108 protein-coding genes and 4 tRNA genes (2 of these 112 only partly in view) are annotated in these 113,828 nt (G+C 72.5%); 64 read left to right on the top strand and 48 right to left on the bottom strand.

Translation table 11 applies throughout. From position 1 onward, the window contains the following. Both HD593_RS17715 and HD593_RS17710 read left to right on the top strand, forming a co-directional pair. Nucleotides 1-406: the 3' portion of a hypothetical protein gene (locus tag HD593_RS17715; RefSeq protein ID WP_185103199.1), read on the top strand. It extends 14 nt beyond the left edge of the window; 406 of the gene's 420 nt are visible here — the last part of the coding sequence; its start codon lies off the left edge, out of view; the stop codon is at nt 404-406. A gap of 191 nt (nt 407-597) precedes the next feature. Next, complete coding sequence (locus HD593_RS17710; protein WP_185103198.1) at nt 598-1,839, top strand: hypothetical protein; 1,242 nt, start codon at nt 598-600, stop codon at nt 1,837-1,839. A 7-nt stretch (nt 1,840-1,846) separates the two neighbouring features. On the opposite strand, the gene HD593_RS17705 is transcribed toward HD593_RS17710, so the two are convergent. Beyond that, nucleotides 1,847-2,443, bottom strand: coding sequence for an RNA polymerase sigma factor (locus HD593_RS17705; protein ID WP_185103197.1), 597 nt, complete (start codon nt 2,441-2,443; stop codon nt 1,847-1,849). Nucleotides 2,444-2,622: 179 nt separating this feature from the next. Between HD593_RS17705 and HD593_RS17700 the strand changes: the two genes are divergently transcribed. The 5 genes from HD593_RS17700 (at nt 2,623) to HD593_RS17680 (ending at nt 10,767) form a co-directional block, all read left to right on the top strand. Continuing rightward, nucleotides 2,623-3,333 carry a Crp/Fnr family transcriptional regulator gene (locus HD593_RS17700; RefSeq protein WP_185103196.1) on the top strand — a complete coding sequence of 237 codons (711 nt, stop codon included), beginning with the start codon at nt 2,623-2,625 and terminating at the stop codon, nt 3,331-3,333. 23 nt (nt 3,334-3,356) lie between these two features. Then, the gene (locus HD593_RS17695; protein WP_185103195.1) at nt 3,357-4,640 is read left to right on the top strand and encodes an oxygenase MpaB family protein; all 1,284 of its coding nucleotides are present in this window, start codon (nt 3,357-3,359) and stop codon (nt 4,638-4,640) included. Beyond that, nucleotides 4,640-7,873, top strand: a complete 3,234-nt coding sequence (locus HD593_RS63430) for an ATP-binding protein (protein ID WP_185103194.1) — start codon at nt 4,640-4,642, stop codon at nt 7,871-7,873. The genes HD593_RS17695 and HD593_RS63430 overlap by 1 nt, the downstream gene beginning before the upstream one ends. A gap of 154 nt (nt 7,874-8,027) precedes the next feature. Next, nucleotides 8,028-9,857 carry a glycoside hydrolase family 15 protein gene (locus HD593_RS17685; protein WP_312903523.1) on the top strand — a complete coding sequence of 610 codons (1,830 nt, stop codon included), beginning with the start codon at nt 8,028-8,030 and terminating at the stop codon, nt 9,855-9,857. Nucleotides 9,858-9,954: 97 nt separating this feature from the next. After that, the gene (locus HD593_RS17680) at nt 9,955-10,767 is read left to right on the top strand and encodes a DUF4352 domain-containing protein (RefSeq protein ID WP_185103192.1); all 813 of its coding nucleotides are present in this window, start codon (nt 9,955-9,957) and stop codon (nt 10,765-10,767) included. Between the two features lie 60 nt (nt 10,768-10,827). On the opposite strand, the gene HD593_RS17675 is transcribed toward HD593_RS17680, so the two are convergent. Beyond that, nucleotides 10,828-11,697, bottom strand: coding sequence for a hypothetical protein (locus HD593_RS17675; RefSeq protein ID WP_185103191.1), 870 nt, complete (start codon nt 11,695-11,697; stop codon nt 10,828-10,830). A 93-nt stretch (nt 11,698-11,790) separates the two neighbouring features. Next, complete coding sequence (locus HD593_RS17670; RefSeq protein ID WP_185103190.1) at nt 11,791-12,537, bottom strand: SDR family NAD(P)-dependent oxidoreductase; 747 nt, start codon at nt 12,535-12,537, stop codon at nt 11,791-11,793. Between the two features lie 188 nt (nt 12,538-12,725). Between HD593_RS17670 and HD593_RS17665 the strand changes: the two genes are divergently transcribed. Next, nucleotides 12,726-13,811, top strand: coding sequence for a DUF4352 domain-containing protein (locus HD593_RS17665; RefSeq protein WP_185103189.1), 1,086 nt, complete (start codon nt 12,726-12,728; stop codon nt 13,809-13,811). A 3-nt stretch (nt 13,812-13,814) separates the two neighbouring features. Here HD593_RS17665 and HD593_RS17660 read toward each other — a convergent pair whose 3' ends face one another. Next, entirely contained in the window at nt 13,815-14,504 is a 690-nt protein-coding gene (locus tag HD593_RS17660) for a sulfotransferase family protein (RefSeq protein ID WP_185103188.1), read from the bottom strand. Between the two features lie 115 nt (nt 14,505-14,619). On the opposite strand from HD593_RS17660, the gene HD593_RS17655 reads away from it, so the two are divergent. From HD593_RS17655 to HD593_RS17625, 7 genes are all read left to right on the top strand, one after another. Then, complete coding sequence (locus HD593_RS17655) at nt 14,620-16,119, top strand: class I adenylate-forming enzyme family protein (RefSeq protein ID WP_185103187.1); 1,500 nt, start codon at nt 14,620-14,622, stop codon at nt 16,117-16,119. An 86-nt stretch (nt 16,120-16,205) separates the two neighbouring features. Next, complete coding sequence (locus tag HD593_RS17650; protein ID WP_185103186.1) at nt 16,206-17,768, top strand: NAD(P)-binding domain-containing protein; 1,563 nt, start codon at nt 16,206-16,208, stop codon at nt 17,766-17,768. 13 nt (nt 17,769-17,781) lie between these two features. After that, nucleotides 17,782-19,149 carry a cytochrome P450 gene (locus tag HD593_RS17645; RefSeq protein WP_185103185.1) on the top strand — a complete coding sequence of 456 codons (1,368 nt, stop codon included), beginning with the start codon at nt 17,782-17,784 and terminating at the stop codon, nt 19,147-19,149. Continuing rightward, entirely contained in the window at nt 19,106-20,446 is a 1,341-nt protein-coding gene (locus HD593_RS17640) for a cation:proton antiporter (protein WP_185103184.1), read from the top strand. The genes HD593_RS17645 and HD593_RS17640 overlap by 44 nt, the downstream gene beginning before the upstream one ends. 63 nt (nt 20,447-20,509) lie before the next feature. Then, nucleotides 20,510-21,199, top strand: coding sequence for a response regulator transcription factor (locus tag HD593_RS17635; protein WP_221524810.1), 690 nt, complete (start codon nt 20,510-20,512; stop codon nt 21,197-21,199). Then, a complete protein-coding gene (locus HD593_RS17630; protein WP_221524809.1) occupies nt 21,196-22,521 on the top strand; it encodes a sensor histidine kinase in 1,326 nt (441 codons plus the stop codon). The genes HD593_RS17635 and HD593_RS17630 overlap by 4 nt, the downstream gene beginning before the upstream one ends. Before the next feature lie 10 nt (nt 22,522-22,531). Continuing rightward, a complete protein-coding gene (locus tag HD593_RS17625; protein WP_185103183.1) occupies nt 22,532-24,088 on the top strand; it encodes a phospholipase D family protein in 1,557 nt (518 codons plus the stop codon). Nucleotides 24,089-24,098: 10 nt separating this feature from the next. Here the strand turns inward: HD593_RS17625 and HD593_RS17620 are convergent, their stop codons facing one another. The 3 genes from HD593_RS17620 to HD593_RS17610 all read right to left on the bottom strand — a co-directional run bounded on the left by HD593_RS17620 (nt 24,099) and on the right by HD593_RS17610 (nt 27,181). Next, nucleotides 24,099-25,130, bottom strand: a complete 1,032-nt coding sequence (locus HD593_RS17620; protein ID WP_185103182.1) for a trypsin-like serine peptidase — start codon at nt 25,128-25,130, stop codon at nt 24,099-24,101. A gap of 93 nt (nt 25,131-25,223) precedes the next feature. After that, entirely contained in the window at nt 25,224-25,727 is a 504-nt protein-coding gene (locus tag HD593_RS17615) for a hypothetical protein (protein WP_221524808.1), read from the bottom strand. A 26-nt stretch (nt 25,728-25,753) separates the two neighbouring features. Then, nucleotides 25,754-27,181, bottom strand: coding sequence for a glycoside hydrolase family 6 protein (locus HD593_RS17610; protein WP_312903522.1), 1,428 nt, complete (start codon nt 27,179-27,181; stop codon nt 25,754-25,756). Nucleotides 27,182-27,408: 227 nt separating this feature from the next. Here HD593_RS17610 and HD593_RS17605 point away from each other — a divergent pair, with 227 nt between their 5' ends. Then, complete coding sequence (locus HD593_RS17605) at nt 27,409-28,221, top strand: class I SAM-dependent methyltransferase (protein ID WP_185103180.1); 813 nt, start codon at nt 27,409-27,411, stop codon at nt 28,219-28,221. 34 nt (nt 28,222-28,255) lie between these two features. Here the strand turns inward: HD593_RS17605 and HD593_RS17600 are convergent, their stop codons facing one another. The 3 genes from HD593_RS17600 to HD593_RS17590 form a co-directional block, all read right to left on the bottom strand. Next, a complete protein-coding gene (locus HD593_RS17600) occupies nt 28,256-29,917 on the bottom strand; it encodes a TROVE domain-containing protein (RefSeq protein ID WP_185103179.1) in 1,662 nt (553 codons plus the stop codon). An 884-nt stretch (nt 29,918-30,801) separates the two neighbouring features. Next, a complete protein-coding gene (locus HD593_RS17595; RefSeq protein ID WP_185103178.1) occupies nt 30,802-31,242 on the bottom strand; it encodes a hypothetical protein in 441 nt (146 codons plus the stop codon). An 855-nt stretch (nt 31,243-32,097) separates the two neighbouring features. Further along, nucleotides 32,098-32,172 (bottom strand) — tRNA-Val (locus HD593_RS17590). A 471-nt stretch (nt 32,173-32,643) separates the two neighbouring features. On the opposite strand from HD593_RS17590, the gene HD593_RS17585 reads away from it, so the two are divergent. Continuing rightward, the gene (locus HD593_RS17585; RefSeq protein ID WP_020547189.1) at nt 32,644-33,060 is read left to right on the top strand and encodes an SsgA family sporulation/cell division regulator; all 417 of its coding nucleotides are present in this window, start codon (nt 32,644-32,646) and stop codon (nt 33,058-33,060) included. A 133-nt stretch (nt 33,061-33,193) separates the two neighbouring features. Here the strand turns inward: HD593_RS17585 and HD593_RS17580 are convergent, their stop codons facing one another. Next, nucleotides 33,194-33,727 carry a DUF305 domain-containing protein gene (locus HD593_RS17580; protein WP_312903521.1) on the bottom strand — a complete coding sequence of 178 codons (534 nt, stop codon included), beginning with the start codon at nt 33,725-33,727 and terminating at the stop codon, nt 33,194-33,196. Between the two features lie 206 nt (nt 33,728-33,933). Between HD593_RS17580 and HD593_RS17575 the strand changes: the two genes are divergently transcribed. Continuing rightward, complete coding sequence (locus tag HD593_RS17575) at nt 33,934-35,283, top strand: LVIVD repeat-containing protein (protein ID WP_312904440.1); 1,350 nt, start codon at nt 33,934-33,936, stop codon at nt 35,281-35,283. 248 nt (nt 35,284-35,531) lie between these two features. Here the strand turns inward: HD593_RS17575 and HD593_RS17570 are convergent, their stop codons facing one another. The 4 genes from HD593_RS17570 to HD593_RS17555 all read right to left on the bottom strand — a co-directional run bounded on the left by HD593_RS17570 (nt 35,532) and on the right by HD593_RS17555 (nt 39,129). Beyond that, on the bottom strand, nt 35,532-36,002 hold the full coding sequence (locus HD593_RS17570; RefSeq protein ID WP_185103175.1) for a hypothetical protein: 471 nt from the start codon (nt 36,000-36,002) through the stop codon (nt 35,532-35,534). A 296-nt stretch (nt 36,003-36,298) separates the two neighbouring features. Next, the gene (locus HD593_RS17565; protein WP_185103174.1) at nt 36,299-37,129 is read right to left on the bottom strand and encodes an aminotransferase class IV; all 831 of its coding nucleotides are present in this window, start codon (nt 37,127-37,129) and stop codon (nt 36,299-36,301) included. Then, the gene (locus HD593_RS17560) at nt 37,130-38,077 is read right to left on the bottom strand and encodes a chorismate-binding protein (RefSeq protein WP_312903520.1); all 948 of its coding nucleotides are present in this window, start codon (nt 38,075-38,077) and stop codon (nt 37,130-37,132) included. A gap of 29 nt (nt 38,078-38,106) precedes the next feature. Continuing rightward, entirely contained in the window at nt 38,107-39,129 is a 1,023-nt protein-coding gene (locus tag HD593_RS17555; RefSeq protein ID WP_312903519.1) for a LysR family transcriptional regulator, read from the bottom strand. Between the two features lie 58 nt (nt 39,130-39,187). On the opposite strand from HD593_RS17555, the gene HD593_RS17550 reads away from it, so the two are divergent. Further along, nucleotides 39,188-40,387: a Rid family hydrolase gene (locus tag HD593_RS17550; RefSeq protein WP_312903518.1), complete on the top strand. Its 1,200-nt coding sequence runs from the start codon at nt 39,188-39,190 to the stop codon at nt 40,385-40,387. A gap of 8 nt (nt 40,388-40,395) precedes the next feature. On the opposite strand, the gene hutH is transcribed toward HD593_RS17550, so the two are convergent. From hutH to HD593_RS17535, 3 genes are read right to left on the bottom strand one after another with little or no spacing between them, the layout of a single operon-like run. Beyond that, entirely contained in the window at nt 40,396-41,946 is a 1,551-nt protein-coding gene (gene hutH, locus HD593_RS17545) for a histidine ammonia-lyase (RefSeq protein WP_185103170.1), read from the bottom strand. 16 nt (nt 41,947-41,962) lie between these two features. Further along, nucleotides 41,963-42,670: an ArsR/SmtB family transcription factor gene (locus tag HD593_RS17540; protein WP_185103169.1), complete on the bottom strand. Its 708-nt coding sequence runs from the start codon at nt 42,668-42,670 to the stop codon at nt 41,963-41,965. 44 nt (nt 42,671-42,714) lie between these two features. Then, the gene (locus HD593_RS17535; RefSeq protein ID WP_312903517.1) at nt 42,715-43,266 is read right to left on the bottom strand and encodes a hemerythrin domain-containing protein; all 552 of its coding nucleotides are present in this window, start codon (nt 43,264-43,266) and stop codon (nt 42,715-42,717) included. A gap of 112 nt (nt 43,267-43,378) precedes the next feature. Here HD593_RS17535 and HD593_RS17530 point away from each other — a divergent pair, with 112 nt between their 5' ends. From HD593_RS17530 to rodA, 13 genes are all read left to right on the top strand, one after another. Continuing rightward, a complete protein-coding gene (locus HD593_RS17530) occupies nt 43,379-44,578 on the top strand; it encodes a ferritin-like domain-containing protein (protein WP_185103167.1) in 1,200 nt (399 codons plus the stop codon). 146 nt (nt 44,579-44,724) lie between these two features. After that, complete coding sequence (locus HD593_RS17525; protein ID WP_185103166.1) at nt 44,725-45,450, top strand: SDR family NAD(P)-dependent oxidoreductase; 726 nt, start codon at nt 44,725-44,727, stop codon at nt 45,448-45,450. An 87-nt stretch (nt 45,451-45,537) separates the two neighbouring features. Continuing rightward, nucleotides 45,538-45,609, top strand: a tRNA-Gly gene (locus HD593_RS17520). 15 nt (nt 45,610-45,624) lie between these two features. Then, nucleotides 45,625-45,695, top strand: a tRNA-Cys gene (locus tag HD593_RS17515). 5 nt (nt 45,696-45,700) lie between these two features. Next, nucleotides 45,701-45,775: transfer RNA gene (locus tag HD593_RS17510), tRNA-Val, on the top strand. Nucleotides 45,776-46,087: 312 nt separating this feature from the next. Next, a complete protein-coding gene (locus tag HD593_RS17505) occupies nt 46,088-48,784 on the top strand; it encodes a hypothetical protein (RefSeq protein ID WP_221524807.1) in 2,697 nt (898 codons plus the stop codon). 15 nt (nt 48,785-48,799) lie between these two features. Continuing rightward, nucleotides 48,800-49,231, top strand: coding sequence for a nuclear transport factor 2 family protein (locus HD593_RS17500; RefSeq protein WP_185103164.1), 432 nt, complete (start codon nt 48,800-48,802; stop codon nt 49,229-49,231). A gap of 193 nt (nt 49,232-49,424) precedes the next feature. Next, complete coding sequence (locus tag HD593_RS17495) at nt 49,425-51,365, top strand: hypothetical protein (RefSeq protein ID WP_185103163.1); 1,941 nt, start codon at nt 49,425-49,427, stop codon at nt 51,363-51,365. Between the two features lie 115 nt (nt 51,366-51,480). Beyond that, nucleotides 51,481-52,698: a rod shape-determining protein gene (mreB, locus tag HD593_RS17490; RefSeq protein ID WP_185103162.1), complete on the top strand. Its 1,218-nt coding sequence runs from the start codon at nt 51,481-51,483 to the stop codon at nt 52,696-52,698. Continuing rightward, nucleotides 52,695-53,432: a rod shape-determining protein MreC gene (gene mreC, locus HD593_RS17485; RefSeq protein WP_185103161.1), complete on the top strand. Its 738-nt coding sequence runs from the start codon at nt 52,695-52,697 to the stop codon at nt 53,430-53,432. The genes mreB and mreC overlap by 4 nt, the downstream gene beginning before the upstream one ends. Before the next feature lie 67 nt (nt 53,433-53,499). After that, complete coding sequence (locus HD593_RS17480; protein ID WP_185103160.1) at nt 53,500-54,048, top strand: rod shape-determining protein MreD; 549 nt, start codon at nt 53,500-53,502, stop codon at nt 54,046-54,048. Beyond that, nucleotides 54,041-55,894 carry a penicillin-binding protein 2 gene (mrdA, locus tag HD593_RS17475; protein ID WP_312903516.1) on the top strand — a complete coding sequence of 618 codons (1,854 nt, stop codon included), beginning with the start codon at nt 54,041-54,043 and terminating at the stop codon, nt 55,892-55,894. The genes HD593_RS17480 and mrdA overlap by 8 nt, the downstream gene beginning before the upstream one ends. Next, nucleotides 55,891-57,027, top strand: coding sequence for a rod shape-determining protein RodA (gene rodA, locus HD593_RS17470; protein WP_185103159.1), 1,137 nt, complete (start codon nt 55,891-55,893; stop codon nt 57,025-57,027). Before mrdA ends, rodA begins: the two co-directional genes overlap by 4 nt. On the opposite strand, the gene HD593_RS17465 is transcribed toward rodA, so the two are convergent. Beyond that, the gene (locus HD593_RS17465; RefSeq protein ID WP_185103158.1) at nt 56,989-57,972 is read right to left on the bottom strand and encodes an amidohydrolase family protein; all 984 of its coding nucleotides are present in this window, start codon (nt 57,970-57,972) and stop codon (nt 56,989-56,991) included. The two genes, rodA and HD593_RS17465, sit on opposite strands and share 39 nt — an antisense overlap. After that, entirely contained in the window at nt 57,969-58,334 is a 366-nt protein-coding gene (locus tag HD593_RS17460; RefSeq protein ID WP_185103157.1) for a metal-sulfur cluster assembly factor, read from the bottom strand. The genes HD593_RS17465 and HD593_RS17460 overlap by 4 nt, the downstream gene beginning before the upstream one ends. A gap of 71 nt (nt 58,335-58,405) precedes the next feature. Here HD593_RS17460 and HD593_RS17455 point away from each other — a divergent pair, with 71 nt between their 5' ends. From HD593_RS17455 to HD593_RS17445, 3 genes are read left to right on the top strand one after another with little or no spacing between them, the layout of a single operon-like run. Then, a complete protein-coding gene (locus tag HD593_RS17455; protein ID WP_185103156.1) occupies nt 58,406-59,137 on the top strand; it encodes an IclR family transcriptional regulator in 732 nt (243 codons plus the stop codon). Nucleotides 59,138-59,179: 42 nt separating this feature from the next. Continuing rightward, a complete protein-coding gene (locus tag HD593_RS17450) occupies nt 59,180-59,761 on the top strand; it encodes a DUF4291 domain-containing protein (RefSeq protein WP_185103155.1) in 582 nt (193 codons plus the stop codon). Beyond that, nucleotides 59,758-60,408, top strand: coding sequence for an NAD-dependent epimerase/dehydratase family protein (locus HD593_RS17445; protein WP_185103154.1), 651 nt, complete (start codon nt 59,758-59,760; stop codon nt 60,406-60,408). Before HD593_RS17450 ends, HD593_RS17445 begins: the two co-directional genes overlap by 4 nt. Before the next feature lie 70 nt (nt 60,409-60,478). On the opposite strand, the gene HD593_RS17440 is transcribed toward HD593_RS17445, so the two are convergent. After that, the gene (locus HD593_RS17440) at nt 60,479-61,744 is read right to left on the bottom strand and encodes an MFS transporter (protein WP_221524806.1); all 1,266 of its coding nucleotides are present in this window, start codon (nt 61,742-61,744) and stop codon (nt 60,479-60,481) included. Between the two features lie 245 nt (nt 61,745-61,989). On the opposite strand from HD593_RS17440, the gene HD593_RS17435 reads away from it, so the two are divergent. From HD593_RS17435 to HD593_RS17425, 3 genes are all read left to right on the top strand, one after another. Then, complete coding sequence (locus HD593_RS17435; RefSeq protein WP_185103152.1) at nt 61,990-62,526, top strand: CGNR zinc finger domain-containing protein; 537 nt, start codon at nt 61,990-61,992, stop codon at nt 62,524-62,526. Nucleotides 62,527-62,679: 153 nt separating this feature from the next. Further along, on the top strand, nt 62,680-63,819 hold the full coding sequence (locus tag HD593_RS17430; RefSeq protein WP_185103151.1) for an LLM class flavin-dependent oxidoreductase: 1,140 nt from the start codon (nt 62,680-62,682) through the stop codon (nt 63,817-63,819). A 29-nt stretch (nt 63,820-63,848) separates the two neighbouring features. Next, nucleotides 63,849-64,463 carry an FMN reductase gene (locus HD593_RS17425; protein ID WP_185103150.1) on the top strand — a complete coding sequence of 205 codons (615 nt, stop codon included), beginning with the start codon at nt 63,849-63,851 and terminating at the stop codon, nt 64,461-64,463. A gap of 40 nt (nt 64,464-64,503) precedes the next feature. On the opposite strand, the gene HD593_RS17420 is transcribed toward HD593_RS17425, so the two are convergent. Beyond that, nucleotides 64,504-65,415 (bottom strand): NHL repeat-containing protein, encoded by a 912-nt coding sequence (locus tag HD593_RS17420; RefSeq protein ID WP_185103149.1) that lies wholly within the window; start codon nt 65,413-65,415, stop codon nt 64,504-64,506. A 176-nt stretch (nt 65,416-65,591) separates the two neighbouring features. Here HD593_RS17420 and HD593_RS17415 point away from each other — a divergent pair, with 176 nt between their 5' ends. From HD593_RS17415 to HD593_RS17390, 6 genes are all read left to right on the top strand, one after another. After that, a complete protein-coding gene (locus HD593_RS17415; RefSeq protein ID WP_221524804.1) occupies nt 65,592-67,067 on the top strand; it encodes a M1 family metallopeptidase in 1,476 nt (491 codons plus the stop codon). A gap of 79 nt (nt 67,068-67,146) precedes the next feature. Further along, entirely contained in the window at nt 67,147-67,650 is a 504-nt protein-coding gene (locus tag HD593_RS17410; protein WP_185103147.1) for a hypothetical protein, read from the top strand. A 28-nt stretch (nt 67,651-67,678) separates the two neighbouring features. Beyond that, on the top strand, nt 67,679-68,281 hold the full coding sequence (locus tag HD593_RS17405) for a cyclodeaminase/cyclohydrolase family protein (protein WP_185103146.1): 603 nt from the start codon (nt 67,679-67,681) through the stop codon (nt 68,279-68,281). Then, on the top strand, nt 68,278-69,105 hold the full coding sequence (locus HD593_RS17400; protein WP_221524803.1) for a bifunctional 5,10-methylenetetrahydrofolate dehydrogenase/5,10-methenyltetrahydrofolate cyclohydrolase: 828 nt from the start codon (nt 68,278-68,280) through the stop codon (nt 69,103-69,105). Before HD593_RS17405 ends, HD593_RS17400 begins: the two co-directional genes overlap by 4 nt. Nucleotides 69,106-69,139: 34 nt before the next feature. Next, complete coding sequence (locus HD593_RS17395; protein ID WP_185103145.1) at nt 69,140-69,538, top strand: DUF5655 domain-containing protein; 399 nt, start codon at nt 69,140-69,142, stop codon at nt 69,536-69,538. Further along, complete coding sequence (locus HD593_RS17390; RefSeq protein ID WP_185103144.1) at nt 69,531-70,244, top strand: type 1 glutamine amidotransferase; 714 nt, start codon at nt 69,531-69,533, stop codon at nt 70,242-70,244. The genes HD593_RS17395 and HD593_RS17390 overlap by 8 nt, the downstream gene beginning before the upstream one ends. 73 nt (nt 70,245-70,317) lie before the next feature. Here HD593_RS17390 and HD593_RS17385 read toward each other — a convergent pair whose 3' ends face one another. From HD593_RS17385 to HD593_RS17375, 3 genes are read right to left on the bottom strand one after another with little or no spacing between them, the layout of a single operon-like run. Then, entirely contained in the window at nt 70,318-71,931 is a 1,614-nt protein-coding gene (locus HD593_RS17385; protein WP_185103143.1) for an AMP-binding protein, read from the bottom strand. 10 nt (nt 71,932-71,941) lie between these two features. Then, on the bottom strand, nt 71,942-73,330 hold the full coding sequence (locus HD593_RS17380) for an FAD-dependent oxidoreductase (RefSeq protein ID WP_246547960.1): 1,389 nt from the start codon (nt 73,328-73,330) through the stop codon (nt 71,942-71,944). Continuing rightward, nucleotides 73,288-74,697: an alpha/beta hydrolase family protein gene (locus HD593_RS17375; RefSeq protein WP_185103141.1), complete on the bottom strand. Its 1,410-nt coding sequence runs from the start codon at nt 74,695-74,697 to the stop codon at nt 73,288-73,290. Before HD593_RS17375 ends, HD593_RS17380 begins: the two co-directional genes overlap by 43 nt. An 18-nt stretch (nt 74,698-74,715) precedes the next feature. On the opposite strand from HD593_RS17375, the gene HD593_RS17370 reads away from it, so the two are divergent. Beyond that, nucleotides 74,716-75,375 carry an endonuclease V gene (locus HD593_RS17370; protein WP_185103140.1) on the top strand — a complete coding sequence of 220 codons (660 nt, stop codon included), beginning with the start codon at nt 74,716-74,718 and terminating at the stop codon, nt 75,373-75,375. A 157-nt stretch (nt 75,376-75,532) separates the two neighbouring features. Here the strand turns inward: HD593_RS17370 and HD593_RS17365 are convergent, their stop codons facing one another. Further along, nucleotides 75,533-76,180 carry an NADPH-dependent F420 reductase gene (locus HD593_RS17365; protein WP_185103139.1) on the bottom strand — a complete coding sequence of 216 codons (648 nt, stop codon included), beginning with the start codon at nt 76,178-76,180 and terminating at the stop codon, nt 75,533-75,535. A gap of 89 nt (nt 76,181-76,269) precedes the next feature. On the opposite strand from HD593_RS17365, the gene HD593_RS17360 reads away from it, so the two are divergent. The 5 genes from HD593_RS17360 (at nt 76,270) to HD593_RS17340 (ending at nt 78,119) form a co-directional block, all read left to right on the top strand. Continuing rightward, complete coding sequence (locus tag HD593_RS17360) at nt 76,270-76,614, top strand: winged helix-turn-helix transcriptional regulator (protein WP_246546583.1); 345 nt, start codon at nt 76,270-76,272, stop codon at nt 76,612-76,614. Between the two features lie 101 nt (nt 76,615-76,715). Further along, nucleotides 76,716-76,925, top strand: coding sequence for a hypothetical protein (locus tag HD593_RS17355; RefSeq protein WP_185112768.1), 210 nt, complete (start codon nt 76,716-76,718; stop codon nt 76,923-76,925). 120 nt (nt 76,926-77,045) lie between these two features. Further along, a complete protein-coding gene (locus HD593_RS17350) occupies nt 77,046-77,192 on the top strand; it encodes a hypothetical protein (protein ID WP_185103138.1) in 147 nt (48 codons plus the stop codon). Beyond that, nucleotides 77,192-77,812 carry a TIGR00645 family protein gene (locus tag HD593_RS17345; protein ID WP_312903515.1) on the top strand — a complete coding sequence of 207 codons (621 nt, stop codon included), beginning with the start codon at nt 77,192-77,194 and terminating at the stop codon, nt 77,810-77,812. Before HD593_RS17350 ends, HD593_RS17345 begins: the two co-directional genes overlap by 1 nt. Before the next feature lie 43 nt (nt 77,813-77,855). Further along, the gene (locus tag HD593_RS17340) at nt 77,856-78,119 is read left to right on the top strand and encodes a hypothetical protein (RefSeq protein ID WP_185103137.1); all 264 of its coding nucleotides are present in this window, start codon (nt 77,856-77,858) and stop codon (nt 78,117-78,119) included. Between the two features lie 153 nt (nt 78,120-78,272). Here the strand turns inward: HD593_RS17340 and HD593_RS17335 are convergent, their stop codons facing one another. Beyond that, nucleotides 78,273-79,082, bottom strand: a complete 810-nt coding sequence (locus tag HD593_RS17335; RefSeq protein WP_312903514.1) for an HAD family hydrolase — start codon at nt 79,080-79,082, stop codon at nt 78,273-78,275. 62 nt (nt 79,083-79,144) lie between these two features. Between HD593_RS17335 and HD593_RS17330 the strand changes: the two genes are divergently transcribed. Next, nucleotides 79,145-79,504: a hypothetical protein gene (locus HD593_RS17330; protein WP_185103136.1), complete on the top strand. Its 360-nt coding sequence runs from the start codon at nt 79,145-79,147 to the stop codon at nt 79,502-79,504. 73 nt (nt 79,505-79,577) lie between these two features. On the opposite strand, the gene HD593_RS17325 is transcribed toward HD593_RS17330, so the two are convergent. After that, entirely contained in the window at nt 79,578-80,063 is a 486-nt protein-coding gene (locus HD593_RS17325; RefSeq protein WP_185103135.1) for a DUF6968 family protein, read from the bottom strand. Between the two features lie 107 nt (nt 80,064-80,170). Here HD593_RS17325 and pyrF point away from each other — a divergent pair, with 107 nt between their 5' ends. After that, nucleotides 80,171-80,995 carry an orotidine-5'-phosphate decarboxylase gene (gene pyrF, locus HD593_RS17320; RefSeq protein ID WP_185103134.1) on the top strand — a complete coding sequence of 275 codons (825 nt, stop codon included), beginning with the start codon at nt 80,171-80,173 and terminating at the stop codon, nt 80,993-80,995. Here pyrF and HD593_RS17315 read toward each other — a convergent pair. Then, nucleotides 80,986-81,492, bottom strand: a complete 507-nt coding sequence (locus HD593_RS17315) for a nucleotidyltransferase domain-containing protein (protein ID WP_185103133.1) — start codon at nt 81,490-81,492, stop codon at nt 80,986-80,988. The genes pyrF and HD593_RS17315 overlap by 10 nt on opposite strands. 15 nt (nt 81,493-81,507) lie before the next feature. Next, a complete protein-coding gene (locus HD593_RS17310; protein WP_185111920.1) occupies nt 81,508-83,169 on the bottom strand; it encodes a 2-isopropylmalate synthase in 1,662 nt (553 codons plus the stop codon). Nucleotides 83,170-83,378: 209 nt separating this feature from the next. Between HD593_RS17310 and HD593_RS17305 the strand changes: the two genes are divergently transcribed. Continuing rightward, nucleotides 83,379-84,074 (top strand): FadR/GntR family transcriptional regulator, encoded by a 696-nt coding sequence (locus tag HD593_RS17305; RefSeq protein ID WP_185103132.1) that lies wholly within the window; start codon nt 83,379-83,381, stop codon nt 84,072-84,074. Nucleotides 84,075-84,141: 67 nt separating this feature from the next. Here the strand turns inward: HD593_RS17305 and HD593_RS17300 are convergent, their stop codons facing one another. Next, complete coding sequence (locus HD593_RS17300) at nt 84,142-84,351, bottom strand: hypothetical protein (protein ID WP_185103131.1); 210 nt, start codon at nt 84,349-84,351, stop codon at nt 84,142-84,144. Nucleotides 84,352-84,406: 55 nt separating this feature from the next. On the opposite strand from HD593_RS17300, the gene HD593_RS17295 reads away from it, so the two are divergent. Further along, complete coding sequence (locus HD593_RS17295; protein ID WP_185103130.1) at nt 84,407-84,910, top strand: NUDIX hydrolase; 504 nt, start codon at nt 84,407-84,409, stop codon at nt 84,908-84,910. Between the two features lie 8 nt (nt 84,911-84,918). On the opposite strand, the gene rbsK is transcribed toward HD593_RS17295, so the two are convergent. The 10 genes from rbsK to HD593_RS17245 form a co-directional block, all read right to left on the bottom strand. Continuing rightward, on the bottom strand, nt 84,919-85,803 hold the full coding sequence (rbsK, locus tag HD593_RS17290) for a ribokinase (protein ID WP_185103129.1): 885 nt from the start codon (nt 85,801-85,803) through the stop codon (nt 84,919-84,921). Continuing rightward, the gene (locus tag HD593_RS17285) at nt 85,800-87,185 is read right to left on the bottom strand and encodes an ADP-ribosylglycohydrolase family protein (protein WP_185103128.1); all 1,386 of its coding nucleotides are present in this window, start codon (nt 87,183-87,185) and stop codon (nt 85,800-85,802) included. Before HD593_RS17285 ends, rbsK begins: the two co-directional genes overlap by 4 nt. Continuing rightward, nucleotides 87,182-88,345: an ADP-ribosylglycohydrolase family protein gene (locus HD593_RS17280; protein WP_185103127.1), complete on the bottom strand. Its 1,164-nt coding sequence runs from the start codon at nt 88,343-88,345 to the stop codon at nt 87,182-87,184. The genes HD593_RS17285 and HD593_RS17280 overlap by 4 nt, the downstream gene beginning before the upstream one ends. After that, on the bottom strand, nt 88,342-89,394 hold the full coding sequence (locus HD593_RS17275) for an ADP-ribosylglycohydrolase family protein (RefSeq protein ID WP_221524802.1): 1,053 nt from the start codon (nt 89,392-89,394) through the stop codon (nt 88,342-88,344). Before HD593_RS17275 ends, HD593_RS17280 begins: the two co-directional genes overlap by 4 nt. A gap of 6 nt (nt 89,395-89,400) precedes the next feature. After that, nucleotides 89,401-90,546 (bottom strand): ADP-ribosylglycohydrolase family protein, encoded by a 1,146-nt coding sequence (locus HD593_RS17270; RefSeq protein WP_312903513.1) that lies wholly within the window; start codon nt 90,544-90,546, stop codon nt 89,401-89,403. A gap of 5 nt (nt 90,547-90,551) precedes the next feature. Further along, entirely contained in the window at nt 90,552-91,862 is a 1,311-nt protein-coding gene (locus HD593_RS17265; protein ID WP_185103126.1) for an ABC transporter substrate-binding protein, read from the bottom strand. Between the two features lie 9 nt (nt 91,863-91,871). Then, complete coding sequence (locus tag HD593_RS17260) at nt 91,872-92,690, bottom strand: carbohydrate ABC transporter permease (protein WP_185103125.1); 819 nt, start codon at nt 92,688-92,690, stop codon at nt 91,872-91,874. Then, complete coding sequence (locus HD593_RS17255) at nt 92,687-93,601, bottom strand: carbohydrate ABC transporter permease (protein WP_312903512.1); 915 nt, start codon at nt 93,599-93,601, stop codon at nt 92,687-92,689. Before HD593_RS17255 ends, HD593_RS17260 begins: the two co-directional genes overlap by 4 nt. Continuing rightward, nucleotides 93,598-94,650, bottom strand: coding sequence for a LacI family DNA-binding transcriptional regulator (locus HD593_RS17250; protein ID WP_185103124.1), 1,053 nt, complete (start codon nt 94,648-94,650; stop codon nt 93,598-93,600). The genes HD593_RS17255 and HD593_RS17250 overlap by 4 nt, the downstream gene beginning before the upstream one ends. Before the next feature lie 180 nt (nt 94,651-94,830). Continuing rightward, a complete protein-coding gene (locus tag HD593_RS17245) occupies nt 94,831-96,102 on the bottom strand; it encodes an MFS transporter (protein WP_312903511.1) in 1,272 nt (423 codons plus the stop codon). Between the two features lie 23 nt (nt 96,103-96,125). Between HD593_RS17245 and HD593_RS17240 the strand changes: the two genes are divergently transcribed. From HD593_RS17240 to mihF, 3 genes are all read left to right on the top strand, one after another. Continuing rightward, a complete protein-coding gene (locus HD593_RS17240) occupies nt 96,126-97,355 on the top strand; it encodes an ROK family protein (protein ID WP_185103122.1) in 1,230 nt (409 codons plus the stop codon). Nucleotides 97,356-97,413: 58 nt separating this feature from the next. After that, nucleotides 97,414-97,866 (top strand): GlcG/HbpS family heme-binding protein, encoded by a 453-nt coding sequence (locus tag HD593_RS17235; RefSeq protein WP_221524801.1) that lies wholly within the window; start codon nt 97,414-97,416, stop codon nt 97,864-97,866. A 101-nt stretch (nt 97,867-97,967) separates the two neighbouring features. After that, on the top strand, nt 97,968-98,273 hold the full coding sequence (gene mihF / locus HD593_RS17230) for an integration host factor, actinobacterial type (protein ID WP_043641121.1): 306 nt from the start codon (nt 97,968-97,970) through the stop codon (nt 98,271-98,273). 133 nt (nt 98,274-98,406) lie between these two features. On the opposite strand, the gene HD593_RS17225 is transcribed toward mihF, so the two are convergent. Beyond that, nucleotides 98,407-99,054: a response regulator transcription factor gene (locus HD593_RS17225; RefSeq protein ID WP_185103121.1), complete on the bottom strand. Its 648-nt coding sequence runs from the start codon at nt 99,052-99,054 to the stop codon at nt 98,407-98,409. Then, nucleotides 99,045-100,292 carry a sensor histidine kinase gene (locus tag HD593_RS17220; protein WP_185103120.1) on the bottom strand — a complete coding sequence of 416 codons (1,248 nt, stop codon included), beginning with the start codon at nt 100,290-100,292 and terminating at the stop codon, nt 99,045-99,047. The genes HD593_RS17225 and HD593_RS17220 overlap by 10 nt, the downstream gene beginning before the upstream one ends. 184 nt (nt 100,293-100,476) lie before the next feature. Here HD593_RS17220 and HD593_RS17215 point away from each other — a divergent pair, with 184 nt between their 5' ends. The 4 genes from HD593_RS17215 (at nt 100,477) to HD593_RS17200 (ending at nt 107,500) form a co-directional block, all read left to right on the top strand. Then, nucleotides 100,477-101,748 (top strand): acyltransferase family protein, encoded by a 1,272-nt coding sequence (locus tag HD593_RS17215; protein ID WP_185103119.1) that lies wholly within the window; start codon nt 100,477-100,479, stop codon nt 101,746-101,748. 132 nt (nt 101,749-101,880) lie between these two features. Next, nucleotides 101,881-104,355, top strand: coding sequence for a beta-L-arabinofuranosidase domain-containing protein (locus HD593_RS17210; protein WP_185103118.1), 2,475 nt, complete (start codon nt 101,881-101,883; stop codon nt 104,353-104,355). A 46-nt stretch (nt 104,356-104,401) separates the two neighbouring features. Beyond that, the gene (locus tag HD593_RS17205; protein WP_185103117.1) at nt 104,402-104,899 is read left to right on the top strand and encodes a GNAT family N-acetyltransferase; all 498 of its coding nucleotides are present in this window, start codon (nt 104,402-104,404) and stop codon (nt 104,897-104,899) included. A gap of 102 nt (nt 104,900-105,001) precedes the next feature. Next, complete coding sequence (locus HD593_RS17200; protein ID WP_185103116.1) at nt 105,002-107,500, top strand: DEAD/DEAH box helicase; 2,499 nt, start codon at nt 105,002-105,004, stop codon at nt 107,498-107,500. 130 nt (nt 107,501-107,630) lie between these two features. Here the strand turns inward: HD593_RS17200 and HD593_RS17195 are convergent, their stop codons facing one another. Further along, entirely contained in the window at nt 107,631-108,194 is a 564-nt protein-coding gene (locus HD593_RS17195; RefSeq protein ID WP_185103115.1) for a hypothetical protein, read from the bottom strand. A 17-nt stretch (nt 108,195-108,211) separates the two neighbouring features. On the opposite strand from HD593_RS17195, the gene HD593_RS17190 reads away from it, so the two are divergent. Next, nucleotides 108,212-108,706 (top strand): DUF2087 domain-containing protein, encoded by a 495-nt coding sequence (locus HD593_RS17190; protein ID WP_185103114.1) that lies wholly within the window; start codon nt 108,212-108,214, stop codon nt 108,704-108,706. 92 nt (nt 108,707-108,798) lie between these two features. Here the strand turns inward: HD593_RS17190 and HD593_RS17185 are convergent, their stop codons facing one another. From HD593_RS17185 to HD593_RS17175, 3 genes are all read right to left on the bottom strand, one after another. After that, nucleotides 108,799-110,271 carry an alkaline phosphatase D family protein gene (locus HD593_RS17185; RefSeq protein ID WP_185103113.1) on the bottom strand — a complete coding sequence of 491 codons (1,473 nt, stop codon included), beginning with the start codon at nt 110,269-110,271 and terminating at the stop codon, nt 108,799-108,801. Between the two features lie 79 nt (nt 110,272-110,350). Next, complete coding sequence (locus HD593_RS17180; protein WP_185103112.1) at nt 110,351-110,524, bottom strand: hypothetical protein; 174 nt, start codon at nt 110,522-110,524, stop codon at nt 110,351-110,353. Nucleotides 110,525-110,640: 116 nt separating this feature from the next. Further along, nucleotides 110,641-111,633 (bottom strand): helix-turn-helix domain-containing protein, encoded by a 993-nt coding sequence (locus HD593_RS17175; protein WP_221524799.1) that lies wholly within the window; start codon nt 111,631-111,633, stop codon nt 110,641-110,643. 41 nt (nt 111,634-111,674) lie between these two features. On the opposite strand from HD593_RS17175, the gene HD593_RS17170 reads away from it, so the two are divergent. Then, nucleotides 111,675-112,457: a phytanoyl-CoA dioxygenase family protein gene (locus HD593_RS17170; RefSeq protein WP_185103111.1), complete on the top strand. Its 783-nt coding sequence runs from the start codon at nt 111,675-111,677 to the stop codon at nt 112,455-112,457. Here the strand turns inward: HD593_RS17170 and dusB are convergent. Next, entirely contained in the window at nt 112,454-113,566 is a 1,113-nt protein-coding gene (gene dusB / locus HD593_RS17165) for a tRNA dihydrouridine synthase DusB (RefSeq protein WP_312903510.1), read from the bottom strand. The two genes, HD593_RS17170 and dusB, sit on opposite strands and share 4 nt — an antisense overlap. Nucleotides 113,567-113,650: 84 nt before the next feature. Here dusB and HD593_RS17160 point away from each other — a divergent pair, with 84 nt between their 5' ends. Beyond that, on the top strand, nt 113,651-113,828 hold the 5' portion of the coding sequence (locus HD593_RS17160; RefSeq protein WP_185103109.1) for an ACT domain-containing protein. It continues 488 nt past the right edge of the window; only the first 178 of its 666 coding nucleotides appear in the window; the start codon lies at nt 113,651-113,653; its stop codon lies beyond the right edge, outside the window.

The raw sequence follows: 113,828 nt of genomic DNA, 5'->3' as shown, positions 1-113,828 counted from the left end.
GTTCCAGGTGATGAAGGTGCCGGCCGAGCAACTGGCCGGTGTCCTTCACGGCCAGGTTGTCGATCCCGGTGCCCAGCCCACCCACGTGGTGCACCGGGACGAGGGTTGGACGGTGGACGTGAGCTGGGAGGTCACCGGCGAACTCGTCGACTGGCTGGCGGGGCGCTGGCAGTTGGAGATCATCGCCGACCTGACCGGCGGTGGCGAGACCAGGCATCCGTCACCACCGGTGGAGCTGACCTTCACCCCTGGCTCGGGCCGATATACCGCCTCGATCCCCATGCGCGGCCAGCTCGCCCCCGGAATCTATGACCTGGTGGTCAACCTCACCACGACGACGGCCGCGGGCACCGCGGGGGCGCTCGGCGGATTCGTGGTGATCAGCAGGCTGACGGTCAAGGAGTGAGGCCCCCTCCCCCGGCCCGCCGGGGGAGGCCGATGATCGTACTGCAAGCACCCCGCAAGCGGTGCCTCCTAAGCTCTGGCCCGCGGCCACTGGGGAGACACAGGCCGCCGGACTGTATCTGACGCCGACGGGGGCGCTCTAATCTCCGTGAGCCCTCCGCCAGGCGACGGGACCAGCAAACGGGAGACTCCATGTCCGACACTCCGATGACCGCGGATGACGTGCTGCGCATCGCGGCCTACAAGGACCGGAGCGCGGCACTCGAAGCCATGGTCATCGCCTACAGCTACCACCGCGTGGCCGGGGACCTCGCGGTGCGCCTGGGCCGGGAGGCCAACAACTGGTACTGCTACGCCACCTGGACCTCCAAGGCGGTCGGCGAGAGCCTCGACCTCGGCCCGAAGTCGCCGTTCATCGAGGACTTCGGCCGCCGCCTGCGCGTGCCGCAGCGCTTCAAACGGCTGTTCAGAGCCGCGCTGCTCACCCTGCTCGGGCCCAGCTACCAGCTCGGCCTCGCGCTGGCCAACCGCGCCATCTTCCTGGAGACGGCCAGCCTCGCGGTCAACCTGTGGAACGACGAGCCCGACCGCTTCCTGAAGGTCAGCCCCGAGTCGGACCTGACGCCGACACCGCCGGAGTTCCTGACGGACCTGCTGTCCCCGGCCGACCCGCGCTACCTCAAGGACGCCGCGCAGCTCATGGTGGAGGCGGCCAAGACCGAGGACAGGGCGGCGCGGGCGGAGCTGATGCTGGGCGCCAACATCGCGCTGTCGGCCTACGAGCAGGCCCGCGCGCAGGCGGCGCTGGAGCTGGTGCTCTACCGGCCGGTCCGCTGGCTGACCCGGGTGTCGTGGCGGTCGCTGCGCTCCCTGGTCACGCGCAAGCCGTTCGCCAGGTTCAAGCTGTACGCGGCGAGCCACGCCGACCAGCCCTGGCTGACCCGCAAGCTGGAGGACCTGTGGTCCTCGCTCTACACCCGCCACCTGTTCGCCGTCGCGACGCCGCTCAGCGACGTCAAGGTCGGCAAGCCGCTGACGGCTCCCGCGGGCGTGGACCTGGCCGAGGCGTGGGCGCCGATCCAGAACGAGAAGGTGCGCAAGCTCGCCGAGGAGTTCATCACCGAGGACCAGGAGGCGTCCACGGCCGGGGTGACCGACTGGGTGTCCTACCCCGACCGCATGCGCTTCATCGTCAGCTACTTCCGCGTCTACCAGCGCGTGGACGCGCTCTACCGGGTGCCGTTCGACCAGAGGATCGCCGACGGGCTGGCCGAGGAGATGGCGCGGGGGCTCGTCCCCGAGGCCGTCAGCGGCATGCCCGCGCTACGCGGCAGGAAGTTCTACGCCTTTCCGACGGAGACCGATCCGGACGCGTACGAGATGGCGCACTTCGACTTCGAGCCGTTCCTGGAGGCGATCCCGCTTGACCGTTGAGTAGCCCTCAGTCCAGGAAGTCGCGAGTGATCTCGCGGGCCTGAAGCAGCCCGCGGAGCCTCGCGAAGGTGCGGGCTCGGGTGGGCCCGATGCTCCCGACCGGCCTGCCCAGCCTGCGCGCGACGTCCACGTAGTGGGGCTCGGAGGTTTCCGTGAGCGCTCTGAACAGGACCCGCTGCGCTGCCGGCAGCTCCTCGACCAGCTCTTCGAGCGTGCCGGCCAGCCAGATCCTGGCCAGTTCCCTGTCCACGTCGTCCGTGCTGCCCAGCGAGTCGAGGTCGGGCGTGCAGATCTCCTTCGTGCGCTTGGTGAGCTTGAGGCACTCGCGGAAGGCGATCGTGGCCAGCCAGCCCGGCATGCGGTGGCCGTCCTCGACGCTGCCCAGGTTCTGCCAGGCGAGCATCCAGGTCGTCTGGAGCACGTCCTGGGCGTCCTCGTGGCTGAGCCTGAAGCGGCGGATGCGGGCCTTCAGCATCGGGCTGAACTCCTCGACGAGCTGCTCCCACGCCCAGGCGTCGCCCTCGCGGGCGGCGGACACCAGCTCGGCGGTGTCGGGACGGGTGTCGGGGCGGGTGCCGAGCCGTTCCATGGTCTGCGCTTGCATGTCGTTCTCCCCGCCGGTCCGGTTTCTCGGGGGGCCAATTCCGGCCGGCTACCTCACCGTGCGACGGATGATCCGAAATGACTGTTCCGAAGGGAACAGTCCGGGTGTGGCCCTCGTCACATTCGGGAGATCGCCCGCCGCCTGCTGTCCGCTCGCGGAAGTCGGCCTAGAGTTCTTGCATGAACGCGCGCAGCGGGCTCCCGTACGAGGTCGAGCCGGTCGCAGCCGTGCTGGCGGAGATCCCGTTGTTCCAGGTGCTCGGGGAGAGCGGCATCAGGAGCACGGCGCGCGCGGGGGTGGCGCGCCGCTACCGGTCGGGGCAGATCATCTTCCATCAGGGGGACCCGGGAGAGTCGCTGTACGTGCTGCTCGACGGGCTGGTGAAGGTGGTCTTCACCACCGAGCACGGCGACGAGATCGTGCTGAACATGCTGAGGAGGGGCGACACGTTCGGCGAGATGGCGCTGCTGGACGGCTCGCCGCGCTCCGCCTCCATCGTGACCGCGCGGCCGTCCTGGGTGTTCGCGCTGCCCAGGGCGCGGCTGCTGGAGCTGATGCGGGAGCACCCGGGGCTGGCCGACGAGTTCCTGCGCCTGCTCGGCCGCATGGTGCGCAGGCTCACCGGCCAGGCCGCCGACCTGGCCTTCCTCGATCTCGGGGGTCGCCTGGCCAAGCTGCTGCTGCAACTGGCCGACAAGCACGGCCGGTCCGACGACGTGGTGGACCTGCCCGGGCTGACCCAGTCCGACCTCGCCGCGCTGATCGGCGCGTCGCGGCCCGCGGTCAACCGGGCGTTGCAGTCGCTGGTGTCGAGGAACCTCATCTCCGTCCAAGGGCGGACGATCACGCTGCTGGATGTCGCCGCCCTGCGGAAACGGGGCGGCCTCTGAACGAACTGGAGAGTACGGGGTAGATGAACGTCCATGACGAGCGCTGGCCGGAGGAGAGGTTCCGGCAGCTCAGGCAGCAGGCCGATCCTGACGTCGACAAGGTGGTGGCCGAGTACCTCCAGGCGCAGCCCGCGGGGACGGGCGCGCTGGAGCTGGTCAAGGCCGTGGTCGCGGAGCTGGGGGCGGCCAAGCGGGAGGCCAGGGCCCCCTCGGGCGAGCCACCGGCCTCGGAGATCTTCGACGCCCTCGATTTCACCAGGGACCTGCCCGAGTGGGGGGACGACCGGGAGCTGCTGGCCCGGGGGCAGGCCGTGTTCGCCGACTACGGGCTGTACCAGTCCGCGGCGCTGTTCTTCGCGTGCCTGCCGATGGCGTACGTGGAGGTGTCCAGCGCCAAGGTGCTGGCCGGCGTCTCCAACCTGGCCACGCACAGCCTCACCCGCCGGGTGGCGGAGACCGGCCAGATGCTGGTGGACGTGATGGGCCTGAAGGCCACCGACAGCCTGCAGCCGGGCCGCCCCGGGCACACGACGGCGATCGGGCTGCGGATCCTGCACTCGTTCGTGCGGGCCCTGGTCGAGGAGAAGTACGCCGACCACTGGGACACCGAGCAGTACGGCCCGCCGGTCAACCAGGAGCTGCTGCTGGCCACGCTCTTCGACTTCTCCGTCGTCACGTGGGAGGCGATGGAGACCATGGGCGTGGTGCTCAGCGACGACGAGCGCGCCGCCAACCTCTACACCTGGAGCGTCTTCGGCCACCTCATGGGCATCGAGGTCTGCCGCGACGGCCCCCTCACGCTCGCCGACGTCCAGCCGGTCAGCGCGCGCCTGGGCCGCCTGCTGGAGCCCAGCGACGAGGGGCGCCGCCTGATGGCCATGCTGCTGACGGAGATGGAGACGTTCATGCCGCTGGGCTGGCGCAAGATGCCGCGCAGCCTGGTGCACTGGATCTTCCAGGACGCCGAGCACGGCGTCCACCGGGTGCCCGAGCTGCTCGGCGTGCCCGCCGCCGCCTGGTGGTGCACGGCGCTGTTCGCCGCGGCACGCTCCGCCCACCGGCAGAAATGGCTGGCAGGGCCCGCGGGCGGTGTGGTTCGCTGGCTGGTACGGAAGGCCGGGCGGCACATCGTGATCGCCCTGATCGACCGCCACTCCGACGGGCAGGCGGCGTTCAGGATCCCCGACGAGCTGGCCCGCGCCTGGCGGATCAAGCAGTCGGCCCCCGCGGTCCGCACGCGCGCGCTCCGCCGCACCGTCCGCACGACGCTACGAGCGCCCGCGCAGGGGCGGAAAGGCCCGCGCTAGTGACTGGTCCGTATGAGCCCAGACGTGAGCCGGGCACGCTCACCACGGCGACCATCCTGTTCACCGACGTGGTCAGCTCCACCGCGCTGCGGATCAGGCTCGGCGAGGAGCGGGCCAACGTGGTCTTCCGCCGCCTCTACGAGCTCCTCCGCTCGGTCGTGACGGCCAGCGGATCCACCTTCACCAAGAGCCTGGGCGACGGGCTGATGGCCGTGTTCGACTCCGCGACGGCCGGGCTCGACGCGATCATCGCGGTGCAGCAGGCGGTGGCCGACGAGAACGAGCGCGCCCTGGAGAAGATCTCCATCAGGGCCGCGCTCGCCGCCGGCGACGTGTGCTGGGGGCACGACGACGTGAGCGGGCTGCCCACGGTGGAGGCCGCCCGGCTGGTCGCGGTGGCCGAAGGCGGGCAGGTGCTCTGCACCGACCTGGTCAGGCGGCTGGCGCAGGGGCGCAGCAGGCACGAGTTCAAGGATCTCGGGCGGCTGCCGGGCAAGGGGCTGCGCGAGCCGCTGCACACCTACGAGCTGCACTGGCAGAGCGCCGACCACCACCTCGGCGGCGGGCTGGCGCCGTGGCTGGACGACGCGGGGACGCTGCCCTTCGTCGGCCGCGAGGAGGAGCTGCGGGTGCTGGACGGGGAGCTGGCGGCGGCCGAGTTCGGCAGCGGGCTGGTGATCCTGGAGGGCGACCCGGGGGTCGGCAAGACGCGGCTGGCCTCCGAGGTGGCCAGGCGGGCGCTCAAGCGGCAGTTCACGGTGCTGGCGGGGCGGTGCACGGATCCGGCGCGCAAGGCGTACGAGCCGATCGCCGGGGCCGTGGAGCGGCTGGCCCGCACCTCGCCCGCGCTGCTGCTGCGGGCCGGGGTGGACCAGCAGTGCGGGCAGCTCGTCCGGCTGGCGCCGTCGCTGGCCGCGCCGCCGCTGTCGCTGGAGGTGCCGCCCGCCACCGAGCCCGTGTCCGAGCGCTACCATCTGATGGCCGCCGCCCGCACGCTGATCGAGCGGCTGGCCACCGTACGGCCGGTGCTGCTGATCATCGACGACCTGCAGTGGGCCACGCTGGAGTCGCTGCAGATGCTCAGCGCCCTCATGTGGGACGCCGACGCGCTGCCGCTGCTCGTGCTCGCCATGTCGCGGCCCGTCCCGGTCGAGTCGGCGCCGCCGCAGACGCTGCCCGAGCTGCACAAGCTCACCGCGGGCGCCCGCGTCGTGCAGGTGCCGTCGTTCGGGCTCGACGAGGTCTCCACCGCGCTGACGCAGGCGCGGGCGAGCAGCGACCCCGAGCGGCTGCACCGGATCACGGGCGGCAACGCGTTCCTGGTCAGCGAGGTGATCAGGGAGCTGGGGGCGGGCAAGGACCTCGACGCGCTGGCCGTGCCCGACTCGGTCACCCGCATGGTGACGGCCCGCCTGTCGCAGCTCCACCCCGACGCCAGGGACCTGGTCAGCCTGCTGGCCGTCGGCGAGCGCATGACCTCGGCGGAGCTGCGCCGCGGGCTCGGGCTCGACGAGGCCAGGTTCGTGGCCGCGGTGGAGGAGGCCATGGGCACCGGCCTGGTGACCATGCTCGACAACGGGTCCTGCCAGTTCTCCCACGAGCTGACCAGGGACGCGCTCTACGCCACGCTCTCGCCGCCGCGGGCCGCGCTGCTGCACGGGCGGGTGGCCGACGCGTTGTGCGAGACGGACCCGGCCGCGATGCGGGCACGCCCGTACGTGGTGGCCGCCCACCTGGTGGCCGCCGCCCAGCAGGGCCGCGACCCGGCCCGGGTGAGCGCGGCGGCGGACGCGGCCGTCCAGGCCGCCCAGCACGCGCTGGCCGGGCTGGCGCACCGCGAGGCCGTCACCTGGTACCAGCGGGTGCTCGACCTGCTGCAGGACTTCCCCGGCACCACGCTGGAGCGGCGCGCCGAGCTGCTGGTCGAGTGCGCCAGGGCGATGTGGCTGGCCGGGCATCCCGAGGCCAGGCGCACCCTGCTGGACGCCGCCGACCTGGCCAGGGAGTGCGAGCGGCACGACCTGCTCGTCACCGCGGCGCTCGGCGGCGACCGGGGCTCGGCCATCTCGGCCGCGCCCGACCGGGAGCGCATCGCGCTGCTGACCGAGGCCCGCAAGGTGGTCGACTCCACCGACGTCAGCACCAGGGCGCTGCTGGCCGCCCAGCTCGCCTCCGAGCTCATCTGGGCGCCCGACGGCGAGCGCCGCTTCGCGCTCAGCGACGAGGCGGTGGCGCTGGCCCGCAAGTCCGGCGACCCGCGCACGCTGGCGAGCGTGCTCGGCATGCGCAGCCTGACCATCATCCCGGCCGACCCGCTGCACCAGCGGCACCGCGACGGTGACGAGATGCTGGAGGCGGCCCGCAGGACGGGTGACGACCTGGCGCTGTTCCACGCGTACATGCAGCGCACTCCCCCGGTGCTCGACGGCGGCGACACCACCAGGGTGGCCATGCTGCTCGGGCAGGCCGACGAGCTGGCACGCCGGCTCGGGCAGCCGCACCTCACCTGGCTGATCGGCTACTCCAAGGCCGGCCTGACGCTCATGCAGGGCGACCTGGTGCAGGCCGAGGCGGAGGCGGAGTCGGCGCTGCGGCTCGGCTCAGAGATCGGCCGCCGCCTGGAGGCCATGGCGATCTACTCCGAGCAGATCCGCGAGATCAGGCGGCTGCAGGGGCGGCTGTGGGAGCTGCGCGACCGGCTGCGCCGCGCCGCGCAGCGCCCGCGCGTGGACCCGGTGCACGCGGTGCTGCGCTACCTGTGCGAGCTCGGCGACGAGGAGGCGGCGCCGCTGCTCGACCGCATCCTGGAGTACGGCGGCGCCGCGCCGCCGCGCAACATGGCGCACCGGTCCGCGCTCGACAACCTGGCCGTGGCCGCCGCCCGGCTGGGGCGGGCCGAGCTGGCCGGGCGGCTGTACGACTCGCTGGCCTCCGGCGGGGAGACGTTCGGGCACGGCGCGGTGGCCCACCACTGCGGGCACCACTACCTGGCCCACCTGTGCGTGGCGATGGGCGATCAGGCTCGGGCGGCCGAGCACTTCGAGGCCGCGGCCGAGGTGCACGAGCGGCGCGGGGTGCCGCTCATGCTCGCCGAGTCCCTGCTCGACTGGGCGGAACTGCTGGACTCGGGCGAGCTGGGCGGGCCCAAGCCGGCGGACCTGCGCGAGTGGTGCCGCTCGCTGCTGGCCGGGCGGGGCGCGCTGCTCCTGGACCGGCGCGCCACCACCTCCTAGCGCGGCGCGCGCCCGCCACCCGATGCGGGCGCGCCGCCGTCCAGCGCAGGGCGCGCCGCCGTCCCCCGGGGGCGCGCCGCCGCCGGGGCGGCGCGCCATCGTCCGGCGAGGCTGTTTAAGCAGGTCAGGGGCCGGGCAGCCCGTTCGAGTGATAGTGAGCGGCTACCCGCCGATCGGTTCGTACGCGTTCCTGTCCGACTGCCACACGGCGGCGCTGGTCGCTCCCGACGGCGCGGTGGAGTGGATGTGCGCCCCGCGCTTCGACGGCCCGAGCGTGTTCGCCAGGATCCTCGACCGGCGGCGCGGCGGGGCGTGGGAGCTGCACGTCGAGCAGGCGTCCGTGGCCGAGCGCGGCTACCTCGACGAGACGCTCGTGCTGCGCACGCGCTGGGAGGGCGCGCAGGGCTCGGTCGTCGTGCACGACTTCCTGGCCATGTCGCCGGCCGGGTCACCGGCCGGGTCACCGGCCGGGTCACCGGCCGGCGAGGGCGGCGGCATGAGTCCCGTACGCCTGCTGGTGCGGTGGGCCAGGTGCGAGCGCGGGCGCGCGGTCGTCAGGTCGCGGGTGCTGGCCAGACCGGACTACGGGGCGCGCGAGGCCCGCTGGACCGGCCGCGGCGGGGTGCTGGAGGAGGACTCGGGGCTGATCCTGGCCGGGGCGCCGGAGCCCGAGTCCCGCACCGTCCTGCGGGAGGGCGAGTCGCTGGCGCTCACGCTCGACTACACAGGTGCCGCGCCCAGCGGCCATCCCGGGCGGCTGCTGGAGGACACGGTGCGGTCCTGGCGGGCCTGGTCGGCCCGTTCCGGGTACGCGGGGATCGGGGCCAAGGAGGTGCGGCACAGCGCGATCGTGCTGCGCGGCCTGCTGTACGACGAGGGCGGCGGGCTGCTCGCGGCGCCCACGACGTCCCTGCCGGAGTGGCCGGGCGGGCCGCGCAACTGGGACTACCGCTACGTGTGGCACCGCGACGCCGCGCTGACCGTGCTGGCGCTGCTGCGGCTGGGCCACCGGGAGGAGGCGGGCGCCTACCTGGAGTGCCTGCTGCGGCAGTGCGGCGGCGACGCGGAACGGGTGCCGCCCATGGCCGCCATCGACGGCCGCCCGGTCGCCGGGGAACGCGTGCTCGGCCACCTGGAGGGGTACGCGGGCTCCCGCCCCGTACGGGTCGGCAACCACGCCTCCGGCCAGCACCAGCTCGACACCTACGGGCACATCATGGACGCGGCGCTGGCCTACCACGAGGTCACCGGCGAGCTGACCGGGCACGACACGTCCCGGCTCTGGCGGCTCGTCCGGCTGGCGCGCAAGCAGTGGCGCGAGCCCGACGCCGGGAACTGGGAGGTGCGCGGGGGGCCGCGCGCGTGGACGTACTCCAAGCTGTACGCCTGGGTGTGCTTCGACCGGGCGGTGCGGCTGGCGGAGCTGACCGGCGAGGACGGGCTGCCGCTCGACGAGTGGCGGGCCGAGCGCGACGCGGTGCGCGAGGACCTGCTGGCGCACGGCTACTCGCAGGACGCCGACGCCTTCGTGCAGTCGTACGGCTCGACGGCCGCGGACGCGTCGCTGCTGCGGGTGCCGCTGGTCGGGTTCCTCGACGGGCGGGACCCGCGGGTGCTGGGCACGCTCGACCACGTGCAGTCGCGGCTGGGCGAGGGCGGGGCGCTGCTGCACCGCTACGACCCCGAGGGCACGGCCGACGGGGTGGACGGGCCGGAGGGGGCGTTCCTGCTGTGCTCGTTCGAGATGGTGTCGGCGCTGGTGCTGGCCGGGCGGACGGCGGAGGCCCGCGACCGGTTCGAGACGTTGTGCGCGCGGGCCGAGCCTCTCGGCCTCTTCGCCGAGGAGATGGCTCCGGACGACGGGAGCATGCTGGGGAACTATCCGCAGGCGTTCACGCACCTGGCGCTGATCGAGGCGGCGCTCAACCTCGACGCGTCCGGCACCACGGACGAGCTGCACGACTGGGCCGCCCGGGGCGGCTGAAGGGTTCAATACCAGACCGAACAGGCATTACGCCCATCCGGGGCGGGCGGCCGGGCGCATCCTTGGACGGTCCTTCTCCCTCCAGTGGAGCCGCGCCATGGGATACCCATCGGATCCGCACCGCCAGCAGGAGGCCGCGTCGTTCGCGCCGCCGCCGCACGACCCGTACGGGCCCGGCCACCAGTACACGGCCGGCCCCGACCACCTCGCCGGCCCGCCGTACGGGTACGGGCCGCCGACCCCGCCCACCCGGCCGCGCCGCCGCCTGGCCCTCGTCCTGGCCCTGGCCATCGGCGTGCCGGTGGTGCTGCTCGGGGGCAGCGCGACGGCCTGGTTCGTGCTGATCGAGCCGGTCCGCGACTCGATCAGCTCGGCGTCCGCCTCGCCCGCGGACCCGCCCGCCTCGGCCGAGCAGCCCGCCGAGCCGGCCGCGCCGCCTTCCGACGAGCCTTCGGAGGGGACGGCGTCCAAGGGCGACGACGGCGACCCGCTCACCAGCAGGCCCGGCGGGACGGTGACGCTCGCGGGCATGGAGTCCGGCTCGAAGATGGCCGTGACGCTCAACGAGGTCTACCACGACGCGGCGCCGACGGCCGACAGCGCGCAGCCGAGGCCGGGCAACCGGCTGGCGGCGGTCCAGCTCACGCTGACCAACAAGGGGCGGGTCGTCTACAGCGACGCTCCCATGAACGGTGCGGTGATGATCGACTCGGGCTCGCAGCAGTATCCGTTCTCGATCAGCCGGGTGGAGCAGGGCCTGCCGTTCCACTGGATGACCTCGATCAAGCCGGGTGACAGCCTCAAGGGGACGGTGGTCTTCGAGGTGCCGGAGGACGCCGAGCTGGTGCGGTTCCAGTTCGCGCTGAACAGCGGGTACGCCCAGCAGCGCGGCGAGTGGGCCCTGCGCTGACGCGCTGATCGCCGTCGTCGGTCAGGTCTGACGGTCAGGTCTGACGGTCAGGTCTGACGGTCAGGTCTGACGATCCAGGCTCAGGGTCTGGCCCGCCTCGATGGCCACGCGCACGCTCCTGGCCAGGGTCTCCTCCAGGGCCGCGCCCTGCGTCTCCAGGGCGCGCATCCCCTCGTCGTCGTCGGTGTGCGCCAGCAGGGCGCGGTACTTGTCGTTGTTGTCCAGCGCCTCGCGGGCCCGCAGGGCGGCGTCGGCCTCCTGGACGCGGCGCGCGTACCGCTCGAGCTGCTCCACCCTGGCCGTCACGGACGCCTCGGAGCGGCGCAGCGCCTCCTGCTGCGGCTCCAGCACGGCCCTCAGCTCGGGGGTGACGAGGCCGCGCATGGCGCGGTCCTGCTCCTGGCGCAGGTGCGTCTGGACGCGCAGCAGCATCGCGATCTCCCAGATCTGCCGGGGCAGCAGCACCTCGTTGGCCAGCCCGTCCAGCAGGCGGTGGCGCATGGCCTGCGAGGTGTAGACGGACACCACGGCCCGCCTGGCGCGTTCCAGCAGGGCGCGGGCGGCCGGTGACAGCTCGGGGACGAGCACCAGCCGGTCGCGGAACGGCGCCCGCGAGACACGCAGCCTCGGGACGAACGAGTCGATGATCGTCAGGCGCTCCTCCTCGGTCAGGGCGGGGTCGGCGACGAAGTCGACCGTACGCCTGACGTGGTCGCGCTCCTGGGCCAGCCGCCGGTCCTCCTCGGCGGCCAGCGACCGGCGGCGCACCGTGTCCTGGGCGACGATGAACGCGCACAGGCCGACCAGCGCGACCAGCACCGAGAACACCGCGCCGACCGGCCCGGCGACCAGGTACAAGGCGAGGCAGGTCACCAGGACGGCCGCGCAGGACGCGACCGATAACAGCGCGTACAGGCAGCCCTTGGCCACGCCGTCCCCCTCTGAGCGAGTTCCCGAAGTGCCCTGAGAGTTCACAATAGCCCGCAATGTCGGGAAGATCACGGCATTGCGGGCGGTGTCGAATCAGCGCAGGTACGAGGCTCCGTTGAGGTCGAGCACGGCGCCGCTGGCCCATTCGGCGGCCGGCGAGGCCAGATACAGGACGGCCGCGGCGATCTCCTCCGGGCGCGCCACCCTGCCGAACGGGCTCTGGGCCCGGATGGCGTCGCCGCGCGGGGCCTTGAGGTGCTCGTTGGTCATGTCGGTCTCGACGAAGCCGGGGGCCACGGCGGCCACCGCAATGCCGCGCGGGGCCAGGGCGATGGCCAGCGACTGGCTCAGCGCGTTCATGCCCGCCTTGCTGGCGCCGTAGGCGGGGCTGTCGGGCTCGCCGCGGAACGCGCCGCGCGAGGAGACGTTGATGATCCGGGCGCCGGAGGACATGTGCCGCAGCGCGCACCAGGCGGCGTTGGCCGCGCCCAGCAGGTTCACGCCGAGGGTGCGCCGCCAGGCGTCCTGCCACTCCTCGTACGACGTCTCGGTGACGGGGTGGTGGAAGAACACGCCCGCGTTGTTCACCAGCACGTCGATCGCCCCGCCCAGCTCCCGGGCCGCCTCGTCCACCATGGTCCTGACGGCCTCGGGGTCGGCCAGGTCGGCCCGCACCACGGCATGCCCCTGGCCGGGCAGCTCGTGGAGGAGGTCTTCGGCCTCCTTGGCGGAGTCACGGTGATGGATCGCCACCCTGTCTCCCTGCGCGGCGAACGCCGCCGCGATCGCCCGTCCGATCCCTCGCGATGCCCCGGTGACAAGAACTCCACGTCCGCTCATTCACGGCACATTAGGGGATCGGCCGCGAACGGCATCATCCGGGGCATCCCGACCATCACCGCCTGAGCGTCTTCCGGTACGCCGGCTGGCGAGGCGGCGAAAAGTCGATCAAGCTGTTACGGGCGCGGGACAACCGGTCACGCGCTTGGAACGTCCCATTAGTCCCGTCCCCTATCAGGAGTCGCGCCATGGGATACCCGCCCCTGCCGTCCGGCCCGTACGGACCGCAGCCTCCGTACCAGCAGCCGCCGTACGGCCCGCGGCCCCAGCAGCCCTCGTACCCGCCTTCGTACCGGCATCAGGGCCGCCCGGAGCCCGAGGCGCCGGTGACGCCGCCGTCGCTCCGGGACAACCTGGCGCTGGTCGTGCTGCTCGCGGTCGGGGTTCCGCTGCTGCTCCTGGGCGGTGGCGCGGCCGTGGTGATGGTGCTGACGGACACCGGCAGGCGGGCGGTGCTCACCGACTCCGGCGGGGCGACCATGGTCATGCCCTCGCGCGAGCCGCTGGCGAGCGAGCCTCCGGCCGCGGGCGACACGGTGGGCCAGCCGACGGCGGACACGTTCGGCCAGCCCGGAACCGACCAGCCCGGCGTCGGGCAGCCGGGAACCGACCAGGCCGGGATCGGGCAGCCGGGGACCGGCCAGACCGGGATCGGGCAGCCCGCCGCCACCCAGCCCGCCGCCACCCAGCCCGCCGCCACCCAGCCCGCCGCCACCCAGCCCGCCGCCACTCAACCCGCGGCCACCCCACCGGCGGCGAGCCAGCCCGCCGCGAGCCAACCCGCCGCAAACCAGCCCGCACAGGGGCAGACCGGGCAGAGGCAGACCGGGCAGGGGCAGACCGGGCAGCAGCCGGCCACGGCCAGGGTGGGCGGGACGCTCACCGTCCAGGGCATGGACCCCGGCCTCAAGGTCAGCGTGACCGTGAACCGGGTCGTGAACCCCGCCACCCCCGCCTCCGACTTCCTGAAGCCGAAGACGGGCAACAAGCTCGTCGCCGTCGAGGTGACGCTCGCCAACGCGGGCCAGGCCGTCTACACCGACGCCCCCACGAACGGCGCCTGGCTCATCGACGGCCAGGGCCAGCAGTACCGCTCGACCCTCTCGAACGTCACCGAGGGCCAGGGCTTCGGCGGCACCGTGACGGTCAACGCGGGAGACTCGCGCAAGGGTGTGATCGTGTTCGAGGTCCCGGAGCCGGCGGTGCTCGCCACGTTCCAGTTCGGGCTGAACAGCGGGATCGCGAGCCAGAAGGGCGAGTGGACGCTGTCCTGAGGATCACCGCCCGCGCAGGATGAGCCTGGCCAGCCGCCGCGGCCGCTTGCGCCGGAACGCCGCCCGCTCGTTCACCTGCGGATACGGCACGTCGGGCACGGCCACCCCCAGGAACGCGCACAGCGGCTCCCACCCGTCCCCCGGCTCGAACACCAGCAGCCGCCCGGCCGGGATCGCCGCCCTGACCTCGGCGACGTGCCGCTCGAAGACCTCGATGACGTGGTCGCGGTCGTCGAGACGCCCGCCGAAGACGGGGTCGATGAAGGTGGCCCTGGCCATCCGGGGGTACAGCGCGAAGTCGGGCGCCCGCCGCGCCACCATCCACCTGATCACCCGCCGCCGCAGCGGCGGCCGGGCCCGCTGTTCCAGCGCGCTGCGGAAGATGGTCGCGCTGACGCTGTCGTACCAGCGCGCCGGGTCGCGGACGGTGAGGACGACCTTGGCCTCGGGATAGTGCCCGGCCAGCTCCCGCCAGTACGCCGAGGCGGGCCAGTCGAGCGCCGACCGGAACCCGGCGAACAGCGTGTCCCAGTCCCGCGAGCGCCCCTCCCCGACGTCGAGCCACTGCCGCACCCGGTACGGCTCGGCGATGACGGTGGACATGTGGTAGCAGGGCCCGAACCCGAGCAGTTCGAGTGCCGCTTTCAAGGACCTCGTCCCGGTACGGCCGAAGCCCGCGCCGATCACCTTCACCCCGCACACCTCTGATCTCTCTCTGATGTGCGCCGCCTAACATCGCGACAAATCCCGTTATATGACGGCATCAGGCACTCCGGGAACGCCCATTCACCGCACAGAGGAGCCCACCATGCTCTTCCCGCACCCCCTGATCGAGGCGCTGCGCCGCTCCCCCGGCACCCCGGCCTTCGAGCACGGCGCCAGAACCGTCACCCGCGCCGAGCTGCTGGAGCTGATCCGGCGGCTGTCCGGAGCGCTGCGCGAGGCGGGCCTGGGCCCCGGCCGGGCGATCGCCGTCCGCACGGAGGTGACGCCGGAGGCGTTCGCCGCGCACATGGCCGCGCACGCGCTGGGCTGCCGCGTCGTCGGCATCCGCCCCGGCTACCCGCCCGGCCAGCTCGCCCACGTGCTCGCCATGGACGTCGACGCCGTCCTCGTGGACCCGGCCACGGCGACGCCGCAGCTGATGACCGGGCGGACGCTCTCGCTGGGCCCCGTGCCCGGCGCGGCGGACCTGCTGGCCCGCCCGGACGACGGCGGGCCGCTGGAGCTGACCGCCCGGCCGGACGACGTGGCGGCCCTGACCTTCACCAGCGGCAGCACCGGCCGGCCCAAGGGCTGCGCGATCACGTACCGGGCGCTCGGCGAGCACTGGGCGTGGCAGCCGCGCGTGTGGTCGCCGGTGGCGGAGGCGTTCGCGCGCGGGTTCGAGCGGTACCTGCTGTTCGGCACGCTGGCGAGCATGGTGGTCATGGAGTTCCTGGCGCCGTGCCTGCTCGGCGGCGGTACGGCGGTGATCCCGGAGGACGACGGGCGGCCGATGTTCCCGTACGCGATCGAGCGGTACCGCATCACCGGCTCGATCATCACCGTGCCGAGGCTGTTCCGGATGATGGAGCTGCTGGACACGGCGGACGTGTCGAGCCTGCGGGCGCTGATGGTGTCGGGCTCGCCGATCGGCCCGCGCAGGCTGAGGGCGGCGGCCGCGCGGCTCGGCCCCGTCGTCTACCAGGGGTACGGCCAGACGGAGGCGGGCAACGTGGCCATGCTCACCCCCGAGCACATCGCCGCCGGCATCGTGGCCCCGGTGGGCCTGCCGCATCCGGGGGTCGAGCTGAGCGTGCGCGACGAGGCCGGCGCCGAGCTGCCGCCGGGCCGTACGGGCGAGATCCACGTCCGCAGTCCGTACATCATGGCCGGTTACTGGGGAGACGAGGCGGAGACGCGCGAGACGCTCGGGGACGGCTGGCTGCGCACCCGCGACCTCGGCCACGTGGACGCCGGCGGCTTCCTGCACCTGGAGGGCCGCTCCCGCGACGTGGTGATGGTCAACGCGATGGTGGTGTACGCGGGGCCGATCGAGCGGGTGCTGACCGGCCATCCGGACGTGGACGAGGCGTACGTGGTGGGCGCGCCGGACGAGAGCACCGGCGAGGCGGTGCACGCGTTCGTCGTGCCCGCGCCCGGCAGGGTGCCCGACCAGGCGGCGCTGGCCGCACGCGTACGGGCGGAGCTGGGCGAGGACAGCGTGCCCAAGACGATCACGGTGGTCCCCGGCGTCCCGGTGGCCACGAGCGGCAAGCCGGACAAGCGGGCCCTCCTGGCGCAGCACTGCGGAGGCCTGTTCTGAGCAGACTCTTTCTAAGCAGACTCTGAGAATTACCCGCCAACACTGATATTTGCCCCTTCAACCACTTTGCAGTGACGGAGGCGTCAGTGGCGGACAACACCACCCTCGACTACCTGGTGATCGGCGCCGGGCCCGCGGGCCTCCAGCTCGGTCACTTCCTGCACCGGGCGGGCCGCACGTACCTGATCCTCGAGGCCGGGCCGGAGCCCGGCCAGTTCTTCCGCACCTTCCCGCGCCATCGCACGCTCATCTCGATCAACAAGAAGCACACCGGCTGGGACGACCCGGAGCTCAACCTCCGGATGGACTGGAACTCGCTGCTCTCGGACGACCCCGGCCTGCTGTTCACCCGCTACAGCGACCGCTACTTCCCGCACGCCGACGACCTGGTCCGCTACCTGCGCGACTTCGCCGAGGCGTGCGGGCTGCGCATCGCCTACGACGCGCGCGTGACCCGGGTGGAGCGGCCGGACGGCTTCCGCGTGACGGTGGCGGACGGCCGCACGTACCAGGCGCGGCGGCTGGTCGTCGCGACCGGCGTCACCCGGCCGAACATCCCGCCCATCCCGGGCGTGGAGACCGCCGACCTGTACGGCACCGCCCCCACCGACCCCGCCGGCTACCTCGGGCAGCGGGTGCTCGTCATCGGCAAGGGCAACTCGGCGTTCGAGACGGCCGACAACCTGATCGAGACGGCGGCGGTCATCCACGTGGCGGGCCCGCACTCCGTACGCATGGCCTGGCGCACCCACTACGTCGGCCACCTGCGCGCGGTCAACAACGGCCTGCTCGACACCTACCAGCTCAAGTCGCAGAACGCGCTGCTCGACGGCGACATCAGGCGCATCGAGCGGCAGCCGGACGGCACGTACCTGGTCACGGTGGCCTTCGCCCGGGTCAACGAGGTCACCAAGGACATCCCGTACGACCGGGTGATCCTCTGCACCGGCTTCCGCTTCGACGCCTCGATCTTCGCCGGCGACTGCCGTCCCGAGCTGGTGATCGACGGCAGGTTCCCGGCGCTCACGCCCGCGTACGAGTCGGTCAACGTCCCGGACCTGTACTTCGCCGGCACCATCACCCAGTCGCGCGACTTCAAGCGCGGCACGAGCGGCTTCATCCACGGCTTCAGGTACGGCGTGCGCGCCCTGCACCGGATCATGGAGTCCCGCCACCACGGCGTGCCCTGGCCGGCCAGGGAGCTGCCCGCCGACCCGGCGGCGCTCGCGGCGGCCGTCATCGAGCGGGTCAACCGCACCTCGGCGCTGTGGCAGCAGTTCGGCCTGCTCGCCGACGTGATCGTGCTGAACGGCGACGGCACCGCCCGCTACCTGGAGGAGCTGCCGCACGACCTCCAGGGCCCGCTGATCGGCGACCGCGGCCACTTCGCGATCACCCTGGAGTACGGCCCGGACCACGACCAGGTCGACCCGTTCGACATCGAGGTGGCCCGCATCAGCCAGAGCGACTCGGCCCGCGCCCACGAGGGCCACTACCTGCACCCCGTCGTGCGGCACCACCTGCCGGGCCGGCCCGTCGCCGTCCACCACATCACGGAGAACCTGGAGAACGAGTGGGACTCCCCCGAGGTCCACGTCGAGCCGCTCCGGGCGTTCTTCGCCGCGCGGACGGCCTCCGTGCCCGCGTGAGGGGGAGACGGGCATGCTGATCATCTCCCTCGTCGTGCTGGCCGTGCTGGCGAGCCTGCCGTGGTGGCTGCCCGCCAGGGTGGTGGCGCTGCGGGTGCGGGTGTTCGAGCGGATCAACGGGGACGAGGGCATCCCGGTGCCCGGCGACCTCGCCGGCGTCGAGCACTTCGGCGCCCTGTACGCGCACCCGGCCGCCACCGGGCGCAGCCGGGGAGCGGCGCTGTCGGACCTGTTCTGGTACTGGCTCTCGCCCGGCCCCGAGATGCACCAGGAGCACCTGGAGGCGGGGGACACCTACGACGCGGTGGCCAGGGTCACGCGCCGCCTGCTCGCCGTACGCCGTACGGAGGCCGAGGAGCTGGCCCGCCGCTGCGCTGGTCGGGCGCTGCGGGACGCGCGCGGCCTGGTGCGGCTGCGGGACCTCATGATGCCGCTGTGGGCGGAGTTCTCCTACGAGCTGGTCTTCGCCGAGCCCTGCCCGCGCGAGGCCCGCGACCTCATCGCCGGGAACGCCGCCGACGTCTCCTCCGCGCTCAAGTGCACGAGCCTGCGGCACCTGGGCCGCCGCAAGCGGCTGACCGCCTACCTCCTGCGCAACCTGCACCGGGTGCGCGTGCCGCTCCCCGAGGGCCTGACGGCGCGGGAGAAGGCGTACTACCTGCACGGCGCCTTCTTCACCACCGCCGTCGTGCAGCTGTCGGAGGCCATGGCGCACCTGCTGCTCGTCCTGGCCCGGCACCCCGAGGTGCAGGAACGGGCGCGCACGGGCGACGACCGCTACCTCGACCAGGTGATCGCCGAGACGATGCGGCTCTACCCGCTCTTCGGCATCGCCCACCGCATCACCACCGGCGACATCGCGCTCGACGAGCGCACCACGATCCCCGCCGGCTCGGTGCTCTGCTTCAACTACCCCGCCTTCCACCGCGCCGGCCTCGCCGACCCGGACCGGTTCGACCCGGACCGGTTCGCGGGGCCGGGCGCGAAGGACCTCAACCACATCCCGTTCGGCGTCGCGGCCAACCGGCCGTGCCCCGCCTGGCGGCTGGCGCCGATCGCGATGCGCGCGGTCGCGCGCGAGGTCCTGGACCGGTACGTGCTCGACTCCTCGGTCTCCCACACCAGGTCCCTGCCCCATCGCGGGCCCTGCCTGCTCACCCCTCGCGACGCGCCTCACCGTCCCGGCCCCGCCCTGGCGTACCTGCGGGTGCGGGACCGCTGGGAGGACGTCTGGCGCAGCCTCGCGCAGCTCGTCCTCGGCACGTACATGGTGTGGGACGCGCGCAGGCTGCGGCTGTGCGAGCGCCACTTCGAAGGCTCTGAAGCGGAGAAACGGCATGCCCATCCTGGCTCCACTCACAGCACACGTCACTGCTCCTGACGCCAACCTCGCGCTGGTGCTCAAGGTCCTGCCCGCCCTCGTGGTGCTCCTCGTCGCCGCGGCGATCTGCGGGCGGCTGGCCCAGCTGGTGATGCAGCCGCGCGTGCTCGGCGAGATGGTCGCCGGCGTGCTGCTCGGCCCGACGCTGTTCGGCTGGCTCTTCCCCGAGGCGCAGGCGGCGCTGTTCCCGCCCGAGGTGCGGCCCGTCCTGTACGTGCTGAGCACCATCGGCCTGACGCTCTACATGTTCCTGGTCGGGGCCGGCATCGACCACACCGCGCAGACGCCCGGCGAGCTCCGCAAGGCGGGCGTGCTGGCCGCGTCGGGGATCGTCCCGTCGCTGCTGCTCGGCGCCGGCGCCGGGCTCCTGCTGTACGACCTGCTCTCCCGCCCCGACGTGCCGCCGCTCCAGTTCGCCCTGTTCGTGGGGGGCGCGCTGTCGCTGACCGCCTTCCCCATGCTGGCCAGGATCCTGTACGAGCGGGGCCTGCAGAACACGCCCATCGGCCGGCTCACCCTGCTGGCCGCCTCCATCGACGACGCGCTGGCCTGGTGCATCCTGGCCCTGCTGTCGGCCATGCACCTCGGGAACGGCCCCGGCGGCGCGCTGCCCACGATCGCGCTGACCGCGGTGTTCGCCGTGGTCATGCTCAAGGTCGTGGCCCCGCTGCTGCGCCCGCTCGGCAGGAGCGTCGCGCGCACCGGCCGGATCGGCCCCACCGCCATGTACGTCGTCATCCTCGTCCCGCTCGCCGCCGGCTGGGTGACGGACTGGATCGGCGTCTACTCCGTCTTCGGCGGCTTCTTCGCCGGCCTGGCCATGCCCCGCGACCCCGCGTTCCGCGAGGCGCTGCACGGCCGCATGATGGAGATCGTCTCGACGCTGCTGCTGCCCACCTTCTTCACCTTCTCCGGGCTGAACACGCAGCTCGGCGGCATCGCGGGCGGGGCCATGCCGGCGGCGTTCGGGCTGATCCTGCTGGCCGGGTTCGCCGGGAAGTACTTCGGGTGCTCGCTGGCGATGCGGGGCATCGGGTTCGGCACGCGGGAGTCGTACGCGGTGGGCGCGCTGATGAACGCCCGCGGCCTGATGATCCTCATCTTCATCAACATCGGCCTGGCCCAGGGCATGATCACGCAGGAGCTGTTCGCCATGCTGGTGCTCGTGGCCGTGCTCACCACCGCCGGTGCCCTGCCCCTGTACAAGCTGGCCCTGCCCGACCGGCTGGAGGCCGGCGCCAGGTCCGGCGAGCCGGTCGCTCGGGAGCCGGTCGACGTGCGGTCCGATTCCGCGTAGCCGAGTGGGCCAATGGCCGAGTGGACCTGGTAAATCCACGACCGGTGGTGTAACCGTGGTCTGGTGGCTGGGACATCAGGCACGGCCGGTCCTGTCTCGCGCCGGCTGCTGCTCGTCGAGGACGACCGCGAACTGGGGACCATGCTGGTCGGCCTGTTCACCGAACAGGGTTACACCGTCGATCTCGCCCTGGAAGGGCAGCGCGGGCTGCACCTGGGGCTGTCCCGCGCGTACGACGTGCTCATCGTCGACCGCGGCCTGCCCGCCCTCGACGGGATCGACCTGGTGCGGCGGCTGCGCCGGCAGGCCGTCACCGTGCCGGTGCTGGTGCTCACCGCGTTCGGCTCGGTCGCCGACCGGGTGACCGGGCTGGACGCGGGCGCCGAGGACTACCTGGTCAAGCCGTTCGACATCGACGAGCTGCTGGCCAGGGTGCGCGCGCTGCACCGCCGCAACCTCGACCTGGCCGAGCTGCTGCCGCTGGGCGCGGGGTGGCTGGACCCCGAGGCCCACGCGGTCCGCCTGCCGACCGGGGAGCTGGTGGCGCTGTCGGGCCAGGAGTGCCGGCTGCTCAGCGCGCTGGCCGCCCGCCCCCGGCAGGTGCACACGCGCGAGTCGCTGCGCCAGCGGGTGTTCGACGGGGCCAACAAGGAGTCGATCGTGGACACGTACGTGTACTACCTGCGCAACAAGCTCGGCTCCGGCGTCGTGTGCACCGTACGAGGCGTGGGTTACCGCCTGGGCGAGCTGTGAACGTCGCCCGGCGCGGTCCCCGGCTGCCCGGCCGGGACCGGCGGCTGCCCGGCCGGGACCGGCGGCTGCCCGACCCTGACCGGCGGCTGCTCGTCCGCGCCCGGCGGCGCATCACCGTGCAGGTGGCGGGCGCGATCTCCGTGGTGCTCGCGCTCGTCGGCGTGCTGGTGTGGTGCGCCATGGGCCACGGCCAGGGCTCGGCGGCCGAGCGCGACCTGACCGCCGCCGCGCAGCACTCGCCGATCGCCCATCCGCCGCCCTGCGTGTGGCTGTACGAGCTGCGCGCCGACGGCACCGTGCACGCCGCCCCGGGCGCGCCGGCGACGCTGCCCGTACGCCGGGCGCTCGAGCGCGTGTCCGCCGGGGGCGCGCCGGAGACGGCGCACGTCACCGTGGCCGGGCAGGACTACCTGATCCACACGCGCGAGCGCGCCGGCACGACCGTGCAGGCCGCGATGGACCTGCGGTACCAGGCCGCCGAGCAGCAGCGGCTGCTGCGCACGCTCATCGGGGCGGAGATCGCCGGGCTGCTGGCCGCGCTGCTGGTCGGCCAGGTCGTCTCCCGCCGCGCGATCGCGCCGCTGGGCGAGGCGCTGGCCCGGCAGCGCCGCTTCGCCGCCGACGTCAGCCACGAGCTGCGCACGCCGCTGACCCGCCTGCACACCCGCGCCCAGCTCCTGTCGCGGCGGCTGCGCGGCGGCACCGACCCGATCCTGCTCATCGACGAGGTGGACCAGCTCGTGACCGGCACCGGGCAGCTCGGCGAGGTCGTCGCGGACCTGCTCAGATCGGCCCAGTTCAAGCAGCTGCACCGGCCCTTCGGCCCGGTGGACCTGGCCGTCCTGGCCGCCGAGCTGGCCGTGGCCGAGGACGCCAGGGCCGCCGCGCAGGGGGTGAGCATCGAGGTGCGCTGCGACGGGCCGGGCGACCCCGTCGTCCGCGGGGTGGAGTCCGCGCTGCGGCGGGTGATCTCGGCCCTGCTGGACAACGCGCTCGGCCACACCGGCCCCGGCGGGCACATCCGGGTGACGCTGACCGGCGAGCCCGGCACGGTGTGCCTCACCGTCAGGGACGACGGCGCCGGGCTGGATCCCGGGGACGCCGAGCGGCTGTTCACCCGGTTCGAGGGGACGGGGTTCGGGCTGGGGCTGGCGCTCGTGCGGGAGGTGGTGGACGGCCACCACGGCACGATCACCGCCGACGGCCGCCCGGGCGGCGGCGCCGTGTTCACCGTACGGCTGCCCGCCCACCCCGCCGAGCCCATCGCCGAGCCGGCGCGCCGGCCGGACCGGCAGAGGTATCAGCCGCCGCTCCCGGGGTAGCCAGGATCGAATGCGAATCGAGGACTGGTTCCTCACCGAGGAGGAGCGCGGCAACCCGGCGACGAGGCTGGGCGCGTGGTCGTGCGGGAACGACGTGCGGCCGCTCGTCCACGGCGCCGCCTACTTCGCCGAGTTAAGGGCCTGCCTGGAGCAGCTCGGCGAGGACGACCTGCTGCTGTTCGCCGACTGGCGGGGCGACCCCGACGAGCGCCTGACCCCTGACGGGCCCAGCGTGGGGGCGGCGATGGCGGCCGCCGCCGAACGTGGCGCGCTCGTCCGCGGCCTCATCTGGCGATCCCACCTCGACCTGCTGCGTTTCAGCTCGGCCGAGAACCGCCACCTGGGCCAGGAGATCGAGGACACCGGCGGCCAGGCGCTGCTCGACACCCGTACCCCGGTGGGCGGCTCGCACCACCAGAAGTTCGTCATCCTGCGCCACGACCGGGGCCCGGAGCGGGACGTGGCCTTCGTCGGCGGCATCGACCTGTGCCACAGCCGCCGCGACGACGCCTCCCACGAGGGCGACCCGCAGCGCGCCCCGATGCCCGGCGTGTACGGGCCGCGCCCGCCCTGGCACGACGTGCAGGCCGCCATCCGCGGGCCCGCCGTGGCGGAGGTGGAGCAGGTGTTCTGCGAGCGCTGGGAGGACCCGGCGCCGGAGACCCGCGACCCGCTGCGCCGCCTGCGCGACCACCTCGGCCGCCTCGACGACGCCCCTCCTCTGCCGCGCCCCGGCCCGCCCCCGCCGCCCGCGGGCCGCCACCGCGTGCAGCTGCTGCGCACGTACCCGGCCCGTCGCCGCGGCTACCCGTTCGCGCCCGGCGGGGAGCGCAGCATCGCCCACGCCTACCGCAAGGTGCTCGCCCGGGCGCGGTCGCTGATCTACCTGGAGGACCAGTACCTGTGGTCCACGGACGTGATCGAGCCGTTCGCCCGCGCCCTGGAGCGCGAGCCGGGCCTGCGCATGATCGTCATCGTGCCGCGCCACCCCGACCAGGACGGCTGGCTGGCCGGCCCCGCCAGCCTCATCGGCCGCGCCGACGCGCTGCACCGCCTCCGCCGCGCGGGCGGCGACCGGGTGTCCATCTACGACCTGGAGAACCACCACGGGACTCCGGTGTACGTGCACGCGAAGGTGTGCGTGGTGGACGACGTGTGGGCCGCGATCGGCTCCGACAACGTCAACCTGCGGTCGTGGACGTACGACTCGGAGCTGAGCTGCGCGGTGCTCGACGAGCAGGAGGACCCGCGCCCGCCGGCCGGCGCCCTGCGCTTCGCCAGGGACCTGCGGCTGACCCTGATGGCCGAGCATCTGGACCTGCCGGCGGAGCGGGCGGACGAGCTGTGCGACCCGGTGGCCGCCTTCGACGCGTTCACCCGCTCGGCGGCGGCCCTGGAGTCCTGGCACGAGCGGGGCGGGACGGGGCCCCGCCCGCCCGGCCGGCTGCGCCCGCATCCGGAGCCGCACCTGTCACGTGCGCAGAAGCTGCTGGCCCTGCCCCTGTACCGGTTCGCGGTGGACCCGGACGGCCGCCCGCCGGCCCTGCGCCGCTCGCGCGGCTTCTAGGACCGCCCCGCTAGACGAGGCGGCCGGTCCAGGATGTCGCAGCAGCCTTGTAGATCGTGGCCGTCTCGCCGTCGAAGTACGGCGAGACGCCGGTGTCGTAGCGGTTGTCGGCATCGGTGTCGGAGACGCTCATCGTGATGCCGTTGAGGTAGCCGAGCTTCCCGCTCACGTCGTAGTGCGTCAGCCACGCGGAGCCGAGCGAGCCCTCACCGGTGAACGGGGAGTTGACGCCGACGAGCCGTTCGGCGGGCAGCTCGGGGGCGGACACCCACGACGTCGTCCCGGTGGACTGGTGGAGGTGCTCGCCCGTGTAGGGCCGCGTCCCGTCGGGGTGCGGGCCCGCGGGGTAGCCGAAGAGCCTGACCGAGGAGGCCGTCGGCTGGTTCCAGGCGAACCCCTGCCCGCCGGCGTTGTCGCCGAGCCGCCCGGTGTCGCTCAGCACGCCCGCCGCGTCGGCGGCGACGCCGTTGTAGACGGTCATGAAGGCGTAGTCGCGCTCCAGGTCGTCGTAGACGGAGAAGTCATAGTGGACGAACGCCTGCTTGGCGACGTACAGGCCCTTGGGCGCCTCGCCGTCGGCGTAGCCGGGCACGAACACCACCTGGCTCTGCGTGGCTTCCCCGGCCTCGATGTCGAGCACGCAGTGCCCGGCCGTGGCGACGAGGTTGCGGTACTGGCTCTGCAGGGCGGTGCCCGTGCACCAGTGCGGCTGCCCGTCGCCGCCGACGAAGAACACCTTGCCCGAGGTCATGGGGGTCACCCCGTCCGGGGGGACGATCGGCGCGGTGCTGCCGGGCTTGGTGTCCGGGACGGGCGGGGTGGCCGGGCCGGTCAGAGAGACCGAGGTCTGCACGGCGTACGGTGTGGCGTTCCTGAGGTTGGCTCCCCCGTCGGCGAGCCAGAACGTGGCGGTCTGCTGCGCGGCCGCCGCGGTGCCGTGCAGCGGGACCGAGGCCACGACCTCGGCCTGGGCCGGCGTGGCGATGGCCGTGGCGCCTGCCAGCCCGAAGCCGAGGCCTAACGCGATCAGCTTGCGTCTCATCGTCGGATCTCCCCGTTCCTGTGGCGGATCAACGTCAAGATCATAGATGGGGATGGCCACGAATGGCCACCTTTTATCGACCACACGTTCGAATCAGCGTGCGGGGACGTACTCGTAGGCGCCTGCCTCGATGCCGCCGTCCGTGCCGATCGCGACCCCGTTCAGATCGATCTCGCCGTACTTCACCTTGCCCAGGCCGATCGCCTTGCTGCCGGCGAGGAGCCGGAGCGGGTCGCCCGGGTCGAACCGCGGGTCCTCGAAGACGTTGCCGGTGCCGTCGTCGCCCGCCTGGTACTGGTCGCCGTCCAGCACGTTGTACGAGTTGGCGGCCGCCGTCACGCCGGGCGCGTAGACGCTCTTCTTCTTGGCGTGGATGGCGTTCTGCGTCATCGTCAGGTGCTCGTCGGTGCAACTGGCGTCGCAGACCACGCCCTCGGCGTCCTCGTGCGCCAGGTGGATCGAGTTGTTGCGGAAGACGGTCCGCAGCACGGGCCCGTTCGGCTCGACCGGCGAGCCCGCCTCCTCCTTGAACGGGCCGCGGGTGACCATCCCGCCCCTCGTCCGCTCGCCGTAGCCGGCTCGGCACTGGGGCCTCACCCTCCTGCGAGGCGGCCGGAAGCCGCTCACGAGCCGCCGTTGATGAGCGCCATGGCCAGTTCGGGGCTGAACGAGCCCGCGGGGACGTCCCCGCCGATCCCGCACGGCCCGTCGGAGTCGCCCGGCACCTTCACCCAGAACAGGTACTCGGCTCCGGACGTCTGGCGGACCGGCGAGGCGCCGAGCCTGCGCCCCGGCGGGTTGCACCAGTTGTCCTCCGGCGTGTCGTCCACGTACGGGCCGTTGCCGTTCCGGCTGGTGTCGATCACGTACGCCTTCGCGCCCACCGTCGTGCGCAGGTGGTCGTTGACCGCCACCGCGTACGTCTCGCTGTCCGCCGTGGTGATGTGGTTGGAGACGTTCACCGAGAAGCCGCGCGTGTTGGCGACGCCCGACTTCACCAGCAGCGGCGCCATCTGCGCGGCCGGGATCCAGGTGGCGTTGCCCGCGTCCAGGTACACCCACGCGTTCGGCGCCTCGGCCCGCAGCACCCGCGTGGCGTCCAGCAACATCCGGTACTGGTCCTCGGGGTCCTTGCCGATCCGGGTCACGCACCCGGCGGCGGCGACCCCGTCCGGCTCCAGCACCACGACGGCGTGGCGGCTGCCGATCGCCTTGGCGAACTCGGTGATCCAGGCGTGATAGCCGGCCGCGTCGCCCGCGCCGCCGCCCGAATGCCCCGCGCACGCGTCGCGGTTGGGGATGTTGTACGCCACCAGCATCGGCAGCCGGTCCTGCGCCTGGGCGGAGCCGACGTAGGTGTCCACGGCCTTGGTCAGGTCGGTGAACCAGCCGCCGAACCACTCGAAGATCGGCTTGTTGCCGATGTCGTCCCTGATGGGCGTGGCGGCGGGGTCGTTCACGTGCTCGCCGGCCCACCGGGCGGGGTTCGACAGCGGGTTCACGTACAGGGCGGTCGGCCGGGCCGGCTGCGTCTCCATCAGCGAGACGTTGTCGAAGCGGACGACCGGTCTGGCGCCCGACCCGCCGAGCTGGAACGTCACCTCGGCGGCCGTCGCGGACGCCTGCGCGGCCGTGAACGGGATGCTGTAGCGCCTGCTCGACGAGGTCAGCGGCACGTCGGTGGCCAGCGACTGGTTGCTGCTCGGGGTGGCGGTGTACTGCACCGTGGCCTTGGCGGTGAAGGCGACGGTGGAGTAGGCGTCGAAGGAGAGGGTGTAGCTCCTGCCCGGGTTCAGGGCGGAGGTGGTGGGCGCGGCGACCATCGCGTCCCAGGGGTTGGCCACGACGTTCGTGACCTCGACCCGCATGCGGTCGTCCTCGGCCGCGATCGCGGTCTGCCCGAGGGCGGCCCAGGGGGTGGTCGAGCCGGTGAAGGTGCCGTTCGCGACGAGCTGGGCGGCGGCGGAGGCGGGGTGGGGCACCGCGAGGGTGGCGGTGGCGGCGATCAGGCCGGCGGCTAACGCCATGGCCCTCGATGCGAGGAATCGCACGTGTTCACCTTTCGGTGGGCTACGGCGGAGATCATTACTGACTCTCTCTGACAAGGTCAAGAAACTCCGTGCGACCAGCGGCGGACGTTCCGGCCACGCCGGGGGCCGCCGTCGCGAACCGTGATCGCCCGGCGGCGGGGCGAAGTCGATCTGGCCAGGCACGGCCGCATGCCGCAGACTGGCAGCACGTTGGATCTTGGCCGCCGGTCGATCGAAGTGGGGACACGATGTCGGAGCGGGAGACGAGCGAACGGGACAGCCTGCCGGCAGACGTACAGCAGCGGACGTGGGCGACCGGCGACTACCGATCCATCGGGGCCAGGTTCCTGCTGGCCGCCGAGCTGCTGTGCGAGGCCGCCCGGCTGCGGGCCGGGGAGGAGCACCTGGACGTCGCCACCGGCACCGGCAACACGGCCCTGGCCGCCGCCCGCCGCTCCGCCCGCGTCACCGCCATCGACCTGGTGCCCGAGCTGCTGGCCCACGCCGCGCGCCGCGCCGAGGCGGAGGGCCTGACGATCGGCTTCCGCCAGGGCGACGCGGAGGCCCTGCCGGTGCCGGACGCCGCGTACGACCTGGTCACCTCGACGTTCGGCGTGATGTTCGCCCGCGACCAGGAGCAGGCGGCGGCCGAGCTGCTGCGCGTGACCAGGCCGGGCGGCCGGATCGCGCTGGCCTGCTGGACACCGTCCGGCTACATGGGCCGCATGCTCGCGCTCAACACCAAGTACCGCTCCCCCGCCCCCGGCACCCGCCCGGAGAGCCGCTGGGGCACGACGGAAGGGCTGCGCGAGCTGTTCGGCCCCGACGTGGCCATCGAGGCCGGGACGCGGGAGTTGTGGTGGCGCTTCTCCAGCCCCGAGGAGCACGTCCGCGCCTGGTGCAGGACGTACGGGCCCACGGTGATGACCGTCGAGTCCCTGGACGCGGCCGGCCGCGAATCCCTCGTCGCCGACCTGACCGAGCTCGTCCACGAGCTGAACACCGACGAGGAGACGGTGCTCATGCCGCTGGAGTACCTCGAGATCGTCATCCGGCGCTGACCGGACCCCGCTCAGCGGCGAGAGATCGCGCGCATCACCGCACGAACCCGTTGACCACCAGCGGCAACGACGCGTCCAGCCCGGCCACGTTGAGAACCCCGTCGTCCTTCGGGTCGCCGATCGAGTACCCGGCGGCCGTCATCGCGGCCACGACCACCCGGGCGTCCGGGCGAACGGCGCGCCGGTAGGCGTTCAGCGCCTGGGTCGGGTGCGACCGCCCCGCCCAGGTCTCGTTGTCGGTGAAGACGACGAACCCGTCCACCTCCATCCGCTGCTCACGCGCCCACGTGAACGGCAGCGACAGGTCGGTGCCGCCGCCGGACGGCTTCCAGGACGCGATCTCGCGCAGGTTGGTGCGCGGCGTCACGTTCGACGCGTGCACCCGCGTGTCGACGTCGATGACGTGCACGCCACCGCGCTCGATGCGGGCCAGCATGACCGCCATGGCGTTGCCCACCTCGTACGGCGACCCGACCGGCGAACCCCCGACCCGGACCCCGCCGCCCCAGCTCATCGACCCGGACGAGTCCACCGCGACGAGCAGCCTCTTGCCCGACGGCTCGACGGTGCCGAAGGCCAGCTCGTACGTCTCCTCCAGCGCGTCGAGCACGGCCGGGATGGGCTGCCACCTCTGCCGGTCGGCGCGCGGGTTCGGCTGTGCGACGCCCGACTTGTAGACGCGCAGGGCGAGCCAGGCGTCCATCGGGTGGATCCGGGCGCGCAGGACCGCCTGCCGGTCCGTCAGCCTCCGCACCGCCCGCGACGTCGCCTCCACCCCCGGCTTGAGCGTGCCCAGCCGGGTCATGCGGGCGAGGTTCCGGATCAGCGCCGTCATGCCGACCGTCTCGATCAGCGCCTCCCACACGCCGGGGTCGCGCAGCACCGCGTCAGGCAGGAACTCCCACGGCACCTTCGCCGTGGTCACCACCTCGATGGCCTGGGCCGGGCCGGTCACGGCCTTCGCCGTGAGGAACCGGTCGACAGCGGGCAGGACCTCGCGGGCCCGCTCATCGGTGACGTTCCCGGCGATCCACCCGAACAGCGTCCTGCGCTGCTCGTCGTCGGCTGCCGGGTGCGCGATGCGCAGCGCGTCCCGCAGGTCGAACGCCTCTCCCAGGGGCGTCTTGCGCTGGCGCGCCTTGCATGCCTTGAACGCCACGTCGTCCGCGCTGCCGGCCAGGAACCAGGAGCCGAGCGCGGTCCGCAGCGAACGGCCCGCCGTGGGCGAGATGCCGCGGGCGGTCGGCTTGCCGCCCAGGTTCTTGTAGTAGCCGAAGAACTGGGCCAGGTGGTCGGTCGTGCGCGCCACCTTGGCCAGCGCCACCTTGGCGGCCTGGCGGGTGGCGGCGTCGCCGTTCGCGTAGCAGGCGGCGAGCGCGAACAGGGCCGGGCGCTGCTTCGGCGCCCGCGGCGGGCGAGCCGTCGAGATGTCCGTCAGCAGGCGCACGACGCGCGGCCCGTCCTCGGCGATCGCCTCGAACAGCACGCCGGCGTTCCTGGCGGTCAGCTCGCCCTCCGACACGTAGTAGGTGCCGCCCGTGGTGCCCAGAATGAGGAAATCCTCCACCTTGGCCCACAGGTCCTTGGCGAAGCCGTAGCCGCCGGCGGCGTTCTTCACCTGGTCGCTCCGCCCGGGGATCGGCTGCGTCTGCGGGGTGTTGATCGCCGATACCGCGGCGAGGGGGTCACGTGCCATGGGCGGCGCTCCTTCCGTTCGACCCGCTGGGAGGCGGATGTGTGCGAGGGGGAGCGGATGTGGTGACGTCCACCGGCGTTTTGAACAGACGCTCTGCCGACTGAGCTACCACCCGCCGTCGCCGGCGGGATGGGCAGGACTCGAACCTGCGACAATCTGTGCCCGATAACCGATGGGACTTCGACCCGTTCCCCCATGCCTGACGCTCGCCGGCCTTGCCGGCGGCACGGATGTGGGCACTCCGACCGGCCCTTCAGTGTGCTGCCGATTACACCACAGGCGCCTTCAACGCCTGCCGGGACTCGAACCCGGACTCCTCGAACCAGAATCGAGATAACCGATCGGATTCGACCCGTGCCACCGGTAGGACCGGCGAGTGATCAGGCCTGGAACCGGCGCGGATATGGGAGACCCACCGGCCGTTTAGGCGCTCTGGGCCACTGAGCCACACGAACCGGAGTCCGCGGCGGGATTCGAACCCGCGTCTCCCGCTTGAGAGGCGATAACCGATGAGATTCGACCCGTGCCGGCACCAGACCTGACCAGCCCCGCTCGACCCGGAGTAGCGCGGATATGTTTTCCGGGCGCCGGATTGTTCTTTGTTACAGAAAGATAACCGACACCCCTTCGACCCGCGCCTTTCCGGGCTTCGTGAAGCTGAGTTCCACGTTAGCGAGAGGCGCGCCGCAGCACATCTGATTATCCGCCGAGCCGCCCGCCCGCCCCGGGTGATCATCCGCGTCGACCCTGGCGGAGCCTGCCGCCCCGACGAGGCGGCGCAAGGCCGCCTCCCCGACCGGGAAGGCGGCCTTCGGCCTTCGCGCCGATACCGGGATCCCGTTTCCGGCGCGAATCATTCCCCCCGCTGCAGCCGGATCAGGCCATCACACCCACCAGGTGCTGGTGCAAATCCAGCGGCTTCCGATCATGCTGTCGGATGCGCAGGCCTTGTACCCGTACTTGTAGAGGGACCGGTGCGCGTCCGTGTAAGCCGTTTTCTTGTTGAGCGCCTCCGACCGCGATTCCCACTTCTTGGTGGAAGGGTTGTAGACGGAAATGTAGAGATGCGCGCCGTACGCGTGGGAATCCTTGGGGGCACGAGCCCAGAAATAGGTGTTCGAGCCCCACTTTCCTACGCGGAGCTGGATCGTGAACGTGCGGCTACCGATGGTGACCGACTTCTCGTACGTGTTGCGCACCGAGGTGGCGGCTGTCGGCGCGGATGAGTTCCAGTAACTCGCCGCCGAGGCGGGAGTCGTGCTCAGCAGAGTGATGCCCGCCATGGCGGCCGCGGTGACGCCACGCGAAATCCAGGAGCTTTCCATGATCACCTTCCAGGGGCCCTTCGCAGGGTCGTCCCTGTGTCGAGGAACTGATTGCGTTCAAGGTCAGCTCAGCAGAGGCCGGTATAGCGGAGGTATGGCGTCCGGCCTTCGACACGCGCGCCGCGTGACGAACATCCCGGACGCGTCGCCGACGTAGATGCCCTTCTTCCCGTTGAGGCCCATGACGAGCTGCGAGCCGCTGATCCGCGTCCTTCGTGGTGGGCGATGCTGGCTTCAAGGGTGCATCGATGTGCACGACCGAGCTGTACGAGGCAGCCGCGATGTCACTCAGTTCGTCACTGTCGAGCGGGAAGCCCCTCGATCATCCCGCGGTAGGGACCACTACCCAGTGCTCCTCCACCGCGGATCTGAACTCCGAGAACGGAATGCAACTGCTCCCGCCGAGGTAGCGATGCTCCATGTCCGCGTGATCTGGAGTCAGGAGCACGGACACGCCTTCAGTTCCGACGACCTCTCGACGCGATCGCCGCTGCCAGATCTGAGCCGTGTGGTACAACACCCGCAGACACAGGTCGGGGTCCGTACCGACGTCCCACAGGAACGTCCCGAGCATGGGGTCGTACTGATCATCTGGGAGTTCCGGACGGAGCTGGTCACTCATCAGCAACGACCCTCCCGGCCTGCCCGTCTGCCGTTCCGCGGGTGGCGATGCGGATTTTCCGTCACGGCAAGATCACGGTGATGACGGACGTCTACAGCGAGGTACCGAGCGAGGAGACCAGGAACGCGCTCCGGCGGCTGGGTGACAGCCTCGGCTCGTAGAGCTTGCCGCACGTTGCTGCTGCACAAAGATCGAAAGGGCCACTCCCATTTGTGGGATGTGGCCCTTGACCTTGGTGGGCGATACTGGGATCGAACCAGTGACCTCTTCGGTGTGAACGAAGCGCTCTCCCGCTGAGCTAATCGCCCGCCCTTGCCGGCTCCCTTGCGGTGCCGACGTGGAAAACCATACCGCACTCCGGCACCTACGGCGAACCGGTTGACCCCGGGGACGATCTTGGGCGGGGCGGGGTCCGCCGGGGTGGCGGGTCAGAGGGATTCGGGTGAAACGCGGCGGTTGCCCATCGGCACGGCGGGCGGGTGGCATACCATCGTCGTGTCCCGGAAGGCATCGGCCATGATCTTTTGACGAGAAACGTTCATGGACGGCGCGTCCGGGGCAGGCTCCACAGCACGCAAAACCCTTGTAAATACGACCCGATTGATGCCGTTTAGCCTGGTAGATGCCTAAATGTCCAGCTGTGATGTGCGTTACAGAAGGCCCTGGGGGCGGAATCTTTCCTACAGGTTTCTTCGTTCCGCGTCATAGCTCAGGACGAAGTCCGTCAGAGCAGTGAAAGCCCCGAAGAGGGGACCTACGACGAAAAGGTTTGGCTGACGATGAACAGCACCACCGTCTCCGCCGAGCTTGGCCTTCGGCTTGTGGTCCCCGACCGTACTACCGTCCCCCTGCTCGCCGGACTGAGTTACACAGCCGACGATCCGTACGCCATCCGCATGGCCTTCCACGTAGGGAACGACGAGCCGGTCGAGTGGATCTTTGCCCGCGAATTGCTCACCGTGGGCATCGTGAGGCGTGTCGGCGACGGCGACGTGCAGGTGTGGCCCGCGCGCGCCGACGGCGAACGCACCCTGCACATCAGCCTCACATCGCCGTTCGGGCAGGCGCTCTTCGAAGTGCCGCTTGCCCCGCTGACCGAGTTCCTCCACCGGACGTACGAGAAGGTGCCCGCCGGGCGGGAGACCGACTTCATGGATCTGGACGCCGAGCTGACCAACATGCTCTGGCCGTCCTGACCCGCGCAGGCGCGGGGTAGTCGTCCGGCGATCCTCAGGGAGCCGGACACATCTGTGCGAAGGGGAGGTTCCGCCACCGGCGGAGCCTCCCCCTTGTCATGACAAAGGGCGGGCCCGGCCGCCCGCGTGAAGGTCAGGCCGGGAGTGACTCCAGGACCTGGCGCATGCGGGCGATCTCGATGCTCTGCCCCGAGTACACGTCCTTGGCCATCAGCCGCATGCGCTGATCCCGCCCATCGGCCAGCTGCTCCCCCGCCATCTTCACCGCCCCCTCGTGATGCCTGGTCATGAGCTGCAGGAACAGCCGGTCAAAGGCCGCGCCCCTGGCCGCGCGCAACGCGTTCAGCTCCTCCTGCGTCGCCATCCCGTAGGCGGCCCCCTGCACGTGCTGGTGCCCGGCCGGGACCGAGCGGCCCAGCTCTCCCAGCCACGCGGTCATGGCCTTGATCTCCGGGGTCTGCGCCGCCGCGATCTGGCGGGCGAACGCGCGGATCGACGCCGTGGTGGTACGCGCCTCCACCATGGAGGTCATCTCCAGCGCCTGCCGATGGTGGGGGATCATGCCCTCCGCGAACCGCACGTCCGCGGCCACCGTGGGTGAGGGCGTCGGGCCCACCCGCTCTCCCGGCGTCGCCGTGCGGGCCTGCGCGCCTGGGCTGCCCGGCACGATGACCGGTGCCTCCGTGCCCACGGGCGACGGGCCCGCCGGCTCGGTGGGCTGTTGAGAGCAGGCGATAAGGGCAAATGTCGACATAACTGTGATGAAGACCGTACGCGGCCCATAACCTGCTGACATAGCTTCCATAGTGAGCTACTAGACAAGGGGGATGCGCGTTGATCTCTGCCAAGTTGCGCGGAGTGCTGCTGTGTACGGTGTTGTTCTTGGCCACCGCGTGCGCCGCGGGACCGGCCGCCACCGAGGAGCAGACACCCGCGACCGCTCCGCAGGAGACCAGCGCCGCGGCCGGCACGCCCGCCACTTCGCCGTCCGGCGACGTGATGATGAGCGACAACGTCAAGCACATCGCCAACATGCCTCGGACGGCTCCGTTCAACGGCGAGGGCGATCTCGGTACCGATCTTGCGTTCCAGGGCGACTACGCCTACGTGGGGAACTTCGGCGGGTTCTCGATCTACGACATCAGCGACCCGACCAAACCCCAGCTCGTCAGCCAGGTGTCCTGCCCGGCGCAACAGAACGACGTGACCATCTACCAGGATCTGCTGGTCCTCTCGATCGACGAGCCGCGCGGCGGCCCTGAGTGCGACTCGGGCGAGGACGAGCGGAACTGGGAGGGCCTGCGGATCTTCGACGTCAGCGACAAGAAGAGCCCGCAGTACGTGGGCGCGGTCCAGACCGACTGCGGCTCGCACACGCACACGATGGTGCCCGCCGGTGAGACGCTGTACGTGTACGTCTCCTCGCCCGGCCCCGAGCCGGACTCACAGACCTGCCCGGCACCGCACGAGCTCATCTCGATCGTGGAGATCCCGACGAAGTCCCCGGCGTCCGCCAAGGTCGTGGCGAAGCCGGACATCTTCCCCGAGCGGCAGCACTCCGAGCTCGCCTCCGGCTGCCACGACATCACCGCCTACCCGGAGAAGAAGCTGGCCGCGGCCGCCTGCTTCGGCGACGGCGTGCTGCTCGACATCTCCGACCCGGTCCAGCCGAAGGTCCTCCAGCAGCTCACCGACCTGGAGAACTTCCAGATCTGGCACTCCGCGACGTTCAACAACGACGGCACCAAGGTCGTCTTCAGCGACGAGCTCGGCGGCGGCGGCCAGGCCACCTGCGACCGCAACACCCCCAACACCAAGGGCGCGAACGCCGTCTACGACCTGATCGGCGACAAGCTGGAGCGGCGCGGCTACTTCAAGATCCCGCGCGAGCAGCAGCCGAACGAGAACTGCGTGGCCCACAACGGCTCCCTGATCCCGGTGGACGGCAAGGACATCATGGTGCAGTCCTGGTACCAGGGCGGCGTGTCGATCTGGGACTTCACCGACTCGGCGAACCCGAAGGAGATCGGCTACTTCGAGCGCGGCCCGCACGAGGGCGGCGGCATCGCGGGCACCTGGTCGGCCTACTACTACAACGGCTACATCTACTCCAGCGACATGACCGAGGGGCTGGACGTCCTGGAGATCACCGACCCGCTGACCGACCCGGCCAAGCAGGTCAAGATGGACGACTTCAACGTCCAAACCCAAAAATCCTACTGACACTTTCCCGCCGCGATGGGTGGGGCCATCCTTTACGGCAAAAGCCAGGTGGACCCCACCCACCGCCCCGCGTCACCGGCCTTCCAGGGAGACGCTCCTCCGCCTCCCCGCCACCGCGCCGTAACGCGCGCAAGCTTGACCATCCGCGTGGCGACCCGCCCCCGCGAGACGCTCAACCCGGCCACCCGCAGGACGTGGTCAAAGGCCGGCCACCCGCAGGACGCTCACCCCGTCCACCCGCGGAACGCTCAGGCGGGCCAGCACTGTGCTGAGCGGGAGGCGGCGGTGGAGATGGCGGCGCCGTCCAGGGTGATGGCAGTGGGGCCGATGCGGGCCCACGGCCATTCCAGCGTGAGCAGGAAATCCGCCGCGGGCGGCAGCGGAAACAACCACAGGGGCATCTGATAAAGGGTGTGAGTGGCATCGCCCCGCACCCCTCCGGGAAACCAGGAAAGGCACGGCGGCGCGCAATGGCGATCGTCGCCCGAAACGACTTCGACGCCGCCCGGGTAACGTAGCGAGATGTGCAGCGACGTGCTCTCCTCGCCGGAGAACGCGGCGTCGAGCTGCACCGCCAGCCCTCGTGGAGCTGCGGTGTTACGTGCCACGACGTCGAGGCTCAGCAGGCAGCCGACGTCGTAGGCCTGGATCAGCGGCAGCAGGACGGCGAGTGCGGGAGTGCGCGCGAGCACGCGCTCCACGGTGACGATCGCGCCCATTCTTGAAATCGGCGGCACTGGTGTACCGCCATCCCCACTCATAACGAACTCACATCAGGTTCGGGCGATTCGGCGCGAGAAGCGTAACGCCGCGTTCCGAAGGCCCGGAGCCGAACGCGGAAAATGTAGGGCGAATGTAGGGCCGCCCAGCGTCCCCGGCCCCGTCGTCCCCGGCCCCGTCGTCCCCGGCCCCGTCGTCACCGGCCCTGCCGCCCCTCCTGCCCCGTCGTCCCCCGGCCTCGCGGCCAGGGGAGGACTTGCGATCAGGGGGAGGACTCGTGATCAGGAGGGCGCGCTCACGGGTTCAGGTCGGTGGCGGAGCGTTCGGCGAAGACGCGCATGACCTTGGTGGTGATCGGGCCGGGGGCGACCGGGAGCTCGGTGTCGTCGACCAGCTTGATCGGCTGCACGTCGCGCGTGGTGGAGGTGAGGAACGCCTCCTCGGCCTCGTACAGCGCCGACAGCGGCACGTCGGCCTCCTCGCCGCCGCACCACTCCAGCACCAGCGCCCTGGTGACGCCGGCCAGGCAGCCGGACCCGAGGGTGGGAGTGAGCAGGCGGCCGTCGCGGACGACGAAGATGTTGGAGCCGGTGCCCTCGCACAGGTTGCCGGCGAGGTTGCCGAAGATGGCCTCGCCGCCGCCGCGCCTCTTCGCGTGCAGCAGGGCCTTGGCGTTGTCGCCGTACGAGGTGCTCTTGACGCCCGACAGCGCGCCGCGCTCGTTGCGCGGCCACGGCACGACGGCGACGTTCGCCGTGGCGGGGAACGGCTTCTGCTCGTCCACGATGACGACGGAGGTGGTGCCCTGGTCGCCGCGGTCGGAGCCGAGGGGGCCGGGGCCGCTGGTGTAGGTGACGCGGATGCGGCCGAGCGCCCAGGCGGGCGCGACCTCCAGGAGCTTGGCGATGCCGTCGGCGATGGCGTCGACGTCGGGGTCGGGCAGGTCCATGCGCTGGGCGGAGAGCGTGAGCCGGTCGAGGTGCCGGGTGAGCGCGAACGACTCGCCGTTCACGATCTTGATGGTCTCGAAGACGCCGTCGCCGACCATCAGCCCGTGGTCGAACACCGACACGGTGGCCTGAGCGGGGTCGATCAGCTCCCCGTTGACCCAGACAGGGATGTTCATTCAGTTTCCTCCTGTGGATGCCAGTCTGATGAGCCTGGCTGCTTTGAGCTCGGTTTCGAGCCATTCGCGCCGGGGGTCGCTGCCCCAGGTGATGCCCGCTCCCGTGCCGAACCGGATCTCGCTGCCGGAGATCCAGAATGTTCTGATGCCTACGGCCAGCGCCGCCCTGCCTCGGTCGGCGTCGACCCAGCCCACCGCCCCACAGTACGGGCCGCGGGGTGCTGGTTCGAGCTCATTGATGATGCGCAGAGCCGACGATTTCGGCGCGCCCGTGACAGATCCGGGCGGGAAAGTCGCCGCGAACAGCTCCGGCCAGCCCGCGCCCGGCGCGAGCCTGGCGCGGACGGTGGAGACGAGGTGGACGAGCCCGGGATGCTCCTCGACCGCGCACAACGACGGCACCTCGACCGATCCGACGGCCGCGACCCTGCCGAGGTCGTTCCGGACGAGGTCGACGATCATGACGTTCTCGGCGTAGTCCTTGTCGAGGAGGTCGGCCGCGGTCGCGCCGGTGCCCTTGATCGGCCTGGACTCGACGACGTCCCCGTCGCGTGACAGGTAGAGCTCGGGCGAGGCCGACACCACGCTCAGGCCGGGGACGTCGATGACGGCCGCGTACGGGGCGGGGTTGCCGGCCGCCAGCCTGGACGCCAGGGCGAGCGGGTCGGCGTCCCGCGGCACGGGCGCGGTCAAGATGCGGCAAAGGTTCGCCTGGTAGACCTCGCCCTGCTCGATGTAGTCGCGGATGGCCCGCACGCCGCGCTCGTACGCGGCCTGGTCGAGGGAGCTGACCCACTGGCCGGGGCGCGGCCCGTGCCAGGGGGCGGCGGGCGCGGGCAGGGGCGACCTGCGCACCCGGTCGAACCGGGCGCACGTCACCTTGCCCTCGTAGTCGACCACGACAGCCCACCAGCCCTCCCCGTCGAGTGCGGCGAGGTCTGAGGTCACGTCGCGCAACCCGCTGGCGAGAAAACCGCCTAAGTGGGCGAAACCGTCGTACACACCTCCCATTCTCCCAGCATCTCGACCAGCTCCAACGCGGCGGGCAGTGGCGACTCGGGGAGGGCCGCGTAGACCTTGCGTGCGGGTGTCGTACCCCTGAGCGGTTTGAGCACCAGATCCGCCGGTACGGCCCGCGCCGCCAGCTCCGGCACCAGCGTCACCCCGAGCCCCGCGGCGACGAACCCGAACTTGCCCGACCATTCCGCCACCCGCGGCCCGCCGCGCGGCGTGAACCCGGCCGCCGCGCACGCCGTCACCAGCAGCGTCGGCTGGCCGCGCGGCGCCGCCTCGATCCACGGCTCCCCCGCCAGGTCGCGCAGGTCCACGTCCGCCTCACCGGCCAGCCGGTGCCCGGCGGGCAACGCCACCAGCAGCCGATCCTCCCTCAGCGCCACGATGTGCCCACCGCCCACGTGCCCGCCATCCGCACGCCCACCGTCCGTTCGTCCGGCGTCCGTTCGTCCGGCGTCCGTGTGCATGCCGTCCGTACGCGGCCCGCTGGGAAGGGCCGCCTCGGCGGGGAGGCCGGCCGGGTAGTCGCTGATCACGGCCACGTCGAGCGCTCCGGCGTGCAGCAGCTCCATCAGCCTGGTGCTGAGCCCCTCGGTCAGCCGCAGCTCGATGCCGGGACGCCGGTCCAGGAAGCGCCTGAGCGTGCCCGGCAGCAGATCGATGTTGGCCGTGGCGAACGAGCCCACCCTCAGGACGCCCCCGCGCCCCCGGTGGATGGCGGCCAGTTCCTCGCCCGCGCGTTCGAGCCGGTCGAGCACGGCGACGGCGTGCCGGTGCAGGGCCGTACCCGCGGGGGTCAGGCGCACGCCGCGGGCCAGCCGTTCGAACAGCGGGCCGCCCGCGGCGCGTTCGAGCGCGGCGACGCGGCGGGAGACCGCCGACTGGGTGTATCCGAGCAGTTCGGCGGCGGCCGTGAACGAGCCGCTCCTGGCGACCTCGTCGAAGAGCCGCAGCGCTCCGGTGTCAAAGGCATTCGTGTCATGCATGGCTGCCATGCAATCTAGTCGGTGGTGGAATACCTTGCATCGGTGTTCACTGAAGCACGTGATTGCATTTCTCGGACAGGGGCGCATGGGCGCCCCGATGGCCCGGCGGCTCGTGGCGGCCGGGCACAAGGTGACGACGTGGCGGCGCTCGGGCGGGGTTCCGGTGGCCACGGCGGTGGACGGTGCCGACCTGGTCATCACGATGCTGAGCGATCCGGCGGCGGTGCGCGAGGTGCTGACGGCGGCGCTGCCGGGGCTGCGGCCGGGGGCGACGGTGGTGGAGATGTCCACGATCGGCCCTGAGGCGGTGGGCGAGCTGCGCGCGCTGCTCCCGCCGGGGGTGGGGCTGGTGGACGCGCCGGTGCTGGGCAGCGTGGGGCCCGCCGCGGAGGGCACGCTGACCGTGCTGGCCGGTGGCGACGTGCGGGACTGCCGCGAGGTGTTGGCGGTGTTCGGGGCCGTGCGCGAGTGCGGGCCGCTGGGCTCCGGCGCGGCCATGAAGCTCGCCGTGATGAGCGCGCTCGTGCCGGCCCAGGTGCTGCTGGCCGAGACGTTCGCGTACGGCGAGGCGCACGGCGTGGACCGCGGCGCGCTGATCGACGTGCTGTCGGGCACCCCGCTGGGTGTGCTGGCCGATCGGTTGCGCGTGCCCTCGGAGCAGACCCGCTACTCGCTGGCCCACGCCACGAAGGACCTGGAGCTGGGGGCGTGGGACGGCGCGACGATGGCCACGGCGGCGCGGGCCAGGCTGCAGGAGGCCCGCGCGGCCGGGCTCGGCGAGCACGACCTGACCGCGATCGCCGCACACCTCGGAGGCGGCCCTCACGCCCCGGCCACCACCGCAGACCGGCCCGCGGGCGGCCCCGCGCGCCGGGCGGTGCCGCACAACCTCTCGACGATCCCCGCCACGAACGGCATGTACTCGCACGCCGTCCGCGTCGGCGACATGCTCTACGTCTCCGGGCAGGCCGCCTTCGACGAGCACGGGAACATCGTCGGAGAGGGCTCCATGGAGGCCCAGGCCGAGCACGTCTTCCAGGTCATCGCGCGCATCCTCGCCGACCAGGGCGCGAGCTTCGGCGACATCGCGTTCATCAGGACGTACCTGACCGACATGGAGGACCGGGTCGCGTACGGGCGGGTGCGCAGGAAGTACATCACCGGCACGGCCCCGGCCAGCACGACGGTCGAGGTGTCGAAGCTGTTCATGCCGGGGCTGCTGCTGGAGGTGGACCTGATCGTGGCCCTGCCGCGTTAAGGGCCGCGTCAGTCCAGCGGACCGGTGACCGACTCCACGGCCGCGACCACGCCGCCCTCGGCCACCAGGCGCACGGCGTAGTCGATCTCCGGGGCCAGGAACCGGTCCGGGCCAGGCGCGGGCACGGTCTCGCGCAGCGCGTGGAGCACGGCCGCCGTCGCGGGCGCGGGCTCCAGCGGGGCGCGCAGGTCGAGCGCGCGGGCGGCGGTGAGCACCTCGATGGCCAGCACCCTGGTGAGCCCGTCCACGGACCTGCGCAGCTTGCGGGCCGCCGACCAGCCCATGGAGACGTGGTCCTCCTGCATGGCGGAGCTGGGGATGGAGTCCACGCTGGCGGGCACGGCCAGGCGCTTCAGCTCCGAGACGATGGCCGCCTGGGTGTACTGGGCGATCATGTGGCCGGAGTCCACGCCGGGGTCGTCGGCCAGGAACGCGGGCAGGCCGTGGTTGCGTGCCACGTCCAGGAAGCGGTCGGTGCGGCGCTCCGACATCGAGGCCAGGTCGGCGGCCACGACGGCGAGGAAGTCCAGCACGTACGCCAGCGGCGCGCCGTGGAAGTTGCCGTTCGACTCGACGCGGCCGTCGGCCAGCACGGCCGGGTTGTCGATGGCGCTGGCCAGCTCCCGCCCTGCCACGGTGGCGGCGTGCGCGATCGTGTCGCGGGCGGCCCCGGCGACCTGGGGGGCGCAGCGCAGGGAGTAGGCGTCCTGGACGCGGGTGCAGGCCGCGGGGTCGCGGTGGCTGGCCATGATGCCGGAGTCGCGCAGCACCTTGGTCATGTTCGCGGCGGACAGCGCCTGGCCCGGGTGCGGCCGCAGCGCCTGCAGCTCGGGGGCGAACACGCGGTCGGTGCCCAGCAGCGCCTCCACGCTCATCGCGGCGCTCACGTCGGCGGTCCTGACCAGCCTGGTGAGGTCGTCGATGGCCAGGATCAGCATGCCGAGCATGCCGTCCGTGCCGTTGATCAGCGCCAGGCCCTCCTTGGCGGCCAGCTCGACCGGATCGATCCTGGCCTGCTTGAGCGCCTCGGCCGCCGGCTGCACGGTGCCGGAGGCGTCCCGTACGACGCCCTCGCCCATCAGGGTGAGCGCCACGTGCGCCAGCGGCGCCAGGTCGCCCGAGCAGCCGAGGCTGCCGTACTCGTGCACGATCGGGGTGATGCCGGCGCTGATCAGCGCGGCCAGGGTCTTGGCCGTGGTCGGCCTGATGCCGGTGTGGCCGGTGGCGAGCGTGCTCAGCCGCAGCAGCATGAGCGCGCGCACCACCTCGGTCTCCACCTCGGGCCCGCTGCCGGCCGCGTGCGAGCGCACCAGCGAGCGCTGGAGCTGGGTACGCAGCGCCGGGTCGATGTGCCGCGTGGCCAGCGCGCCGAACCCGGTCGAGATGCCGTACGCGGGTACGGGGCTCTCGGCCAGCTCGTTCACCCGCTGGCGGGCCGCCGCGATGGCGGCGATGGCATCGTCGGTGAGCTGTACGGGGGCTCCGTGGCGGGCCACCCTGATGACGTCGTCGAAGGCCAGCGGCTCGGGACCGACGTTCACGACTCCGTTGTCGCGCATGGTGCGTCTCTCTCGTTCAGGTAACCGGCGTAACCGATGTTAGCCCCTTACCGGAGAACAGTTCCGCCAGCCCCTCCCTGCCCTCGTCCGTGAGGAGCACCGCCCTGGGGACGCTCCCCCGCCGGTACCACCCGCGTTCGAACAGCACCTCCGTGAGCGCCGCGCCGAGCGCCCCGCCGAGGTGCGCCCGGCGCTCCGTCCAGTCGAGGCACTCGGGCGCGAAGCGCCTCCTCGACCGGCGCGCGCCCGCCACGTCCACGCCCAGCCGCGACAGCAGCCGCTCCCCCGCCTCCGTCACGTCGTGCCCGTCGTAGAAGCCGCCCTCCCTGAGCCGGTCGAGCAGCCCCACCCCGGCCCGTCCCGCCAGGTGGTCGTAGCACGTACGGGCCTCCTCCAGCATCCTGGCCTGCCGCGACTGGCGCAGCGAGCGCACCGGCGGGCGGGCGCTGATCCCGGCCAGCACCTCCAGCACCTCGGCGATCTCGTGCCCGGCCAGGCGGTAGTAGCGGTGGCGGCCCTGGCGTACGACGTCCACGAGCCGGCCGTCCAGCAGCTTGGCCAGGTGGGCGCTCGCGGTGGCCGCGCTCACCCCCGCCATCCTGGCCAGCTCCCCCGCGGCCAGCGCCCGCCCGCCGAGCAGGGCCGTCAGGATCGCGGCCCGCGTGGGGTCGGCGATCAGCGCGGCTACGGGGGCGATGTCGGCGTCCCTGGCGATGTGCTCCATGCCTTCGACGGTAGTACGCCCACCTTTCGACGTGCGTCGAAGGGTCAGCGCCTGCCCAGCGCCTTCCTGATCAGCTCGCGGGCCCGGTCCATGACCACCAGGGGCGGGCCCATGACCAGGTTCCTGGCCGCGGACTCCGTGCCCGGATGCGGGCGGATCGGCGCGAGCGACTCGGCCGCGCGCACCGCCGCCGCCATCGCCCGCCGCTCCACGGTGGAGGTACGCGCCCGCAGCCTGGCGAACTCGTAGCGTTCCTCGCTGCGGGCGTGCGCGGACACGGCGGTACGCAGCGCGGCCAGGCCGTCCCAGAACTGCGGGTGGTCCACGCCGCTCTTGTGCAGGTCGAGCAGGAGGCGTTTGGCCCTGTTCTCCTCGGTCAGCCGGTCGGCCACCACGCCGTGGCCGTTGTCGAGCTTCCTGCGCGCGTACGGATGGACGATCTCCTCCTCGGCCGTCTCGTGCACGGACAACATGCGCGTCAGCCGGTCGAACGCGTCGCCCACCTTGTCCGGCGGCGCCTGCTCCACTTCGTCGAACAGATCCCTGATCCGGCCGTGCTGGGCCACCAGGAGGTCGATGACATCTTGTTCAGCCACGTCAGCGCCCGTACCCGGCCCGGCACCCGGCACGCCCCGCCTTACCGAACGCGGGCGATTCGAGGGCCGAACGCGGAGGTTGCCGGGGTGGGCCGCGGGTACGCGCAGCGACATGGCCTTCGACCCACTCCAGCAGCGGGGCATCCCGCTGGACGAGCAGCTGCGCGACTGGCGGGAGCTGAACGTCACGCCGATCGATCCGGACCACGCCGATCCGTACACGCGCTGCCGGATCATCACCATGAACGGGATCGAGGTGGAGGCCATCCTGTTCAGCCACCAGCTCGCCCGCCACTGCCCCGACCTGGAGATCAAGCAGCAGCTCGCCAGGGTGCGCTACATCGAGGCGCAGCAGCAGAAGACGGTCAACTGGCTGCTGCCGGGATCGTCGTCGGTGCTGGAGACGACGATCGCGTACGAGCAGGTGGCGGTGGACCTGACCGCCTGGGTCGCGCGGATGGAGCCGGACCCGTACCTCAAGCAGGCCTACCAGTTCGGCGTGCTGGAGGACTTCGACCACCTCTACCGGTACGCCAACCTGTACGAGATGATCGAGCACCGCAAGGCCGAGAAGATCGTCGACGACCTGACCGAGATCATGCCGGGCCGCCCCACGTACCTGCACCACCGCGATCCGTTCGACAACGTGCGCCAGCCCTACGACCGCAGCGTCACCGAGCCGCTGTCCCGGCTGCACGCCCTGACGATCATGTCGGCCGAGCAGCAGACGATGAACTTCTACATGAACGTCGGGCCGATGTACATGGAGCCGATCGCCCGGCAGCTCTACCAGGAGATCGGGATGGTCGAGGAGGAGCACGTCACCCACTACGAGTCGCTCGTGAACCCCGGCGAGAGCCTGTGGGAGCAGCTCCTCAACCACGAGTACAACGAGTGCTACCTGTACTACTCGTTCATGGAGACCGAGTCCGACCCCAAGGTGAAGAACATCTGGGAGTTGCACCTGAACATGGAGCTGGAGCATCTGCGGCTGGCGGCCGAGCTGTTCAAGCGGTTCGACGGGCGCGATCCGGACCAGGTGCTCGCTCCCGCGCTGCCGCCGCCCGTGACGTTCGAGCCGAACAAGGGCTACATCCGCGAGCTGCTCGCCACCCAGATCGACTGCACCACGCTCGGCACCGGGTACGTACGGGAGGCACATGAGCGCTTCACCCGGATGCAGGAGGCCGTGATGGGCGGCGAGAAGCCGGCGTCGGAGCGCGTCATCGACGACAACCGGGCGATCTCCGGCCGCGAGTACCGCCTGGAGACGGAGGGCCCGCATCCAGCGGGCCTGCAACTCAGCCGCTGACCCTCGCGGGGCCCGCGCCCCAGCCGCCGGCCTTCGCGGGGCCCGCGTCCCAGCCGCTGACCCACGTGGGCCCGCGACCCAGGCGCTGGCCGCCGCGCGGACCTGCGGCACGGCCATCGTCCGTCGCCGGGCTAGAGTCTCGCCCCATGACAACTGTCGCGCTCGTCACCGGCGCATCGCGGGGCCTCGGGGCCGCCATCGCCCGCAGGCTGGCCGCCGACGGCCTGGCCGTGGCCGTCAACTACCGCTCCGACCGGGCCGGAGCCGAGCAGGTGGCCGGCTCCATCCGTACGGCGGGCGGCGTCGCCGAGGCGTTCGCCGCCGACATCACGGACGAGACCGCCGTCGAGGGCCTGATCGCCGCCGTCACCGGCCGCCTCGGCCCGGTCGGGGTGCTGGTGGCCAACGCGACAGGCCCGCAGCCGGCCGCCGGGGTCGAGGACCTCACCTGGCAGGCGCACCTCGACCAGCTCACGTTCTTCGTCAAGAGCCCGACCCTGCTCGTCCAGGCGGTCCTGCCCGGCATGCGGGAACGGGGCGGCGGCCGCGTCATCCAGATCGGCTCCGATGTCGTGGACCGCAAACTGCCCGGCACCTCCGCCTACACCGCCGCCAAGGCCGCCCAGCACGCCCTGACCGACGTCTGGGCCAGGGAGCTGGGCCCGTACGGCATCACGGTGAACGTGGTCGCGCCCGGCTGGATCCCGGTGGAGCGGCACGAGGGCCTGGACGAGAGCGCGTACCGGGAGGAGGTGCCGCTGGGGCGGATGGGCATGCCGGAGGACGTGGCGGCGGCGGTGTCGTACCTGGCCTCGGAGGGCGGCGCGTTCGTCACCGGCCAGCGCGTCACCGTCAACGGCGGGCACACGTGACCTGGGCGGGCCTATTCCAGTTTGGGGACTGGGCCGAGATTCGCTAGAGTTCTCTCGTCGCCCCGGAGTGCAACTCACGGGGTGGATGCGGAAGTGGCTCAGTGGTAGAGCATCACCTTGCCAAGGTGAGGGTCGCGGGTTCGAATCCCGTCTTCCGCTCGGAGCTTCCGGCTCGGTGGCGTGGCCGAGAGGCGAGGCAGCGGCCTGCAAAGCCGTCCACACGGGTTCAAATCCCGTCGCCACCTCGCGAGGACGATTAGCTCAGCGGGAGAGCGCTTCCCTGACACGGAAGAGGTCACTGGTTCAATCCCAGTATCGTCCACCACACTCCAAGGCCCTGGCTGATCAGCCGGGGCCTTCTGTGTTCCGCGCGAGGCACACCGCGCACGTCGCATCGCGCACCGCACAGCGCGCAAGCCGACCGCGCGCAGGTCGCACCGCACAGCGCGCACCCGCACCGCGCGAGGAGCCACATCGCGCAAGCCGGACCCGCACGAGGCCGATGTCGCTGGTGGTGGCGGAGTTGCCGTAGCGAGGTGGTGGGGCGGCTTGCTCGGGTGGGCGGGATGGCCAGGTGGTCAGTTCCGGGTCACTGTGGTGCGGGTGCCGGGTCGTGGCGGGCACATGACAGGGCGTGGTGAAGACGACCCGGACCTTTCTGCTCGCCGCCGCCGCCTCCGCGCTGGGCCTGGCCGTGCTGGGCGCGCTGCCGCCGGTCGGCGGGTTCCTGCTGGAGCGGGCCGTCGGGGCGGCGCTGGTGTTCCCCGGGGTGGGGCAGGGGCACGCCGTGGGGACGGGTGCGACGCTCGTGATCTTCACCGTGCTGCTCACCGGCGGGGCGTACCTGGCGTACAGGTGGTCCGGGTCCGGCGAGTCGCGGGTCGGGCTGCTCGTGTGCTGGGGGTTGGTCGGCGGGCCCGCCGGGGTGCTGGCCGTGCTGGTGTGGGCGCGGGGGCATCGGTTGCCGTTCGGCCCGTACGTCGGGGGCGCCGCCTCCTGGGGGATGGCGGTCGCGTTGGCGGCAGCGGCCCTGGCGCTGGCGGCGACGCGGGTGCTGCCCGCGGCGGGGCGGGAGCGGAGCCGGGCGTTCAGGCCTCGCGCGTGGGTGCTGCCGTGCCTGGCGGCCGGGTGGTCGGTGGTGTGGAGTGTGCTGTTGCGCGAGCGGTTGCCGTTGCTGGGCTGGCTGCCGCTGTCGTTCAGCTACTTCGAGCAGGTGGCGGTGGTGCTGGCGACGGTCGCGGCGGCGTCGCTGGAGGACGGGCTGCGGCGGCGGCTGCCCGTGGACGGGCGGCCCGGCAGGGCGTTCGTGCTGGCGTGGATCGCGCTGTCCGTGGCGCCGGTCGTGTACGCGGCCGTCGTGGCCATCGATCGCGGCATGCGGGAGCTGCTGCTGGCCGAGCCGCTGGGCACGGCGTGGATGGCGGAGTACGCCACCGACCTGACGGCGGCGCTGGTGGCGGTGCCCGCGCAGACGGCCCTGCCGCCGCTGGCGCTGGCGGTGGCGGCCGTCGGGGTGCAGTGGGCGCTTCCCGCCGCGGGGAAACCGGCCGGCCCGGTCGACGCGGTGCGGACGGACCGGCGGTGGAGCCTGGTGGTGGCCGGGGCGGCTGTCGCGCTGACGTACTTCTGCCTGGCCGTGACCTCGCGCTTCCCGCTGCTGACGCGGCGCACGTTCGACGCCGAGACGCCCGTGACGGTGCGGGCGGTGGCGCTGCTCGCCCCGCCGGATCCGGCGCTGGGCCGGGTCGCGGTGGTGTGGTTATGGGCGATTCCCGCGGTGTTCGCGGTGGCGGCGGCGGTGCTCGTGTACGTCGCGGTACGCGGGCAGCTCGCCGGGGTCTTTCCCGTGTCGTCCTTTCCTGTGCTGGTGGCCGCGCTCGCGCTGGCCGCAGCGCTGGCGTGGAACCTCGGCAGCCTGATCGGCCTCGCGGTGACCGGGGGGCGGCCCGCCGGCATCTGGCCCGCGGCGGAGGCGGCGGAGTTCACGGTGATCGCGGCGCCGGTGTTCGGGGCGGTGTTGTTCATCGTGCACTCTCAGGTGGGGGTGGCGCGGTTCGCGCGGGCGGTGGAGCTGGAGGGCGAGCAGACGTGGGGGAAGCTGGGCGAGCGGTATCGGGCGTGGCGGGAGGGGGTGCGCGAGCAGGTGACGGGGAGGAGGGAGCGCGCGCTGATCGCGGCCAGGGCGGCCGGGGGCGCGCTGGTCCCTGCCGTGGTCGCCGGCGCGGCTCAGGGATTCGGCTGGGGTCATGGGGTCGTGGCCCTTCCGGTGTTGTCGGCCGGGGTGCCGGCGGTGGACGCGCTGACCGGGCTGGCCTATCTCGTGCTGCTCGCGGCGCTCGTCTACACGGGGCTGGCGCGGGTGAACGTGCGGGAGCGCCGCTGGGCGGTGTGGCTGATGGTGTGGGGCATGTCCGTGCTCGCCGGCGGGGCGGCCGGGCTCGGCACGCCGGCGGGGCTGCAGCTCGGGCTGCTGGCCGGGCCGTTCGCGGTGGCGGGGGTGGCGGTCACGGTGCGGCGGAAGGTGCTGCTGGCGGGAGGCGTGGTGCTGGCCCTGGTGGCGGCGGCGCCGCTGGTGCTCGCGGGCAGGGAACGGGAGCCGCTGGCGGTCGGCACGGCCTGGTGGCGGGAGCGGCTGCCCGGGCTCACCGCCGACCTCTCCTACCCGCGGGCCGCGGGCGCCGCGGACGCGGCCCGGGTCAACGCGGCGCTGGCCGCGCCGGTGCGGGCGTACGTGGACGAGGCGCTGCGGCGGCACCGCCTGGCCCCCGCCCCGGCGACCGCTCTCACCGGACCGCAGAACCCAGAAGCCCCGCCGAACCCGCGGAACGGGCCGCTGAATTCAGCAGCCCCGCCGCACCCACCAAACGGGCCGCTGAACCCAGAAGCCTCGCCGCACCCACGAGACTGGCCGCCGAACCGGGGTGCCGCGCTCACCGCCCCGCTGGACCGCGGGGTCGCGCTGACCGGTTCGTACGTCCTCGTCCGCAACGACACCCGGATCGTCTCCGTACGGTACGCGCTGACCGGCGAGCTCGGCCGCACCGTCACCTACGACCGGCGCGAGGCCCGGGCGCTGACCGTACGGGACGTCTTCACCCCGGCCGCGTTCACCCCGGCGGGACGGCGCCTGCTGGCCGAGGCGGTGCGGCCGCTCGCCCCCAAGGGCCACGACCCCAGGACCGTGAGCGTGGACAGCGACCGCCTGCTGGTCAATCTCGCCCCGGGCGCGGTGGAGCTCACGTTCGGCCGCGACTACTTCTGCGCCCCCTGCGCCCCGTTCACGGCACGGGTGCCGGACGGGCGGCTGGGCGGCCTGGTCATCCGGCGTTCTTAGCGCGACGATCAGCTCATGGACACTCAGGAGATCGCCGACCGGTTGGAGATCACCGGCCTGCTGGCGCGGTACACCTACGCCATCGACTCGGGGCAGTGGGGCCTGCTCGACGAGGTGTTCTGCCAGGACGCGGTGATCGACTACAGCTCCTCCGGCGGCATCACGGGCACCAGGGACGAGGTCAAGGCGTGGCTGGCCGAGGTGCTGGTGCACTGGCCGGCGAGGCTGCATCTGATCGGTGCCGCGCGGATCGAGCTCCACGGCGGCGAGGCCCGGGTGAGCGCGCCGTTCACCGACACCCTCGCGCCGACGCGGGAGATGGTGGCCGCGCGGACCGAGGGTTTCCTGCACGGCGGGGGTTACTACCATCACCGCCTGCGCCGTACACCCGACGGGTGGCGGAGCGTGGAGCTGGTGGAGGAGCAGACCTGGCGCACTGTGTGCTAAAAGACGCAAATCCCCCCACGCATATTCAGTTCCGAAAATTTCCGGGTTGAGGTGGAATTGAAGCGGAGGACGGTCGGGAGCCGTCCCCATGGTTGTTCACCCGAGAGTTCATCGGCCGGGTAGGCGGAGCGGTGGGAGGCCCGCCACCCCATGGGTGCGCCAGGTAATCCGGCTTGCCACGGGGGTAAGGCCAGTGATCGGAACACTGGAGTGGACTCTCCTCGACGGAGAGCACGCGCTGCTCGTCAAGGGGGACATGCGGCGGGCGCGCGAACGGTTCGGCCACGCCTACGCGCAGGCGGAGCAGCGAGGCGAGGCGGACGCGCTCGCCAGGGCCGCGCTCGGCCTGGGCGGGATGTGGGTGCACGAGCACCGCACGGCCGCCGCGGCGGCGACGGTACGCGTGCGCCAGCGGGACGCGCTGGCCCGGCTCGACGCCGGCTCGCCGCTGGCCCTGCGGCTGCGGATCAGGCTGGCGGCCGAGGACGACTACCGTACGGGCGGCCAGGACGCGATCATGGCGCTGGTGTCCGAGGCCAGGGCCGCGGGCGACCCGGTGACGCTGGCCGAGGCGCTGAGCCTGGCGCACCACTGCGTGCTCGGCCCGGACGACGGGCCGCGGCGGATGGAGCTGGCCAGGGAGCTGGTCGGGGTGGCCTCGCGTACGGGCCGCCGCTCGGACCTGCTCATCGGCCTGCTGTGGCGTGCGGTGGACCTGCTCATGGAGGCGGACCCGCACGCCGAGCGGGCCCTGGGCGAGCTGCGGAGCACGCTGGACGGCGAGGGGCAGCAGGCGATCGAGTCCGTGGCCGGCGCCATCGAGGTGATGCTGAGCACCCGCGGCGGCCGGTTCGCGCACGCCGAGGAGCGGGCCGCCGCCGGTTACGAGCGGGGCCTGGCGGCCGGCGACCCGGAAGCGCCCGGCCGGTACGTCCGCCAGCTCGCCGCCCTCCGCTGGTACCAGGGCCGCATCGGCGAGTTCGTCCCCCTGCTGACCGACCTGCTGAACTCGCCCGTGCTGCCCGCCATGGACGACTCCCCGTACGCGGGCCTGGCGGTGGCCGCCGCGGTCGCCGGGGACCGGAGGCTGGCCGAGTGCATGCTGGCCAGGCTGCGCCGTGGCGTCCTGGCCGACGGGCCGCGCACGAGCACCTGGCTGGTGTCGATGTACGCGGTCGTGGAGGCGGCCGACCTGCTGGGCGACGCCGAGCTGGCCGGCAGGGCGGCGGCGCTGCTGGCCCCGTACGGGGCGCTACCCGTCATGACCAGCCCGGGCATCGTCTGCTTGGGCTCCGTCCGGCACAGCCTGGGCGTGGCCGCGATCACCACCGGCGACCCCGGCCTGGCGGTCGCGCACCTGCGCAGGGCCGTTCACGAGAATCTGGCGCTGGGCCACTGGCCCGCGGTCGCGCTGTCACGCTCGCGGCTGGGCCAGGCGCTGGCGCTGCGCGACGGGCCCAGGGACGAGGGGGCGCGCAGGCAGCTCGCGCTGGCCGCGCAGGAGGCGGAGACGCTCGGCATGCACGTGCCCGCTCACGTGGCCGAGCGGGTCACCTGCCGCCGGGCGGGCCCGCGGTGGCGGGTGGAGCTGGGCGCGCGGACCGCGTTCGTGGACCACTGCGTGGGCATGCTGCACCTGGCGGCGCTGCTGGCCAGCCCGGGCAGGGAGATCCCGGCCGCGGACCTGGCCGCGGGATCGCCGGACCCCGTGCCCGCGCCGGCACCGGTGCGGCGGGTGCTGGACGGGCCGGCGGGGATGGCGTACCGGAACCGGCTCGCGCAGCTCGACACCGAGATCGCGGAGCTGGAGGCCGCTCACCAGCCCCGGCGGGCGCAGGAACGGCGGGCCGAGCGTGACTGGCTGCTGGCGGAGCTGGCCTCGGCGACCGGGCTGACCTCGGCGACCGGGCTGGCCTCGGCGACCGGGCTGGCCTCGGCGACCGGGCTGGCCCCGGCGACCGGGGCCGGCGGCCGCCCGCGTACGTCCGGCGGCAGCGAGGAGCGGGCCCGGACGGCGGTCGGCAAGGCCATCAGGCGGGCCGTGGATCGGGTCGCGATAGCCGATCCCGTCATCGGCGGAGAGCTGCGCGCGACCGTGCGGACCGGGCTGCGCTGCTCTTACGACCCGGACTGACCTGCGCGAATACCCACGGCTACAGACATATCGCGTTTGTGGGCAGCCGCCTTGCGGGAAACGCCAGTGCGGGCAGCGTCCCCCTGCCCTTCCCGGTCGGAAAGGCTGTGCGGTAATGGCGTTCGCATGGGCTCTTCTCGGTCATGACATTGCCGTCGATCTCGGTACGGCGAACACCCTCGTCTACGTTCGCAGGAAGGGCATCGTGCTGAACGAGCCCTCCGTCATAGCGATCAACCTGCACAAGAACACCGTGGTGGCCGTCGGCAAGGCGGCCAAGCGGATGGTCGGCCGCACTCCCCCGCACATCGCCACGATCAGGCCGCTGAAGGACGGCGTGATCGCGGACCTGGACGCGGCGGAGCGCATGTTGCGGCTGTTCATCCAGAAGGCGCACCCGAGCCGGTTCCTGGCCAAGCCGCGCATCGTCGTGGCGGTCCCGAGCGGCACCACCTCGATCGAGCAGCGGGCGGTCAAGGAGGCCGCGTACGAGGCGGGCGCCCGGCGGGTGCACATCATCGAGGAGCCCATGGCCGCCGCGATCGGCGCGGGGCTGAAGGTTGGCGAGGCCACCGGCAACATGGTCGTCGACATCGGCGGCGGCACCACGGAGGTCGCCATCGTCTCGATGAGCGGCGTCGTGGTGGCCAAGTCGGTCCGGGTCGGCGGCGACGAGCTGGACGAGGCCATCGTCACGCACATCAAGAAGGAGCACGCGCTGCTGCTCGGCGAGCGCACCGCCGAGCGACTGAAGATCGACCTCGGCATGGTCAGGGCCGCCGTCCCCGAGGCCGACCCCGTGGGACGGCACCGCGCCGGCCTCACCGTGCCCGCGCAGGACGGCCTGCTCGGCCCGGACGGCGACGAGCCCGCCGAGCCGGCACCGGCGCCGCGCGGCTGGAACCCGTTCCGGTCCAGGCCGAAGCCGGAGAGCCCGGCTCCGGCCGCCGCGCCGCGCAGCCTCGATCCGAAGACCTCCGCCCCCGTACGCGGGCGCGACCTCGTCAGCGGCCTGCCCAAGACCGCCACGATCAGCGCCGAGCAGATCAGCGAGGCCATCGAGGACCAGGTGCAGGCCATCATCGACGCGGTGCAGACGACGCTCGACCAGTGCCCGGCCGAGCTGGCGGGCGACCTGCTGGACAACGGCATCGTGCTCACCGGCGGCGGCGCCCTGTTACGGGGGCTGCCCGAGCGGATGGGCGAGGCCACCGGCATGCCGATCCGGCTGGTGGACAAGCCGCTGTACTCGGTGGCACTGGGCGCGGGCCGCTGCGTGGAGCGCTTCCAGGCCATGCGCGACGTGCTGCTGCCCGATTGGTCACGGCGGTGAGGCGGGCGCTCGTCCTGCTCGTGCTGGCCGCCTCCGTCCTCCTCGTGGTGATCGACCGTGCGGTGACGCCGCTGGCCCCCGTACGGGAGGCGGGCGCGAGCGTGTACGGCGCGGTGCAGAGCGCGGTGGGCACGGCGGCCAGGGCGTTCGGGGGCGAGGAGCGGCTGCGGGAGCTGGAGCGGGAGAACGCCGCCCTGCGGGCCCGGCTGCTGTCGTCCGGCACGCGGTCGGTGGCGCGGCTCGGCGTGCCGGCCGGGCACCAGGGGGTGGCGGCGCACGTGGTCGGGCTCGGCCGGGGTCAGAGCGTCACCATCGACGCCGGGGCCTCGTCGGGCGTCGACCGGGACGTGACCGTGCTGAACGCCGACGGGCTGGTGGGCAAGGTCGCCTGGGCGGGGGCCTCGACGGCCTCGGTGTCGCTGATCACCGACGCGGGCTCGTCGATCGGGGCGCGCATGGCGGGCTCGGGCGAGCTGGGCGTGGTGACGGGGGTGCCGGGTGAGGGGCTGCGGCTGAGCCTGTTCGATCCGAACGCGCCGCTGGCGGTGGGCGATCAGGTGGTGACGCTGGGGTCGGCGGGCGGGCGGCCGTACGTGGCCGGGGTGCCCATCGGGACGGTCGCCGCGCTGGAGAGCGCGCCGGGGGCGGCCACCCGGACGGCGCTGGTGCGGCCCGCCGCCCGGCTGTCCGCGCTCGCGCTCGTCGCGGTGATCGTGCCGCGACCAGAGCGGTGAGCGCCTTGGCACGGGGAGCCGTGAACGCCTTGGCGCGGGGAGCGGTGAGCGGCTGGGAGTCGGGGCGGTGAGCGTGGTGGGGCTCGTGCTGACGGTGCTGATGGTGCTGGTGGCGCCGCTGGCGCAGGTGCTGCTGGTCAACCGGTCGCCGTGGGGCGGGCCCGATCTGGTGGTGCTGGCCGTGGTGTGGCTCGCGCTGGCCAGGGGGCCGGTCTGGGGGTGCGTGGCGGGGCTGGTGGCCGGGCTGGCCGCCGACGTGACGCCGCCCGCCGACGGCACCGTGGGCCGCACCGCGCTGGTGCTGTCGGTGACGGGGCTGCTGGTCGGACGGCTGCGAGACGGCGGGCGGCCGTACGAGGGCGCCTCCGCGGGCAGGCCGCTGCTCGTCGGCGGGCTCGGGGCGGCACTGGGCACGGTGCTGCAGGTGGCGGCGGCGGTGGCGCTCGGGGACGAGCCGTGGCGCTCGGCCCTGGCCGGGCCACCCGCGGCGCCCTCGTCCTGGGCCGCGCTCACCCTGGCCTGGACGGTGGCGCTCGGGGCCGTCGTGGGCGCCCGCGCGGCGCGGCGGCGCTCGTCCGAGAGCACGCCTTCGCCCGTGGGGCCGCGCCGTGTCTAGGGCCAGGCTGCTCGTGTTGCGGCTGGTCGGGGTGGCCATGCTGGTCACGCTGCTCGGCCGGCTGTGGTTCCTCCAGGTGGTCAACGGCGACGCGTACGTGCGGGCCGCGGCCGACGTACGGATCAGGAGCGTGGCGCTGCCGCCCACCCGGGGGCAGATCCTCGACGTGGCCGGCCGGCCCCTGGTCACGAACAACACCCGCCCCGTCGTGACGGTGGACGCCGTGGCGCTGGCGCACCAGCCGGACGGCGGCCGGGCGGTGCTGACCCGGCTGGGCGAGGCGCTGGGTCAGCCATACCGGCAGATCGCCGAGAAGGTGCGGCTGTGCGGGGAGGGGGTGCCGCAGCCGTGCTGGCAGGGCTCGCCGTACGAGCCGATCCCCGTCGCGCGGGACGTGAGCGTGCCGGTGGCGCTGCAGATCAGCGAGCGGCAGCAGGACTTCCCCGGCGTCCGCACGGAGCTGCGCCCGGTCCGCGTGTACCCGCACGGCGCGCAGGCGGCGCACACCCTCGGGTACGTCCAGGGCGCCCAGGGCCGCGACGGCCTCGAGGCCGCCTACGACCGCGAGCTGGCCGGGCGGCCCGGGCGCAGGGACGTGGCCGTGGACAACACGGGCCGGGTCACCAGGACGCTCCGCCAGGACCCGCCCGTGCCCGGGAACACGCTCGTGACCAGCATCGACTCCCGCGTCCAGAGCATCGCCGAGCAGGCGCTCGGCCGGGCGCTGGCCGCCAGCGGCGGCTCGTCGGGCGCGGCCGTGGTCCTGGAGTCGGGCACGGGCCGGGTGGTGGCGCTGGCCGGGCGGCCCGCGTACGACCCGGCGGTCTGGACGGACGGCGTGACGGCCCGCGAGTACGAGGCGCTGCCGCTGCTGTCGCAGGCCCTGCAGGGCGAGTGGGCGCCGGGCTCGACGTGGAAGGTCGCCTCGGTGGCGGCGGCGGCCTCGGCCGGGTACGGGCTCGGCGCCACCTACGACTGCCCGCCCGGCTACACCGTCGGCAACCGGGTGTTCCGCAACTTCGCCAGTGCCGACCTGGGCCTGATGACCATGCACGGGGCGCTGGTGCAGTCGTGCGACACGATCTTCTACCGGCTGGCCGACCAGCTCTGGCAGCGCGGCTCCGACGCGTTGCAGCGGACCGCCCGCGGGTTCGGGTTCGGCCGGGCGACCGGGGTGGACCTGCCGGGCGAGGCGGCGGGGGCGGTGCCCGACGCGGCCTCGAAGAAGGCGTACTGGCGGGCGACCAGGGCGGAGAGCTGCGACCGGGCGCGCAAGGGTTACCCGGAGCTGGCCGACCGGGCGCGGGCCGCGTACCTGACCACCATCGCGCGGGAGAACTGCCGGGGCGGCGGCGTGTGGCGGGGCGGCGACGCGGCGAACCTGTCCATCGGGCAGGGCGGCGTCCTGGTGACGCCGCTGCAGCTGGCGCGGGCGTACGCTGCCGTGGCCAACGGCGGCACCCTGCACAGCCCGCGCGTCGGCATGAAGGTGGTGCGGCCGGACGGGACGACGGTGCGGACGATCACGCCGCCCGTGACGGGACGGCTGCCCGCCTCGGACGGCACGCTGGCCTTCATCCGCCAGGCCCTCGCCCAGGTGCCTCGGACCGGGACGGCGGAGGGCGCGTTCGACGGGTTCCCGTTCGGGAAGATCGCGGTGGCCGGGAAGACGGGGACGGCGGAGTCGTTCGGGCGGCGGGACACCTCCTGGTTCGCCTCGTTCGCGCCCGACCCCGCCTACACGGTGGTCGTGGTGCTGTCGGAGGGCGGCATGGGCGCCGAGGGCGCGGCTCCGGCGGCCCGCGAGATCTGGGAGGGCATCCTCGGGCTCAGGGAGCGGCGATGATCGCGGTTGCCGGGAAGAGACACCTCGTGTGGGCGCCGTCGCTGGGCCCGCCCGACCGGCTGCTGACGCTGCTGGCGCTGGGGCTGTCCGCCGTGGGGCTGCTGCTGGTGTGGTCGGCCACGCGGATGTCGGGCGACCACGCGCTGCTGGTGCGGCAGGCCGTGGCCGTCGGGGGCGGGCTGGTGCTGATGTGGCTGGTGTCGCGGGTGGACCTGCGGGTGCTGCGGGCGTACGTGCCGCTGGCGTACGCGCTGGCCCTGGTGTCGCTGGCCCTGGTGCTGAGCCCGCTGGGCGTACGGGTGAACGGGGCGCACTCGTGGATCGTGGTGGCGCCGGGGGTGCAGTTCCAGCCGTCGGAGTTCGCCAAGGTGGCGCTGGCCTTGGCGTTCGCGGTGCCGCTGGGCGAGCTGCGCGACGGGCAGCGCCGGCCCGGGTTCGGCGGGGTGCTGCTGGCGCTGGCGCTGGCCGCGGTGCCGATCGGGCTCATCGCGTTGCAGCCGGACCTGGGCACGATGCTGGTGTTCGCGGCCATGGTGGCGGGGGCGCTGCTGGTGTCGGGGGCGCCGAAGCGGTGGCTGCTGGTGCTGGTCGCGGGCGCGGCGGCGGCGGGCGCGGCGGCGTGGCAGCTCGGGCTGGTCCGGCCGTACCAGCTCGAACGGCTACTCGTGCTGGTACGGCCGGGAGCCGATCCGGGCGGCATCGGGTACAACGCCGCCCAGGCCCGCATCGCGATCGGCTCGGGCGGCCTGTCCGGCAAGGGCCTGTTCAACGGCGAGCAGACCGCCGGCCACTTCGTGCCCGAGCAGCACACCGACTTCATCTTCACGGTCGCGGGCGAGGAGCTCGGCTTCGCCGGGGCCGCGCTCATCGTGCTGGCCGTGTTCGCGCTGCTGTGGCGCGGATTGTCGATCGCCCGGCAGGCCGGCTCGCCTTACGGGACGGTGCTGGCGGGCGGGCTGGTGTCGTGGATCGGGTTCCAGACGTTCATGAACGTGGGCATGGCCGTGGGGCTCATGCCGATCGTGGGGGTGCCGCTGCCGTTCGTCTCGTACGGCGGCTCCGCCACGGTCGCCGGGCTGGTGGCCGTCGGGCTGCTACAGGCGGTTCACCGGAGCAAGCCCATGCAGGCGTAGCAGGTTCTCGCCGAGGATCTTGCGCTTGGCCTGGTCGGTGAGCTGCGGGTAGCCGTACCCGTCGCACAGGTCCTGCGGGATCGTGAAGTCCCTGAACGCCCTCAGTGCCCACTGCGGATGGAAGATCGGCGCCTCCGAACCATAGATGATCTTGTCTTCGCCGCACCAGAAGAGCAGCTTGCCGATGATCTCGGCGAACATCCTGGGCGCCCTGACGATGAAGTTGATCGTCGCCGCCAGGTCGGCGTACAGGTTGGGGTACCGGATCAACTGCCAGCAGGTCTCGTCCAGGAACGGCAGGCCGACGTGGAAGATGACGAAGTTGATGTCGGGGAAGTTCGCGGCGGCGCCGTCCATGTCCCACGTCTGGGTGTGCTCGATCGGCTGCGGGCCCAGCGGGACGCCCTTGTGCACGCCGATCAGGTTGACGCCCAGGTCCTGCGCCTTCTCGAAGATCGGGAAGGCCACCCTGGGGTCGTCCATGCGCCAGGGGTACGGCGAGCCGTAGTCGTAGCGCACGTTGTACAGCTTGAACGCCCGCGCGTTGTACTCCCCCACCTGCCGCTCCATCAGGTCCAGCGCCCTGCGGCCCTCCAGGGGGTTGACCGAGCCCCAGAAGACGATCCGGTCAGGGTCCCTGGCGGCCAGCTCCGCGCACTCCTGCCACGGCGACAGGCCGTCGTGGTAGAGGTCGGTGAGCGGCAGCGGCATGGCCACCAGCATGTCGGTGTCCGACTCCTCGAACACCATGCGGCGGATGTCGTCGATCGTCCACTGCCGCAGGAACTCCTCGGGCGGCAGCCTGGTCTCGCCCTCCGGGGTGAGCGTGGTGTGGAAGGCGTACAGGTGGTTGGAGAACATCTGGCCTGCCGGGCCGTACGCGTTCTTGGGCTCGAAGTTGAACACGTGGGCCACGCTGTCGAACACGAAGAAGTCGTCGATCACCGTAGTTCCCTCCCGATGTAGGCCGCTTTGTCGGGCACCTGCGCGGGCGCGGGCAGGAAGCGCAGCATCCGGGCGGCCCGCGGCGAGAGCCGGTCCGTCGTCCACACCTCGTCCCACACCACCTCGACCTCCGCCTCGCTGATGCCGGGCTGCTCCTCGATGCGCTCCCGCACCTCGGTCAGCACCCTGGCGGCGAACGGGCACCAGCCCGAGGTCAGCAGCAGCTCCACGCGGGCCCGGCCGTCGTCCACCTCGACCGACCTGACCAGGCCCATCTCCACGACGGAGATGCCCTTCTCCCTGCAGCACGGGTCGTAGACCCCGGACAGCGCCTCACTGGCCCACTGCGGTATCTCCGGCATGACCTCATCGTCGGACGGGTGTGCCTGTCGGGGTAGGCGTCCCGATTTCAAATGGCGAAGATGCTTGATGGATGACCGGCGAACCACCCAGCGATCTGATCCGCAGCGTCTCCCGCGCGCTCCGCGTGCTGGAGGAGGTCTCGCGCGCCGACCGGCCGCTGTCGGTCAAGGTCATCGCCCGCCGCTGCGGCCTGAACCTGTCCACCTCCTACCACCTCGTCCGCACCCTGTGCTACGAGGGGTACCTGCACCGCCGGCCCGACGGCGACTACCTGCTCGGCTCGCAGGTGGCCGAGCGTTTCCACGAGATGCTGGACGCCTTCGAACGGCCGCCGCGCGCCGCCGACGTGCTGCGTCATCTGGCCTCCGTCACCGGCCACACCGCGTACCTGGCGCAGCTGTCCGAGGGGCGGCTGGTCGTGGTGGACGTGGCCGAGGGGCCGCGCTCGCCGTACCTGGAGGATCTGCAGGCGGGGCTGGAGACGGCGCCGCACGCGACCGCGCTGGGCAAGGCGCTGCTGCTCTCGCTCCCGTCCCGCACCCGGCGCGGCGTCCTGACCGGGTACGGCCTGCGCCGCTTCACCTCCTCGACCCCGGTCAGCGTGGAGGACGTCGAGGAGGAGCTGTCGGGGTTACGGCCGGGGCAGGTGGTGGAGGAGCACGGGCAGTTCAGGGAGCAGGTGGCGTGCGCGGGCGCGGTCGTGCCCGGCACGGACTGGGCCATCGGCATCTCGACCCGCGGCCTGTCCATCCCGCAGATCGCCCGCATCCGGCTCGCCCAGGCGGTGCGGGACCTGGGTTAACCCGTTGCCCGCGCCGCCCGGCTCCGGCCAGTCTGGTACGTCATGAACGTGCCCTTCCGGCAGATCCGCGCCCTGTGGACCGAGCGGTCGATCACCGTCTACCAGGCGTACGACGCGGCCATCGCCGCGCCCGCCGTCGCCGCCCAGCGCTTCGTCCCGCCCTTCAAGCGGGAGCGGATGACGTGGATCAAGCCGTCGTTCCTGTGGATGATGTACCGCTGCGGCTACGCGACCAAGCCCGGCCAGGAGCGGGTGCTGGCCGTCGAGCTCAGCCACGAGGGCTTCGCCTGGGCGCTGGCGCACTCCTGCCTCAGCCACGACGACCGGCGGCCGGACTGGGCGCGGCGGGTGCGCCGCAGCCCGGTGCGGATCCAGTGGGATCCCGAGCGCGGGCCGCGGCACGAGGCGCTGGCGTACCGGTCGATCCAGGTCGGGCTGACCGGGGAGGCGGTGCGGCGCTACGTGGAGGAGTGGACGCTGGGGATCAGCGACATCACCGAGCGGGTACGTGAGGTGCGTGCGGCGGTCCGCGGCGGCGCGGACACCGGCGCGCTGCTGCCGGTCGAGCGGCCGTACCCGCTGTCCGATGAGCTGGCGGAGACGATAGGGGCGAGCGTGGGATGAGGGTGATCCTGTTCGGGGCTACCGGCATGATCGGGCGGGGGGTGCTCAGGGAGTGCCTGCTCGACGAGCGGGTCACGGCCGTGCTGGCGGTCGGGCGGGCCTCGACCGGGGTCTCGCACGGGAAGTTGCGCGAGGTCCTGCATGACGATCTGCTCGACCTGGGTCCCGTCGAGGGGGAGCTCGGCGGGTACGACGCGTGTTTCTTCTGCCTGGGCGTCTCGGCGGCGGGGATGCGGGAGCCGGAGTACCGGCGGATCACCTACGAATTCACGCTGTCGGTGGGTGAGACGCTGGCCCGGCTCAGCCCGGGGTCGAGGTTCGTGTACGTGTCCGGCGCCGGGACGAACGCCCAGGGGCGGGCCATGTGGGCCAGGGTGAAGGGGCAGACCGAGAACGCGCTGCTCGCGCTGCCGCTGGAGGCGTACATGTTCCGGGTGGGGTTCGTGCAGCCGATGCACGGGGTGCGGTCCCGTACGCGGCTCTACCAGGCGGCGTACGTGATCACCCGGCCGCTGTTCCCCGTGTTGCGGCGGCTGGTCGGGGGTGGGGTGACGACGACCGAGCAGGTCGGGCGGGCGATGATCGCGGTGGCGGAGCGGGGGGCGGCGAAGCGGATTCTGGGGCCCGCCGACATCAACGCGCTCTGACCTCATGCGGGCTCTGACCTCATGCCGACTCCGACCTCATGCCGACTCCGACCTCATGCCGACTCCGGCCTCACCGGCGTGCTCTCGCCTCGCCAGGGGCCAGCGGGACGGCGAGGAGGGAGGCTGCGGCGGCCAGGGCCCAGACCGCCGCCCAGGAGGCGTGGGTGATGATCAGGGGGATGAGCAGCGGGGTCACGAAGCCCATCGCGAACAGGGTGGTGCCCAGGAGGCCGAGGGCGGTGCCGGCCCTGGACGCGCCCGCCATGGCGGCGATCTCGGTGTAGGCGACGCCGTGCCAGGAGTTGGCCAGGAGGCCGGCGAGGGCCAGGGCGGTGACGGTGAGCGGGGTGGGGGCGTCGGTGAGCACCGCGGCGCCTGCCATGGCGAGGCCGGCCAGGGTGCCGATGGCCCTGATGTGGGTGCGGCGGGTGCCTGTGCGGTCGGTGCGGCGGCCGGTCCAGATGCGGGCCGCGCCGCCGCCCAGCTGGGCGATGACGACGGTGACGCTGGCCAGGGTGGCGTCCTCGCCCTTGACGTCGTGCAGGAAGATCGCGGTGAAGGAGAGGACGGCGAACTGGGGGACGGTGAGCAGGGCGCCCGCCAGGGCCAGCCGCCACACGTCCCAGCGCCTGAGGGGGGACGGGGCCGTCGTGCGCGGGCCCTCGCCGCCAGAGGCACGCGGGACCGATGCGCGCGGGCCGTCGCCGTCCGAGGCCGGCAGGGCCGCCGGTGACGTCGGCGGTTCGTGGAGCCAGCGCCAGGTGGCCGCCGCCGCGGCGAGGCAGCAGGCGGCCGATGCGGCGTAGGCGGTGCCGAAGCCGTAGGAGCCCGCCAGCCATGGCAGCAGCGCCACCCCGATCGCCCCGCCCACCGGGATGGCCGTCTGCCGGATGCTCATCGCGAACCCCCGCTCCCCCTCCCCGAACCAGGTCATGACCGCCCGTCCCGAGGCCCCGTTGACGCTGCCGCCGAGCGCGCCGGCGAGGGCCAGGCAGAGGGCGAGCAGGGCCACGCCCGCGCCGTCCGACGGGGTCACGGCGGCGGCCATCACCGCCAGCAGCGCGCCCGTCGCGGTCAGCCCCGTGAGCAGGACGCGCCGGTCCCCGAAGCGATCCGTCAGCAGCCCCCACACGAGATCGGAGGCCGCCACCCCGAGCCCGAGGCAGGCCAGCACCAGACCGAGCTGCTCCGTGGACAGGTGGTAACCGGCCCGCATCGACACCCCGGTGACGGGAATGCCGGAGAACATCGCCGCGAAGGCCGCCTGCGCCCCGACGCCGACGGCCAGCACGACCCACCGATGCCGGGGCCCGTAGCCGGGCCGATCCCACCCCACGCCGCGGCCTCGCCCTGCGCCCGCCCTCCACCGCGCGCCCGGGCCTCGCCCTGTGCCCGCCGTCGGCCGCTCACCCGGACCTCGCCCTGCGCCCGTCCCGCGCAGCACACCTGGGCCTCGCCCGTCAGGCGAGTCCGTCTCCACCGTCGTCATCAAACCCACCTTCACGCGAAATAACCGGATTTGGCGGTTACTCACCCTGGCAGCCCCGAAAGTAACTTGTCAATGCGGTTACTATCGAGGTCATGGACTTCACCTTCATCAGCGGGAACCTCGGGCTCGACCTGGCCGGCACCCTCGGGCACCGGCGCGGCGAGCGCATCGACCTGCTGGCGACGCCCGCCGACCTGGCCCGCTGGACGGTCGCGGCCGGGCTGCTCGACGTCCGCCCGGCGGTGAGCGAGGGCGACCTGGCGGAGGCGAGGGCGTTGCGGGAGGCGATCTACCGGCTGGCGTCCGCGGCCCGTACCGGAAGTGCCCCGGACCCCGCCGACCGCGAGACGCTCAACGCCGCCGCGCGGCACGCGCCGGCGGGCGTGCTGCTCGGCGAGCGGGGCGTGGAACGCGGCGGCGACCTGCGCGCGGCGCTGTCCAGTACGGCACGGGCGGCGGCCGAGCTGCTGGGCGGCCCGCAGGCCGGGCTGGTCAGGGAGTGCGAGGCGGCTCCGTGCACGCGGCTGTACGTCGACGCCTCGCACCGGCGTACACGCCGCTGGTGCGACATGCGCGGCTGCGGCAACCGGGCCAAGGCGGCGGCCTTCCGCGCCCGGCAGCACGGCTGAACGCAGGGTAGCCTTCCGCGCCCGGCAGCACGGCTGAACGCAGGGCAGCCTTCCGCGCCCGACAGCACGGGCTGAACGCATGGTGGAATATCTGAGGAGGTGCGGACGCTACCGTAGCCGTCAAAGATTCAACAGTCAGGGTTGGTGACTAAAGTGCAGTTCGGTATCTTCAGCGTGGGCGACGTCACCACGGACCCCACCAACGGCAGGACCCCGACCGAGCACGAGCGGATCAAGGCGATGGTGGCGATCGCACTCAAGGCGGAAGAGGTCGGGCTGGACGTCTTCGCGACCGGTGAGCACCACAACCCGCCGTTCGTGCCGTCGTCCCCCACCACGATGCTCGGCTACATCGCGGCGAAGACCGAGCGGCTGCAGCTGTCGACCGCCACGACGTTGATCACGACGAACGACCCGGTGAAGATCGCCGAGGACTTCGCCATGCTGCAGCACCTGGCCGACGGCCGGGTGGACCTCATGCTGGGCCGCGGCAACACCGGGCCGGTGTACCCGTGGTTCGGGCAGGACATCCGTCAGGGCATCCCGCTGGCCATCGAGAACTACGCGCTGCTGCACAAGCTGTGGCGCGAGGACGTCGTGGACTGGGAGGGCCGCTTCCGCACGCCGCTGCAGGGCTTCACCAGCACGCCGCGCCCGCTCGACGGGGTGCCGCCGTTCGTCTGGCACGGCTCGATCCGCAGCCCCGAGATCGCCGAGCAGGCCGCCTACTACGGCGACGGCTTCTTCGCCAACAACATCTTCTGGCCGAAGGAGCACTTCATGCGCCTGATCAGCCTCTACCGGCAGCGGTACGCGCACTACGGCCACGGCACGCCCGAGCAGGCGGTGGTGGGCCTGGGCGGGCAGGTGTTCATGCGCAAGAACTCGCAGGACGCGGTGCGCGAGTTCCGCCCGTACTTCGACGTCGCCCCCGTGTACGGCCACGGGCCGTCGCTGGAGGAGTTCATGGCCGAGACGCCGCTGACCGTGGGCAGCCCGCAGCAGGTCATCGACAGGACGCTGGAGTTCAGGGAGTTCTTCGGCGACTACCAGCGCCAGCTCTTCCTCATGGACCACGCCGGCCTGCCGCTGAAGACCGTGCTGGAGCAGCTCGACCTCCTCGGCGAGGAGGTGGTGCCGGTGCTGCGCAAGGAGTTCGCCAAGGACCGCCCGGCCGAGGTCCCCGGCGCGCCCACCCACGCCTCCCTGCTCGCGGCCAGGAACGCCGAGAGCGCCAAGGACGCCGAGAACGCCGAGAACGTAGAGGCGCCCGAAGCCCCTGTCGGCGCCTGAAGCCGACCTCGACCCCCCGAAGGAGAACCATGAAGCTCGTCGTCGTCTCGGCGGGGCTGACGCAGCCCTCCTCCACCCGACTGCTGGCCGACCGCCTGACCGAGGCGGTGGCGCAGCGGGCGGAGGTGGAGGTCCGCGTGGTCGAGCTGCGCGACCTGGCCGTGGACATCGCGAACAACTTCGTCACCGGCTTCCCGAACACCCGCCTGCGCGAGGTGGTCGAGGCCGTGACACAGGCGGACGGTCTCGTCGTCGTCACGCCGATCTTCAGCGGCTCGTACAGCGGCCTGTTCAAGTCGTTCTTCGACGTGATCGACAACGGCGCGCTGGCCGGCAAGCCCGTGCTGATCGCGGCCACCGGGGGCACGCCCCGGCACTCGCTGGCCCTGGAGCACGCGCTGCGGCCGCTGTTCGCGTACCTGCGCGCGGTGGTCGTCCCGACCGCCGTGTACGCGGCCGCGGAGGACTGGGGCTCCGCCGGATCGCACGGCCGGGACCCGTTCACCGACGGCCTCGGCGAGCGCATCGCCCGCGCCGCGCAGGAGCTGGCCGACCTGCTGTCGCACCGGGCTCCCCGGGAGCCTGAAGAGGAGGCCGTGGTGCCGTTCGAGCAGCAGCTCGCGGCGCTGCGGCCCGTGGAGTAGCCCTTGAGCGCCCCGGAATCCGGGACGCTCGAAGCGGGCGTCAGGGCTTGATGGCGACCACGTCGTAGGTGGTGTCGGGGGTCGGGGTGGTGGTGAAGCGGGCGTTGGGCAGGTAGAGGCGGTGGCCGTAGGCGGCGACGGTCGTCGGGACGTCGAACCTGTCGTCGGTCAGCCGCCTGATGAGCTTGCCGGAGGCGCCGTCGCGGGCCAGACCGATCGCGGCGACCGCGTTCAGGCGGTTCTGGACGGCGTACAGGGTGCGGCCGGCCAGGAGCAGGCCGTCGCCGTTGACCAGCGTCTCGCCGCCCAGGTCCACCTCGGTGGTGACGCCGGAGGACGGGTTCACCTCGAACAGCTTGCCGGTGTTGGACTGGACGATCAGCAGCGACCTGCCGTCGGGGCTGGGGGCGATGCCGTTGGCGTTGTTGCCGGTCGTGTACTGGATCGCGCCGCTGAGCGGGATCGGGACGGCCTCGTCCGGCAGCGCGCCGCCCCGGCCGAGGTCCAGCTTGTAGAGCACGGGGTTGGCCGAGTCGGTGTAGTACGCGGCGCCGCGGAAGAGGATCACGTCGTTGACGAACGACGTGCCGGTGGCGAGCTGGTACGACTTGACGACCGCCCCGGTACGCAGGTCGATCACCCGGGCGTTCCCTGCGTTGCCCCCGGCCACGAACAGCCGTCCGCGCCCGTCGGTCTTGAGCCCGAGCGACTGCGTGCCAGGCCCCTTGCTGATCACGCCTCCCTTCCCGGTACGCAGGTCGGCCCGGTAGATGTCACCGGTCGCGCGTGAGCCGAAGTAGGCGTAGTGGCCCCCGATCGCGATGCCCTCCGGCTGGAACCCGTTGGGCAGCGGGAACGTGTCGGGCTTCGCCGCCGCCTGCGCCGGCACTCCGCCGAGCAGGACGACGATCAAGGCACTGCCGAGTGCGGTCTTCAGGATCGCGGATCTCATGCGGCCCACGATGCCCAAGCGACCGGCCGCGGCAAAGACCCATGGGTGGCTTCACAGGGACCTTTCAGCAACGGTCGGGAAGCTCCGCCTTCCTGATCACGAAATGGAAAACCCGTTGTGGCCGCTCAGCGGCCGTCACTACCTTGGCCCGAATGCGGAGGCCCCCTTTATCCCTGATGACCGTCTTGTCCCTGGTGACCGTCTCGCTGGCCGCGTCGGCCTGCACGGCGCCCCGGCCCGCGCCGCCCGCACCCGTGGCCACGTCGGCCGGTCCCGCCGGTCCGGCGAGCCCGGCCGCGAGCCCCGCCCAGGCCGAGCGGCGGCCGGCGGTCGACCTGAGCGCGTACGAGCAGGGCCGGTCGCGGCCCGTCGCCGACCCCGTCTACCCGGCCTACGGCAACCCGTCGATCGACGTGCTCCACTACGACCTGGCGCTGGACTGGAAGCCGGGCACCCGCACGCTGACCGGCACGGCGAAGCTCACGGTGCGCGCTGCCAGGCCCATCAGCCGGGTCAAGCTGGACTTCGGGCGCGCGCTCAACGTGGACGAGGTCACGGTGGACGGCACGCGGGTCAGGGCGACCCGCAAGTACGACGACCTGACGATCCCGCTGGCCGAGCCGCTGGAGGCCGACGAGGGCACGGTCGTGACCGTGCGCTACCACGGCAGGCCGAAGCCCGTGGACTCCAAGCAGCGGCGCAAGGACATCTCCATGCTCGGCTTCCGGATCGGGAGCGGGGGCAGGGCGTGGGCGCTGCAGGAGCCGTTCGGGGCGTTCACCTGGTTCCCGGTCAACGACCACCCGTCGGACGAGGCACTCTACGACGTGGCGATCACCGTGCCGAAGGGCTGGTCGGGGGTCGCGCACGGCACGTACAGGGGGAAGACCACCGAGGGCAAGGCCAGCACGTTCCGGTGGGAGTCGACCGACCCCGTGGCCAGTTACCTGACGGTGTTCGCGGCCGACAAGTTCAGGATGTTCAGGGACAAGGGGCCGCGCGGGATCCCGATCACGTACTGGATCCGGCCGCAGGACGTGGCCGAGCAGCTGCCGGTGGCGCGGCGGATGCCGTCGATCATGCGGTGGCTGGAGAAGAAGCTCGGGCCCTACCCGTTCCCGAGCGCCGGGCTGGTGGCCACCAGCGACTCCGGCATGGAGACGCAGCAGATGATCGCGCTCGGGCCGCGCTACATGGAGCCGTCGGTGGTGGCGCACGAGCTGGCGCACCACTGGTTCGGCGACACGGTCACGCCGCGCACCTGGCGCGACATGTGGCTGAACGAGGGCTTCGCCATGTACTTCGAGATGCAGTGGTACGCCGACCACGAGGACGGCACGATCGACGAGTTCATCGGCAACATCCGGGCCTACGATGCCGAGCTGCGCAGGGAGAACGGACCTCCGGGCGACTACCGGCGCGACGCGTTCGGCCAGAGCAACGTCTACTACAGCCCCGCGATCATGCTGCACGAGATCAGGGAGCGGCTCGGCGACCGGAAGTTCTGGGCGATGACCAGGGCCTGGCCCCAGGAGCACCGCAACACCACCCAGGACAGGGCCGCGTTCGTGAAGTGGATCAACGAGCACACCGGGCGGAACTTCACGAAACTCATCAACACGTGGCTGGACTCGAAGACCACTCCACGCTGACGTACCCCAGAGAGTAGGTTGGGACAGAGCCAAACAAACGGGGTTAGTCATGTCAAACGGTGCCCGTCACGCTCTGGGAGTGGTCGCGGGACTGCTCCTCCCGCCCCTCGTCGCCGCCGGCCTGTGGTACGGCGTCGGCGACCTCACCCTGCAGGCGCAGCAGTCCTTCCGGATCTCCTGGATCGCGGTCGGCGTGCTCGCCGCGACGGCGATCGTCCTGGCGTTCCTGGCCGGATCGCGCCTGTCGCCCGTGGCCTCGCTGCTCGGCGGCCTGGCCTTCACCGCCATCGGGGTCATGCCTTTCGTGGAGATGGTCTCCGGGGTGCGGCTGCTGCCCACGGACCTGCTGCCCGCGGTGTTCAGGAACGGCTTCACCACCTCGGCCTACTCGGGGTTGCTGATCGTGGTCGGCGTGACGCTGCTGGTGGCCTCGCTGTTCCCGTCCCGCTGGCGGGGCCCGGCACGCGACCTGGCCGAGCCCGACGAGTACGAGTCGTCGTGGGGCTCGGCGTCGCCGCAGTCGCCGTACCTGCCGCCGCGCAGCGGCTCCGAGGACGCCACACGGCCGATGTACCGCGAGTGAGCCACGCGTGGCCTGGCAGAATGCGGCCATGCGCGACTTGAAGATCGTCGACTTCCTCGACCAGCTCGCCGACCGGGTGCCCGCGCCCGGGGGCGGCGCCACGGCGGCCCTGCACGCGGCACAGGCCGCCGCGCTGCTCGGCATGGTGGCCCGCTACACCACCGGCGAGAAGTACGCCGGCCACGCCGAGACCGTCGTGGCCGTGATCGCCGAGACCGACACCCTGCGGGCGCGGTCGCTGCGGCTGGCAGAGGAGGACGCGGCGGCCTTCACCGCGGTCGCCGACGCCTACCGGCTGCCCAAGGGCGAGGAGCGCAGCGCCGCCATCGCCAGGGCGCTGAAGGGCGCGGCAGAGCCGCCCGCGAGGGTCATCGAGGCCGCCACGCGCGTGATCGAGCTGTGCGAGCTGCTGCTGCCGATCGGCAACCGCAACGTCGTCACCGACGTGGCCGCCGCCGCCGAGGCGGCCCGCGCCGCCCTCACCACGGCCAGGGTGAACGTCGAGATCAACCTGCGCGGCATCAAGGACGAGCGGGTACGCGAGGAGCTGAACATCCGCGTCTCCGGCGTGGAGGCGGCCGTCGCCAGGGCAGACTGGGTCACCGCCGAGGTACGCGAGGAGATCTCTTGAAGACGCTGACCGGCAAGGACCTGGCCGCCGCGATCAGGGCCCAGACGCAGGCCGAGGCCGCCGCGGGCGTGCAGCCGAGGCTGGCCGTGGTCGTGGCCACCGCCGACGAGGCCAGCCTGTGGTACGTCCGCTCGATCGCCAAGGCGGCGGCAGGCGCCGGCATCGCCTGCGACGTGGTGGACCTGGGCCCCGGCGCCGCCCCCGACCAGATCGCCGAGACGCTGGCCAGGCTGTCGGCCGACCCGCAGGTCCACGGCCTCATGCTGCAGACCCCGCTGCCTCCCGGCGCCTCGGCGCAGGAGCTGGCCGCGGCCATCGACCCGCGCAAGGACGTCGACGGCGCCAACCCGCTCTCGCTCGGCCGGCTGGCGGCCGGGCTGCCCGCGTTCCCGCCCGCCACGGCGGCGGCCGTGCTGGCGCTGCTCGACCACCACGAGGTGGAGCTGGCCGGGCGGCGGGCCGTGGTGGTCGGCCGCTCGACGGTGGTGGGCAAGCCGCTGGCACACCTGCTGCTCGACCGGCACGCCACGGTCACCGTCTGCCACTCCCGCACCCGCGACCTGGCGGCCGTCACCTCGCAGGCCGAGGTGCTGGTCGCGGCCGCCGGGCGGGCCGGGCTGATCGGGGCCGCGCACGTGGCGGCGGGCGCGGTGGTGATCGACGTGGGCACCAACCCGACCGACGACGGCGGGCTGACCGGCGACGTCGACTTCGAGGCCGTCTCGGGGGTGGCGGGCGCGCTCACCCCGGTGCCGGGCGGCGTCGGCCCTGTCACCACCGCCCTTCTGCTCCGCCACACCGCCAGGGCGGCGAACCTGCCGTGACCCGTTCCGCCCGGCCGGCCCGGCCGGTGATCGCGTGACCCGCTGGGTCTGCCCCGAGTGCGACCGGGAGTTCGCCCGCGCCCGGCAGTCGCACGTGTGCGTGCCGGGCTGCACGGTGGAGGAGACGTTCGCGCCGCACCCGCCGGTCTACCGGGAGATCTACGACCGGCTGGTCGGCGGGCTCGGCCCGGTCCACGAGGACGCGGTGCGGGTCGGGGTGTTCCTCAAGAGCGAGCGCAAGTTCGCCGAGATCCGCCCGAAGGCCCGCAGCCTGTCACTGGCGCTGGTGCTCCCCCGGCGGGCCGAGCACGCGCTGGTCTCCAGGACGCTGCCCATGCCGGACGGCCACGTCTGGCACTTCTTCAAGCTCACCCGCGTCGAGGACGTGGACCAGCACCTGCTCGATCTCATGGAGGAGGCCTACGATGGCTGACGTCCTCGTCGTCCAGAACAGCACGAGCGGCGGCCCCGGCCGCCTGGCCGGCTGGCTGGAGGAGGCCGGCCTCACGCTCGACGTCGTGCCCGCCCACGCCGGTGCGCCGCTGCCGGATCGCCTCGGCCACGACGCCATGATCATGCTCGGCGGCGGCTACCTGCCCGGCGAGGACGACCGGGCCCCGTGGCTGCGTGACGCGCGGCGGCTGATGGGGCAGGCGCTGGCCGGCGGGGTGCCGGTGTTCGGCATCTGCCTGGGCGGGCAGATGCTCGCGCAGGTGGCCGGCGGTGAGGTGCGCGGCGACGCGGGCGCGCCGGAGAACGGCAGCCTGCCGGTCACGATCAGGCCCGAGGCGGCCACCGATCCGCTCTTCCACGGCCTGCCGCCGGTGGTGCCCGCGATCGAGCACCACAAGGACGCCGTCGTCCGCCTGCCCGGCGGGGCCGTGCACCTGGCGGAGACCGCGAGCTGCCCGTACCAGGCGTTCCGGGTGGGCGAGCGGGCGTGGGGCGTGCAGTTCCATCCGGAGGTACTGCCCGCGCGGATCCGGGAGTGGCGGGTGGAGGGGTTCGATCCCGACGAGGTGTACGCGCGGGCGGTGGCGGACGAGCCGGTCTCCACGCCGATCTGGCGCACGGTGACCGGCCGCTTCGCCGCCCTCGTCGCCGCTCAGGCGACCGCCCGCGCCAGCGGCGCCGCCTGAGCGGTCAGGCGTTTCGAACGGCCAGGCATTCCGGGCGGCCAGGCATTCCGAGCGGCCAGGCGTTCGGGGGCGGTCAGGCGTTCTGGACGGCCGCCGCGCTCTGGAGGCCGAGCAGCTCGATCGAGCGTTCCCGCATCTCCACCTTCCTGATCTTGCCGGTCACCGTGAGCGGGAACTCCTCGACCACGCGCACGTACCGGGGGATCTTGAAGTGCGCCAGCCGCCCGGCGCAGTACTCCCGGACCCGCTCGGCCGTCAGCGGCTCCGTGTCCGGCCGCATGATCACCCAGGCCATGACCTCCTCGCCGTACCGCTCGTCGGGCACCCCGATGACCTGGACGTCGGCGATGTCCGGATGCCCGTACAGGAACTCCTCGATCTCGCGCGGATAGACGTTCTCGCCACCCCTGATGATCATGTCCTTGATCCGGCCGACCACGTTCACGTAGCCGTCGTCGTCCATGGTCGCCAGGTCCCCGGTACGCATCCACCGCGCCGCGTCGATGGCCTCGGCCGTCTTCTCCGGCTCGTCCCAGTAGCCGAGCATGACCGAGTAGCCCCGCGTGCACAGCTCGCCCGGCTCGCCCCTGGGCACGGTAAGCCGGGTCTCCGGGTGCACGATCTTCACCTCGACGTGCGGCATCACCCGGCCGACCGTCTCGGTCCTGCGGGCCAGGTCGTCGTCGGACCTGGTCATCGTGGACACGGGTGAGGTCTCGGTCATGCCGTAGCAGATGGCGACCTCGCGCATGTTCATCTCGCCGACGACCCGCTTCATCACCTCCACCGGGCAGGGCGAGCCGGCCATGATGCCCGTGCGCAGGGACGACAGGTCGAACTTCGCGGCCAGTGCCAGCTCGGCGATGAACATCGTCGGCACCCCGTACAGGGACGTGCACCGCTCCTCCTCCACCGCGCGCAGCGTGGCCTCGGGGTCGAAGCCCGGCGACGGGATGACGATGCAGGAGCCGTGGGAGGTGGCGCCCAGGTTGCCCATGACCATGCCGAAGCAGTGGTAGAAGGGCACCGGCAGGCACACCCGGTCCCGTTCGGTGTAGTGGATCAGCTCGCCGACGAAGAAGCCGTTGTTGAGGATGTTGTGGTGCGACAGCGTCGCACCCTTGGGGAAGCCGGTGGTGCCGGAGGTGTACTGGATGTTGATCGGGTCGTCGCAGGCCAGCTCCGTCTTGCGGGCCGCCAGCGCCGCCGGGTCCGCCTTGACGGCGGTCAGGGCGTCCCAGCTCGGATCGTCCAGGTAGACGACGTCCGTGAAGCCGATCTCCCCGACCATGGCCCGGTAGTCGCTGCCCTTGTGCGCCAGGGCGCTGATCAGCAGCCGCATGCCCGACTGCTCGACCACGTACCGCAGCTCGTGGGTGCGGTAGGCCGGATTGACATTGACGAGGATCGCGCCGATCTTGGCGGTGGCGTACTGGACGATCACCCACTCGGCCCTGTTGGGCGCCCAGATGCCCACCCTGTCGCCCTTCGCGACACCCCTGGCCAGCAGGGACCTCGCCAGGTCGTCCACGTCGGCGTTGAGCTGCGTGTAGGTCCACCTGCGGCCCGCGGGAACGTCCACGAGGGCTTCCCGGTCGCCGAAGCGGGCCACGGTTCGTTCGAGGTTCGCGCCGATGGTCTCGCCGAGAAGCGGGGTGTCGGCGGTGGCGCTGGAGTACGACAGCATGACCACAGTGTCAGTCGGCTTCCGGCGTACGCACCAGACCCCGGCTGCGACGCGCCGCGAACGCGAGCGCCACGAGCGCCGCGCCCGCGGCCACCACGGCCCGCCGCTGCCAGGTGACCCGCCGCTCCACCTGCGAGTACGGGGTCGTCGAGAACGACACCAGCTCGTAGCGCGAGACGTAGCCGGGCAGCACCCGCTCCAGCGCGTGCTCCAGCCGCTTGCCCGCCAGGAACAGCCGGGAGCCGACCTTGTCGCGCATCTCCACGAAGTTGTCCAGCGCCAGCCTGGCGATCACGTCGGTGTCGGCCTTGCGCCGCTCGAACAGCTCCAGCGCCCTCGGGAAGTCGTCGCCCGCCTCGTCCAGGCAGCGGTCCAGCTCGACGCAGTCCTCGAAGCCGCAGTTGGCGCCCTGCCCGTAGAAGGGCACGATGGCGTGCGCGGCGTCGCCGACCAGCCCGACCACGGCGTTCCCGACCCCCGCGTGCCACGGCGAGCAGCGCATCGTGACCAGGTGGCCGACCGGGTTCCCCTGGTAGTCGGGGACCAGGCCGGGCATCAGCCCGAACGCGTCGGGATAGTGCTCGGCGAAGTACGCCCTGATCCGCTGCGGCGTGTCGAGGGCGGCGAGCGTGTCGTGCGGCCAGAACAGGGTGCAGGTGAACGAGCGGTCCGGGTTCGGCAGGGCGATCATCATGGACCGGCCGCGCGGCCAGATGTGCAGCGCGCCCGGATCCATGACGAACTCGCCGTTCCTGGCCGGGATCGTCAGCTCCTTGTAGCCGTAGTCCAGGTACTCCTGGCTGAAGCTCACGCCGGGGAGCTGCTGCAGCCTGGCCCGCACCGCGCTGTACGCCCCGTCCGCGCCGATCACCACCCCGGCGTCCACCTCCTCGCCCGACTCGAACCGCAGCCGCCCCGTACGCTCGTCCAGCCCGGTCAGCCGGCACCCGAACCGCACCTCCACGCCCGGCTGCGCGGTCGCCGCCTCCAGGAGCTCCCGGTTGAGGTCGGCGCGGCCGATGGAGTTGATCGCGTGCGACCGGTCGGCGCTGTACGGCTGGAAGGTGAGGGCGCCGTCGGGGGCGTGCATCATCCGGCCCGCCATGGGCAGCGCCGCGTGCAGGACCTTGCCGTCGAGGCCGAGGCGGCGCAGGGCGTCGATGCCGCGCTGGGAGATGGCCAGGTTGATCGACCTGCCGCGGTCGGGGCCGCGGTCCCTCGGGTCGGGGCGGCGTTCGTACAGGGTGACGTGGTGGCCTCGGCGGGCCAGGTAACAGGCGAGCAGGCAGCCGACCAGCCCGGCGCCGACGATCGTGACCTCCATCTCTTCTTCGTACGGCGGTGGGCCGGGGTTGTCTAGGCGAACGCGGCGGTGATGGCCTGGGCCGTGGCCTGCCAGATCGGGGTGCCGGGGGTGATGACGTCCTGGTGGTCGCCGGGCAGCTCCAGGTACGTCACGTCGTCGCCTGCCCGGCGGGCGGCGGCGGTGTAGCGGCGGGAGAAGTCGACCAGGTTCACGTCGTCGGCCCTGCCCTGGACGACGAGCTGGGGGACGCCCAGGGGGAGGCGGTGCAGGGGGGAGGAGGCGTACAGCTCGCCGCCGGGCAGCTCCTCGGCGGGGTCACCGCCCGCCGCACCGGACCCGCCGTCCCGCGCGCCGGGTCTGGCGTCCCGCGTGCCGGGTTTGGCGTCCCGCGTGCCGGAGTAGGCGTCGCCCAGGACGGCGGCGACCGCGCCGTGGCTGAGCCAGCGGCGGTCCGCCTCGACCAGGTCCAGGACGCCCGCCAGCGACACCGCCAGGGCCACGCGCGCCCCGTCGGCCACGGCGCGCAGGGCGAGCTGGGCACCCGCCGAGTGCCCGGCCACCGCGACCCGATCCAGGTCGAGCACCGGCCCCCGCACAGCCCCCTGGCCGGACGCGCCGGCCGCTCCCGGCACGGTGGCCGCTTCCTGCCCGCGGGCGGATCCCGACGCGCGGGCGGATCCCGACGCGCGGGCGGATCCCGACGCGCGGGCGGATCCCGACGCGTGAGCGGACCCCGACGCGTGAGCGGACCCCGACGCGTGAGCGGATCCCGACGCGCGGGCGGGGCTGGCGTCGGGGCGGGCAGGCCGGCCCGCCGCGGTGACCGGTCCGGGCGCCGGGGCGGGGCCGATCCGTTCGAGGGCGGACAGGCCGGCGGCGATGTCTTGCCTGGTCGCGGCCCAGCCGTGCAGGTCCGGGCGCCGGTACTCCAGGTTCCAGACGGCGAAGCCGCGCCCTGCCAGGTCCGCGCAGAGCGCCTCCATGAGGTCGGCGGCCCAGATCGACCGCCAGTACCCGCCGTGGATCAGCGCCACGACCGGCACCTCACCCTGGCTCTCGGGAAGGTACAGGTCACCCCACTGCTCCGGGGACGGCCCGTAGGCGATCCGCCGCACGTCCGGATGGCGGGCCCGATGTACGGCGTGCCGGATCCCCCACGCCAGCCCCGCGATCCCGCGACCGTGGATGTGCCGGGCACCCTCGACCCGGTCGAGGTCCACCGGCACCACCACCCCGGTCCCGGGCGGCTGCGTGATCATGGCCGAGGCCTCCTCACCCGGCGCGGGCACGACGACGACCACGGCCTCCTCGCGCATCAGGGACCTCAGGTGCGCGGCGTCCCGGGCCCGGACGATCCTCCCCCGCACCCCCAGCACGGCGAACTCGCGGCGGGCGATCTCGCCGAGCAGCCCGGCGTCCACCGCCACCCCGGGACCGACGATCACCAGGACATCGCACATGGGGATACCTTAGGCCGGGTGCACGTGAAGCAGCTTCACCCCTGGCCCACCAGTGTCGCCGAGGCGGAGTCCGTCCAGGACCGGCTCCGCGGGCAGGTCGAGCTGACAGGGCCGGACACGTTCGCGCTGGTGGCCGGGCTGGACGTGCACTATCACGGCGACGACGAGCTGACGGCCGCGGTGGTGGTGCTGGACGCGGGCACGCTGGAGCCGGTGGAGGAGGTGGTGGCGCACGGGGAGGCGGCCTTCCCGTACGTGCCGGGCCTGTTCGCCTTCCGCGAGCTGCCCGCGCTGGTGGCGGCGCTCGAACGGCTCACGGTGACGCCCGACCTGCTGGTCTGCGACGGGTACGGGCTGGCGCACCCGCGCGGCTTCGGCCTGGCCTGCCACCTGGGCGTGCTGACCGGGCTGCCCGCGCTGGGGGTGGGCAAGACGCCGTTCGTCGGCACGCACGAGCCGCCCGGCCCGGAGCGGGGGGCTTGGACGCCGATCGTCCACGACGGCGCCACGGTCGGCCGCGCCCTGCGCACCCAGCGGGAGATCAAGCCCGTGTACGTCTCTCAGGGGCACCGCATCACGCTGGACGCCGCCACGGACCAGGTCCTGCGCCTGACCCCGCGCTACCGCCTCCCCGAGCCCATCCGCCGCGCCGACCACCTCGCCCGCCACCCATCCTGACCGACCGGCCGCCTGTCCGAGGCCCACGCAGCCACCCGCCCTGACCGACCCGCCGCCCGCCCGCCCTGACCGGCCCGCCACTCGTCCAGGCCGACCGCCACTCGTCCAGGCCGACCGCCGCTCGTCCTCACCGCCCCCTCACACCGGTCGAATCCGGTCAGGCCGGTTGATGGGCGCCCGAGGAGTCCAGGGGCGGGAGCACGGCCTGGGCGTCGGCGCCGCCGAACCACAGCCCGATCATGAACGCCGCCGTCGCCTCCAGCAGCACCGCCCGCCCCAGCCCACCCCCGTCCACGGGAGTGCACCCCAGATCGGCGACGAGCGTACGGACGGCCGCCAGCGCATCGGGGTCGTCACCGCACAGCGGCACCGCCAGCGGCCTGCCGTCGAAGACCGGCGGCGTCATCCGCCACACGTCCACGTGGCACAGGTTGAACGCCTTCACCACGTGACCACCGGTGACGTCCCCGATCAGCCGGGCGAGCGAGCGCGTGACGTCGAACTCCTGAGGGTTGGCGTTGGTCACGTCGACGAGCGCCTTCCCACGCAGCACAGCCCCGGCCGCCTGGAGCGTACCGAGCAGCCCGGCCTCCCTGACCGCGACCACCACGACCTCCCCGAACCCGCCCGCCTCCGCGAAGCTCCCGGCCCGCACCTCCGCACCCGCCGCAGCGGTCATCCGGGCCGCCCGCGCCGCGCTCCGGCCCGGGTCCCGCCCGCTCACCATCACCTCGTGACCCGCCCGGGCCCAATGCGTGCCCAGCGCGTCCGCCATGCCGCCCGCGCCCAGGATCCCGATCCTCATGTCCGTCCTCCGTCGTAGAAGGGCTTACTGGAACACGTGGACTCTAGAAGTCCCGACACACACCATCCGGTGCCTAACGGAGGCCCCCGTTGTTCCTTGCCGACTGCCAGGCCAGACTCGCCTTCGACCTGATGGCCAACACCTGGAACGCGGTCGTCGTCTGGTCGCTGCGCCACGGCCCGCGCCGCCCGGGGCGGCTGCGCGAGGAGATCGGCGGCATCAGCGTCAAGGTGCTGACCGAGACGCTGCGCCGCCTGGAGTTCAACGGCCTGGTCGCGCGCCGTGCCTACGCCGAGGCGCCGCCCAGGGTCGAGTACGAGCTGACCGACCTGGGCCGCTCGCTGCTGGGCCCGATCGAGGCGTTCGGCGAGTGGGCATTCCACCACGCGGACGAGGTCATGGCCGCCCAGGACCGATACGAGCCCGCGCCGTGACTGTCAAGCGCATGCAACACTTTACTTAAACCGAGTGTTACCGAATCACTACCCTGGGTAGCTAGTCGAGGGTTGTTCATTACCGTTACCCAGGAGGTTCCATGCTCTTCACTCCCCGCAGGGTCGCCGGCGCCGCCGTCATCGCGTGCGGCCTGACCGTGCTCGCCGCGCCCGCATCGTACGCCGTCGTCGACCCGATGATGGTCACCGAGTGCCTCACCGGTTCCGTCGGCGAGGTGACCCATCTCGTCGATCCGACCGCTCCCGGCGTGCCGGCGGAGGTGCCCGGGGTGAACTGCCTGGCGCCCTGACCGCCGGGAAGAGGCCACCGGCGTAGGACCACCCCTCGACGACCGGAACCACCGGTGCGGGCGGCGCGATCACCGCGCCGCCCGGTCCCCGCAATCGAAGAGCAGCAGCAAGGAGTTCCGTTGAAGGTCCGAGTCCTGGCAGCCATCGCCGCGCTGGCGCTGGCCGGCGGCGCGCCACCACTCCATCTCGACAGTCTCGGCTCGGGCGGTCCCCCGCTCGTCAACGTCGAGACCATGGTCCAGCACGTGAACCTTCTGACGTCGTAGTGCGACTCGCGCAGCTGTCCGTGGCCGACTCGCCGGCCGGGCCACGGACGATGCTGGGGCGCGTCGGCTACATCATGTTCCTCAGCCGCTGGATCCAGGTGCCGCTGTATCTGGGGCTGATCGTCGCTCAGGTCGTGTACGTGTGGCGGTTCCTGGCGGAGCTGGTGCACCTGGCACACCTCGGCTTCGGCGGGCATCCGCCGGAGACCACCGTCATGCTGATCGTCCTCGGCCTCGTCGACGTCGTGATGATCTCCAACCTGCTCATCATGGTCATCATCGGCGGCTACGAGACGTTCGTCTCGCGGCTGCGCATCGAGGGCCATCCCGACCAGCCGCAGTGGCTTTCCCACGTGAACGCGAACGTGCTGAAGGTCAAGCTGGCCATGGCGATCATCGGCATCTCCTCCATCCACCTGCTCCAGATCTTCATCAACGCGGCCAGGCCCACCATCACCGACAGAGAGCTGATATGGAAAACCCTGATTCACCTGACCTTCGTCGTCTCGGCGCTGGCGCTTGCCGCGATCGATCGCATCATGGAGGGTGGCCGCCCGCAGCACGGCACGGGCGGTGCGGAGCGGCCGGGGCAGCTGCAGCCGGAGCGGATGGCCGCCTAGCTGGGCGGCCCGGCGCGCGGCGGTGCCACGGGCGGAGGCCCGGATGGGGGTGAGGAACACCGCGGCCGCGGGGCTCGGGGCCGTCGCCCTGGCGCTGCTCTGCTGCACGGGCGCGTACGCCGAGGACGACGGCGGCGGCGCGAAGGAGGGCCCGGCGCCGCTGATCGGCGATGTGATCATCTTCAATGACGAGATCGTCGAGCCCGTCTCGCTGCCGTTGAGCACCTGCGGCGGGGTGGTTCCGCTGCTCAGCAAGTCGCCGGCCACCTGCGAGGGCACCTCCCGCGTGTCGGACGACGACGCGTGAGCCCGCACGTGCCCGCCCGCGGGGGTGGGCGGGCACCACGGCGGACACCCCCGAAGCAGGCATCCAGACGAGCCCCGGGCAGCCACCCAGGCGGGCGGGCGTCCAGCCGGGCGGGTGCCCACGCAGGCGGGCGTCCAGGCGGGCGGGCGTCCGTCAGCGGCCGGCCAGGAGGTTCTCCAGCACCACGGCCACGCCGTCCTCGTCGTTCGTCAGCGTCCGGTGCCCGGCCGCCGACAGCACCCTCGGATGGGCGTTGCCCATCGCGTAACCGGCTCCCGCGTAGAGCAGCACCGCCAGGTCGTTGGGCATGTCGCCGAACGCCACCACGTCCCCGGCCGCCACTCCCCGCTCCGCGCAGAGCCGGTCCAGCGTGACGGCCTTGGTCACCCCCGCGGCACTGATCTCCAGGAGCCCCTCCACTCCCGAGTACGTGACCTCGGCCAGATCGCCGATCGCCTCCGCCACGGCCGCGTACATCTCGTCCGCCGTGTGCGCGGGTGACAGGGCCAGCAGCTTGACGATCGGCCGGCCCCCGTCGAAGACCGACTGCACCTCCAGGTAGGACGCCAGGTCGTGCTCGACCCGCCTGGTGTAGGCGGCCTCGGCCAGCACGTTCCTGCCGGTCTCGACGGCCAGGCCGACGCCGGGCAGCGCCTGGGTCAGGGCCTCGATGACCTTGCGGGCCGTCTCGGGGGCGAGGGGGCTGCTGGCGGTGATCTCGTCGGTCGCGACGTCGTACACGAGGGCGCCGTTGCTGCAGATGGCGGTGCCGGTCACGCCCGCCTGGCGGGCGATCTCGACGACGCCGCGCGGCGCCCTGGCGGTGACGAAGACGATCTCGGCGCCGGCCGCGCGGGCCGCCTGGAGTGCCTGCCTGGTACGTGCGGTGACGGTGCCCGCGCTGGACAGGAGGGTGCCGTCGAGGTCGGTGGCCACGATGCGGGGGAAGGTTCCGGTGCTCACGGCAGCGATTATCGCGACTTGCCAGGATGGATCACCCGGGAGGTGAGCGATAAGGTACGCGCGTGCCCTCCACCCCGCGCCCGGACGACCGGGTCGCCTCCGCCTTCCGGTTCGCCACCGAGCTGGTCGCGTGGGTCGCCACGCCGTGGGCGCTGGCCGCGTACTCCGTGCCGCTGGCCGTGCTGTCGGTGATCGTGCTGATCGGGCTGCCCACGGTCTTCTCCACCCCCGGCGACAAGCGGAACGTGATCGTCGCGGTGCCGGGCGTCGTGACGATCCTGCTGGTCGGCCTGCACGTGGTGGCCGCCGTGGCGGCGGCGTGGGTGGCCTGGCACGCGTTCGCCGCCGCGCTGGTCTCCGTGCTGGCCGTGGTGACGGTGGTGATGGAGCTGCCGCGCTGGCGATGGCTGCTGTCGCGTTGAGGGTCGACAAGAGCGCAGGGCCGACAAGAGCGCAGGGCCGATCAGCGTTGACGGCCGGAGAAGCCGATAGCGGTCAGATGCGCAGCTCCGCGGGGAGCAGCGTGGCCGCGTCCGTGAGCTCCAGGCCCAGGAGCTGCCCGGCGTCGCCGTAGTCGAGGACGATGTCCTCCGCCACCACCTGGCGCCGCGCCTCACCCGGCACGATCTCGTGCTTCATCGCGATGTAGGCGAGGTTCCGCGCGCTGTCCACGCTCACGTACACCGTCCGCGGCCGCTGCCCCGCGGGCTCCTCGTCCCAGGCCAGCAGGCCCTCCCTGGCCTCGTGCGAGCCGGTCACCGCCGCCCTGACCGTGATCATCGCCAGCTCGATCGCCTCCAGCGAGTCGAGCCCGGAGACCTTCCGCTCGTGCTCCCATCCGTCGAGCCCGTCGATCCGGTACGGGCACGACCACTCGCCCGTCGGTTCCTCGTAGGGCACGCCGACCGTGACCACGACGTCCCGTGGCGGATCGGTGCGCAGCGCCAGCACCCGGTGGGCGATCTCGTACATGTCGCTCATCTACCCCCTGGGCCACTCGCGGAAGACTCGGCGCGGCACCGGTTAGGCAACGGCGGCTCGCGTACCATATCGTCGCCGGAGAACCATTCGCCCACGGGAGCGCTGAGATGAACGAGTCGTTCGGGACCCGCCTGCGAGCCAGGCTCGACGAGTGCGGGCCGCTCTGTGTGGGCATCGACCCGAGCCCCGCCCTGCTCCACACCTGGGGCCTCGACGACTCCCCCGCGGCGCTGGAGCGGTTCTGCCGCACGGTGGTGGAGGCGGTGGCCGACGTGGCCGCCGTGGTCAAGCCGCAGTCGGCCTTCTTCGAGCGGTGGGGCAGCCGCGGCATCGCCGTCCTGGAGCGCACCATCACCGACCTGCGCGAGTCGGGCACGCTGGTGCTGCTGGACGTCAAGCGGGGCGACATCGACAGCACGATGGCCGCCTACGCGGAGGCGTACCTCGACAAGGGCAGCCCGCTGGCCGCCGACGCCGTGACGCTCAGCCCCTACCTGGGGTTCGGGTCGCTGGAGGGCGCGATCACCTCGGCGATGGCCAACGACGCGGGCGTGTTCGTGCTGGCCCGCACGTCCAACCCGGAGGCGGCCGGGCTGCAGCGGCTCGTGGCCGGCCAGGTGCTGGCCGGGGCCGCCGCCGCGAACGCGGGGCACGCGCCGTTCGGGCCCGTCGGCGTCGTGATGGGCGCCACGCTGCCCGCGCTCGAGCACTCGCTGGACGACCTCAACGGGCCCATCCTGGCGCCCGGGCTGGGCGCGCAGGGGGCCACTCCGGCCGACGTGGCGCGGCTGTTCGGGTCCGTGCGCCACGCGGTCGTGCCGTCGGTGTCGAGGGCCGTGCTGGCCGACCCGAAGCAGGTGCGCGCCCGTACGGTGCGGTACCGCGACGAGTGCGCCGCCCACCTGTCGGCCGGCGCCGCCGCTCAGAAGTGAGTGGCGACCCCGTACGCCTCGCGCAGGCTCGCCATGTCCAGCAGGTCGCGCTCCCTCGGGGGGTAACCCTGGTGGAAGTGCACCTGCTGGGCCACTGACAGGCACGGCACGCGCACACCCTCGATCTCGCCGGTGACGAAGACGTCCGCGGGGTAGGTGAAGGCGCCGCCCTCGTCGTCGAGCCGCTGGAGCGCGGAGCCGTCGGGCCGGAAGTGCAGCGGGTGCAGGTCCAGCTCGCGCCCGCCTGGGCCGGTCATGACGAAGCGGGCGGGCCGTCCGGGCACGACGCCCCCGGTGCGCTCGGTGTATCCCAGCGACTCCAGCGCGGCGATCGCCGCGGGCTCCTGCTCAGCGCGGTGCAGCAGGTCGAGGTCGCCGTGCTCCCTGGTGACGCGGCCGACGAGCGCGTCGATGCCCCAGCCGCCGCCGATCCAGACCTCGCAGCCCGCCTTCCCCAGCGTCTCCAGCACGTCCAGCACCGCACTCGCTTCGAACATGACGACGATCGTACGTCAGATGGCCCGGTGGACGGCGGCCAGCACCGCGTGCACCGAGGCGGTCAGGACCGAGGTGTCCTGGGCCGCGCCCCAGCAGGTGGTGCCGTTCACCCTGGCCTCGACGTAGGCGATGGCGCGGCTGCCCCTGCCGGGGTCCAGGGCGTGCTCGGCGTAGTGCAGGATGTCCACGTCGATCCCGTCGCCGGCGAGCGCGGCGGTCAGCGCGGACAGCGGGCCGTTGCCGGTGCCGCTCAGGCGGCGGCCGTTGCGCAGCGTCCCGGTGAACTCGTGCACGCCCGGCCCGGTCTCCACCGTGCTCCAGTCCGCCAGCGCGCCGATCTCGCCCGGCGCCAGGTAGGTGGCGTGGAAGAGCTCCCAGAGCTGCCCGGCGGTGATCTCCTCGCCGCTGCCGTCGGTGGCCCGCTGGACGACCGAGGAGAAGTCGATCTGCAGCCGCCGCGGCAGCTCCAGGCCGTAGCGGGTGTGCAGCAGGTACGCGATGCCGCCCTTGCCCGACTGGCTGTTGACGCGGATGACCGCCTGGTAGCCGCGCCCCACGTCGGCCGGGTCGATCGGCAGGTACGGCACCTCCCACGGCGCCTGCTCCGGCGGCACGCCCAGGTCGGCGGCGCGCTTGGCGTGGTGGGCCAGGCCCTTGTTGATGGCGTCCTGGTGGGTGCCGGAGAAGGCGGTGTAGACCAGGTCGCCCGCGTACGGGTGGCGCTCGGGCACCGGCAGCCGGTTGCAGTGCTCGACGACCATGCGCACCTCGTCGATGTCGGACAGGTCGATCATGGGGTCGACGCCCTGGGCGTGCAGGTTCAGCGCGAGCGTCACCAGGTCCACGTTGCCGGTGCGCTCGCCGTTGCCGAACAGGCAGCCCTCCACCCGCTGCGCCCCCGCCAGCACGGCCAGCTCGGCGCAGGCCACGCCGGTGCCGCGGTCGTTGTGCGGGTGCACGGAGAGGATCACGGCGTCCCTGCGGTCGAGGTGGCGGTGCATGTACTCGATCTGGTCGGCGTACACGTTGGGCGTGGCCACCTCGACCGTCGCGGGCAGGTTGTGGGTCACGGGCCGGTCGGGCGAGGCGTCCCACAGGGCGGTCAGGTCGTTGCAGACCTCCAGGACGAAGTCCGGCTCGGTGAGGTTGAACACCTCGGGCGAGAACTGGAAGCGGATGTCGCGGTCGCCCGCGAGGCGGGCGAGGTGCCCGGCGGCGTCCCTGATCAGCGCGCGCAGCGCGGGCCTGTCGTGGCCGAGGACCACGTCGCGCCAGGTGGGCGCGGTGGGCGTGTAGAGGTGCACGACCACGCGGGACATGCCCTCGATCGAGGCGAAGGTGCGCTCGATCAGGTCGTGCCTGGCGGGCGTGAACACCACCACGCTGACGTCCTCGGGCACGGCGCCCGGCGTGGCCAGGTGGCGGATGAAGTCGAAGTCCAGCTGGCTGGAGGAGGGGTAGCCGACCTCGATCTCCTTGAAGCCCAGGCCCGTGAGCAGCTCGAACATGCGGCGCTTGCGCTCCGGGTCCATCGGCTCGGCCAGGGCCTGGTTGCCGTCGCGCAGGTCGACGGGCACCCACAGCGGCGCCTCGGTGATGCGCCGCGCCGGCCAGGCGCGATCGGTCAGCGGCACCTCGACCCGCTCGTGGGCGGGCCGGTAGCGGTGGTACGGCATGCTGCTGGGGCGCTGCCTGTTCCAGTCGTACACGTGTTCTTCCCTCTCGGTCGTGACGGAGGGACCGGCGGGCACCCGAACCACCGCGGCGGGGTGCCGGTCCGGTCAGGCCCCGCCGCGGCGACCGAGAAGAAGGCGACCGTACGACGTCATGACGGGTAGACTAACCACAACACAGGTCCTCAGACAACCTGAGAGGTTTCACCATCATGCCGCTCGGCTCGCTCCGCCCCAGCCCCCTCGTCGAGCAGGCCACCGAGCACCTGCGCGAGCAGATCACTCAGGGCGAGTGGCCGGTGGGCACCCGCCTGCCCGGCGAGAACGCGCTGGCCAAGACCCTGGGGGTGGGGCGCTCGACGGTGCGGGAGGCGCTGCGGGCGCTGGCGGGGGCGGGGCTGGTGCAGGCCCGGCAGGGGTCGGGGGTGTTCGTGATCGCGACCGAACCGGCCGAGGACTGGCCGGCCCGGCTGCGGCGGGCCGCCATCACCGACGTGTACGAGGTCCGTATGATCGTCGAGACCCAGGCGGCACGGCTGGCGGCGGAGCGGCGTACCGAGGAGGACGTCGCGGCACTGGAGTCGGCGCTGGCGGGGCGCGAGCGGGCGGCGGGCGGTGACGACGCGGCCTTCGTGGACGCCGACATCGCGCTGCACGCGGCGGTCGTGGCGGCGGCGCGCAACCCGGTGCTGTCGGACCTGTTCGCCGAGTTCGCGCCCGCGCTGCGGGAGCGGCTGATCGACCTGGTGGAGATGCTGGGCCTGCGCGAGCGGGATCCCAACACCGGGCATGACACGCATGCCGGGCTGGTGGCGGCCATCCGGCGGGGCGATGGCGGCGCGGCCGAGGAGGTGCTGCGTACGGAGCTGGAGCAGACGCTCGCCCTGCTCCACCGGCGGCACCCCTGAGCACCCGACCCGCGGCGCCGCCGTCCCGGCACCCGCTGTCCCGGCGCCCGCTCTCCCGCGGCGGGTCTCAGCCGGTGGGCCCCACGTCCGGGCGGATCTCGTCGTCCTCGTCGCCGGGCTCCTCCTCCGGCTCCGGCTCGTCCTGCTCCTCCGGCAGGTCGGCGGGCACCGGGCGGCGCGACCTCGGAGTGCCGGAGCCCGAGCGCTCGGCGACCACGTCGCTCTCCCCGCTCACCCCGCCCACGGCTTCCGGCAGCTCATCGGATGTCTCGCTCATAGCCCCTCACCTGCCCTGACGGCATCGCCCGAACCGCCTTGCTAGGGTCCCGAGGGTGATCTACCGCACGCAGCGCCCGACCGCCCGCGTCATCCTGGCCGATCCGGACGATCGGGTGCTGCTGTTGCGGTTCGTCCCGCCCGAGCCGTGGCCGAAGGAGCCGGCCTGGTTCCTGCCCGGCGGCGGCATCGAGCCGGGCGAGACCGTGGCGCAGGCCGCGGTGCGTGAGGCGCTCGAGGAGACCGGTCACGTGCTGGACCCGGCCGAACTCGGCGATCCCGTGGCCACGAACGAGGGCGCGTGGTCCAACGAGGGCCGCCACTTCTACTCGGTGCACACCTACTTCTTCGCCCGCGTCGCGGCCGCGACCATGGTTCCCGCCGCTCTCGAGGACTACGAGCGGGAGGTGTGGAAGCTGGGCAACCGCTGGTGGGGGGCCGGCGAGCTGGCGGCGACCCGGGAGCGCGTCTTCCCGCCCGGCCTGGCCGGCCTCCTGCCCGGCCTGCTCGCCGGCTCCCGGCCCGGCACCCCGGTCAGGCTCGGCTGGCTGCACGACTAGAGGGGCGGTCAGCCGAGGGCGTTCTCGATCTCGCGGCGGGTCGGCATCGAGGTGCTGGCGCCCTCCCGCTGCACCGACAGCGCCGCCGCCGTGGAGGCGAAGTGCAGCGCGGCGGTCACGGGCATCCGCTCGGCGCGCGCCACGGCCAGCGCCCCCACGAACGTGTCACCGGCCGCCGTCGTGTCCACCGCGTCCACCTTCACGGCGGGCACCCGCAGCCGCTCCCCCGACCGCGACCCGTACAGCGCCCCGTCGGAGCCCAGCGTGATCACGGCCTCCTCCACCAGCTCCAGCAGCGCCTCCAGGGCCCCCTCCACCCCCTGGACGCCGGTGATGGCCGCGGCCTCGTGCTCGTTCGGCACGATGGTCGTCACCGCCTCCAGCAGCTCCGCCGGCAGCGGCTGGGCGGGGGCCGGGGTGAGGAAGACCGGCACGCCGGCCACGTTGCCGGCCTGTGCCGCCGCCACCACCGCCGGCATGGGCAGTTCGAGCTGGAGCAGCAGCGCGCTGGCCCCGGCGATCGCGGCCAGGTCCTCGCCCGAGGGGCCGGTGATGGTGCCGTTCGCGCCGGGGACGACGATGATCGAGTTGCCGCCGTCGTCGTCCACCACGATGTGCGCGATGCCGCTGGGCCCGGGCACCTGGCGCAGGCCGTGCACGTCGACCCCGGCCTCCGCCAGCGTGGAGCGCATCTCCGCCCCGAACCCGTCGTCGCCCACCGCCCCCAGGAACGCCACCTCGCCGCCCGCCCGCGCGGCGGCGATCGCCTGGTTGGCGCCCTTCCCACCCGGGATGGTACGGAACCGGTGACCGGTAACCGTCTCACCCAGCTTCGGGGCTTTCGAGACGTACGCGACGAGGTCCATGTTGGCGCTGCCGAAAACCGAGATCATGACGTCATCATCTCCCTAGTCCGGGCGGCCAGCTCGGCAAGACCCACCCCGTCGAACCCTGTCAGGCTGCTGGCCAGGCTGTCACGCATGCGCCACCGCTCCGGCACGCCGCCGTTCAGCGCGCCCGCCACGGCGCCGGCCGTCGCTCCTGCGGAGTCGGTGTCCCAGCCGCCGGCGACCGCTCCGGCGATCGTGGCGGTGAAGTCGCCCCTGCCGTGGATCAGCGTGGCCGCCACCAGGGCCGCGTTGTTGATCGTGTGCACCCAGTGGAGGGCTCCGTGGCGCTCGTGGAGGCGGTCGACGACGCGTTCGAAGTCGTCCTCGCGTGTGGCGTCCGCGGCGGCCAGGCGTACGGCCTCGTGCAGCCGCGACCCCTCCGGCACCACGGACAGCCCCGCCCGCACCACCTCCTCCGCGGAGGCCGCCACCATCGAGGCGGCGCACATCGCGGCCGCGAACATCGCCCCGTAGATCCCGTTCGCGGTGTGCGTGAGCCGGGCGTCGCGCCAGGCGTGCTCGGCCGCCGCCGCCGGGTCGCCCGGGTTCACCCAGCCGTAGACGTCCGCCCTGATCAGCGCGCCGATCCACTCCCTGAACGGGTTGCGGTAGGTGGCCGTGGCCGGGGGCTCGACGCCGTCCAGGAGGTTGCGGTACGCGACGCGCTCGGCGGTGAACGTCCGGCCCGCGGGCAGCTCGTCCAGCCAGAGCCTGGCCACGTCCTCGGTGGTGAAGCCGCGGCCGTGGCGCTCCAGCAGGGACAGGGCGAGCAGCGGGTAGTTGAGGTCGTCGTCCTCGGGGACGCCGTCGATGTTCTCCGCCAGGGAGTTGACGGCGCTGCGGCGGTTCCACGGCCAGCGGCGGGCCACGTCGTCCGGCAGGCCCTCGGCGGTGAACCAGCCGCGGATCGGCCAGTTGCCGGTCGCCTCGGCGATCTCCCTGATGCCCTGCCTGGGGATCTTCTCCACGGGCTTGCCCAGCACGCACCCGGCCGCCCGGCCGAGCCACGCGCCGAGCACCCGCGCCGGATCCACCTCGGCCCGCCGTGCCGCGCCGTGCCCGCCGCCGGCCCGCCGCTCGCCTTCGCGGACGTCCGCGTGCCCGCGCGGCCCCGGCCAGCGGGGGCAGGCGGCGATGATGCCCGGCAGGTCGGACGGCTCGGGCAGCGGGGACGGGACGGCTGCCAGCTCGTCCAGCAGCTCCTCCGCCAGCCCGCGCAGCCGCGCCGCGCCCGGCTCCGAGGCGCCCGCGCGCGGCGGCGCGTCGTGCCCGCCGGCCGCGTGCCAGCGGGCCGCGATCTTCCGCACGTCGCGCCCGTCCTCGCCGGCCTGGCGCAGCTCGTGCCCGACGAGGTCCTCCGGCTGGACCCAGGTGAGCCTGATCATGCGCGCTCGTGCGCTTGCTCGTGCTCGTGCGCGAGCTCGGCGAAGGCGGACTCGTGCGCGCGGCGCCGCGCCACGTCGTCGGCGTGCACGCGGCGCGCCACCTCCGCGACGGCCAGCCCGGGAGCCACCAGGTCCGTACGGCTGGCCGCCCCCACCCGCTCCACCCACTCCTGCGGAACGGACGCCAGCCCGCCGAGCGCACCCGCGATGGCCCCGCCCATGGAGGCGATCGAGTCGGCGTCGCGCCCGTAGTTCACCCCGCCCAGCACGGTGTCGCGGAAGTCGCCCTTGGCGATCACCAGGAACCCGAGCGCCAGCGGCAGCTCCTCGATGCTGTGCACCCGGCTCGGCCTGCGCGCGCCCAGCCCCTGGTCGCGGTAGGTGTCGGCGACGGTGTCGTACGGCCGCACCGCGGCGCGGAGCGCCTCGAACGAGCCGTCCCAGTGCCCCAGCCCGGTGGCGGCCTCGCAGACGGCCTCGATGGCGGCCCTCGTGCCGTCCTTGGCCAGGCGCAGGCAGGCGGCCACCACGGAGTCGGCGGTGGCGCCCGGCCGCATGGCCTCGGCCACGGCGGCGGCCATCACGCCGGCGGCCTCGCGGCCGTAGCTGGACTGGTGGGCCCCGGTCAGCTCGATGGCCTCGGCGTAGGCGGCGTCGGGGTCGGCGGCGTTCACGATGCCGACGGGGGCCACGTACATGGCGGCGCCGCAGTTCACGATGTTGCCGACACCGGCCTCACGGGGGTCGGCGTGCCCGTAGTGCAGCCGGGCCACGATCCACTTCTCGGCCAGGAAGATGCGCTGCAACGGCAGCGCCTCGGCCTCCAGCTCGGGGATCCAGCGCCGCTCGCCCATCAGCTCGGGCACCAGGTGCTCGGCCATGGCGTACGCGTCCAGGTGGCCGCCGGTCTTCTCGTACACGCGGATCAGGGCATGCGTCATCAGCGTGTCGTCGGTGATGTGGCCGTCGCCCTTGTGGTACGGGGCGATGGGGCGGGCGTTGCGCCAGTCCTCGTTGAACGGCGGCACGATGCCCTCGACGCGGCCCCCGTACCGCTCCACGATCTGCTCGGGAGTCCAGCCCTCGGTGGCGCCGCCCAGCGCGTCACCGACCGCCGCCCCCGCCACGCAGCCAGTGGCTCTGTCTTCAAGCGGCGTCATGCGATTCCCTCCAGTAGTTCGATCAGATCACGGCCCGCCAGGTCAGGCAGGCAGCAGCCGGCCAGCGTGCGGGCCGAGGCGGTCCACCCCTCCGGGACCGCCTCGTACCCGCCGCACGCCCCGGCGAGCGCTCCGGTGAGCGCGGGCGCCGAGTCGGCCAGCGGGGCCAGGCAGGCCGCCGCCGGGACGGCCCTGGTCAGCTCGCCCGCGGCGGCCTCGGCCAGCGCCAGCGCCACCGGGACGGTCTGCGCGGCGCCCACGCCGTAGCTGTAGACGTGGTCGAGCAGCGCGGCGTCCAGCACGGGGATCGCGCCGAACGGGTCACCCGCCTTCCTGGCGACCTCCAGGGCCAGGCGGGCGTTGTGGCCGATGGCGGTGCCCGCGGGCAGGACGGCCAGCGCCGCCTCCACCGCCCTGCGCGGCTCGCCCGACGCCACGGCCTCCTCGATCGCGGCGGCCATGGCCCGGGCGGCCAGCACGCCGTCGCCGGCGTTCGTCACCTGGGCGTCCTGCGTCGGGTCCCTCCCCAGGACCCCGTACGCGACGGCCCGGATGGCGGCGGCGTCGTCGAAGTGGTGCGGGTTGTCGTGGCCGGAGGCAGGCGGCTCGACGCCCTTGGCCAGGTTGTCGAGCGCGGTCGCCACGGAGATCCGCGCCCTGACCCTCCGGCCGCCACCGCCACCCGCACCGGTGCCCGCGCTCCCGCCTGCGCCGCCGACCCGCCCGATGCCTGCGCCGCCGTCGCTGTCATCGTCGGCGGTGAGGGCTCTGAACGCCTCGGCGCGCGGGCGGTCGATCGTCAGCAGCGTCCACGCCAGCCACTCGGCGTCGTCGGACGGGCCCACCCGGAGCGGGGCGGTGGGCTGGTTCAGCGCGAACGGCACCGGGAGCGTGGTGACGTGGTGCTCCTCGGCGAACGCGTCCAGCTCGCGGTGCAGGCGGCGGCTCCACGGCGCGTGCAGGGCCGCGCGGTGCCTGGCCGCCGGCCAGCCCACGGCGTCACCGATGGCGAGGCCGATGAAGGCCCCCCTGATTCTGTCCCCCGACATGGTGATCTACAGTCCTTCCGCCAGTTCGTCGGCGACGTCCAGCACGTGTCTTCCGGCCACGACGGGCAGGCACTTGCCCGTCACGGGGCCGATCCTGGCGGCCCAGCGTTCCGGTACGCCCCGCTCGCCCTGGCTCGCCCCGGCGATGGCGCCGGCGATCGCGCCGATCGTGTCGGCGTCCCTGCCCAGGCTCACCCCGAACGTCACGGCCGCCTCGACATCACCGTCCCCGGCCAGGAACGCGGCCATGGCAAGAGCGACCGCTTCCGGCGCGACGTCGGTCCACGGGTAGTGCTTGACCACCACGGCCCGGTGCAGCGCTTCCACAACCTCCGCCTCTTGCACCGAGCCGCCCACGACCGGGCCGGACACCGCACGCGTTGCGCCGGACTCCACCGACCCACCACCCGCCGCACCGGCGCCGGAAGGCACAGCACCGAGCGTCGCGCCAGAGCGCGGCCCGCCGGACGCAGCCTCCGCGCCGGAACGCGCGCCGCCGGAGGGCGCCGGGCCGCTGCTCGCCGTGGTGGCCGGGGACCAGCCCAGGGCCTCGCAGGCGCGGATCACGTTGCGCGCCGTCCACGAGTCGGCCGGGATGACCGACAGGGCGGCGAGCACCACCTCGCGGGGTGAGGCGCCGCCCATGGCCGCCGCGACCGCCCCGGCGACCGCGCGGCCGCCGAGGATGCCCTCGCCCGACCCGCTGACCAGCCCGTCCTGCTCCACCAGCCGGGCCGCTTCCGCCGGGTCCCCGGGGCAGAAGATGCCGTACGGGGCGGCGCGCATGGCGAGACCGTCCGACCAGCCGTGCGAGTGGGTCAGGCCCGTCAGCGGGGGCTCGAGGCCGCGGCGGAGGGCTTCGATGGTGCCGAGTTCGGAGAAGCCGGCGCCGCGCATGGGGCCCGTCACCCGGGGGATGATCTCCGAACGGTAGGCGGCCGCCACGTCCGCCGGGGTGAGCCCGTGACCGTGGCGGACGAGGAGGGAGGCGGCGAAGATGGCGTACTCCGTGTCATCGGTCCCGCCGCCCTCGATCTCGGTGAGCCGCCCCCACCGCCGCCGGATCTCCTGCGGCGTGAGGTTCTCGGCCGGGGCGCCGAGGGCGTCGCCGGCCGCCAGACCGAGCAGGCACCCCCGGGCCCTCTCGCGCACGTCGATCACCGCTGGTAACGCTCCAACACCTTGTTCCCGTCCTCGACCAGCTTCGCCGCCACCTGGTCGATGGTGATCTTATTCGCGAAGTACTCCTGCAGGGCCGGAGTGGCCACCTTGCTCTTCCACTCGTCGAACCCGTTCACCTTCAGGAACGGCGCCACCACGAGGTTCTTGGCGGAGGCCGTGGCCACGTCCCAGCCGTTCTCCTCGGTGGTCATGGCCGGGTCGGCGGCGGCCTTCTGGGAGGTGGGCAGGAGCCAGTCACCCTTGGCGAGCTTGGCCTGGTTGGTCCCGTTCAGGAAGAACGAGATGAACTTCATGGCCTCGTCCGGGTGCTCGCTCTCCTGCGCGATCGACAGGGTCTGCGAGACGGCGCCCTGCTCGGCGCTCGTGCCCTTGGGCGCGGGCAGCGTGACCCACTCGAACCCGTCGGGTGCCTGCTCGACGACCTGCTGGCGCAGGTAGACGCCGGCGGGCAGCATCGCGAACTTGCCCTTGTAGAACGCGGGCAGCGGGTCGGCGGTGCCCTGGCCGAGGGCGTCCGGGTCGGCGGACTTGTCCTTGTGGAGCTGGTCGTGGATGCGCTGGAGCACCTCGCGCTCCTCCTGGCCGACCTTGACGGTGGTCTTGCCGTCGGCGCCGGTCTGGAAGAAGGTGCCGCCGAAGTTGAGCGCCAGATTGAGGGTCTTGTTGACGGGCGACTTCATGGCCCAGGCCACGCCGTACGACTCGCCCTTGGTCATCTTCTTCGCGGCCTCGGAGAACTCGTCCCAGGTCCACGGCTCGTTCGCGGTGGGGATGCGGACCCCGGACTCGTCCAGGAGCTTCTTGTTGGCGATGATGACCTGCGACTCCTGGAGGAACGGCACGCCGTACACGCCCTGGCCGCCCTTGCCGTCGCCGAAGGTGACGGTGTCCCAGGCGGGCTGCGGGATGTCGCTCTTGAGGTCGGCGGGCAGCTTGTCCTTCAGGTCGAGCAGGTAGCCGTCGGAGGCGAAGCCGGACAGGGCGGGCGAGTCGTTGTGGATGACGTCGGGCGCGGTGCCCCCGGCGAACTGGGTGACGAGCTGGTCGTTGACGTTGTCCCAGCTCCCCTGGACGTAGGTGACCTGGATGCCGGGGTTGGCCTTGTTCCACTCGTCCACGAGCTGCTTGTTCGCGGCGACGGACTCCTTCTGCCACGCCAGGCTGAGGAAATCGATCTTCACCGGCTCGTTGGGGGACGACGACGACTCGCTGCCGCCGCCTCCCCCGCCGCACGCGGCGGCGAGCGTGAGAACCGCCGCGGCCGCCAGAGCGGACGTGATTCGCATATGAGCCTCCTAGCCCTTGACGGCGCCGGCCATCAGGCCGGACTTCAGTCGCCGCTGAATGATTGCGAAGAAGATCAGGCTCGGGATCGTCGCCATGAGCGACGCCGCGGCCAGCGGGCCGAGCCTGGCCACCCCCTCGGGACCGGTGAACCGGACCAGCGTGAGCGGGAGCGTCATGACGTCGGGGTCCTGCAGGATCACGAGCGCGAACATGAACTCGTTCCACGACGAGATGAACGAGAACAGCAGCGTGGCCACCACGCCGGGCGCGAGCAGCGGGGCCACCACGCTCGCGATCGAGCGCAGCCGGCTCGCGCCGTCCACCGCCGCCGCCTCCTCCAGCTCGCGCGGCACCGCGCGCACGTACCCCTGCAACATCCACAGCGCGAACGGCAGCGTGAACGTCACGTGCACCACGACCAGCCCAGGGAGCGTGTTGATCAGGTCCAGGTCCCGCAGGATCATGAAGAGCGGGATGATGATCAGGATGAACGGGAAGACCTGGCTGACCAGCACCCACCCGATCGCGATCTTGTTGATCAGGCTGCGGTAGCGCGCCATGGCATAGGCGGCGGGCAGCGAGATCAGCACCGTGATCACGCTCGCGAACAGCGCCACGACCAGGCTCCGCAGCGACGCGCCGACCAGGTCCTGCTCGCCGAACGCGTCGCCGAAGTTGGCCAGCGTCGGCTCGCGCGGGATCCACGTCGGCTCGGTCAGCGCCATCTCCTGCGGCGTCTTCAGCGCCGTGGACAGCAGCCACAGCAGCGGGAACGCCAGGAAGACGACGTACGCCACCAGCGCGACGTACTGCGACGCGCGTCTCACTTGGCCTCCCTCATCTGCCGCCACAGGTACAGCCCGAGCACCGCGAGCACGACGATCGCCATGGCGAGGCCGAGCATCGAGGCGTAACCGGCCATGCGGTACCTGAACGCCTCCTCGTAGGCGAACAACATCGGCAACCGCGTGCGGCCGCCGGGGCCGCCCTGCGTGAGCACGTACACCAGGCCGAACTGGTTGATGTTCCACACGAAGTCGAGCGAGGTGATCGCCACGATCACGGGCCGGAGCTGCGGCAGCGTGATGTTCCAGAAGCGCCGCCAGGTGCCGGCGCCGTCCATCTCGCCGGCCTCGTACAGCTCCTTGGGGATGTTCTGCAGGCCGGCCAGCAGGACGACCGTGGTCTGCGGCATGCCCGCCCAGATGCCGACCACGATGATCGCGGGCAGCGCGAGCGAGAAGTCGGCCAGCCAGTTGACGTCGGTGCCGAGCAGGTCGTTCAGCACGCCCGCGTCGGGGTGGTAGACGAGCTTCCACATCAGGCCGATGACCACCGGCGGCATCGCCCACGGCACCACCGACAGCACCCTGGCCAGGCCGCTGAAGCGCAGCTTCTCGTTCAGCAGCAGCGCCAGGCCGAGCGCGGCCAGGAACTGCAGCACCGTCACGGAGACGGCCCAGATGGCGCCGATCTGGAACGACGACCAGAACTCGTCGTCGGTCAGCAGGCGGGAGAAGTTCTCCAGGCCGACGAACTCGGTCTGGTGGACGCGGGTGTTGCGGGCGTCGGTGAACGCCAGGCCGATGCCGTACAGCAGCGGGCCCACGCTGAACAGCAGCACCGGCACCAGGGCCGGCAGCATCAGCACCCACATCTCGCGCGTCTGGCGGGAGATCCCGCGGCGCCTGGCCCGCGGGCCGCGCGGCGGCGCCGGTCGCGTCACGGTCGCCGTCACCGTCCGCCCTCCTCTCTGTCGTGGCCGGGACCCGCCGTGTCGTAGCCGGGGCCCGCGGTGGAGGCGCGTACGGACAGGCGCGGGGGCACGGTGACCACCCTGGGCTCGCCGTCCACGCCCCGCAGCCGTTCCAGCAGCAGCTCGGCGGCGGCCTTGCCGCGCTCGGCCGAGCCGAGCGAGACGCTGGTCAGTGACGGCCACGAGGCCGCGGCCAGGTCGGTGTCGTCCATGCCGACCACCGCGACGTCCTCGGGCACCCGCTTGCCGGCCGCGCGCAGCACGTCGAGGGCGCCGAGGGCGATCAGGTCGTTGGCGCACATCAGCGCGTCCACGTCGGGGACCCGGTCGAGCAGCGCGGCCACGGCACGCGCCCCTTCCGGGCGGTAGAAGTCGCCGATCTGCACGAGGTTCTCGTCGTACGGCAGGCCGAGGTCGCCGAGCGCCTCCCGGTACGCGGCCCCGCGGGCGGCGCCGGGGACGGTGTCGAGCGGGCCGTTGATCATCGCGATGCGGCGGCGGCCGAGCGCGTACAGGTGGTCGATCGCCAGCCGCACGCCGGTGCGCGAGTCGGCGCGTACGTTGTCCACCCGTGTGCCCTCGGGCACCGAGCCGATGATCACGACGGGCGCCCTGGCCGTGGCCAGCATCTGAAGGTGCGCCTCGGTGACGCGCAGGGGGCTCATGATCAGCCCGTCCACGTACCGTTCGCCCAGGCTGTGCAGAACGTCGATCTCGTCCGCCACGACGGCGTCGGTCGAGTGCAGCACGAGCCGGTAGCCGGCGGCCTTCAGCACGGGCTGGATCTCGCGCAGCATGGCCAGGTAGGCGGGGTTGCCGACGTCGGCCATGGCGAAGGCGACCTGGTGGGTGCGGCGCGACTTGAGCGACCTGGCCACGGCGTTGCGCACGTAGCCCAGCTCGTCGGCGGCGGCCATCACCTTGCGTACGGTCTCCTGCCTGGTCGGCAGGCCGTTCAGCACCCGCGAGACGGAGGCAATCGAGACGCCCGCGCGCTCGGCGATCGTGTTGATCGTGGGTCCGTCGGCCAAGGCTGTCCTTCCAAGGTGGTGTAAACGTTTACGGCACGGCGGCTGTAAACGTTTACGGATTGGGGACATGAAACCTGGGTGTAACTTGCGGGTCAAGTCACGATCACATAACACCAGGTCAGCGCCCATGCACACAAATTCCCGACACACCCGACCCCGGCCAAGCACAGCCACGCCGGCTCAGTCGCGCGCGGGCTGGGCCTCCCCGTCCGGGACGGGCTCATCCCCGGGACGAGCCGCGGAGAGAACGACGGCCGGAGCGGCGGACAGCCGGAGCAGGGAGCGGATGGCGGGCGAGCCCGTGAGCGTGACCACGGCGGCCAGCACCGCCGGGATGACGAGCGCGACCTGCAGCGACGCATGTTCGGCCACGAACCCGAGCACCGCGGGCCCCAGCAGCAGCCCGCTGTACCCGAACGCCGTCACCATGGCCAGCGCCCGCCCGACCCGCCCACCCGCGGCCCCCACGGCGCTGAACAGCACCGGCACGACGGTCGCCAGCCCCACCCCGGCCAGCGCCCACCCGGTCCACGCGCACACCACCCGCAGCGACTCCCCCACGTACGGCGACCCGAGCACCAGGACGTACCCCAGAGTGGCGAAGACGCCGGCGAGCTGGATCGTGCGCACGGAGCCGAGCCGCCCCCTGATCGGGTCCCCCAGCAGCCGGAAGGTCGTCATGGCCACGGAGAAGATCGTGTAAGCCAGCGGCGCCATGGCCGGATCGGTCTCCAGCACCCAGCGCGCGTGCAGCGCGGCCCAGTCGATGGCCGCCCCCTCGCTCAGATGCCCCGCGAAAGCCGCCAGCCCCAGCAGCGCGATCAGCCCCCACCGCAGCGAGGACCCGTCCGCCGAGGGCTCGGCAGAGAGGGACGCGGCCGCGGGCGGGTCCGGCATCAGCAGGTACGCCGCCGGCAGGTACAGGAACGGCACCACGACGGCCGCCACGATCAGCAGAAGCTGCGCGTTCACCTCGTTCTGCAGCGCGAGCGAGGTGAGCCCGCCCCCGGCCGCCCCGCCGAGGCTCCAGACGCCGTGGAAGGCCGAGATGATCGGCCGCCCGTAGCGCCGCTCGACCTCGACGGAGTGGGCGTTCATGGCGACCTCGGTCACCCCCAGCCCGATCCCGAACACCACCGCCAGCACCGCCAGCGACCAGTACGACGGCGCCAGCGCGGGCCCGAGCAGCACCACCCCGGAGAACGGCCCGGCGAACCAGCACACCCGCCGGCTGGTCCACCGGTCCACCAGCGGCCCCGCCACCAGCATCGACACCAGCGCGCCGCCCGAGATCAGCAGCAGGACGCTGCCGAGCCTGGCGGGGCCGAGTTCGAGGCGGTCGTTCAGCGACGGCAGGCCGGCCGCCCACAGCCCCATGACGAATCCGGCGAGGAAGAAGAATCCGAAAACACCGACACGAGCGCGTTTTGCCTCAATGGGGATTTTGTTCACGGCTAGAGCATAAACTGTGAACCGTGAACGGAGCCACAACCAGCGGGGAGCTTCGCGCGCACAACCGGGTCAGGCTGCTGCGCGCCGTGCATGACTGCGGGGCCACCCGCACCAGGTCCCAGCTCACCCGCGACCTCGGCCTGGCCAGGGGCACGGCCTCCGTGCTCGTCGCGGGGCTGGCCGAGGACGAGTTGCTGCTGGAGGAGCCGGCCCCCGGCCACACGCGCGGCCGCCCGACCCAGGTGCCCGGCCCGCATCCGCGCGGGCCCGTCGCGCTGGCCGTGGACGTGCGCGAGGACGCCTGGGAGCTGGCGGCGTGCGAGCTGGGCGGGCGCGTCACGGTGCTCGCCGTACGGCCCCACGACGGGACCCCGGAGGGCACGCTCGGGCCGCTGGGCGCGACCATCGCCGAGCACGTCCGCAGGCTCGGGCCCCGCGTGGCCGGCGCCGGGGTGGCACTCGCCGGGCCGATCCGCCACGGCGGCCTGGTGGACATCGCCCACCTGGGCTGGCGCTCGGTCGACGTCCCCGCCCTGCTGGGCGGCCTCGGGACCCCGCTGTCCGTCGGCAACGACACGGTCCTGGCCGCGCTGGCGGAGGCCCGCAGGGGCAGGCTGCGCGGCGTGCGGGTCGGCCTCCACCTGCACGTGGACTTCGATCTGGGCGGCGTGCTGGTCCTGGACGGCCACGCGGTCCCCGGGGCGAGCGGCGCCGGCGCCGAGTTCGGCCACATGCGCATCGGCGGGAGCGAGCGCCGCTGCCCGTGCGGCGCCGTCGGCTGCTGGGGCATGGACGTCGGCGCGAATGCCCTGCTGCGCCACGTCGGCCTCGCCTACGGCGGCGGCAGGGGCAGGGAGCAGGCCGAGCGGGTGCTGGCCACGAGCGAGGAGGCGGTCCTCGCGACCGCCAGGGCCCTGGGACGCGGCGTGGCGGCCCTCGTCAACGCGCACGACCCCGAGGTGGTGACCCTGTCCGGGCACGGCGTGGAGCTGCGCGAGCGGGCCGGTGAGGCCCTGCTGGCGGCCTGCGAGCCGGGCCTGATGGCGATCCGCCGCGACCACCCGCCCAGGATCGAGGGGTCGGCGCTCGGCTGGCGGGGCACGCTCCTGGGCGCCATGGAGTCGGTCTTCGACGCCTTCCTCACGCCCGAGGGTCTTGAAGCCTGGCGCAAAAACCACCCTGACCAGGCTCGCGACACGCCCGACCGGCAAAGTGTGACGCATTCCACCCTGGACGGGGAAAGTGCGCCATAACACCTCTCCTCCGAGGTCACATACGTGATCTTGCGGGGCCCCCCGGAGGACTGTACGGATGGAAGGGTCCAAGGCGCTGCACCATCACGAACCGAGGGAAGACGGCGTGAATCTCGAACTCGCGCTCCGCATGACGGAAGCGGCTCTGAAGCAGGCGTTCCGGGAGGGCGCGGCGGTTTCCGTCGCGGTCGTGGACGAGGCAGGGATTCTGGTGTCTTTCCAGCGTATGGAGGGTGCGGAGATCTCCGGGCCGGTCCTCGCGCAGGGCAAGGCGTACACCTCGGTCGCCCTGCGCAGGCCCACCTCCGAGCTGCCCGAGCTGACCGCTCCGGGAGGCGAGCTGGCGGGCCTGATGGGTGCGGGTTTCGTGTGCTTCGGGGGTGGCGTTCCGCTCTGGTCCGGCTACGGTGAGGGAGAACGCGTGGTCGGCGGTGTAGGGGTCAGCGGAGGCACGATCACGCAGGACGTGGCGTGCGCCGAAGCGGCCGCATCGGTGTGGGGTGCACGCTGAGCGGGCGCTTTCCGCAACACGAACCGCTGGTATCCGCCATGATTAGCCACTGCACCACGGGTAACAGGACCCGAACGTTAACTCCCCTAGGAGAGACAGAGATGGCACTTCCCACTCTCACCCCCGAGCAGCGTCAAGCCGCTCTGGCCAAGGCCGCCGAGGCCCGTGCCGCCCGCACGGCCCTGCTGGCCAAGGTCAAGGCGGGCGAGCTGACGTTCGCTCAGCTGCTGGAGCGCGATGACGACATCGCCAAGAAGATCAAGGTGTCCCAGGCCCTGCGCGCCGTCAAGGGCGTCGGGCCGGCCAAGGCCACCGCGCTGATGGAGGAGGCGGGCGTCGACGAGAAGCGCCGCCTCGGTGGCCTGGGCGCCCAGCAGCGCAAGAAGCTGGTCGACGCGCTCGGCTAAACCCGAGCGGCCAGGTCCGCGCGGAGTGCCGCGCGGACCGGCCAGCGACCCCTCACTGGCCAGGAGGGACCGGCGAGCGGAGAGCCGCCCCGCTCGACGGCGGGCCAGGCCGAGGGGTCGGAACCCCCAATGATCAGGAACGCAGGTAGGTCAGCACGGCGAGCACCCGGCGATGCTGGTCGCTGTCCTCCGCGTAGAGGCCGAGCTTGTTGAAGATGCTCCTGATGTGCTTCTCCACGGCTCCGTCACTGATCACGAGCTGCCGACCGATGGCCGGATTGGACTTCCCTTCGGCCATCAGCCCCAGCACCTCGCGCTCGCGCGGCGTGAGCTGTGCGAGCGGGTCGTCCTTGCGCCTGCGCACCATCAACTGGGACACCACCTGCGGGTCGAACACCGTGCCGCCCGCGGCCACCCGCCGCAGGCCCTCCAGGAACTCGTCCACGTCGACGACCCGGTCCTTCAGCAGGTACCCCACCGCGCCCCTGGCGTCGGCGAGCAGGTCGTCGGCGTAGGAGACCTCGACGTACTGGGAGAGGATGAGCACGGGCGCCCCCGGCACCCTGCGCCTGGCCTCCACGGCGGCCCTGAGCCCCTCGTCGGTGAAGGACGGCGGCATGCGCACGTCCACCACCGACACGTCCGGCTTGTGCTCGGCGATCGCCTCCACGAGGGCGTCGCCGTCGCCGACGGTCGCCACCACCTCGCAGCCGAACTCCTCGAGCAATCTGACCAGGCCCTCCCTGATCAGAACCGCGTCATCGGCCACGACTACCCGCACGGCACCTCCGCCACGATCAATGTGGGCCCGCCGTCGGGCGACTGCACGGTCAGCTCCCCGTCGACTGCGCGGAGCCGGTCGGCCAGCCCGGCGAGCCCGTGTCCCTTGGCGACGTGTGCGCCGCCGACCCCATCATCCCCGATCGTGAGCATCAGGACGTTGCCGACCCGGGTGAGCTGGACGGTGCAGATGGTGGCGCGGCTGTGTTTGGCCACGTTGGTGAGGGTCTCGGCGCAGACGAAGTAGATCGCGTTCTCCACGGCCACCTGGTAGCGCTCGACGGTCTGCACGTCCAGGTCGACGGGGACGGTGCAGCGGCCCGCCAGGGCGGCCAGGGCGGGCGCGAGGCCGCGGTCGGACAGGATGGGCGGGGCGATGCCGCGCGAGAGCGCACGCAGCTCGTCGAGCGTCTCGCGGGTGGCGCTGATCGCGGACTTGAGCGTGGCCTGCGCCGCCTCCGGGTCCTTCGCCAGCTGCCGCTGCGCCCTGGACAGCTCCATGGCCAGCGAGACCAGCCGCTGCTGCGGCCCGTCGTGGATGTCGCGCTCCAGCTTGCGCAGCGCGTTGGCCTCGGCGGAGACGGCGGCGGCACGGCCCTCGGCCAGGTCGTCGATGCGCTCCTGCAGCTCGGCCACGCCGGTCAGCAGCGCCCGGCCGAGCCCGGCCCGCACCAGCGCGGCGCCGCGGACGGCGAACGGCAGGATCAGGGTGAAGACCAGGCCGAGCGCGACGTAGAAGACGGAGTTGACGAGGTAGCCGTCGCCCAGGCCGAGCAGCTCGGGCAGCTCGGTGTTGCCGGGGATGTTCGAGGTGACGAGGCCGTACAGCGGGTAGGTCAGGCCGGCCAGCGGGATCGCCCAGAAGACGACGGTGAGCACGAACCCGATGATCGCGAACGGCAGATTGATGACGCCGTGCAGCAGGTCGAGCCAGGACTGGCCGCTCGTCAGCGGGTTGACCAGCCGGCGGAACCGGCCGGCGCCCTGCGGGACGGGCTTGTAGCGGGGCCGTACGGGCGGCCGCCGCAGCACGTCGGAAAGCCAGCCGCGCTCCGCGTCGGCGAAACCCCGCGCGATCATGAGCGTGCCCGCCAGCAGCGGCACGCCGATCCACACCACCGCGGTGCCGACCCCGGCGGAGAAGCCCGCGACCATGAGCACGAAGCCGATCAGCGTCGTGGGGAAGCCGACCAGCGTGTATCGGGTGTCAAGGAGGACCCGCCTCGTCAGGGAGCGCATGGCCTCAACCGTAGAACCCCTCGGCGGCGGGCACGAGCAGGTGCGCCGGTGTGCGGGGGTAGGGCCAGCCCTACCGTGACCGGTCGTGGGACCGCGACCCCAGGACGGTGGCTCGCGGCAATGTGCCGCGGGGCCTCCGGCGGAAGCCTTGAGTGCGTCCGCTCCCCCTGAATCGAGGCTCCCCATGACCGTCCTGCTGGACCGTCCCGTCGCCGCGCCGCGCGCCCGCGTGGCGGCCGCGCGCGATCCGTTCATCGACCTGCTGCGGGTCGTGGGCATGGCGCTCATCGTGTTCCAGCACTGGACGATCCCGGTGCTCGACTACGACGGCGACCGGCTGACGACGGGCAACGCGCTGTCGACGCCCGGCGTGTGGGTGGTGACGTGGCTCAGCCAGGTGATGCCGCTGGTGTTCTTCGCGGGCGGCGCGGCCAACGCGATCGGCTACCTCCGCTCGGCCGGCTCGCGGGCCGCCGTGCCGGCGCCGTCGTGGCTGGCCGTGCGGCTGCGGCGGCTGGCCTGGCCGCTGCTGCCGCTGGCCGCGGTGTGGATCCCGCTGCCGCACATCCTGCTCTCCCTGGGCGTGCCGGCGCAGCCGCTGGAGGTGGGGGCGAAACTGACGGGCCAGCTGCTGTGGTTCCTGGCCGTGTACCTGATCGCCGTCACGGCCACCCCGTACGCGCTGCGCCTGCACGAGCGGTACGGCTGGCGGGTCCCCGTGGCGCTGGCGGCGGCCGCGGTGCTGACGGACGTGGCCAGGTTCTCGTCCGGCCTGGACGCCGTGGGCTACCTGAACGTGGTGTTCGTCTGGATGGCCGTGCACCAGCTCGGCTTCTTCTACGCCGAGGGCAGGCTGCGGGCGGCCTGGGCCCTGGCGCTGGGCGGGTTCGGCGCGGCGGCGCTGCTGGTGACGTACGGCCCCTACCCGGGCAGCATGATCGGCCTGCCGGGCGCCGAGGTGTCGAACATGGCCCCGCCCACGCTGGCCATGCTCGCCGTCGGCCTGGGCCAGGTCGGCCTGGCCGTGTGGCTGCGCCCCGCCCTGGTGCGGCTGCCCACGCGCCGCCTGCTGGACTGGGCGGGGCCGCGGATCATGACCATGTACCTGTGGCACATGCCGGCCCTGTTCGCGGTGACCGGGGTGGTCGTGGTGCTGCTGGGCGTGGACACGCCGCGGCCGGGCAGCATCCTGTGGTTCGCCGGCTGGCCGGTCTGGTTCGGGTTGCTGTGCCTGGTCATGTGGCCGCTGCTGAAGGGGTTCGCCCGGTTCGAGACGCCGCCGTCGCTGCCGTACGGGACGGCGGGGTGGGGCGGCATGCTCGCGGCGGCCGGGCTGGTCGGCGGCGGCGTGCTGACGCTGACGGTCGGCGGGTTCGCGCCGGGGGGCGGGCCGTTCCTGGCGGTGCTCGCGCTGCTCGGCGGGCTGCTGCTGACGGCGCCCAGGACCCGCGTCTAGCGATCGGGTCCGAACACAGTCGGTCGCTCCTGGCGGACATATTCTGACTGAATCAGATCGATTCGGTCTTGACTAGATCGTTTTTCCGGGTTTTCCTGCGATCGAGCGGTTCGGTGAGGCGCGGGAGGCACCATGGAACAGATCGGGCGACGCACATTCCTGGCCACGGCGGCGGCGCTGGCGGCGGGAGGCACCGGCGTGGCACAGGCGGAGGCACAGGCGGAGGCACAGGCGCAGGCGGAGCCGGACGGCACCCGGGTCCGGTTCGTGAAGCGGCCCGCCGCGGCCACCGGCGGCGGGCTCTACACGCCGAACCGGGCGCCCCTGTCCCCCACCCCGTTCCTCAAGCTGCCGCCGGGCGCCGTGAAGGCGCGGGGGTGGCTGGCGCACCAGCTTCGGTTACAGCTCGACGGGCTCTGCGGGCGTTATGACGAGATTTCCGACTTCCTGGTGTACGACACCTGCGGCTGGGTGCACCCGGACAGGGGAGCCTGGGAGGAGCTGCCGTACTGGCTGCGCGGCTACGGCGATCTCGCGTACGTGACGGGTGACGCGGCGGCCCTGGCCAAGACCGAGCGGTGGCTGACGGGCATCGTCGCCACCCAGCAGCCCGACGGCTGGTTCGGCCCCGCGCGGCTGCGCACCTCGCTGGAGGGCGGCCCGGACTTCTGGCCGGGCATGCCGCTGCTGTCGGCCTTCCGCTCCTGGTACGAGTACTCCGGCGACGACCGCGTCCTGCCCTTCATGACCGGATACTTCCGGCTCCAGGCGAGCCAGCCGCCCGAGGTGTTCAACCGGAGCTGGGGCGCCTTCCGCTGGGGCGACAACATCGACAGCGTCTACTGGCTCTACAACCGCACCGGCGAGCCCTGGCTGCTCGACCTGGTACGCACGATGCACTCCGGCTCGGCCGACTACGTCAGCGGCCTGCCGACGCGGCACAACGTCAACATCGCGCAGGGTTTCCGCGAGCCCCTCCAGTACGGCCTGCTCGCCGGCGATCCCGCCCTCGCCCTGGCCACGTACCGCAACTACGACACCGTCATGGGACAGTTCGGGCAGTTCGCCGGAGGCGGGTTCGCCGGCGACGAGAACACCAGGGACGGCTTCGACGACCCCCGGCAGGGCTTCGAGACGTGCGGCATCGTCGAGTTCATGCACAGCTTCGAGATGCTGACCCGCTTCACCGGCGACCCGGTGTGGGCCGACCGGTGCGAGGAGCTGGCGTTCAACTCGATGCCCGCCGCCTTCGACCCCGAGCAGCGGTCGATCCACTACATCACCAGCGCCAACAGCGTCCGGCTCGACCGCACGGCCAAGCTGTACGGGCAGTTCCAGAACGGCTTCGCCATGGAGGCGTACCTGCCGGGCGTGCACAACTACCGCTGCTGCCCGCACAACTACGGCATGGGCTGGCCGTACTACGCCGAGGAGCTCTGGCTGGCCACGCACGACCGCGGCCTGGCCGCCTCCATGTACGCCGCCTCCACCGTCACCGCCCGCGTCGCCGGCGGCCACGAGGTGACGATCGACCAGCGCACCGACTACCCGTTCGAGGAGACGATCAGGCTGACCGTCTCCACCGCGCGCCCCGTCGCCTTCCCCCTCTACCTGCGCGTCCCTGGCTGGTGCCGGAGCCCGGAGCTGCGCGTGGCCGGGCGCGGGCGGCCCGTCGCCACCGACGGCGGCGGGTACGTGGTCGTGGAGCGCGAGTGGCGCGACGGCGACCGGGTCGAGCTCACGCTGCCGATGCGCACCGCGCTGCGCACCTGGACGCGCAACCACGGCTCCGTCTCGGTGGACCACGGCCCGCTGACCTTCTCCCTGGCCATCGGCGAGAGCTGGCGGCGCACCGGCGGCACGGACACCTTTCCCGAGTACGAGGTCTTCCCCGAGACGGCCTGGAACTACGCGCTCGACGACCGGAACCCGCGCCTGGTGCGCCGCCGCGGCCCGCTGCCCGCCAACCCGTTCACGCCCGCGACCGCCCCGCTGGAGCTGCGCGCCGGAGCCAGGAAGCTCGGCAACTGGCAGGCGGACCCGCAGGGCGTCGTGCGCGAGCTGCAGGACAGCCCGGCCCGCACCGACGGCCCGCGGGAGGAGGTCAGGCTGATCCCGATGGGCGCCGCCCGCCTGCGCATCACCTCGTTCCCCGTCGCCGGGCGCGGGCCTGGCGCGCACGCGTGGACGCTGCCCGCCTTCGAGGCGACCGCCTCGCACGCGGAGGGCTCCTTCCTCGCCCTGTACGACGGCAGGTGGCCCAGCAGCTCCGCCGATCACGGCATCCCCCGCTTCACCTGGTGGGCCCACCTGGGCACCGAGGAGTGGGTCCAGTACGACTACCGCGAGCCCAGGCCGCTGACCGGCTGCGGCGTCTACTGGTTCGACGACACGGGCATCGGCCGTTGCCGCGTGCCCGCCTCCTGGGAGCTGCGCTGGCTCGACGGCGACCAGTGGCGCCCGGTCGCCTCGCCCTCCGGCTACGGCGTGGCCCGCGACACGGTGAACCGGGTCACGTTCTCCCCGGTGACCACCCGGAGCCTGCGGCTCGTCGCCCGCCTCCAGCCCGGCTTCTCCGCCGGGATCCTGGAGTGGGAGGTCCCGTGAGCACCCGGAAACACGCCCGTCATCCGGCCGTGAGCAGAATGTCGTCATGACCAAGGTGCGTGCCCTGACCGAATCCGACCTCCCCGCGATCGCCGCCATCTACGCCCACTACGTGACCACCACGGTGGCCACGTTCGACGAGACGCCGCCCACGGCGGACGACTGGCGCGCCAAGGCCGGCGGCGTCACGGGGGCGGGGCTGCCGTTCCTGGTCGCGGAGGTGGACGGGGAGGTCGCGGGGTACGCCTACGTCTCCCAGTACCGGCCCAAGCCCGCCTACCGGCACACGCTGGAGGACTCGATCTACCTGGCGCCGGGGCGTACCGGGCGCGGGCTCGGGCGGCTGCTGCTGGGCGAGCTGGTGGCGGCGGCGGGCCGGACCGAGGCGCGCCGGCTCGTCGCGGTGATCGCCGACTCGGGGGACCCGTCGTCGGCCCGGCTGCACGAGAAGTTCGGCTTCGAGACCGTGGGGCGGCTGAGGTCGGTCGGCTTCAAGCACGGCCGCTGGATCGACACGGTGCTGATGCAGCTCGACCTGCGGTAGCGGGCCCGCGGGCGGCGTCCGGCACCCGCCGCGGGCCGATGGTCTTGACCGAGTTGGCCGCCCCCGGTTCGACCACCCGGCAAACTTCGGCAGGATAGGGGTGTGAGCCTACTCGTTGACCGCCTGCCCGAAGAGATCGACGCCGATCCCGACGCCATCTTCGACGCGTTCGTCGCCTGGAACGCCGAACGAGGGCTCACCCTCTATCCCGCCCAGGAGGAGGCCCTCATCGAGGTGGTCTCCGGCAACAACCTGATCCTGGCCACCCCCACCGGCTCGGGCAAGTCGCTGGTGGCGGCGGGCGCCCACTTCGCGGCGCTGACCCGCGACGTGCGCACGTTCTACACCGCCCCGATCAAGGCGCTGGTGTCGGAGAAGTTCTTCGACCTGTGCGCCGTCTTCGGCACGGAGAACGTGGGCATGATGACCGGCGACGCCAGCGTCAACCCCGGCGCGCCGATCATCTGCTGCACGGCCGAGATCCTGGCCAACGTGGCGCTGCGCGACGGCGCGGCGGCCGACATCGGCCAGGTCGTCATGGACGAGTTCCACTTCTACGCCGAGCCCGACCGCGGCTGGGCGTGGCAGGTGCCGCTGCTGGAGCTGCCGAACGTGCAGTTCATCCTGATGTCGGCCACGCTCGGCGACGTCACGATGTTCAAGAACGACCTGACCAGGCGCACCGGCCGGGAGACCGCCGTGGTCAAGCACGCCGAGCGGCCGGTGCCGCTGGTGTACTCCTACCGGATGACCCCGCTGCACGAGACGCTGGAGGAGATGCTCTCCACCGGCCAGGCGCCGGTCTACGTCGTGCACTTCACGCAGGCGGCGGCGATGGAGCGGGCCCAGGCGCTGATGTCGATCAACATGGCGACCAAGGCCGAGAAGGAGGCCATCGCCGCCATGATCGGCGGGTTCCGGTTCACCACGCGGTTCGGGCGGGCGCTGTCGCGGCTGGTCCGCCACGGCATCGGCGTGCACCACGCGGGCATGCTGCCGAAGTACCGCCGCCTGGTGGAGCGGCTGGCCCAGGCGGGCCTGCTGAAGGTCATCTGCGGCACCGACACGCTGGGCGTCGGCGTCAACGTGCCGATCCGCACGGTGCTGTTCACGGCGCTGTCGAAGTACGACGGCAACAAGGTGCGGCGGCTGCGGGCCCGCGAGTTCCACCAGATCGCGGGCCGGGCGGGCCGCGCGGGCTTCGACACCATCGGCTACGTCGCCTGCCAGGCCCCCGAGCACGACATCGAGAACGCCAAGGCCCTCGCGAAGATCGGCGACGACCCCAAGCGGCGCCGCGGCTACGCCCGCAAGAAGCCGCCGGAGGGCTTCGTCGGCTGGAGCGAGGACACCTTCACCAAGCTCCAGGAGGCCGAGCCCGAGCCGCTGAACTCCCGGTTCAAGGTCAGCAACGCCATGCTGCTGGCGGTGATCAACCGCCCGGGCGACTGCTTCCAGGCGATGAAGCACCTGCTGACCGACAACCACGAGGACCGCAAGTGGCAGCGCCGGCACATCAGCCAGGCCATCGCCATCTACCGGTCGCTGCTGGCGGGCGGCATCGTCGAGCAGTTCCGCGAGCCGGACGAGCAGGGCCGCAGGGCCAGGCTGACGATCGAGCTGCAGGAGGACTTCGCGCTCAACCAGGCGCTGTCCACGTTCGCGCTGGCCGCCTTCGACCTGCTCGACCGCGAGTCGCCGTCCTACGCGCTCGACATGGTCTCGATCGTGGAGTCCATCCTCGACGACCCGCGCCAGATCCTGTCCGCCCAGCTCAAGAAGGCCAGAGGCGAGGCCGTCGCGCAGATGAAGGCCGACGGCGTCGAGTACGAGGAGCGCATGGAGCAGCTCGCCGAGGTCATGTACCCGATGCCGCTGGAGGACCTGCTGCTGGGGGCGTACGAGACCTACCGGCGCGGGCACCCGTGGGTGGGCGACTACACGGTCAGCCCGAAGTCGGTGGTGCGCGACATGTACGAGCGGGCGATGACGTTCAGCGAGTACATCCAGTTCTACGAGCTGGCCAGGTCGGAGGGCACGGTGCTGCGCTACCTGGCCGACGCCTACCGCACGCTGTCGCGTACGGTGCCCGAGCATCTCAAGACCGACGACCTGGTCGACCTCATCGAGTGGCTGGGCGAGCTGGTCCGCCAGGTCGACTCCTCGCTGATCGACGAGTGGGAGAAGCTCACCAACCCGGAGGCGGCGCTGGAGCAGCAGGAGCAGCTCGACGTCAAGGTGCGCCCGGTCACCGCGAACGTGCGGGCCTTCCGCGTGCTGGTGCGCAACGCGATGTTCCGGCTGGTGGAGCTGTGCGCGATCGAGAAGGAGGACGAGCTGGAGGAGCTGGCTCCGGACGTCGACTGGGGTGCGGCGCTCGACGCGTACTACGCCGACCACGAGGAGATCTTCACCGACGCCGACGCGCGCGGGCCCGCGCTGCTGCGGATCGAGGAGGAGAGCGGCCTGTGGAAGGTGCGGCAGACGATCAAGGATCCGGCCGGCGACGGCGACTGGGGCATCGACGCCCAGGTGGATCTGGCCGCCTCCGACGAGGAGGGCCGGGCCGTCCTGCACGTGCAGGGGCTGAACAGGCTGTAGAAAAACGACAAGCCGTGTGCCGGAACGGACTGGCAAGGGCGTCCCGGCACAGGCCTGTCGATTCAGTTTCCTGCGGAAAACGTCGGGGTCGTGTCATGACAATGTCCCAAGATCGAGACATTCCTTGCGTTCAGCAGTCGGCGAGGGAGCAGATCTTGGCGAGCATGCGCTTGGTGTCGCTGGTCTGACGCTTGAAGTCGGCCTTGGCGGGCTTCCCCCACTCGCCCCCGACGGTGTAGAGGATCAGGGCGTTCGCGCGGCGGGTGACGACGGCCCGCTCGCCGCCGACGGCCGGCTTCCCGCCCTGGTAGGCCTGCCCGGTCACCATCAGCCCCTTGTCGCCCAGGGCGATCGCGGCGGCGGAGTAGCGGTAACCGGAGCGGCCGCAGGCGCGTACGGCGGCCTCCAGGTCCCGCAGCGCCTTCCCGGCGGCGGCGGGCGAGGAGTAGAGCACGACCTGCTCCGACTTGGAGTAGTCGGGCACGGCGGTGTACGTCAGCGTCCTGGCCTGCGTGCGCCCGGTCCGGCCGAGCTTGGCCTGCTGGCACGGGTTCACGACCAGCGGAGCGGTCCGCTTGCCGCTGGCCGACCAGCTCGTCTCCGGGTTGTCGTCCTTCTTCGCGGCTTCCCTCTCGTACAGGAGGAAGTTGTTCGGGATGGCGACCGTGGCCGCCAGCATCAATGCTGCGATCATGGGTCAAAATGGTACGAGTGAACGACGAAGAGATCAGACGCGTTCTGGGCCTGCTCTACCAGGACGACACGTTGCGGACCTTCGCCTCCCTCGTGCTCGGCGCCACCGGCGAGCTGTCCCCCAAGGCGCTGCGGAAGCTGGAGAACGGCGGCCTGGCAGCCCGCGACGAGAGCGGGGCGTGGCGGGCCACGCCTGAGCGCTTCCGCGACCTGCTGCGGGCGCACGCCGAGCCCCCGCAGGTGCTCAGCCCCGAGGAGCGGGTCCTGCGCACGTTCCTGGTGGACGGGCGGCTGACCACGATGGCGATGAAGCGCGACAAGCGGCTCGTCGTGCTGCGGTACATCGCGCGGGTCTTCGAGCCCGGCGTGCGGTATGCGGAGAAGGACGTGAACGTGGCGCTGCGGGCCTTCCACGACGACTACGCGGCGCTGCGCCGCTACCTCGTGGACGAGGACCTGCTCTCGCGGGAGGGCAACGTCTACTGGCGCAGCGGCGGGCCGGTGGAGATCTAGCGCAGGTCGCTCGTCCAGGCCGGGGCGGGGGCCCGCGCCGGGGAGGCCTGGAGGATCAGCGGGACGGCGCCCATGGCCCACAGGGGTTCCTGTCAGGCGGGGTTCAGCGTGGGGCTGCCCGGCTCGATGACGAACGAGCCGGAGGTGTAGGCGGCGGCGTGGGGCTCGGTGACGCGGGACAACGAGCGGAAGTCGACCTTCATCTCGCGGTCGGTGATCCTGGTCCGCACGTAGCCGCGGCGGCCGTTGAAGAACTTCACGTGCGGGTTCTCCTCCAGCAGGACCTGCGTGTTCGGGTACTCGTCCAGGCCGTTGCCCGCGCTGGTGACCGAGGTGGTGACCAGCTCGACGGCCACGGACCTCGACCCGGGGTCGCGGTGGTCGCGCTTGACCTCGCCGGCCCAGTGGGAGTGCACGTCGCCGGTGAGCACGACCGCGTTGCGCCGGTAGGTGTCGATGGCGGCGGTCAGGCGGTCGCGGGAGGCGACGTAGCCGTCCCAGCCCTCGTTGGAGTAGCCCTTGCCCTCGCCGTTGGTCCAGTCCATCTCCATGAAGAAGACCTGCTGGCCGAGCAGGTCCCAGGTGGCGCGCGAACGCTTGAGCCGGTCGTCCAGCCAGGCCTCCTGCTCCCGGCCGAGCATGGTGCGGTTGGGCTCGAAGCGCTGCACGCAGTCGGGGCCGACGGTGCCGCTCCTGCCGGTGCAGGCGTACAGGTCGCGGTACTGGCGGGTGTCGAGCAGGTGCAGGTTGGCGACCGTGCCCCAGCGGATGCTGCGGTAGAGCCTGAGCGCCGCGCCGTCCGGCTTCTGGGCGCGGCGCAGCGGCATGTTCTCGTAGTACGCCTGGAACGCCTCGGCGCGGCGCTTGAGGAACGGCGGGTCGGGCTGCTCGGGCACGTCGCCGGCCCAGGCGTTCTCGATGTCGTGGTCGTCCCAGACCACGACCCAGGGGGCGATGGCGTGGGCGAGCTGCGACTCGGGGTCGGCCTTGTGCTGGGCGTGGCGCACGCGGTATCCGGCCAGGTCCAGGCACTCGCCGCCGGCCTGGTCGCGTACGGGGTACTTGTAGTCGCCGTACTCGTAGATGTAGTCGCCGAGGAAGGCGATCAGGTCGGGCTGGTCCTCGGCCATCCTGCGGTACGGGGTGAACCAGCCGGACTGGTAGTCGGCGCAGGAGGTGAACGACAGGTTCAGCGGCCTGCTCCGGGTGCCGGGGGCGGGCGCGGTGAGGGTGCGGCCGGCGGGGCTGAGCTCGCCCTCGGCCTTGAAGCGGTAGAAGTACTCGGCACCTGGGTCGAGCCCGTCGAGCTCGACGTGCACGCTGTGGGCCTCGTCGCGGCGGGCGAGCTCCGTGCCGCGGCGTACGACATGTCGGAAATTTTCGTCTTGGGCGAGTTGCCACTGGACGGGGACCGCCCGGCCCGGCATGCCGCCGAGGCCGTCGAGCGCGATCGGGTCCATGGCCAGGCGGGTCCAGAGCACCACGCCGTCATGCGTGGGCTCGCCCGAGGCGACGCCGAGCTGGAAGGGGTCGGACAGAGGGGCGCGGCGGGCAGCCGCGCGCACCGGGGAACCCCCAGTGCCGCGGACAGGCCCAGGCCGACACCCCCGGCGACGAGTGAACGCCGGGTGATCATGGGGGTCCTTACTTGACGGTGGCGTTGCCTTCGGCGACAGCCTGGCCTGCGGCTTCTTGCGGAGAGAGGTCGCCGAGATACGGCTCGTTGAAAATCTGGTGAAGCTTCGTCTCGAAGCCGGTGAAGCCGGTGGTGATCGGCAGCGGGAAGGTCGTGCCCTCGCGGTGGGCGCGGCCGCTCATCACGGATCCGCGGATGATGGTGCTCGGCGGCGGATTCTCCCGCTCGGCCGGCGTCGACTACGCCGTGGACCACCTCGACGAGCAGCTCTTCACCCCCGACAGCGGCCCGCTGCCGGTCACCCGGTGAACGGGCGCAGGCGGGCGCGGTAGTCGCGGGGCGGCAGGCCGTACTCCTTCCTGAAGGCCCGGCTGAAGTGGAACGGGCTGACGAAGCCGGAGGCCGCCGCGACCTGCCCGACGTCCATGTCGGTCACCTCCAGCAGGCTCGCGGCGTGCCGTACCCGGGCCCTGCGTACGGCCTGCATCGGCGTCTGGCCCGTCGCCTCGGCGAACAGGTGGGCGAAGCGGGAGGGCGAGAGCGCGACGGCGCGGGCGAGCGAGGCGACCGAGTGCGGCGCGCCCGGCTCGGCGGCGATGATCGACAGGGCACGGCGGACCCGCTCGTCCCCCTCCTCGCCCCTGCCCGCCGGCCTGGCGGTCGCGGTGGCCAGCACCAGCACCTCCTCCACGGCCCCCATCACCAGCTCGCGCGCCGCCCCGCCGGACACCACGGCCGGAACCCGCACCTCACCGCCCCGCCCCTCACGACCTCCGGCCCTCTCGCCGCCGCCCCGCTCCGTCCCGGAAGCGGCCGACCCCGTCCCGGAAGTGGCCGGTCCCGTTCCGGGAGCGGCCGATCCGGCGGGGAGCGGCGCGTCGGGTGTCCAGCGGGCGTCCTGCAGCGCCCGCAGGAACGCCAGCCCGATCCGCTCGTGCACCACCTCCGGCACCCCCGCCACCACGTGGCAGCCACCACCCACCGCATGCGGCCCCAGCCAGGCGGCCCAGGCGGCACGCGGCTGGAAGTGCACCCACCAGAACCGCCACCGCCCCGCCCCCGCCTGCACCCGGTAGTGCTGGGCCACCCCCGACCCCAGCACGGCCAGATCGCCCGCCTCCACCCGGAACGACACCCCGCCCTGCTCGACCACCCCGGCCCCCGACTCCGTCCACAACAACAGCCAGCTCGGCGACCCGCCCGGCCGGCGCGTGGCGTACCCGGCCCCCTTGTCGTAGTGGCCCACGATCATCAGCTCGGCAGCAGGAACAGACAGGTCCTCAGCGGTCACAGGCATACCGTTGCACAACCGCGGTGCCTAGCGTGGAAGTCATGAGGCTCAACGACTTCCACGACCAGGGGTACGTGCTCGTACCCGGTCTGCTCGCGCCCGAAGAGGTGGCCGAGCTCCGCGACGAGTTCATGGCGCTGCACGCCCGGGGGCCGATCCCCGGTCACTTCGCGCCGCAGCCGCAGGTCCCGGGGCAGCCGTACGACATCCTGCGCGACTACCCCCGGATCATGCACCCCCACCAGGTGAACGACGTGGCCCTGCGCTACCTGCTCGACAGGCGCATCGGCGCGATACTGCGCGACCTCCTGGGCGAGGAGCCGATAGCAGCCCAGAGCATGTTCTACTTCAAGCCGCCGGGCGCCAGGGGCCAGGCGCTGCACCAGGACAACTTCTACCTCCGGGTCGAGCCGGGCACCTGCGTGGCCGCCTGGGTGGCGCTCGACCGCGTGGACCGGGCCAACGGCGGCCTCGAGGTCGTCCCCGGCACCCACCTCATGGACCTCTTCTGCCCGGAGGAGGCCGACCAGGGCGTCTCGTTCACCCGCGAGTACGTGCCGCCGCCGCCCGGCCTGGAGAAGGTCCCCGTGGACATGAACGCGGGCGACGTGCTGTTCTTCAACGGCAGCCTCGTGCACGGCTCGGAGCCGAACAGCACCGGCGACCGCTTCCGCCGCAGCTTCATCTGCCACTACGTGGGCCGTTCGGCGGAGCGGATCGCGGAGTACTACCCGACGGTCACCATGTCAGGCGACCCCGTACGCCTCGAACCGGCGGCCGGCGGCGGCCCCTGCGGCACGGAGATCCCCAGCGGCCCGCACTAACCACCGGAAATATCCGACTCGGCGTCACCATCGGGAACGGGGCAGTCCCACGGGTCGTCCAGCCACCCGTCAGGCAGCAGCACCTTGGACCGCTCGCCCGACTTGCCCCGTGGCGTGTCGGTGTTCGGCGGCCACGGCTGGTCGTGCTCCAGCTTGGCGAGGCCGGCCCGCAGCCCGTCGAGCGACTCGGCCGTGGCCAGCTCCCGCCGCAGCTCGCTGCCGACCGTGAACCCCTTCAGGTACCAGCCGACGTGCTTGCGGAAGTCGGCCACGGCGTACCGCTCGAGGTCGAAGCAGCGGGTCAGCCCCTCGGCGTGCCTGGCCATCACCTCGGCCACCTCACCGAGCGCGGGCCTGGCCCGCTCGGGCCTGCCGTTGAACGCGTTCTCCAGGTCCTTGAACAACCACGGCCGGCCCAGGCACCCGCGCCCGACGACGACCCCGTCGCAGCCGGTGCGCGCCACCATCCTGAGCGCGTCGTCGGCGCACCAGATGTCGCCGTTGCCCAGCACGGGGATCTCCGGCACGGCCTCCTTCAGCCGGGCCACGGCCTCCCAGTCGGCGACGCCGCCGTAGTGCTGCTTGGCGGTGCGGGCGTGCAGCGCGATCGCGGCGACGCCCTCCTCGGCGGCGATCCGGCCGGCGTCGAGGTAGGTCAGGTGGTCGTCGTCGATGCCCTTGCGCATCTTCATCGTCACGGGCAGCGCCCCGGCGTTCGCGACCGCCTCGCGCAGGATGCGGCGCAGCAGGTTCCGCTTGTACGGCAGCGCCGACCCGCCCCCGCGCCTGGTCACCTTGGGCACGGGGCAGCCGAAGTTGAGATCGATGTGGTCGGCGAGGTCCTCCTCGGCGATCATCCGGACGGCCCGGCCCACGATCGCGGGGTCCACCCCGTAGAGCTGGATGCTCCTGGGCCGCTCCGACTCGTCGAACCTGATCATCCGCATCGTCTTGGGGTTGCGCTCGACGAGGCCCCTGGTCGTGATCATCTCGCAGACGAACAGCCCCGCGCCCTGCTCGCGGCAGAGCACCCGGAACGGCGCGTTCGTGATGCCCGCCATCGGCGCGAGCACCACCGGCGGCCATACCTCAATCGGCCCAATCTTCACCCCGACAGTTGTAGCGCAGGTCAAGCCGCAACCGGTATTTCGCGGATAGTCTGTTGATCGGCATCTTCGGGTTGAGGGGGATGGATGCTTCTTCGCGTGCGCGTGGCGCTGCCCGACAGGCCGGGCTCCCTGGCGCAGGTCACCAAGGTCCTGGGGGTGGCGGGGGCCGACATCACGCAGGTGACGGTGCTCGACAGGGGCGCGGGGCAGGCCGTGGACGACATCACCGTCTTCTGCCCCGACAGCACGCCGAGGCAGGCCC

Origin of the sequence: Nonomuraea rubra (assembly GCF_014207985.1) — a bacterium.
GTDB lineage: Bacteria > Actinomycetota > Actinomycetes > Streptosporangiales > Streptosporangiaceae > Nonomuraea > Nonomuraea rubra.
The sequence above is the reverse complement of the archived record's forward strand: the minus strand, read 5'-3'. Positions and strand labels throughout refer to the sequence as shown.

Excerpts from the sequence above, each read along its gene's own strand:
- HD593_RS17710 (WP_185103198.1), top strand. The coding sequence starts at position 598 with ATGTCCGACACTCCGATGACCGCGGATGACGTGCTGCGCATCGCGGCC.
- HD593_RS17705 (WP_185103197.1), bottom strand. The coding sequence starts at position 2,443 with ATGCAAGCGCAGACCATGGAACGGCTCGGCACCCGCCCCGACACCCGT.
- HD593_RS17700 (WP_185103196.1), top strand. The coding sequence starts at position 2,623 with ATGAACGCGCGCAGCGGGCTCCCGTACGAGGTCGAGCCGGTCGCAGCC.
- HD593_RS17695 (WP_185103195.1), top strand. The coding sequence starts at position 3,357 with ATGAACGTCCATGACGAGCGCTGGCCGGAGGAGAGGTTCCGGCAGCTC.
- HD593_RS17680 (WP_185103192.1), top strand. The coding sequence starts at position 9,955 with ATGGGATACCCATCGGATCCGCACCGCCAGCAGGAGGCCGCGTCGTTC.
- HD593_RS17670 (WP_185103190.1), bottom strand. The coding sequence starts at position 12,537 with ATGAGCGGACGTGGAGTTCTTGTCACCGGGGCATCGCGAGGGATCGGA.
- HD593_RS17665 (WP_185103189.1), top strand. The coding sequence starts at position 12,726 with ATGGGATACCCGCCCCTGCCGTCCGGCCCGTACGGACCGCAGCCTCCG.
- HD593_RS17655 (WP_185103187.1), top strand. The coding sequence starts at position 14,620 with ATGCTCTTCCCGCACCCCCTGATCGAGGCGCTGCGCCGCTCCCCCGGC.
- HD593_RS17645 (WP_185103185.1), top strand. The coding sequence starts at position 17,782 with ATGCTGATCATCTCCCTCGTCGTGCTGGCCGTGCTGGCGAGCCTGCCG.
- HD593_RS17640 (WP_185103184.1), top strand. The coding sequence starts at position 19,106 with ATGCCCATCCTGGCTCCACTCACAGCACACGTCACTGCTCCTGACGCC.
- HD593_RS17625 (WP_185103183.1), top strand. The coding sequence starts at position 22,532 with ATGCGAATCGAGGACTGGTTCCTCACCGAGGAGGAGCGCGGCAACCCG.
- HD593_RS17620 (WP_185103182.1), bottom strand. The coding sequence starts at position 25,130 with ATGAGACGCAAGCTGATCGCGTTAGGCCTCGGCTTCGGGCTGGCAGGC.
- HD593_RS17605 (WP_185103180.1), top strand. The coding sequence starts at position 27,409 with ATGTCGGAGCGGGAGACGAGCGAACGGGACAGCCTGCCGGCAGACGTA.
- HD593_RS17600 (WP_185103179.1), bottom strand. The coding sequence starts at position 29,917 with ATGGCACGTGACCCCCTCGCCGCGGTATCGGCGATCAACACCCCGCAG.
- HD593_RS17595 (WP_185103178.1), bottom strand. The coding sequence starts at position 31,242 with ATGGAAAGCTCCTGGATTTCGCGTGGCGTCACCGCGGCCGCCATGGCG.
- HD593_RS17585 (WP_020547189.1), top strand. The coding sequence starts at position 32,644 with ATGAACAGCACCACCGTCTCCGCCGAGCTTGGCCTTCGGCTTGTGGTC.
- HD593_RS17570 (WP_185103175.1), bottom strand. The coding sequence starts at position 36,002 with ATGGGCGCGATCGTCACCGTGGAGCGCGTGCTCGCGCGCACTCCCGCA.
- HD593_RS17565 (WP_185103174.1), bottom strand. The coding sequence starts at position 37,129 with ATGAACATCCCTGTCTGGGTCAACGGGGAGCTGATCGACCCCGCTCAG.
- HD593_RS17555 (WP_312903519.1), bottom strand. The coding sequence starts at position 39,129 with ATGCATGACACGAATGCCTTTGACACCGGAGCGCTGCGGCTCTTCGAC.
- hutH (WP_185103170.1), bottom strand. The coding sequence starts at position 41,946 with ATGCGCGACAACGGAGTCGTGAACGTCGGTCCCGAGCCGCTGGCCTTC.
- HD593_RS17540 (WP_185103169.1), bottom strand. The coding sequence starts at position 42,670 with ATGGAGCACATCGCCAGGGACGCCGACATCGCCCCCGTAGCCGCGCTG.
- HD593_RS17530 (WP_185103167.1), top strand. The coding sequence starts at position 43,379 with ATGGCCTTCGACCCACTCCAGCAGCGGGGCATCCCGCTGGACGAGCAG.
- HD593_RS17525 (WP_185103166.1), top strand. The coding sequence starts at position 44,725 with ATGACAACTGTCGCGCTCGTCACCGGCGCATCGCGGGGCCTCGGGGCC.
- HD593_RS17500 (WP_185103164.1), top strand. The coding sequence starts at position 48,800 with ATGGACACTCAGGAGATCGCCGACCGGTTGGAGATCACCGGCCTGCTG.
- mreB (WP_185103162.1), top strand. The coding sequence starts at position 51,481 with ATGGCGTTCGCATGGGCTCTTCTCGGTCATGACATTGCCGTCGATCTC.
- rodA (WP_185103159.1), top strand. The coding sequence starts at position 55,891 with ATGATCGCGGTTGCCGGGAAGAGACACCTCGTGTGGGCGCCGTCGCTG.
- HD593_RS17460 (WP_185103157.1), bottom strand. The coding sequence starts at position 58,334 with ATGCCGGAGATACCGCAGTGGGCCAGTGAGGCGCTGTCCGGGGTCTAC.
- HD593_RS17455 (WP_185103156.1), top strand. The coding sequence starts at position 58,406 with ATGACCGGCGAACCACCCAGCGATCTGATCCGCAGCGTCTCCCGCGCG.
- HD593_RS17450 (WP_185103155.1), top strand. The coding sequence starts at position 59,180 with ATGAACGTGCCCTTCCGGCAGATCCGCGCCCTGTGGACCGAGCGGTCG.
- HD593_RS17445 (WP_185103154.1), top strand. The coding sequence starts at position 59,758 with ATGAGGGTGATCCTGTTCGGGGCTACCGGCATGATCGGGCGGGGGGTG.
- HD593_RS17435 (WP_185103152.1), top strand. The coding sequence starts at position 61,990 with ATGGACTTCACCTTCATCAGCGGGAACCTCGGGCTCGACCTGGCCGGC.
- HD593_RS17425 (WP_185103150.1), top strand. The coding sequence starts at position 63,849 with ATGAAGCTCGTCGTCGTCTCGGCGGGGCTGACGCAGCCCTCCTCCACC.
- HD593_RS17420 (WP_185103149.1), bottom strand. The coding sequence starts at position 65,415 with ATGAGATCCGCGATCCTGAAGACCGCACTCGGCAGTGCCTTGATCGTC.
- HD593_RS17415 (WP_221524804.1), top strand. The coding sequence starts at position 65,592 with ATGACCGTCTTGTCCCTGGTGACCGTCTCGCTGGCCGCGTCGGCCTGC.
- HD593_RS17405 (WP_185103146.1), top strand. The coding sequence starts at position 67,679 with ATGCGCGACTTGAAGATCGTCGACTTCCTCGACCAGCTCGCCGACCGG.
- HD593_RS17390 (WP_185103144.1), top strand. The coding sequence starts at position 69,531 with ATGGCTGACGTCCTCGTCGTCCAGAACAGCACGAGCGGCGGCCCCGGC.
- HD593_RS17385 (WP_185103143.1), bottom strand. The coding sequence starts at position 71,931 with ATGCTGTCGTACTCCAGCGCCACCGCCGACACCCCGCTTCTCGGCGAG.
- HD593_RS17375 (WP_185103141.1), bottom strand. The coding sequence starts at position 74,697 with ATGTGCGATGTCCTGGTGATCGTCGGTCCCGGGGTGGCGGTGGACGCC.
- HD593_RS17365 (WP_185103139.1), bottom strand. The coding sequence starts at position 76,180 with ATGAGGATCGGGATCCTGGGCGCGGGCGGCATGGCGGACGCGCTGGGC.
- HD593_RS17355 (WP_185112768.1), top strand. The coding sequence starts at position 76,716 with ATGCTCTTCACTCCCCGCAGGGTCGCCGGCGCCGCCGTCATCGCGTGC.
- HD593_RS17340 (WP_185103137.1), top strand. The coding sequence starts at position 77,856 with ATGGGGGTGAGGAACACCGCGGCCGCGGGGCTCGGGGCCGTCGCCCTG.
- HD593_RS17325 (WP_185103135.1), bottom strand. The coding sequence starts at position 80,063 with ATGAGCGACATGTACGAGATCGCCCACCGGGTGCTGGCGCTGCGCACC.
- pyrF (WP_185103134.1), top strand. The coding sequence starts at position 80,171 with ATGAACGAGTCGTTCGGGACCCGCCTGCGAGCCAGGCTCGACGAGTGC.
- HD593_RS17315 (WP_185103133.1), bottom strand. The coding sequence starts at position 81,492 with ATGTTCGAAGCGAGTGCGGTGCTGGACGTGCTGGAGACGCTGGGGAAG.
- HD593_RS17310 (WP_185111920.1), bottom strand. The coding sequence starts at position 83,169 with ATGCCGTACCACCGCTACCGGCCCGCCCACGAGCGGGTCGAGGTGCCG.
- HD593_RS17305 (WP_185103132.1), top strand. The coding sequence starts at position 83,379 with ATGCCGCTCGGCTCGCTCCGCCCCAGCCCCCTCGTCGAGCAGGCCACC.
- HD593_RS17300 (WP_185103131.1), bottom strand. The coding sequence starts at position 84,351 with ATGAGCGAGACATCCGATGAGCTGCCGGAAGCCGTGGGCGGGGTGAGC.
- rbsK (WP_185103129.1), bottom strand. The coding sequence starts at position 85,803 with ATGATCTCGGTTTTCGGCAGCGCCAACATGGACCTCGTCGCGTACGTC.
- HD593_RS17285 (WP_185103128.1), bottom strand. The coding sequence starts at position 87,185 with ATGATCAGGCTCACCTGGGTCCAGCCGGAGGACCTCGTCGGGCACGAG.
- HD593_RS17280 (WP_185103127.1), bottom strand. The coding sequence starts at position 88,345 with ATGACGCCGCTTGAAGACAGAGCCACTGGCTGCGTGGCGGGGGCGGCG.
- HD593_RS17275 (WP_221524802.1), bottom strand. The coding sequence starts at position 89,394 with ATGTCGGGGGACAGAATCAGGGGGGCCTTCATCGGCCTCGCCATCGGT.
- HD593_RS17265 (WP_185103126.1), bottom strand. The coding sequence starts at position 91,862 with ATGCGAATCACGTCCGCTCTGGCGGCCGCGGCGGTTCTCACGCTCGCC.
- HD593_RS17235 (WP_221524801.1), top strand. The coding sequence starts at position 97,414 with ATGGAAGGGTCCAAGGCGCTGCACCATCACGAACCGAGGGAAGACGGC.
- mihF (WP_043641121.1), top strand. The coding sequence starts at position 97,968 with ATGGCACTTCCCACTCTCACCCCCGAGCAGCGTCAAGCCGCTCTGGCC.
- HD593_RS17220 (WP_185103120.1), bottom strand. The coding sequence starts at position 100,292 with ATGCGCTCCCTGACGAGGCGGGTCCTCCTTGACACCCGATACACGCTG.
- HD593_RS17215 (WP_185103119.1), top strand. The coding sequence starts at position 100,477 with ATGACCGTCCTGCTGGACCGTCCCGTCGCCGCGCCGCGCGCCCGCGTG.
- HD593_RS17210 (WP_185103118.1), top strand. The coding sequence starts at position 101,881 with ATGGAACAGATCGGGCGACGCACATTCCTGGCCACGGCGGCGGCGCTG.
- HD593_RS17205 (WP_185103117.1), top strand. The coding sequence starts at position 104,402 with ATGACCAAGGTGCGTGCCCTGACCGAATCCGACCTCCCCGCGATCGCC.
- HD593_RS17195 (WP_185103115.1), bottom strand. The coding sequence starts at position 108,194 with ATGATCGCAGCATTGATGCTGGCGGCCACGGTCGCCATCCCGAACAAC.
- HD593_RS17180 (WP_185103112.1), bottom strand. The coding sequence starts at position 110,524 with ATGAGCGGCCGCGCCCACCGCGAGGGCACGACCTTCCCGCTGCCGATC.
- HD593_RS17170 (WP_185103111.1), top strand. The coding sequence starts at position 111,675 with ATGAGGCTCAACGACTTCCACGACCAGGGGTACGTGCTCGTACCCGGT.